We start from the raw sequence: 115,343 nt of genomic DNA, 5'->3' as shown, positions 1-115,343 counted from the left end.
CTTGTCGTAGGAGTAGATCGGCTCCGTGACGCGCGGGATGACCTGGCCGGCCTTGACGGCGGGCAGCTTGGCCCAGGTCGGCTTGCTCTTCAGGGAGTCGGCCTGCAGGGTGCCGGTGCGGTTGTCCAGGATGATGACGTCGGCGCCGTACTTGCCGGCGTTCTCCCAGCTGAGAGGCTCGAAGAAGCCATCCTTGTCGGGCTTCGGCTCGACGAACTTCACGCCCAGCTCCTGGAAGTAGAGCGTGTCGGCGGACATCTTCGGCACGGAGACGTAGAAGAGGTCCTGGCTGCCGGAGCCGATGAGGACCTTGATGCCGGGCTTGGACTTCGCGGCGGCGCGCAGCCGGGCGGCGGCCTTCTCGAAGCGGGCCTTGGCGTCGGTGGCCTTCTTGCCCTTGACGTCGCCGCCGAGCGACGCGGCGAGCTCGGCGTTGCGCTCCAGGGCCTTCTGCATGGTGGTCTCGGCGGCCCACAGCAGCACGCTGTCGGCGACCTTCATGATCTTGTCCTTGGACTGCGGCGGGACGTACCACGGGTCGTCCTTGGCCCACATGTTCGTGATCAGCAGGTCGGGCGCGAGGGCCACGTACTTCTCGATCTTGAACTCGCCGTAGGCGTTGCCGATGACCTCGACCTTGGTGACATCGAGGTCGCCGGCCTGGACGTCGGGCTTGTCGTCCGGGGTCGTCGTCGGGCCGAAGACGCCCTTGACGTGGACGCCGTAGTCGTAGAGGGCGGCGGCCGTGCCGGTGAAGGCGACGATGTTCTTGGGGGTGGAGTCCAGCTTCACGGTGGTGCCGCGGTCGTCCTTGAAGGACCAGGGACCGGACTTCCCGTCGGCCTTGCCTGCGCCGCCCTTGTCGTCGCCCGTGCCGCAGGCGGCAAGAGCGGCGCCGAGCCCGAGCGCGCTGCCGGCGGCGAGCAGGCCGCGACGGGTGAGTTGGGAGGGGCGGGCGTTGGGCATGATGATGTCCGCTTTCGTACGTATCGATTTCTGGCCACTGGACAGTTCGAACGTAGGTTAGCCTAACCTCAGTTTGTGTCCAGGGGTGGCCCCCAAGGTGAGCCGGTCCGGGATGTGGGCCACCGGGGTGTGGGCGTGGGCCCGACGGGTTCCGCCCTGCCGGGTTGCGGGACACGGGGCCGCGGCTTTGCGCCTCACGACCGGGCCAACGGCCGTGCAGGACACTGCTGGACGCCTGCACGACGCGCTCAACTCCCGGGTCTGCCTTCGGGGCGCGGGGGACGCCGTGAGACGGTGCCTCGGTGCCAGGAGCGGCAGCCGTGCTGCTGCGCGCCGCACGCCCCGCAGGCGGCGGGTGGTCCCGGCCCGGGCTCCTCAGCGCCCAGCAGGCCTCTGTCGGGCGCGTACAGGGCAGCAGTCGAGGGCTGCCTCCTCCGCCGATCCACCGCGTGGGCAGGAGGGCCCTGGGCAGGACGGGCCCAAGTGCCGGTCGGGCTTCACCGGGTGAGGGATGCCGGGCGACGGGCCCGGCCGCGGGGCGGCAGCTTCGCGCCGCGGCCGAACGGCTGGAACCCGCACGTCTTCGCCGATCGCGCTCCTCGCGCGGGAGGCGCCATTACCGTGGGCCTCCGCTCCTCGCGCGGGGGTGGCCGGAATCGCCGAGCCCCGCTCTCCGCCCGTCGCCGGTTCCCTGCCGGGGCCCGCTCTCCGCCCGTCGCCGGTTCCCTGCCGGGGCCCGCTCTCCGCCCGTCGCCGGTTCCCTGCCGGGGCCCGCTCTCCGCACGTCGCCGGTTCCCCGCGGGGCCGGCTTTCCGCGGGGCGGGGGCCAAGTCCCTGCACAGCTTCGCCGGTCCCGCCGGCCCCGCTCCTCGCGCGGGGTCGCCGGTGCTGCCGGGCCGCTCGTTTGCCGGGCCCGGTCTCCGCAGGGCGCCGGTTCCGCGCGCGCCCCGCGCCCCGCCCCGGGGAGCGGGGCGCGTCACGTCATGCGTGGCAGCCGTCTCAGCTCGGCAGGCCCAACTCCCGTGCGATCAGTATGCGCTGGACCTCGCTCGTGCCCTCGCCGATTTCCAGGATCTTGGAGTCGCGCCACATCCTGGCCACCGGGTACTCGTTCATGAAGCCGTAGCCGCCGTGGATCTGCGTGGCCTCGCGGGCGTTGTCCACCGCCACCGTGGACGAGTAGAGCTTGGCGAGGGCCGCCTCCTTCTTGAACGGCTCGCCCTGCACCAGCCGGGACGCCGCGTCGCGCCAGCCGACCCGCGCCATGTACGCCCGCATCTCCATGTCGGCGATCTTGAACTGGATCGCCTGGTTGTCGCCGATCGGGCGACCGAAGGCGTGCCGCTCCTTGGCGTACTTCAGGGACTCGTCCACACAGCCCTGCGCGAGCCCCGTCGCCAGCGCCGAGATCGCGACGCGGCCCTCGTCCAGGATGCGCAGGAACTGGGCGTACCCGCGGCCCTCCTCGCCCAGCAGGTTCGCCAGCGGCACCCGTACGTCGGCGAAGGACAGCTCACGGGTGTCCGAGGCGTTCCACCCGACCTTGGAGTACGGAGCGGCGACCGTGAAGCCGGGGGTGCCGGACGGGACGATGATCGAGGAGATCAGCGGCTTGCCGTCGGCGGTGCGGCCCGTGACCGCCGTGACCGTGACCAGGCCCGTGATGTCCGTGCCCGCGTTGGTGATGAAGCACTTCGAGCCGTTGATCACCCACTCGCCGCCGTCCCGGACGGCCGTGGTCTTCGTGCCGCCCGCGTCCGAGCCGCCGTCCGGCTCGGTCAGCCCGAACGCACCGAGCAGCTCGCCCGAGCAGAGCCGCGGCAGCCACTCCTGCTTCTGCTCCTCCGTGCCGAAGCGGTAGACCGGCATCGCGCCCAGCGAGACCCCTGCCTCGAGAGTGATCGCGACGGACGAGTCGACGCGCGCCAGCTCCTCCAGCGCGATGCCGAGGGCGAGATAGTCGCCGCCCATCCCGCCGTACTCCTCGGGGAAGGGCAGGCCGAACAGACCCATGCGGCCCATCTCGCGGACGATCTCGTACGGGAATTCATGGCGCTCGTAGAAGTCGCCGATCTTGGGGGCCACCACATCGTGCGCGAACGCCTCGACGGTACGGCGGAGTTCCTCGTGTTCGGCGGAGAGCCGATGGTCGAGCGACATTGCTACGACTCCTTGTGGGAGAGGGCGCGGACGGTACGGGAGGGGCTGGGGCGGCCCAGCCGCTCGGCCAGCCACATGCTCGTGGCGGTGAGCCGGCCGAGGTCGACCCCGGTTTCGATGCCGAGGCCGTGGAGCATCCACACGAGGTCTTCGGTGGCGAGGTTTCCGGTCGCGCTCTTGGCGTACGGGCAGCCGCCGAGGCCGCCCGCGGAGGCGTCCACGGTGGTCACACCGTGCTGCAGCGAGGCGAGGGTGTTGGCGAGGGCCTGCCCGTAGGTGTCGTGGAAGTGCACGCCGATCGCGGAGGTGGGCACGCCCTCCTCGTTGAGCCGGGAGAGCAGGCTCTGCACATGGCCGGGCGTGGCCACCCCGATGGTGTCGCCGAGGCTGAGCTCGTCGCAGCCGAGGTCCATGAGCGCCTTCGCGACCCGGACGACCTGGTGGACGGGGACCGGACCCTCCCACGGGTCGCCGAAGCACATGGAGAGATAGCCGCGGACATGGATCTTGTCGGCGCGGGCCTTGGCCACGACCGGCTCGAACATGGCGAGCGACTCGTCCACGGTGCGGTTGAGATTGCGCCGGGCGAAGGTCTCGGTCGCGCTGGCGAACACGGCGATCCGGCGCGCGCCGAGCGCCGTGGCCCGCTCGAGTCCGCGTTCGTTCGGTACGAGGACGGGCAGGGCGACGCCCTCGATGTCGCCGAGCAGCGGAAACAGCTGCTCGGCGTCGGCGAGTTGGGGCACCCACTTGGGGTGGACGAAGCTGGTCGCCTCGACGGTGCTCAGCCCGGCGTCGGCGAGGCGGTGGATGAACTCCGCCTTGACCTCGGTCGGGACGACCGCGCTCTCGTTCTGCAGGCCGTCGCGGGCGCCGACCTCGTGGATGCGGACGCGGGGCGGCAGATCCGGTACGGGAACGGCCATGGGCAGCCCGTCGGTCATGCTTCCTCCCTCGGGGTGACGACCGCCAGGATCTGGTCCATGGCGACGGTCGAGCCGGCTGTGACATCCAGCTCGGTGACGGTGCCGGCGTGCGGGGCGGAGATGACGTGCTCCATCTTCATCGCCTCCACGACGAGCAGACTCTGTCCGGCGGCCACCTCGTCCCCGACGGCGACCTTGACGACGGTGACGGTCCCGGGCATGGGCGCGGCGAGGGTGTCCGCACCGGCGTGCGCGCTGCCGGTGAGCGCGGCGGCGACGGGGTCGTGGTCCTGGATGTGCCAGGAGTCCCCGTCCCGGCCGAGCCAGGACCCGGCGCGGGCGAAGGTGTGCAGCACCCCGTCCACGGTCACCGAGACCCGGTCGGGCGCGACCCGGTATCCGCTCCGGTCCCTCAGCCGGTGAGCGACGGGTTCGCACCCCGCCGCGCGCAGATGGTGGGTGACGGGCACGGGCTCGCTGCCCATGCGCCAGCCGCTCGGGACGGAGAACGGGTCGGTCCAGTCGGAGTCCTGCCGGGGAGCCAGCTCGGCCTCCCGGACCGCTGCCGCGGCTTCGTACACCTCGTCCGGGATGCCGTCGGGCACCAGATCGTCCGCCTCCCGCTCCACCAGGCCCGTGTCCAACTCGCCCGACACCACCGCCGGGTGGGCCAGCAGGCGGCGCAGAAAGCCCGCGTTCGTCGGGACGCCGAGGGTGACCGTGTCGGCGAGGGCCGCGCGCAGGCGGCGCAGGGCGGTCGGCCGGTCGGGGCCGTACGCAATGACCTTGGACAGCATCGGGTCGTACAGGCTGCCGACCTCTGTGCCCTCGCTCAGGCCCGAGTCGGTGCGCACCCCGTCGCCCTGCGGCTCGTGCAGGGCGAGGACCGTGCCGCCGGAGGGCAGGAAGCCGCGCGACGGGTCCTCCGCGCAGATACGGGCCTCGACCGCATGGCCCGTGAGTGCGATGTCCTCCTGGGTGAAGGGCAGTTGCTCACCGGCGGCGACCCGCAGCTGCCACTCGACCAGGTCCAGGCCGGTGATCAGCTCCGTCACCGGGTGCTCGACCTGGAGGCGGGTGTTCATCTCCATGAAGTAGTACGCGGAAGGGTCGTTGCCCGGGACGATGAACTCCACCGTGCCCGCGCCCCGGTAACCGCAGGACCGGGCCGCCTGGACCGCCGCCTCGCCCATGGCGGCGCGTGTCGCCTCGTCCAGCAGGACGCTCGGCGCCTCCTCGATGATCTTCTGGTGGCGGCGCTGCAACGAGCACTCGCGCTCACCCAGGTGGATCACGTTGCCGTGGCTGTCCGCCAGGACCTGGATCTCGATGTGCCGGGGACGGTCGATCCACCGCTCCACCAGCAGCGTGTCGTCACCGAAAGAGGCACGCGCCTCGCGGCGGGCCGCCGCGATCTCCTCCAGAAGCGCGGACTCCACGCGGGTCAGCCGCATGCCCTTGCCGCCGCCGCCCGCCGAGGGCTTCAGCAGGACCGGCATGCCGATCTCCCGTGCCGCGTCGGCAAGTTGGGCATCGGACAGGCCGCTGCCCGCGGAGCCCGGGACGACCGGGACGCCCGCCGCCTGCACCGTCTCCTTGGCGCGGATCTTGTCGCCCATCAGCGAGATCGCCGAGGCGGGCGGGCCGATGAAGACCAGCCCCGCCTCCGCACACGCCTGCGCGAATCCGGCGTTCTCGGCGAGGAAGCCGTAGCCCGGGTGGACCGCCTGCGCGCCGGTGCGCGCCGCCGCGTCCAGCAGCCGGTCGACGCAGAGATAGCTCTCGGCGGCGGGCGCGGGGCCGATACGGACCGCCGTGTCCGCCTCCCGCACGTGCCGGGCCTGCGCGTCCGCGTCGCTGAACACGGCGACGGAACGGACGCCGAGCGTCCGCAGGGTGCGTATGACCCGTACGGCGATCTCGCCACGGTTGGCGACAAGGACGGTGTCGAACATGGTCATCTGTCCCTCACATCCGGAAGACGCCGAAGCCGGGGTCGCCCAGCGGGGCGTTGGCACACGCGGTCAGGGCCAGGCCGAGCACCTGGCGGGTCTCCAGCGGGTCGATCACGCCGTCGTCCCACAGCCGGGCCGTCGCGTAGTAGGCGCTGCCCTGGTGCTCGTACTGCGCGCGGATCGGGTCCTTGAAGGCCTCTTCGTCCGCCGCCGGCCACTGCTCGCCGCGCCCCTCGAGCTGGTCGCGCTTGACGGTGGCGAGCACCGAAGCGGCCTGCTCGCCGCCCATCACCGAGATCTTGGCGTTGGGCCACATCCACAGGAAGCGCGGGGAGTACGCCCGGCCGCACATCGAGTAGTTCCCCGCGCCGTACGAACCGCCGACGACGACCGTCAGCTTCGGCACGCGCGTGCAGGCCACTGCCGTGACCATCTTGGCGCCGTGCTTGGCGATGCCGCCCGCTTCGTAGTCCCGGCCGACCATGAAGCCGGAGATGTTCTGGAGGAAGACGAGGGGGATGCCGCGCTGGTCGCACAGCTCGATGAAGTGCGCGCCCTTCTGGGCGGATTCGGAGAACAGGATGCCGTTGTTGGCGACGATGCCGACGGGGTGGCCGTGGATCCGGGCGAAGCCGGTGATCAGCGTCTGCCCGAACTCGGCCTTGAACTCGGCGAACCGGGAGCCGTCGACGACGCGGGCGATGACCTCGCGGACGTCGTAGGGGGTACGGGAGTCCACCGGCACCGCGCCGTACAGCCCGGCGGGGTCGACCTTGGGCTCCTCGGCCGGCTCGACGGACCAGGGGAGCGGGCCGCGTGCGGGGAGCGTCGCCACGATGTTCCGTACGATCCGCAGCGCGTGCGCGTCATCCTCGGCGAGGTGGTCGGTGACGCCCGACGTACGGGAATGGACCTCGCCGCCGCCCAGCTCCTCCGCCGTGACGACCTCACCGGTCGCGGCCTTCACCAGTGGCGGGCCGCCGAGGAAGATCGTGCCCTGGTTCCGTACGATCACGGCCTCGTCGCTCATCGCGGGGACGTAGGCGCCACCGGCGGTGCAGGAGCCGAGGACGGCCGCGATCTGGGGGATGCCGGCGCCCGACATCCGGGCCTGGTTGTAGAAGATCCGCCCGAAGTGCTCGCGGTCGGGGAAGACTTCGTCCTGCATGGGAAGGAAGGCGCCGCCCGAGTCGACCAGATAGACGCAGGGCAGCCGGTTCTCCAGGGCCACCTCCTGGGCGCGGAGGTGCTTCTTGACCGTCATGGGGTAGTACGTGCCGCCCTTGACCGTGGCGTCATTGGCGACGATCACGACCTCACGGCCGCTGACCCGCCCGATCCCGGCTATCACTCCGGCGGCCGGGGCCTGCCCCTCGTACATCCCCTCCGCGGCGAGCGGCGCGAGCTCGAGGAAGGGGGAGCCCGGGTCGAGGAGAGTGTCCACGCGGTCGCGCGGCAGCAGCTTTCCGCGTGCGGTGTGCCGGGCGCGGGCCTTCTCGCCGCCGCCGAGGCGGGCTGCCGCGAGCCGGCCGCGCAGTCCGTCGGCGAGCTCCTGGTGTGCCGCCTCGTTGGCCTGCCAGGCCGGGGAGGCGGGGTCTGCCGCGCTCGCCAGCACGGGTGCCTGCTGCATCGTCTTGAGCCCCCTTGCTCAGTTAGCGCTCGTTAACGCGCCTCCTTCAGGTTAACGACCGCTAACAGCCTTGTCTAGAATTAATGCCATGACCACCAGGACGGACGCCCCGACGCGCCGTGAGCAGATCCTCAAGGAGGCCGCGCGCCTCTTCGCCGAGCGCGGATTTCACGGCGTCGGTGTCGACGAGATAGGGGCGGCCGTCGGCATCAGCGGCCCCGGCCTGTACCGCCACTTCCCGGGCAAGGACGCGATGCTCGCCGAGCTGCTGGTGGGCATCAGTGAGCGGCTGCTCAACGGAGGCCGGCTGCGGGTCGAGGAGGCGGCGCCGGACCCCGATCCGCAGGCGCTGCTCGCCGCGCTCATCGACGGGCACATCGACTTCGCGCTCGACGACCGCCCGCTGATCACCCTCCACGACCGCGAGCTGGACCGGCTGCGGGACAGCGACCGCAAGCTGGTGCGGCAGTTGCAGCGGCAGTACGTCGAGCTGTGGGTCACGGTCGTACGGGAACTGCACCGCGACGTACCCGAGTCGGAGGCGCGGGCGGCGGTCCACGCGGTGTTCGGCCTGCTCAACTCGACGCCGCACCTGGGCTCGTACGGCAGCGACCTGCCGGGCCGCACGGCAACGGAAACGCTGCTGCGCCGCCTGGCGCACGGGGCGTTCGCGTCACTGGCGGGCTGAGGCCGGCGGGATACGGCGGACCGGGGCTCTCGCTACCCGGCCGCCCCGCCCGTGATGCGGGGGTACCGGGTACCCCCGCATCCCCGGCCGGGTGCGCGTGCGGCAGCTACCCGGCCGGCGCGCGGCCGGAGTTCGGTGCGCCGCGGGGGTTCGGTGCGCCGCGGGGGTTCGGTGCGCCGCGGGTCCGGTGCACCGTGGGGCGGTTGCTGCGCACCGTCCGGCTTCGCGCCCCGAGCCGGCCGACGCGCTCTCGGCCCCCGGCGGCCCCCGGCGGCCCCCGGCGGCCTTCGGCAGCAGGGGCGCGACGAGGGCGGGGCGCGTGGTGGGGTGACCGGCGCCCTCTCCCGTGCTGGTGGGGCCCTCAGGGGTGGGAGTTGCGTCGTCCAACGTTCGGGACGCACGGCACGCCGCCCGCACCTGACGGCACAATGGGCGCATGCCGATACCAAGCCGTGCCGCCCTTGTCGACCATCTCGTCCGCTCACGTATCGCAGGAGACGTCGCCACGCCACGCGACAACAACCTCTCCCACTACCGCAAGCTCGCCAACGGCGACCGTCACTACTGGCTGGGGCTGGAGCTCGGCGATCGCTGGTCCGATGAGCAGGATGTGCTCGCCGTCATGGCCGAGCGGTGCGGCGTCAACGACGACCCCCAGTACCGCTACGGCCAGGACACCATCGATCCGGAACTCACGGTCGATGCCCTGGACCGGATGGCGGCCCGGCTGCGCAAGGCGGCCGCGGGCAAGGAGAGCGTGCTGTTCGCGACCGGGCATCCGGGTGGGCTGCTGGATGTGCACCGGCAGACCGCCGACGCGCTGCGCGCCGCCGGCTGCGAGATCGTACGGATCCCCGGCGGGCTGACGGCCGACGAGGGCATGGTCTTCCAGTTCGCGGACGTCGCGATGCTGGAGCGCGGCGCAACTCTGTGGCACACGCACTCGCCCGCGCCGATGGCGGCGATCCTGGACGGTCTCGCGGGGGAGCAGCGTCCACAGCCCGATCTGGTGATCGCGGACCACGGCTGGGCCGGATGCGCCGGCCAGCGTGGCATCGACGCCGTCGGGTACGCCGACAGCAACGACCCGGCGCTGTTCATCGGCGAGGCCGAGGGCACCCTCCAGGTGACCGTCCCGCTCGACGACCACGTCACCGATCCGCGCTTCTACGACCCGATGACCGCCTACCTGCTGGACGCCGCGGGCCTCTCCTGACCCAGGCCCGGCGTCGGGTCCAGATACACGCGCCGGATCGCCGGGAAGCGCTCCCGCAACTGCTCCTCGGCCTCCTCGCAGGCCCACTCGATCTGCCGCGCGGTCGACGCGTCCCTGAAGTCGACCTTCGCGGCGATCAGGATCTCGTCCGGGCCCTGGATCAGCGTGGTCAGCTCCAGGACGTCCACGATGTGGGGGACGGTGAGGATCTCCTCCCGTACCCCCTCGCGCATCGGCTCGGGGAGCGGTCGGCCGATCAGCAGCTGGGCGTTGCTGCGGCCCAGTACCCAGGCCACGTACACCAGCAGCAGGCCGATCAGGATCGACGCGACGCCGTCCCAGACGCCGGAGCCGGTCAGCTGCCCGCCGAGCAGGCCGCCCGCCGCGAGCAGCAGGCCGGCCAGGGCCGCGGAGTCCTCGAGGACGACCGCCTTGACCGCGGTGTCCGGGGTGAACCGGAGATAGTGGCCGACCGGGGCGCCGAAGCGCGCGGCCTCTCCTCGGACCTGCCGGACGCCCGTACGCAGCGAGTAGCCCTCCAGCAGGAAGGCCACGCCGAGCACGATGTACGAGACGAGAGGGTCGCCCGGCTCCTCGCCGTGGGTCAGCGTGTGGATGCCGTCGTAGACGGAGAAGACCGCACCGCCGACGAAGGTGGCGACGGAGGCGAGCAGGGCCCAGATGTAGCGCTCGGGGCCGTACCCGAGCGGATGGTCCTCGTCGGCCGGTTTCGCGCTCCGCCTGAGCGAGGTGAGCAGCATCAGCTCGGTGACCGTGTCGGCCACCGAGTGCGCGGCCTCGGAGAGCATGGCGCTGGAGCCGCTGATGACACCGGCGACGGCCTTGGCCACGGCGATGCCGAGGTTGGCCACTGCCGCGACGATCACCGTGAAGGTGCTCTGACCGCTACTCTCGGCCGGTTCGCTCATGTATCGGACCGTATGTCCGATCAGTGGGGTACGCGAACGTGTCCGATCAGTGGGGTACGCGAATGTGTCCGGTCAGTGGGGTACGCGAACGACGCCCTCCTGGATGACGGAGACCGCCAGCCGCCCGTCCTGCGTGTAGATCCGGGCCTGCCCGAGCCCCCGGCCGCCGGACGCCGAGGGGGACTCCTGGTCGTACAGCAGCCATTCGTCGGCCCGGAACGGCCGGTGGAACCACATCGCGTGGTCGAGCGAGGCGCCCACCACGTCGCCGACCGCCCAGCCGCCGCGCCCGTGCGCGAGCAGCACCGAGTCGAGCAGCGTCATGTCGGAGACGTACGTCGCGAGGCAGACATGCAGCAGCGGATCGTCGGCGAGCTTGCCGTTCGCCCGGAACCACACCTGCGAGCGCGGCTCGCGCGGCTGTCCGGCGCTGGCGTACGGCGGAGCGTCGACGTAGCGCAGATCGACCGCGGCCCGCGCCTCGAGCAGCCGGTCGACCGTGCCGGGGTCGGTGAAGAGGTCCGCGTACCGCGGAAGGCTCTCGGCCGCCGTCGGCAGCGTCTCCGGGGCGGGCGCGGCAGGCATCGCCGTCTGGTGCTCCAACCCCTCCTCGTACGTCTGGAACGACGCCGAGAGATGGAAGATCGGCTGGCCGTGCTGGACGGCGACGACCCTGCGTGTGGTGAAGGAGCGGCCGTCGCGGATGCGGTCGACCGTGTAGACGATCGGCGCGCCCGGATCGCCCATGCGCAGGAAGTACGCGTGCAGGGAGTGCGCCGTACGGTCCTCGGGGACGGTGCGGCCCGCGGCGACCAGGGCCTGGGCGGCCACCTGCCCGCCGAAGACGCGCGGTACGACGGCGGAGCGGGACCGGCCCCGGAAGATGTCCTGCTCGATCTGCTCCAGGTCGAGCAGATCGAGCAGGTCGTCAAGTGCTTCGCTCATGGGAGGAAGGTAATCGCCTTACCGGTAACCGCTTACAGGCCCATGGACTTGGCGATGATCGACTTCATGACCTCGCTGGTGCCGCCGTAGATGCGGTTGACGCGGTTGTCGGCGTAGAGGCGTGCGATCGGGTACTCGTTCATGTAGCCGTAGCCGCCGTGCAGCTGGAGGCACTTGTCGATGACGCGGTGCGCGACCTCGGTGCAGAACAGCTTCGCGGACGCGGCCTCCGCGGCGGACAGCTCGCCCGCGTCCAGGGCCTCCAGGGCGCGGTCGGAAACGGCCTCGGCGGCGTCCACCTCGGCCTGGCAGGCGGCCAGCTCGAACTTGGTGTTCTGGAAGGAGGCGACGGGCTTGCCGAAGACCGTGCGGTCCTGCACGTACTGCTGGGCGAACCGGATGGCGGCCTTGGCCTGCGCGTACGCACCGAACGCGATGCCCCAGCGCTCGGAGGGAAGGTTCTGGCCGAGGTAGTAGAAGCCCTTGTTCTCCTCGCCGAGCAGGTCCTCGACGGGGACCTTGACGTCGACGAAGGCCAGCTCGGCGGTGTCGGAGGTGCGCAGGCCGAGCTTGTCCAGCTTGCGGCCGACCGAGTAGCCCTGCGACTTGGTGTCCACCGCGAACAGCGAGATGCCGAAGCGGCGGTCGTCCTCACGCGGGGCGGAGGTGCGGGCGCACACGATCACGCGGTCGGCGTGCACACCACCGGTGATGAAGGTCTTGGCGCCGTTGAGGACGTAGTGCGTGCCGTCCTCCGAGAGCTTGGCCGTGGTCTTCATGCCCGCGACGTCGGAGCCGGTGCCCGGCTCGGTCATCGCCAGCGCCCACATCTCCTCGCCGGTGACGAACTTCGGCAGGTAGGCCTTCTTCTGCTCGTCGGTGGCGAGCAGCTTGATGTACGGCAGGGCGAGCAGCACATGCACGCCGGAGCCGCCGAAGTTGACGCCCGCGCGCGAGGTCTCCTCGTAGAGCACGGCCTCGAACTTGTGCGTGTCCAGGCCCGCGCCGCCGAACTCCTCGGGGACGTTGATGCCGAAGACGCCCAGCTCACCGAGCTTGTAGTAGAAGTCGCGGGGCGCCTGGCCGGCCGCGAACCACTCGTCGTAGACGGGGACGACCTCGGCCTCGATGAAGGCCCGGATGGTCTCCCGGAACGCCTCGTGGTCCTCGTTGAAAACGGTACGGCGCACGGGGTCGCCCTCCTCGTCAAAGTTTTGTCTAAGCGCTTGCTCAGAAAAAGTTACCCGGCGGTCACAGAGCCTGTCCAGGGTGTTGGACGGTCGTGCTCGTCACAGCCGGCGCAGCGCGAACCAGAGCTCCATGCGTACGTCCGCGTCGTCGAGGTTCTCGTCGAGGAGGGTCGCGCAGCGGGCGATCCGCTGGCGCACGGTGTTGCGGTGGATCTCCAGCGCGGCGGCGGTACGGTCCCAACTGCCGTGCAGCGAGAGCCAGGTGCGCAGGGTCTCGATCAGGGCGGGGGAGCCCGCGAGCGGGGCGAGGAGCGTACGGGCGTGGGCGTCCGCCTCCTCGGGAGGGAGCAGCCCGGCCAGCGAGGTGTCGCGGTGCCCGACCAGGGCCGTGCGCGTCGCGGCGGCCCGGCGGACCGCCCTGGCCGCCTGGCCGTCGGCGTCGGCGAGCTCCTCGGGGCCGGCGGGGGCGCTCACGCCGAGGATCCAGCCGGGCTGGGCGGTCACCGGCCGGTCGGCCGGGAGGAGGATCCGTACGGCTCCGTCCGCGTCCGGATCGACGAGCACACTGCCGAGGGCGGCGCCGAGCGCGGCGGCGGAGAGCGCGGCGGTGGTGGAGGAGGTACGGCGCTCGGCGCGCGCGTGGACCACGGTCCACCGCTCGGGCCCCAGCAGGGGAGCCGCCTCGGCGGGGGTCGCGCCGAGCAGGAGGCGTACGAGCGCGGCGCTGCGGCCGGTGGCGTCCGCGCCCTGGTTCGGTGCGGTCAGCAACGAGAGCAGCACGACGGCGACCCCGGCGACGGTGTGATCGCCGGGCTCGCGGGAGGGGGTGGCGAGCCCGAGGGTGAGGCCCTGACTGCCGCCGAGGGCGTAGGCGGAGAGCTGGGCGCCGCCGACACTGTCGGTGGCGGAAGCGGGCGCGGCCCTGCTCGCCTCCCGCGGGCCGCCCTTCCCGGAACCCGAGGCCGGCCCTCCGGTCATGCGCGGCGCCTGTTTTGCGCCGCCTGCGGCCGCCCTGCCTGTGGCCCCGGCTGCGCCGGCCGCGGTGCCCGTGGTGCGGGCGGGCGGGCCGACCGGGACGCGACCGCCTGCCGCACCGCCGGCCGGGGCGGAGCCCGCGGGCCCGTGCGGCGCCTGCTTCGCGCCGCCGCTGGAACCCGCGCCGCCGGAGCCCGCGCCGCTGGAGCCCGCGCCGCTGGAGCCCGCGCCGTCCGCAGGTCCGCGCCGCGGCGCGGGCGCGTGGGGGCCGGGGGGCCCGGGGGGTTCGAGGGGGCTCCCCTCGTTTCGGGAGGGGGCGGGGCGGGGGACGTCCTCCGCGGTGCCCGCCGGTGGCCGGTTCGGTGGCGGGTTCGGTGGCGGGTTCACCACATGCGCCAGGCGCCGCAGGCCCCCCGCCGCCTCCGGACCCGGCGCGCGGCCCGCTGCGTGCAGTTCCGTGCCGTCCGGGCCGAGCAGGACCGCCCGGCCGCCAAGACGCACCGCCAGCTGGTGCAGCACCGCCGGGACCGGGTCCGGGCGGGCCGCCGCCGCGGCCAGGCCCTGCTGGGCATCGGTCACCCGGCGGAGCTCGCGCAGGCGGGCCTGCGACATCAGCCGCCACACCGCGCGCGCGACCGCCGTGAACGTCGTCCTCGGCGGAACCTCGACCAGCGGCAGCCCGTAGCGGTCGCACGCCTCGATCAGCGCGCGCGGCACCGTGTCATGGACGGGCGCGACCCCGAAGCCGAGCGCCGCCGCGCCCGCCTGCACGATGCGCGAGACATACGTGTCGGAGTCCTCGGCGTCCTGGAGGAAGAAGCCGGAACTCAGCAGCAGCTCACCGCCGAGCAGATAGGGATACGGATCCTCCATCTCGGAGGTGTGCACCCAGTGCACAACGACTCCCGGCTCACCCCACTCGCCCGCCCCCGCCGGTCCGGCGATCTGCCGCAGCCCGAGTTCCTCGAGGGAGAGAAGCGCGGCCAGCGGGATCGGCGGCGTGGGTGGGGCGGCTACAGGCTCCGGCATGGACAGTCCATCCATCAGCGGAATGAAGAATGGATGAAACGTACACTTCAGCGATGCTTTCCGGCCACCTACCGTCGGTTCGGACAAGGACTCGAGACCTCGGGGGACGAGACGGAGGAAGCCGATGGCTGTCGACTACGCAGTGATCGTCGTCTATCTGGCCGGCATGCTCGGCATGGGCTGGTGGGGCATGCGCCGCGCCAAGTCCAAGAGCGAGTTCCTGGTCGCGGGCCGCCGGCTCGGCCCCTGGATGTACTCCGGCACCATGGCCGCCATCGTCCTGGGCGGCGCCTCCACCATCGGCGGCGTCGGCCTCGGCTACCAGTACGGCCTCTCCGGCGCGTGGATGGTCTTCACCATCGGCCTGGGCCTGCTCGCCCTCTCCGTGTTCTTCTCCGCGCGCATCGCCCGGCTGAAGGTCTACACCGTCTCGGAGATGCTCGACCTGCGCTACGGCGGCAAGGCCGGACTCATCTCGGGCATCGTGATGTGGGCGTACACCCTGATGCTCGCGGTCACCTCCACGATCGCGTACGCGACGATCTTCAACGTGCTCTTCGAGGTGGACCGCACCTGGGCGATCGTCCTCGGCGGCACGATCGTGGTCGCGTACTCCACGCTCGGCGGCATGTGGTCGATCACCCTCACCGACATGGTGCAGTTCGTCGTCAAGACGATCGGTGTGCTGCTGCTCCTGCTGCCCATCGCGATCGTCAAGGCCGGCGGCTTCGGCGAGATGAAGGCCAAGCTGCCCACCGAGTACTTCGACCCGCTGGGCATCGGCGGCGAGACGATCTTCACGTATGTCCTGATCTACACCTTCGGCATGCTGATCGGACAGGACATCTGGCAGCGGGTGTTCACCGCGCGCAGCGACAGGACCGCGCGCTGGGGCGGCACCGTCGCCGGTACGTACTGTCTGATCTACGCACTCGCCGGCGCCGTCATCGGCACGGCGGCGAAGGTCCTCTTCCCGAAGCTGGACAACCCCGAGAACGCCTTCGCCACCATGGTCAAGGAAGAGCTCCCCGTCGGCGTACGGGGGCTGGTGCTGGCCGCCGCCCTCGCCGCGGTGATGTCGACCTCCTCCGGCGCGCTGATCGCCTCCGCCACCGTCGCCAACAACGACATCTGGGCCCGGCTGCGCGGCGCCGTCGCCCCCCGAGGTGACGGCGAAGGCGGGGAGGGGGCCGGGACGGACCGCGACGAGGTCAAGGGCAACCGGGCGTTCATCCTCATCATGGGCGTCGCCGTGATCGTCATCGCGATCCAGCTCGACACCGTGCTGGAAGGCCTGACCGTGGCGTACGACCTGCTCGTCGGCGGTCTGCTGGTGCCCATCCTGGGCGGTCTGCTGTGGAAGCGCGGCACGGTCCACGGCGCCCTGGCCGGAGTGATCGTCGGCGGCCTGGTCGTGATCGCCATGATGTGGCAGTACTCGGTCCTGGCCAACGAGCCCGTCTACTACGGCCTGTTGTCCTCGCTCGCGGCGTACGTGATCGTCAGCCTGACCACCCGCCCGACGGATGCGGCGGTCCTGGCGAACTGGCGGGAGCGCCTGTCGGGACGCGGCGGCGAGGAAGCGGCCGGGGAGACAGGGGAGACCGGAGCGGACGGCGCTGCCGGAGAGGCGGGGGCGGCCGAGCCCGCCTCCGTGCCCAGCTAAAGTCGAAACGAAACGAAACGCAACGAAGCGTAGGAAAGAAGGCAGAACATGAGCAGCAACGAACAGCCGCGCGGCCCCGTCGACTCGTCCCGCATCCCGCGGTACGCCGGACCCGCGACGTTCGCGCGGCTGCCCCGGCTCGACGAGGTCGGCCGTGCCGATGTCGCCGTGGTCGGCGTTCCCTTCGACTCCGGGGTCTCCTACCGTCCCGGGGCGCGCTTCGGCGGCAATGCGATCCGCGAGGCATCCCGGCTCCTGCGCCCGTACAACCCGGCGCAGGACGCCTCGCCCTTCGCGCTCGCGCAGGTCGCGGACGCGGGCGACATAGCCGCCAACCCGTTCAACATCAACGAGGCCGTCGAGACGATCGAGGCCGCGGCCGACGACCTGCTCGGCACCGGTGCACGGATGATGACGCTCGGCGGCGACCACACCATCGCGCTTCCGCTGCTGCGCGCGGTCGCGAAGCAGCACGGCCCGGTCGCGCTGCTCCACTTCGACGCACACCTCGATACATGGGACACGTACTTCGGCGCGGAGTACACCCACGGCACCCCGTTCCGCCGGGCCGTCGAGGAGGGCATCCTCGACACCGAGGCGCTCTCCCACGTCGGTATCCGCGGTCCGCTGTACGGCAAGCAGGACCTGACCGACGACGAGAAGATGGGCTTCGGCATCGTCACCTCCGCCGACGTCTACCGGCGCGGCGCCGACGAGGTCGCCGACCAGCTCCGCCAGCGCATCGGCGACCGCCCGCTGTACATCTCCATCGACATCGACTGCCTCGACCCGGCCCACGCCCCGGGCACCGGCACCCCGGAGGCGGGCGGCATGACCTCCCGCGAGCTCCTGGAGATCCTGCGCGGGCTGTCCTCCTGCAACCTGGTCTCGGCCGATGTCGTCGAGGTCGCGCCCGCGTACGACCACGCCGAGATCACCTCGGTCGCCGCCTCCCACACGGCGTACGAGCTGACCACGATCATGTCCCGCCAGATTGCAAAGGCACGCGCGAAGTGACGCACGACCACCACCATGAGACGCCCCGCCTCACGGCGGAGCAGACCGCGGCGGCGCTCGCCCCTCCGGCCGGCCGCAACGGCGGAGACCTCGTCGTCGAGACGCTGCACGGCCTCGGTGCCACCACGGTCTTCGGGCTGCCCGGCCAGCACGCGCTGGGCATGTTCGACGCCCTTCGCCGTTCCTCGCTGGAGTACGTCGGACTGCGCGTCGAGAACAACGCGGGCTTCGCCGCCGACGCGTACGGCCGGATCACCGGCGAGGTCGCCCCGCTGCTGCTCTCCACCGGACCGGGCGCGCTCACCTCGCTCGCCGCGCTCCAGGAGGCGGCCGCGGCGTCCGCGCCGGTCCTCGCCATCTCGAGCCAGGTCCCGACCGCGGGCCTGGGCGGCGGCCGCCACGGCTACCTCCACGAACTGCGCGACCAGCAGGCCTCGTTCCGCGGCATCGTGAAGTCCGTGCACACCGTCCGTACAGCCTCGCAGATCCCTTCGGCGATCGCCGCGGCCTGGGAATCGGCCCTCACCGCCCCGCACGGCCCGGTCTGGGTGGAGATCCCGCAGGACGTGCTGCTCGCTACGACGACCCTGCCGGTGGTCACGGCGATGGACGCCACCCCGCGCGAGCTGCACCCCCGCCCCGAGCTGACCGCGGTGGCCGCGCATCTGCTGTCGAACGCCGCCCGCCCGGCGATCATCGCGGGCGGCGGAGTCGTACGCTCCGACGCGTCCGGCAAGCTGCGCGCTCTCGCGGAGAGGATCAACGCGCCGGTCGTCACCACGTACGGCGGCAAGGGCGCGTTCCCGTGGACGCACCCCCTGTCGCTCCAGTCCTGGATGGAGGACCGCCACACCACGGACTTCCTCGAGGACGCCGATGTCCTGCTGGTCGTCGGCTCCGGCCTGGGTGAACTCTCCTCGAACTACCACACGTTCGCACCGCGCGGCCGGGTGATCCAGATCGAGGCGGACCTCGGCAAACTGGAGTCCAACCACCCCGGCCTCGGTATCCACGCGGATGCGCGGCCGGCCGTCTCCGCGCTGCTGGAGTCCGTGGCGGAGCGCCCGGACCCGACGGCGGCGGAGCGCGTACGCACGGTCCTCACCCAGGTCCGCGAGCGCATCGCGGCCCAGGACCTCACGCTGGAACAGCAGGTGCTGGCCTCGGTCCGCGAGGCGCTGCCCGCCACGTCGCCCAGCTTCTGGGACATGACGATCCTGGCGTACTGGGCCTGGTCCGCCTTCGACGCCCGCCACCCGAACACCATGCACTCCGCCCAGGGCGCGGGCGGCCTCGGCTACGGCTTCCCGGCGGCGCTGGGAGCTGCGGCGGCGGACCGTACGCGTCCCGTCCTCGCGGTCTCCGGCGACGGCGGAGCGATGTACTCGATCGCCGAGCTCGCCACGGCCAAGCAGTACGAACTCCCCGTCACCTGGCTGATCGTGGACGACGGCGGCTACGGCATCCTGCGCGAGTACATGTCGGACGCGTTCGGCGAGGCGACGGCGACGGAGCTGTCGCGCCCGGACTTCGTGGCGCTGGCGGAGTCCTTCGGGGTCCCGGCGGTCCGTACGACTCCGGAGTCCCTGTCCGAGGACCTCGCGAAGGCACTGGGGACCCCGGGCCCGTCGGTGGTGGTGCTCCCGGCCCTCCTGCGCATGTTCGCGCCGACGCACCTCTGACCCCCGTGCCCCCCTGACCCCTGTGCCCCCTGACCCCTGTGGCCCCGTCGCTCCCTCCCCCGAGAGTGGCGGGGCCACAGGTCCGCTCAGGGCTTCGGCCGGCGACAACGCTCCCGTGCCAGGGCCCACTCCCGTGGATCAGCCGACCGGAGCCGGTTCCGTGGGTTGCGACGGACGTGCGGGGCGTCGTTCGAAGGGGGTCAGGCTGGCGACAACGCTTGCGTAGAACCTGTCCACAGCCTCGTCGACGCTGCGGATGAACCCGGATTCGGCGCTACCGCGAGTGGCGCCCATGCCTTTGAACAAGGACAGCCGGAAGCCGGTGATGCGGGTGCTGTCCTTGGGGAGCATGTCGGCCGGTTCGGGGCGTAGCCGCTCCAGGGTTCCGCGCGGGCCGCTGCGGCCCTCGACGAGCGTTTCCACGTGGAGGTCCGCCGGTGCCTCGGACAGCAGGCGAACGAGGCGCTTGGCCGAGGTGAGGGGGTAACTCCCTTCGGGAGCCGGGACTTCGATGGACGTGCGCAGTTTGCCGGTCCGTAGGTCGGCGGTGATGGCGAGAACGCCGGGCGTGCCCTCGATGCGCACCTCGGCGGTCAGACGGCCTTCCTCGCACAGCCGGTCGGCGAGTACGGCTCGCCGGGAGTGGGGATCGGATCCGCGTTTGGCACGTTGTACGGGCAGGGCCTTCTGGCCGAGTTCACCGCCCAGGCGCAGGCAGACCTGGCGGATGAGACGCTCCCAGCTTTCGACGACCTCGACGGCCCGCTGGTCTCCCTGGCAGAGAGTCTCCGTATCGATGCCGTTTCGTACGGGCACCCATGCCGGGCCCATGTTCTGAAAGCCGTGGCAGCCGGAGTTCTCGTGCTGAAGGTAGTGCAGCAGTTCCTGCAGGAGCCACGCGTGGGCCGCATTGACGACACCCTCGTGGCGGATCAGCATCTGCGCCTGATGTGCCACCTCGGCCCAGGACAAGTGCCACAGGGCTACCTTGTGCTTGCGCCGTCCGTCGGTCCTGATGTCCACCAGTGGACTGCCTTCCAGCGCCACGTCGTTGGAGAGCGTGATGACGGCCTCGTAGCCGCGCCGGGCGGCAATGTCCATGTAGTTCTGGACCTGATCCGACTTGAGCGGGTTGCCATTGGTCTTCGTCTCGACCAGAGCGGTCCACAGCTTGCCCGCCCGCTCCACACGGATCACACCGTCCGGGCGCTTGGGGGTGTCACCGTGCGGCAGCGTGACCTCGGTGAAGGTCTGCATACGACCGGCCGGTGCGCCGAAGGCAGCGGTGAGCCGCCGCCCGAACTCCGGCACCTCGGCCATCACCGAGAGCAGAACGGAAGTGGCCCGCAGCTCGCGCTCCTTGTCGCTCTTGAGCGACGGCGCGGGGAAGAGTCGCGCAGGCTTCCACGAGTCGTTCTCGGCGAGGGATTTCTTGGCCACTTTGGGCAGCGTGACCTTCTTCTTCGTGGTACGGGGGCCACGGGCGCGCGTCGTCGGCTCCACGTCGGACGACGGTGCCTCGCGTACTGCCTGTGCCGGGACGGCCACCGGCGACGCGGCAGTCGGCGACTGTTCTTCGGGCTTCGGTGCCGGCCCCGCCGCGGGTTCCTGCGCCGCATCGTCATCGCTCTCGTCGTCGACGTCGATGCCGAAGTCGGTGGCCAGACCCGCCAGACCGGTCTCGTAGCCCTGGCCGATCGCCCGGAACTTCCACTCCTCGTCCCGCCGGTACAGCTCACCGAAGAGGAATGCGCTCTCCACGCCTGCGTCGGCGATGGAAAATCCGAGCAGAGCCTCGCCGCTACGGTCGGCGAGTGTCACCCGCAGGTCGTCCAGTTCACCGAAGCAGGAGCCGCCGTACTGACTCGCTGCCACAACAATGCGTTCAACTTCCGGGGGAACTGCGGTCAGATCGAGGCTGATGCGGTCTTCGCTGCCGCTGTCGGTCGGTGTCTTGCCCAACAGCTGCACGCTGCCGTCGGCTGCGGCGGGGTTGTTGTAGAAGAAGAAGTCGGCGTCGCTGCGCACCTTGCCGTTGCCGTCCAGCAGCAGTACGGACACATCCGCGTCCCCGTCCCCCGCCGCACTGCTCCAGCGCAGACTCACCATCACCGAACCGGCGTCATCGCTCAGAGCCGCCAGGCCGACATTGGAGCCCTTGGCCATCTCGCGCATGCAGTCCCCCAGACGCTCAGCCGCGTCCGGGCATGCCCGGGCAGCCGCAGCATGTCGATCTGTAACGTCGTGCGCACTCGGTGTGCGCGAAGTGAACGGTAGCGCTCGCAGTGGCTGTGTGAGGAGATGATGTGCAGACCGGTGTGGATGAGAACGCAGGCACGGACCGACTGCGACGTGGTTCAGGGCTTCGGCCGGTGGAACCGAAGATCTCCGGAGGGAGCCGGTCGATCGTTCACGTGAAGTCGGCCCGGGCTCAACCCATGGCGTCCTAACGTGACGCCATGCGCCTGCGAAACGTACTCGCCTCCGTCACCGCCGGGCTGGCCGTCGTCACGTGCCTGACCGCCGTCGGGCCCGCGGCGGCCGGCCCTCGTGCCTGCTCGTCCCGCGTGGCCGTCGACGGCTACTCCGACGTGCTCGACAAGACCGAGTTCCAGGGCACCTTCGTCGGGAACCTCTCCGCTCTCGCCGTCGACCGCCATGGCCGGGTCGCCGCGCTCTCCGATCGTTCGGCGTTGTTCACGCTGGACGCGCAGACGTATGCGCCGCGCACCGTAGTGCCCCTCGCCGACGAGAGCGGTGCCCAGCTGGACTCCGAGGGGCTCGTCGTCGAGCGGGACGGCAGCCGGCTGGTCAGTTCCGAGAGCGAGCCCTCCGTACGCCGTTACGCCTCCGACGGGACGTTGCTCGGCAGCCTGCCTGTGCCTCCGGTGCTGCGGGTCGCCCCCGGCGGGCGCGCCGGTCGGAACCTGACCTTCGAAGGGCTGACCCTGCAGCCCGGCGGGCGGACCCTCGTCGCCGCCATGGAGGGGGCGCTCGCCGGTGACGGTGCCGGGATCGTGCGGCTGCAGACCTGGCGGCGGTACGGGCCCGCCCACGACTTCCGGCTCTCCGCGCAGTACGGCTACCGCGCCGACACCGGGCTCGGGATCAGCGAGGCCACTGCCACCGGCGACGGGCGGCTCCTCGTTCTCGAGCGCGGGTTCACGGCCGGGACCGGCAATACCGTGCGGCTCTATCTCACCGATCTGCGCCGTGCCACGGATGTCGGGTCCGTCCAGTACCTCGACGGCAGCTCTCGGCTGGTGCGCAAGACCCTCCTCGCCGACATCGCCGACTGCCCCTCTCTCGGGGCCCCGGCCAAGCAGCCCCAGCCCAATCCGCTGCTCGACAACATCGAGGCCCTGGCCGTCACCTCGCACGCTCCCGGCGGCCGTCTCCGCCTCCTGCTGGCCAGTGACGACAACCAGAACGCCACCAGGATCTAGCGAGGGGGTACCGGGCTTCAGCCCGGTAGGGAATCGCTTCTCAATCCTGCTCTGACCCGCAGATCACAGCGGACGGTTCTGGTTCTCGATGTACCGGCGGACGATTGCCAGGGGCGCTCCGCCGACTGACCCGGCGAAGTAGGAGCCAGACCAGAGTTTGTTGGCCCGGTAGTAGTGCTGCACGAGGTCGGGGAACTCCTGACGGAGTCGGCGGGAGGAGACGCCCTTGAGGGAGTTGACCAGTTTCGATACGGCGACCTTGGGCGGGAAGCTCACCAGCAGATGTACGTGGTTGGACTCGCCGTTGAACTCGGTCAGCTCGGTCTCGAAGTCCGCGCACACGGCCCGCATGATCTCTTCCATGCGGGTCAGGTGCCGGTCGGTGAAGACGTGGTGCCGGTACTTCGTCACAAAGACCAAGTGGGCGTGCATGAGGAAAATGCAGTGTCTGCCAGTGCGGATGTTCTGATACTCGGCCATAACCCAACTGTAGTACGGTGATTGGCATGCAACTCCGTTACCAGTACCGCGTCTCCCCGACGCCCGCTCAGGCGATCAACGCCCGCCGGGTGTTCGGGTGCAAGCGCGTGGTCTGGAACGATGCACTGTCCCGGATCAAGCCGGTCAAGGCGTCGAACAAGCTGCTCGGCAACCCGCGCCGGCGGACCGCCGAGGGCCCCTACCTGCGGGTCCCGAAGAACCCGGACCTGTCCAAGGAACTGATCACCACCGCGAAGAAGACCCAGGAGCGGGCCTGGCTGTCCGATGCCCCGGTCGGTGTGCTATAGCAGACGCTGAGGGACCTGGACAAGGCGTGGGCCGCGTATGAGGACTCCAAGACCGGCAACCGCAAGGGCCCCAAGGTTGCCCTGCCGCGCTTCAAGTCCAAGAAGGACAATCGGGAGTCCGCCCGATTCACCGCCTCCGACCGGTTCAAGATCCTCGGTGATGGCAAGCTCCGGCTGCCGAAAATCGGAGACGTGCGGGTCAAGTGGACCCGCGATCTACCCTCCGTCCCGTCGAGCGTGACGCTGATCAAGGACCGATCCGGGAGGTACTGGGCCTCCTTCGTGGTCGAGACCGACCCGGCCGCCGACATCCTTCCGCCAGCTGATTGTGACCAGGGCATCGACCTGGGCCTGACCCGGTTCGCGGTCCTCGCGGACGGTTCGCACATCGCCTCACCAAAGTACCTGCGGCGGGCGGAGAAGAAGCTGAAGAAGCGGCAGCGGGAACTGTCGCGGAAAAAGAAGGGGTCGAACAACCGGGACAAGGCCCGAATCAAGGTCGCCCGCGCTCACGCCCAGGTGGCGGATGCGCGCCGGAACTTCCACCACCAGTGGTCTCACAGGCTGACGAGCGAAAACCAAGCTGTCTTCGCGGAGACCCTGAACGTGCGTGGAATGGCGCGTGGCCGCCTGGCCAAAAGCGTGCACGACGCGGGCTGGTCCCAGTTCCTGATGTTCTGCGAGTACAAGGCGATCCGGCACGGACGGAAGTTCGTCAAGGTCGCCCGCGACTTCCCCAGCTCCCAGATATGTTCCGCCTGCGGATTCCGCGACGGCCCCAAGCCCCTGCACATCCGGGAATGGACCTGCGGCAACTGCGGAACCCGGCACGACCGGGACTGGAACGCCGGACGGAACGTCAAGTATGAAGGCCGCCGCATCCTCGCAGCGGCACAACCACCCACCCCTGGACTGGGGGCCTCACGCCGGTAACGGCGCGAGTAAACGCCTGCGGAGCGCATGTAAGACCAGGCAGCAGCCCGGCAGCGCGCACAAGCCCCACTCCGGTGGGGAGGAAGCAGGAACCCACCCGAAGCGGGTGGTCTCCCAAACGGGTGACCACCCGCAGGCGGAGAATCCACGCCCTTCAGGGCGATCGGAGGAGGTCAAACAGATCACCCGGCTGTACCGGATGACGGTACGGCTGCCCCACCACTGACCGGATCACCGAACCGGGTGACCGAACCGGATCACCGAACCGGATCATCGAACCGGATCGATTCGCATCACTGAGCCGTACCCCACATACAACTTTTTGGCCACTGGTGAGTCATCTGTGGCAGGGTGCCCTACCGACGCACCCCGTCACAGACCACAGGGGACGGGAAAGCCTCCATGCCTCACCATCGAATACCGGGCCGCACACGTGCCTCCGCCGCGGTCCTCGCCGCCGGGCTGCTCGTGCCACTCGCTGTCGGTGCCGCGCCCGCCACGGCCGCCGCACCGCAGGTCACGTGCACGTCGGCCAAGGCCGGCCTCGCCGACCGGCTGACCAAGGACATCACCGCAGCGCTCAAGAACCGCAAGGGCACCGTGGCCGTCGGTCTCCACGACCGGAAGACCAACACCACCTGCACCCTGCGCGGCGATCAGAAGTACGACTCCGCGAGCGTGGTCAAGACGACCGTCCTCGCGGCGCTGCTCTGGGACGCGAAGAAGACCGACCGCAAGCTGACCAAGCGTGAGTCCGACCTGGCCACAGCCATGATCACCAAGTCGGACAACGCCTCCACCAGCACCCTGTGGAAGCAGCTCGGCCCGACCAAGGTCAAGGGCTTCCTCAAGGCCGCCGGCATGACCCAGACCGTGCCGGGATCCGGCGGCTACTGGGGGCTCACGCAGATCACCGTGCGCGACGAGCAGAAGCTCCTCGGCCTGATCACCGCCAAGAACGCCGTGCTGAGCGACAACGCCCGCGCCTACATCCTCAAGCTCATGGGCAAGGTCATCTCCTCCCAACGCTGGGGCACCCCGGCAGGCGCCCCCGCCACCGCGACGATCCACGTCAAGAACGGCTGGCTGTCGCGCGCCACCCACGGCTGGCGCGTCCACAGCATCGGCGCGTTCACGGGGACCAAGCACGACTACCGGGTCACCGTGCTCACCCACGGGAACAAGACCATGAACGACGGCGTCAACACCATCCAGGCCGTCGCCCGCGCGATTCACAAGGACCTCAACCCGGCCGCGCCCGCCAAAACCTCCTTCGTGCCGCCCGCCACCCCGAAAGAGGAGCACCCGGCGGTCCCCCAGTCCTAGGACCGGGGGAGGACCCGCCCAGGACCTGAGACCTGTGTTTGTTGCAGCGGGATGAAATCCGCTGCTCGCCGCGTTGGTGCCTTCCGGTAGATCAGAACAGAAACGGGAGGCACTACGTGGCGGCCGAGAGCTCGGGGTCCCCTCGGACGGAGTCCGGGGGAGGGTGGGCACGGCGCCTGTCCGGCTACGCCTGGCGGTACCGGCGCAATGTGGTGCTCGCGCTCGGCTCCTCCCTGGCCGGCATGGCCGTCATGGCCCTCGTCCCGCTCGTCACCAAGGTGGTCATCGACGACGTCATCGGTGACGACAAGCGCCCGCTCGCACTCTGGACGGGGCTGCTGATCGCGGCCGCGCTCGCCGTCTACGTCCTCACCTACATCCGCCGCTACTACGGTGGCCGCCTCGCGCTCGACGTCCAGCACGATCTCCGTACGGACATGTACCGGACGATCACCCGCCTCGACGGACGACGCCAGGACGAACTCTCCACCGGGCAGGTCGTGGGCCGCGCCACCAGCGACCTCCAGCTCATCCAGGGCCTGCTCTTCATGCTCCCGATGACCATCGGGAACATCCTGCTCTTCGTCATCTCCCTGGTGATCATGGCGTGGCTGTCGCCGCCGCTGACCCTGATCGCCCTCGCCGTAGCCCCGGCCCTGTGGGTCATCGCCAAACGCAGCCGCACCCGGCTGCACCCCGCCACCTGGTACGCGCAGAGCCAGGCCGCCGCCGTCGCGGGCGTCGTCGACGGCGCCGTCTCCGGCGTACGCGTCGTCAAGGGCTTCGGGCAGGAGGAGCAGGAGACCGGCAAGCTGCGCGAGGTCGGCCGCAAGCTCTTCGCGGGCCGGCTGCGCACCATCAAGCTCAATTCGAAATACACCCCCGCCCTCCAGGCCGTCCCCGCCCTCGGGCAGGTCGCGATGCTCGCGCTCGGCGGCTGGCTGGCGACCCGCGGCGAGATCACCCTCGGTACGTTCGTCGCCTTCTCCACCTATCTCGCGCAGCTCGTCGGACCCGTCCGGATGCTGGCCATGGTGCTGACCGTGGGGCAGCAGGCGCGGGCCGGCGTGGACCGCGTACTGGAGCTGATCGACACCGAGCCGACACTGCGGGAGGGTACGAAGGAGCTCCCGGCGGACGCGCCCGCCACCGTCGAGTTCGACGACGTCACCTTCGGGTACGACCGGGAACGCCCCGTCCTCGACGGCTTCTCGCTCGAGATCCGGTCCGGCGAGACCGTCGCGGTCGTCGGCTCCTCCGGCAGCGGCAAGTCCACCGTGTCGCTGCTGCTTCCCCGCTTCTACGACGTGGAGCACGGCGCGGTCCTCGTCGGCGGCCACGATGTGCGCGAGCTGACCTACGACTCGCTGCGGGCGGCCATCGGACTCGTCCCGGAGGACAGCTTCCTCTTCTCCGACACCGTGCGCGCGAACATCGCGTACGGACGGCCGGAGGCGACCGACGAGGAGATCGAGACCGCGGCGCGCACCGTGCAGGCGGATCGTTTCATCGCCGAGTTGCCGGACGGCTACGACACCAAGGTCGGCGAGCACGGGCTCACCCTCTCCGGCGGCCAGCGCCAGCGCATCGCGCTGGCCCGCGCGATCCTCACCGACCCGCGGCTGCTCCTCCTCGACGACGCCACCTCCGCCGTCGACGCGCGCGTCGAGCACGAGATCCACGAGGCGCTGCGGCAGGTCATGGCCGGGCGTACGACCCTGCTCATCGCCCACCGCCGCTCCACCCTCGGCCTCGCCGACCGCATCGCCGTGCTCGACGCCGGACGCCTCGCCGACATCGGTACGCACGAGGAGCTGGAGCGGCGCTCCGCCCTGTACCGGCGGCTGCTGACCGACCCGGACGAGCTGGGCGGCGTCTCGCCCGGCCACACCCCGCCGGCGGGCCTGCGTGAAGGGGACGGCACGGAGGACCAGACCGTACGGGACGAGCTCGACGCCGAGTTCGACGCCGAGCGCGGCATCACCCCCGGACTGTGGGAGCGCGAGGAGAACGCCGAGGAGTCGGCCGCCCCCGGCGCCACCCCCGAACTGCTCGCCCAGGTCGAGGCGCTTCCCCCGGCCGACGGCACCCCTGACGTCGACGAGGCACGGGCCGTGCACTCCGAGGACGCGTACGGGCTGCGCCGGCTGCTGCGCGGCTTCGGCCTGCCGCTGCTCGTCAGCCTTCTGCTGGTCGCACTCGACGCGGGCATGGGTCTGCTGCTTCCGATCCTGATCCGGTACGGCATCGACGAGGGCGTCACGGAACTGGCGCTCGGCGCGGTGTGGGCGGCCTCGGCCCTCGGGCTGGCGACGGTGGCCGTGCAGTTCGTGGCGCAGATCGGCGAGACCCGGATGACGGGCCGTACCGGCGAAAGGGTCCTCTACTCCCTGCGTCTGAAGATCTTCGCGCAGCTCCAGCGGCTCGGACTCGACTACTACGAGCGTGAGCTGACCGGCCGGATCATGACCCGGATGACGACGGACGTGGACGCCCTGTCGACGTTCCTGCAGACGGGTCTGGTCACCGCGTTCGTCTCGGTCGTCACCTTCTTCGGCATCATGGTCGCCCTGGTCGTCCTCGACGTACAGCTGGCGCTGGTGGTCTTCGCCACCCTGCCGGTCCTGATCGTCGGCACGTACTTCTTCCGCCGTAAGAGCGTCAAGGCGTACGAACTGGCCCGTGAGCGCATCAGTGTCGTCAACGGCGACCTCCAGGAGTCCGTGTCCGGGCTGCGGATCGTCCAGGCGTTCCGGCGCGAGCGCGACGGCGTGGGCAGGTTCACCGCCCGCAGCGACAGCTACCGCCAGGCCCGGGTCCGCGGCCAGTGGCTGATCTCGGTCTACTTCCCCTTCGTCCAGCTGCTGGCGTCGGTGGCCGCGGCGGCCGTACTGATCGTGGGTGCGGGCCGGGTCGAGGCCGGCACCCTCACCACCGGCGCGCTGGTGGCGTACCTCCTCTACATCGATCTGTTCTTCGCGCCCGTGCAGCAGCTCTCCCAGGTGTTCGACGGCTACCAGCAGGCCACCGTCTCGCTGGGGCGCATCCAGGAACTGCTCCAGGAGCCGACCTCGACCGCCCAGGCGAAGGATCCCGTCGATGTGCGCTCGCTGCGCGGCGAGATCGCCTTCGAGAACGTCGACTTCGCCTACGGGACCGCGGAGAAGCCCGAGGAGGCCCTCACCGGCATCCACCTGCGGATCCCGGCCGGCCAGACCGTCGCCTTCGTCGGCGAGACCGGCGCGGGCAAGTCGACGCTGGTCAAGCTGGTCGCGCGGTTCTACGACCCCACCAGCGGCCGGGTCACGGCGGACGGCACGGACCTGCGCGACCTGGATCTGACGGCGTACCGGCACCGCCTGGGCGTCGTTCCCCAGGAGGCGTACCTCTTCGTCGGCACGGTCCGGGACGCCATCGCCTACGGTCGACCCGGCGCGAGTGACGCCGAGGTGGAGGCCGCGGCCCGCGCCGTCGGTGCCCACGACATGATCGCCACCCTCGACGGCGGCTACCTCCACGAGGTCTCCGAACGCGGCCGCAACCTCTCGGCGGGCCAGCGCCAGCTGATCGCCCTGGCCCGTGCCGAACTGGTCGACCCCGACATCCTGCTGCTCGACGAGGCGACCGCAGCGCTCGACCTGGCCACCGAGGCCCAGGTCAACCAGGCCACGGACCGCCTCACGGGCCGCCGCACCACCCTGGTCGTCGCCCACCGCCTCACCACGGCGGCCCGCGCGGACCGGGTGGTCGTGATGGACGCCGGGCGCGTTGCGGAGGACGGCACGCACGACGAACTGCTGGCGCTTGGCGGACGGTACGCGACGCTGTGGCGGACGTTCATAGGGGAGGACGAGCCCGCCGCGGTGTGAGGAAGCCGCGGTGAGAGGAAGACGACGGCGTCGCAACCATTCGGGACCCAGATGCGTCGTACGCATGTACGGAACAGTGGCAAGGGGGGACACGCGTGTTCGGTGAGGCGGAGAGCAGGAGACTCGGGCGGCTTCTCGCACGGGGGCTCGCCGTGCTCACGGTCGTGGCCACCCTCGCCCTCGCAGGGCCCGGCACCCAGCGCGCCGATGCGGCCGTGCAGTGTGCCGGACGGCATCTGAAGACCGTCAAGTTCACCACCGGCGAGCTGCGCATCTACAAGAGCCGGCAGTACGCCTGCGCCGTCACCGTCGCCAGGAAGCCGGGGGCCAGGCGCGCCATGCTCGTCTCCCTCCAGGCCCGCGGCGGCCGCCCCGCCATGGACAGCGGACGCTTCACCCGCCAGGCCGGGCCCGTCACCGTGCCCGCCCGTGACCGCTGCGTACGCGCGACCGGATCGGTCTCCGGCGTCAAGCGCTCGACCGGCTGGGTCCTCTGCTGAGACGAGCCCGGCCCGCACCTTGACCCCGAGCCGCGGCCCGCATCTCAACCTCGAGCCCGACCCCCGAGCCGAGCCCGACCCTGATCCGGGACCCGACCCCGAGCCGCGGCCCCGGAGCCCGAGCCGAGCCGGACCCTGATCCGGGGCCCGACCCCGAGCTCCCGAGCCGAGCCGGACCGGAGCCCGAACCGCATCCCGAACCGCATCCCGATCCGGGGTCCGATTCCGGATCTTTCCGTAGCCGGACTCAACTGGGGCTGGCGGGCCGGGCATTGCCCCCGCTAGGTTCACCGCGACCGCTGGTGAATCAAGGGGAGGGTGAATGCGCAAGGCGCTCAGATGGCTGCTGTCGCTCGTGGTGCTCATAGGCACGATGAGTGCGGCCGGCGCGACGGCCGGTGCGGCTACCGCCGCCGAGCCGACGACCGGCACGGACATCAAGGACCGGATCCTCGCGATCCCGGGCATGAGTCTCATCGAGGAGAAGCCGTACGCGGGTTACCGGTTCTTCGTCCTCAACTACACACAGCCGGTCGACCACCGGCACCCGAGCAAGGGCACCTTCAAGCAGCGGATCACTCTGCTGCACAAGGACACCAACCGCCCCACCGTCTTCTTCACCTCCGGCTACAACGTGAACACCACGCCGCGCCGCAGTGAGCCGACGGCGATCATCGACGGCAACCAGGTCTCCCTGGAGTACCGTTTCTTCACGCCGTCCCGGCCCGACCCGGCCAACTGGTCCAAGCTCGACATCCGGCAGGCCGCGAGCGACCAGCACCGCGTGTTCAAGGCGCTGAAGAAGATCTACGCCAAGAACTGGCTGTCCACCGGCGGCTCCAAGGGCGGCATGACCGCCACCTACTACGAGCGCTTCTACCCCCACGACATGGACGGCGTCGTCGCCTACGTCGCGCCCAACGACGTGGTGAACAAGGAGGACTCGGCCTACGACCGCTTCCTCGAGCGCGTGGGCACCAAGGAATGCCGCGACAAGCTGAACGCGGTGCAGCGCGAGGCGCTGGTGCGCCGCACGCCGCTGGAGGCCAAGTACCGGGCGGCCGCGACCGCCGAGGGCTACACCTTCAAGACCATCGGAAGCCTCGACAGGGCGTACGAGGCCGTGGTCCTCGACTACACCTGGGGCTTCTGGCAGTACAGCCTGGTGGCGGACTGCGAGGCGATCCCCACCGCGGCCACCGCGACCGACCAGGAGATCTACGACTCCATCGACGCGATCTCGGGCTTCTCCTTCTACACGGACCAGGGCCTGGGGACGTACACGCCGTACTACTACCAGGCAGGCACCGAGCTGGGCTCGCCGGACATCCAGCAGCCGCACCTCAAGGGGCTGAGCCGGTACGGGTACCAGCCGCCGCGGAACTTCGTGCCGCGTGAGATCCCGATGCGCTTCAAGCCGTGGGTGATGGACGACGTCGACAACTGGGTCCGCCACAACGCCCGTCGGATGATGTTCGTCTACGGCGAGAACGACCCGTGGGGCGCCGAGCCGTTCCGGGTCGGCAAGGGCACCCGCGACAGCTACGTCTACACCGCGCCCGGCGCCAACCACGGGGCGAACGTCGCCGGCCTGGTGCCGGAGCAGAAGGCGAAGGCCACCGCCTCGATCCTGAAGTGGGCGGGCGTCGCCCCGGCCGCCGTCCAGGAGGACCCGGCGAAGGCGAAGCCGCTGAGCAAGTTCGACGCGAAGCTCGACAAGCGCGACGTCGAGCGGGAGCCGGCCCTGCGGCCGTAGCCGGTCAGCCCGGTCAGCCCGGTCAGCCCGGACAGTCCGGACGTTCCGGATCCGCAACCGAGTGGGCTGTGGCCGCCGTTGAGTGACCGTCACACGCAGTGACGGTCACACGCGGCGGGCGCAGCCCACCGGCCTTTCCCCGCCCAGCTGGACATACAGCGCCGTCGACGACGGGCACTGCGTCCTGCCGCGTACCGCCGACGCCACCGTGAACTGCGGGTCCCGGGCGCCGGATCCGTCGCAGGCCGTCTCCTTCACCTGTCCCTGGCCGGCCTCGTAGACGCAGTCGCCGACGACGGTGTACGGCCCGCCGGGGTCGCCCGGATGCGGCGGCTCCAGATTGCGCATACAGGCGTAGCCCTGCCCCACCTTCCCGTCGCCGTTCTCGTCGGCCGCCGGACGGTTCTCGGAGACATGCAGGACGAAGTCGGTGGCCGCGGGGCACTCGGGGCCCGCCGCCCGCCGGCCGTCGTACCGGGCGATCACCCGGGCCGCCGCCTTCTCGCTGGTGCACGGCACTTCACGGAACTCGCTGCCGCGCGAACCGCAGTCACCCGGGCCCAGAAACACCAGGCCGTACCCCGTGGCTGCGGGAGTGACGCTCTGGATGCTGCTCCCTGCGCCGACGTGCCCCGTCGCCTGCTGACAGCCGGCGGTGAGCGCCACCGCCAGTACCACCGCAAGTACCAGTACCAGGGCGCTCACCGCCCCCATGGTTCGCCGTTCTCCGTGCATCCGACCCCCCGACCCGACCCCACCGACCCCCCGGTCAGTGGGTCAAGCGTGACCCGCCGTGGCGGGCGCACGCCAGACGCACGGGATGCTTCGGGACGATTGGGGGGAGCGCGCTGCAGGCGCACAGCACGCCTGCGTACGCTAGTCGTACGACAGACCGTAGCCGATCGGATACAGCACTTGGGTTGGATCATCCGCACGCTGTACGGGAACGGGCAGCCGTCCCTCGGGGTCCACGCGGCCGGCGATGACCCGTGCGGCGGCCCGCAGTTCGACATCCGTCCAGCAGTACGCGGCGAGCGCCGCCCGCACCCCGCCCAACTGTGCGATGTCGTACGGATTGCGGATGGCGAGAGTGACCACGGGGACGCCCGTAGCGACGAGCCGCGCCACCAAGGTGCGCTGGGCGGCGGCCGCCGTGACGTTGTACGTACCGACGATCACCACGTCCTTGCCGCCGGCCGCCGCCACCGCCTCGTCGATCTTCGCGGTGGTCGGGGTAATGCCGGTGGAGAGCGCGGTGGCGGTGAAGCCCAGTTCGGTGAACGCCTTCGCCAGCACGGCCGTCGGTGGACCGGTCGAACCGGAGGGCGAGGCGGGATCGGCGCCGACGACCAAGAGGCCGGGCTCCCTGCGGCGGCTCAGTGGCAGCAGCCTTCCCTCGTTGACCAGCAGCGTGGTCGTCCTCTCGGCGGTCCGGTCGGCGGTGGCGAGGTGCGAGCGGATGCCGACGGTGCGGTCCACACCCCGGTGGGAGACGAACGGCTCGCGGAACAGGCCCAGTTTCTCCTTGAGGGAGAGGATGCGCAGGATCGACTCCTCGATGCGCGCCACGCTGATCTCGCCGCTCTTGACGGCGCCGAGGACGCCGTTCCGGGCGGCGACCAGATCCGGCGGGTTGAGCAGCTGGTCCACGCCCGCCTTGAGTGCGAGCACCGGGACCCGGTCGTCTCCGTACTTGTCCCGTACGCCCTGCATGGTGAGCGCGTCGGTGACGACCACTCCGTCGTAGCCGAGTTCCTCGCGCAGGATGCCGGTGAGGATGGGCCGGGAGAGCGTGGCCGGGTCGTCGCTCGGATCCAGCGCGGGGAACTGGATGTGCGCCGTCATGACCGAATCGATCCCGGCGGCGATCGCGGCCCGGAACGGCGGAGCGTCGATACTTTCCCACTCCTCGCGGGTGTGCGTGATGACCGGGATGCCCGTGTGACTGTCGATGGTGGTGTCACCGTGTCCCGGGAAGTGCTTGCAGGTCGAGGCGATGCCCGCACTCTGGTATCCCCTGGCCTGGGCGGCGACCAGGCCCGCGACGGCTTGCGGGTCGGCGCCGAAGGACCGTACGCCGATGACCGGGTTGGCGGGGTTGACGTTGACGTCGGCGACCGGCGCGTAGTTCTGGCAGATGCCCATCGCGGCCAGTTCGGCCCCGGCGATCTGTGCGGCCGTACGGGCGTCGGAGCGGGACCCGCCCGCCCCCAGCGCCATCGCACCGGGCATCAGGGTGGCGGGCCTGCCGACACGGGCGACGATGCCGTGCTCCTGGTCGGTGGAGATCAGCAGCGGTACGGGAGTGGACTGGGCGAGCCCGGCCCGCTGGATCCCGTTGGAGAGGTCCGCGATCTGGTGCGGGTCGCGGGTGTTGTGTGCCCAGGCGAAGTAGATGATGCCGCCGACGTGATACTTGGCGACCAGTTCGGCGGCGGTGCGGACGCCCATTTCCTTGAGGTTCAGCTCGATGTCCGCCTGATCGGGGGCGGTGGCGGAGTGTCCGTACACCCGCATCACAAAGAGCTGGCCGACCTTCTCCTCCAGGCTCATCCGGGCGATGAGCCGCTTGAGGCGGGCGTGGTGGGAGGGCTGGGGGGCGTGGGCGACAGCGGGTGAGGCGGCGGCGACAGTGCCCGCCGCCACGGCTGTGGCGGCGGTCGCGGCGAGGAGGGTACGTCTGGAGAGGCTCCGGTCGTGCATGGGTGCTCCTTCCGGCCTTGCTCGACAAGGGAGTTGAAGGAAACTTCCAAGGACTCACGGATAGCCCGAAAGTTACTGCCAGGTCAAGGGTGCGGCAACAGAAAGCGCCCGCGGCGCGCGGAACGTCACCGGGACGGAGGGCCGCCACCGGCGCAGTTCAAGGGGGCGCACCGGTGGCGGCGTGCTGCCGGCCGCAGGCGGCTGGAGAGGGGAGTCGACGATCGCGGCCAGCAGCGAGAGCCGACACCGCTCTGCGGTGACTCACCGGAGCACGGGCCTTGGACGGGGCCGCATCGCCACAGGTTCCGCACGATTCGGTGTTTCAGGGGAAATGGTGCGGAAGATGCACAGGAGGTGCGGTCGGCGCCATTCGCGTCCATCGGCGAGGGTGCCGACGTCCCGACCGGCGTTCCGACTCGGTGCCCAGGCCCCGGCGGCGAGGCTCCCCCGGCGGCGAGGCCTCGGCTGCTCAGGCGCGGGCGGCGACGGTTGGCCAGAGCTCTTGGAGCGTGCGTACGGTCTCGGTGATGGCGGGCCGCCGCGCCGCTCCCGTACGCCACAGGGCGCACAACCGCCGCTTCGGCATCGGCGTCAGCCGCACGGTCGCCACTTCGGCCGGCAACAGACCGCGGCCGAGCCGCGGAACCAGGGCGACCCCGAGGCCGGCGGCGACGAGGGCGACCTGGGTGTGGTTCTCCTCGGCCTGGTGGACGATGCGCGGCTCGCAGCCGGTCGCGCGCAGCGTACGCATCAGCCAGTCGTGGCAGACCGTGCCGGGCGGCTGTGAGATCCACCGTTCGTCCTTCAGGTCCTCACGCCGTACGGACTCCTCGGCCGCCAGCGGATGACCGGCCGGCACCAGGACATCGCACAGGTCGTCCCCGATGACGACCTGCTCGACACCCGGCGGGGCGGGCATCGGTGCGATGTCCCAGTCGTGCGCGACGGCCAGGTCGATCACGCCGCGCGCGACCAGTTCGATGGAAAGGTGCGGGTCGACCTCGCAGAGCCGGGCGTCGAGGGAGGGGTGGCGGCGGGCGAGCTCGGCGAGGGCCTGGGGCATCAGTCCACGCGCGGCGCTGGCGAAGCAGCCGATGGCGAGCCGTCCGGAGGGCAGCCCGCGCCGTTCCTCCAGTCGCACCTCGGCCTTCTCGACGATCGACAGCAACTGCTGAGCGGTGTCGGCCAGTTGATGTGCCTCGTCGGTGAGGCGGACACCGCGCCCCTGCCGTTCGAGGAGCGTCGTACGGGTCTCCCGCTCCAGCTTGGCGATCTGCTGGGAGACGGCGGACGGGGTGTAGCCGAGGGCGGCGGCCGCGGCACCGACCGTGCCGTACACGGAGACGGCGTGCAGGGCGCGCAGCCGGGCGAGATCGAGCACGGTGTCCCTCATTTCATTAGCAGCGCTTCATCCAATCATGAAGGAATCCGCGCTGGTGCTACATGGTCGGGAGAGGTGATGCTCGACTCCATGCGCCCTGCTCATATCGCTCTCGCTGCCCTGGTCGCCGCCCTCTGGGGAGTCAACTTCGTCGTCATCGAGATCGGCCTCGACCACTTTCCGCCGCTGCTCTTCTCCGCCCTGCGTTTTCTGGCGGCGGCGCTGCCCGCCGTCTTCTTCGTCGGCCGCCCGAAGGTCGCCTGGAAATGGATCGTCGGGGTCGGACTGGCCCTGGGCGTCGCCAAGTTCGGCCTGCTCTTCACGGGCATGGACAGGGGAGCCCCGGCCGGTCTCTCCTCGCTGATTCTCCAGATCCAGGCGGTGTTCACGGCCCTCTTCGCCTTCCTGGCGCTGGGCGAACGCCCGGGCAGGGTCCGCGTGCTGGGCATGGCCGTCGCGCTGTCGGGCATCGCGGTCGCGGCGGTCGACGAGGGAACCTCGGGCCCGCTCCTCGGCTTCACTCTGTGCGTGGCGGCGGCGGCCTGCTGGGGCGTCTCCAACGTCCTGACCCGCAAGGCGTCCCCGCCGGACGCGCTGAACTTCATGGTGTGGGTGAGCACCGTCCCCGTACTCCCGCTGATTGCCCTGTCTCTGCTCATCGAGGGCCCGGACCGCGATCTGGCCGCGCTGCGGTCGCTGGACTGGACGGGCGTCGGCGTCATCGTCTACGTCGCCTGGATCACCACGATCTTCGGCTTCGGGGTGTGGGGCTGGCTGCTGCACCGCTATCCGGCTTCGTCCGTGGCCCCGTTCTCGCTGCTGGTGCCGGTCTTCGGCATGTCCTCGGCAGCACTGTTCCTGGACGAGTCGGTGACCCCGCTGCGGTGGTGCGCGGCGGCGCTGCTGGTGGGCGGGGTGGCACTGACGTCCCTGGCGGGTCGCGGCGGCCGAAGCGGGAAGCCCGCCGGCCCGCGGAGGGAGCCTTCACAGTCGACGCCGGACATCGCGGGCGCGCCTCGCGTCGATGCGTGAGGCACGGGTCGCCTGCGGTCTTGCGGCTCCTCGGCAGGACCGCATGGGGCGCCTGCGGGCTTGCGGCTCCGCCGGACCGCACGGGTCGACCGCGGCCTTGCGACTGACTCGGCAGGACCGGCTCGGCCAGGTCGGCCGCGGCCTCGCGGCTCCGCCGGACCGGCAGTCCCGTCAGAGCAGACTCAGGAGGTGCTCCCGCCCTCCCGCCAGCAGCCCGGGAAGGTCGGCCGCGTCCGGATACCAGCGCTTCTCGTACTCCCAGCACAGCCACGTCTCCTCCGTCAGCGTGGCCAGGCAGTCGGCGAGCGGCAGCACGCCCGTGCCGAGGGGGAGCGGGGTGGTGTCCTCGGCCGAGGCGACGTCCTTGACCTGCACGTATCCCAGATGCGGGGCGAGTACGGCATGGGTCGCGGCGGGTTCCTCGCCGCCCAGCCAGGTGTGCATCACATCCCACACCGCGCCCACGTTCTTGTGGCCGACCGGGCCCAGGATGCGGGAGGCGTCGGCTCCGGTGCGGTGCGAGTCATGGGTCTCCAGCAGGATCCGTACGCCGAATTCCGCCGCGGTCTCCGCGGCCGCGCCCAGCCGGCGGGCGGCCGTGGCGTCGGCGGTGGCCGGGTCCTGGTCGCCGCCGCCCGGAAAGACGCGCACGTACGGCGCCCCCACGTCCCGGGCCAGCCACAGCAGTTCGTCGAGCTCCTCGCGTACGGGACCGTCGTCGTCCGCCGACGCGACGCGCACGTATCCGGCGACGGCCAGAATCTCGACGCCTGCCCGCTCGAACTCCCGGACCGCTTCGATCCGTTCGCGCGGGCCGATCCCTGGATGCACGGGTTCCTCGGGGTGGGCCCGCAGCTCGACCCCCTGGTACCCGGTGGCGGCGGCGAGCCGGACCACCTCGGGGATCGGCATGCCCGGCACGCCGAGGGTCGAGAAGGCGAACCTCATGTGATCGTTCCTTCCTTGAGGGGCAGCCGCCAGTCCTGGCCGACCAGATCCACTCCGTACGAGCGGTGCGGTTTCTCGGTGACCAGGGTGAATCCCGCCCGCTGGTAGATCCGGCGGGCCCCGGTCAGTACGTCATTGGTCCACAGCACCAGTTCCCGATACCCCGCATCGCGCGCGAAATCCACGACCGTACGAACAAGTTCGTCGCCGAGACCGTGCCCGCGTGCCTCGGGTTCCACGAGCAGGAGCCGCAGCCGCGCGGTGGCCGGGGCGTCGTCGCGTACGCACATGACCGACCCGACCGGCCGCCCGTCCAGCTCGGCGATCCACACCCGCTCCAGATGGGGGTCGTGGTCCTGCGCGAAGTCGGCGACGATGCGGGCGACGAGGCCCTCGAAGTCGGCGTTCCAGCCGTACTCGGCGGCGTACAGCGCACCGTGCCGCTGGACGACCCAGCCCAGATCACCGGGCCCCGGCTCACGCAGCACGGGCCCCTCGCGGTGCGCGGGCCGGCCACCGCCGAGGATCTCGCGCACGGTCCGCATGGCCTCGCCCAGTTTTGGCCGCTCCTCGGGCGGCACCGTGGAGAGCATCGCCCCCACCGCCTCCCGCGACCGCTCGTCCAGCAGTGCGGCGGCCTCGCGCCCACGGGCGGTGAGCGTGATCCGCTGCCGCCGCGGATCAACCTCGGAGGGCGCCCGCCCGACCAGCCCGTCCCGCTCGAACCTGGCGAGCAGCCTGCTCAGGTACCCGGCGTCGAGAGAGAGCTCGGCGCGCAGGTCGGCGGCGTCGGTACGGGGGCTGTGGGCGAGTTCGTACAGCACGCGTGACTCGGTCAGCGTGTACGGGGTGTAGAGGTGCTTGCTGTAGTCGAGCGCGCCGATGAGGTTGGTGTAAAAGCGGTTGAAGGCGCGGATTTCCTGGACCGGCATGAGATCCTCCGAGCTTTTCCTTTGACTGAGTCAACGGTATGGCCGGGGCTGTGTCCCGGCAAGCCCTGGCAAGCCCTGCGCCCGCGGCGCGACGTGCTCCCGGTCAGAGCCTGATGCGCGCGGCGATGGGCAGATGATCGCTCCCGGTCCCGGGCAGCGCCCGGACCTCGGTGACGGTCGCGGCCCGGGTCATGATCTGGTCGATCCGGGCGACGGGGAACGCGGCGGGCCAGCTGAACGCGAAACCCGGCCCGACGGGGTTCATCTGCGAGGCGACCGGATCCAGCCCGCGGTCGTCCACCGTGCTGTTGAGGTCCCCGAGCAGAATCACCTCGTCCAGCGGCTCGTCGGCGATCGCGGCGCCGAGGAGGACGGCGCTCTCGTCCCGCAGGGGGGAACTGAAGCCGTCCCTCAAGCCGAGGCGTACGGACGGCAGATGAGCCACATACACCGCGACCTCGCCCTTCGGCATCCGTACACCGGCTCGCAGAGCGCGGTTCCAGCCCGGCCCGATCCCCTTCGGTTTGATGTCCAGCGGCCGTACGTCCGCCAAGGGGTATTTCGACCAGAGTCCGACCGTGCCGTGCACCGTGTGGTGGGGATAGTCCGGCGCCAGTGCCGCCGCGTAGACGGGCAGCGCGGACGGCGTCAGCTCTTCGAGGGCGACGAGGTCGGGTCGAGTGCTGAGCAGGGCTCTCGCGGTGCCCGCCGGATCGGTGTTCTCGTCGCTGACATTGTGCTGCACTGCAATGAGGTCGTGCGCCGAGTGCGCCGATCCGTCCCCGGGCAGCATCAGTCCGCCGAAGAGCCCGAGCCAGGCGACGACAGGCAGCAGCAGCGCCGTCAGGCCGACGAAGGAGCGTCGCAGCAGCGCCAGACCCAGCAGTACGGGGACGGCCAGGCCGAGCCAGGGCAGAAACGTCTCCAGGAGGCTGCCGAGACGGCCGACGGCATTGGGTACGGCGGAGTGAAGGGCCAGAACCCCGGCGACCACAACGGCGAGCGAGGCGAGCACCCGCCCGCGCTTCCAGGCAGACCGCCCTTTCGCGTCGTTGCCCCACCTCCGCCGGAACGCCGTGCTGCTGCTCACGGACCGTACGACGCAGGATCGAACGATCCAGGTTCCCGCGCGCCGGCGGTCAGGGCCGACGGCGGCGACGGCGGCGACGGCGGCACGCCACCCGCCTTGGTGCTGGCCGAGCTGCTGGCCGACAAGACTGGATGGCGACGCCCGCGGCCTGACGGGCGGATCCGTGCCTCGACCCCTCCGAGGAACTCGGGCCGACCGAGCGCCGATTCCGGCAGCGCCTCCCCGCTCGGCGCTCCCGGGTTCACTTCTTCCGCGGCCCGGCCGTCGACGCCCGCGCCATCAGTTCCGCACGGATCGTCGCGATACCCCCCGGCGGCGGCGCCTCGTTGCCCATCGCCAGCCGGCCCGCCCGCGCCCCCGCCTCGTACAGCGGCAGTCGTACGGTCGTCAGCGCGGGCACCGCGTCCACCGAGAAGGGGAGGTCGTCGAAGCCGGCCACCGAGACGTCCTCGGGGATGCGCAGGCCCCGGTCGCGCAGGGCCGCGCAGGCCCCCAGGGCCACGGTGTCGTTTGCGGCCACGATGGCCGTCAAGTCCGGCTCGCGGCGAAGGAGTTCGAGCGCCGCGTCATAGCCGGAGCGGCGGTCGTACGGGCCGTGCAGGGTGACGTGCGACTGGTCCTCGGCGATTCCCGCGGCCGTCAGCGCCGCACGATGGCCCTCCAGCCGGTGCCGGGTCGTGGTGCGTTCCGCCGGCCCGGCGACGTATCCGATCCGGCGGTGTCCGAGCGAGAGCAGATGCTCGGTGAGACGCCGTCCGCCGCCCCGGTTGTCGAACACGAGCGCGGCGACGATCGCGTCGCTGCCGGGCAGCGGCGGCCGCCCGCAGAGCACGACGCGCGTCCCCGCAGCCGCGAGCTTCGCCAGTTTGGCGGTCGTCGCCGCGGTGTGGTCCGGGTCCTCCAGCGCCCCGCCGGTCAGGACCACGGCCGCGGCCCGCTGCCGCTGGAGCAGGGTGAGGTACGTCAGCTCACGCTCGGGTGAGCCGCCGGTGTTGCAGACGACGGCCAGCTTCTCGCCGCCCGCCCGCCCGGCCCCCTCCTGCCCGCTGATCTCGGTCTGGGCCGCCCCGGCCATGATTCCGAAGAAGGGGTCGGCGATGTCGTTGACGAGGATGCCGACCAGGTCGGAGGTGGCGGCGGCGAGCGAGCTCGCCGGGCCGTTCAGTACGTAGTCGAGCTCGTCGACCGCGCGCAGCACCCGCTCCCTCGTCGACGTGGCGACCGGGTAATTGCCGTTCAGCACACGGGAGACGGTGGCCGGGGACACCCGGGCGCGTGCCGCCACATCCGCCAGGGTGACTGTCATCGCTTTCCTCCGCGGGAGATGGATCCGGCCTCTTGTCCGGGCCACTGTCGGCAGGCTAGCTTCATACCGCTTAGAAAGCGCTTGCTGCGGCCATATCGAGGGAATTCGGCCACTTCAAGGGACATGGAGGCAACTTCGTGACACGCAGGACAGTGCGGATCGCCATGAACGGTGTCACGGGGCGGATGGGATACCGGCAGCACTTGGTGCGCTCCCTCCTCGCGATCCGCGAACAGGGCGGACTCGACCTCGGCGAGGGTGACGTCCTGTGGCCCGAGCCCGTCCTCGTCGGCCGCCGCGAGCACGCGCTGCGCGAGATCGCCGGCCGGCACGGCCTCACGCACATCTCGACCGACCTCGATGCCGTACTCGCCGACGACACCATCGAGATCTACTTCGACGCGCAGGTCACCTCCGCCCGCGCCACGGCGATCAAGCAGGCGATCGCGGCGGGCAAGCACATCTACACCGAGAAGCCCACCGCGACCGACCTGGCCGGCGCGCTGGAGCTGGCCCGCCTCGCCGAGGTGGCCGGCATCAAGCACGGCGTCGTCCAGGACAAGATCTTCCTGCCGGGTCTGCTGAAGCTGAAGCGGCTCGTCGACGGCGGCTTCTTCGGCGAAATCCTGTCCGTGCGCGGGGAGTTCGGCTACTGGGTCTTCGAGGGCGACTGGCAGGAGGCGCAGCGCCCGAGCTGGAACTACCGCAGCCAGGACGGCGGCGGCATCGTCGTCGACATGTTCCCGCACTGGGAGTACGTACTGCGCGAGCTGTTCGGGCGGGTGACGTCCGTCACCGCGCAGGTCGCCACGCACATCCCGCAGCGCTGGGACGAGGGCGGCAAGCCGTACGCCGCGTCCGCCGACGACTCCGCGTACGGCATCTTCCAGCTGGAGGGTGGGGCGGTCGCCCAGATCAACTCCTCCTGGGCGGTACGGGTGATGCGCGACGAGCTGGTGGAGTTCCAGGTCGACGGCACGCACGGTTCGGCGGTCGCGGGCCTGCGCCGCTGCCGCGCCCAGCACCGCTCCGCCACCCCGAAGCCGGTCTGGAATCCGGATCTGCCGGCCACCGAGGCCTTCCGGGACCAGTGGCAGGAGGTCCCGGACAACGGGGAGTTCGACAACGGTTTCAAGGCCCAGTGGGAGCTGTTCCTGCGCCATGCGGCGCTCGGCGAGCCGTACCACTGGGATCTGCTGGCGGGCGCGCGCGGCGTGCAGCTCGCCGAGCTCGGCCTTCGGTCGTCGGCCGAGGGGCGCCGCTTCGAGGTGCCGGAGCTGTCGCTGTGACGATCCGACTCGTGCGGACGGACGGACAGCTGTACGTCCATGTGCCGCGCGCCGATCCCGCCCTCTTTGCCGCGGGTGGAGCGCAGTTGGCCTCCCGTACGGTCTTCTCCGCGGCGCATGTCGTGGCCGATCCGTACGCCGATACGACGCCCGGCTCGCCCGCCGTCGCCGTCGCCGTGGCCGCCGTCGACTGGGACGCCACGCTCGCCTTCCGCCGCCACCTGTGGTCGCACGGGCTGGGCGTCGCGGAGGCGATGGACACGGCGCAGCGCGGGATGGGCCTGGACTGGGCGGGCGCGGCGGAACTGATCCGGCGCTCGGCGGCAGAGGCCAAGTCGGTGGGTGGCCGGATCGCCTGCGGGGCGGGAACGGACCAGCTTCCGCCGGGCACCGGCGGGTTGGCGCAGGTGCGGGCCGCGTACGAGGAGCAGCTGGCCCTGGTCGAGGAGAGTGGCGCCCAGGTGATCCTGATGGCATCGCGGGCGCTGGCGACTGTGGCCAAGAGCCCGGAGGACTACCTCTCCGTCTACTCCCACCTGCTGCGGCAGTCGAGCGAACCGGTGATTCTGCACTGGCTGGGGCCGATGTTCGACCCGGCGCTCACGGGCTACTGGGGGAGTACGGACCTGGACGCCGCCACCTCGGTCCTCCTCGACGTCATCGCGGCGCACCCCGAGAAGGTCGACGGCATCAAAGTCTCGCTGCTGGACGCCGGGCGCGAGATCAGCCTGCGCCGCCGCCTCCCGGAGGGCGTGCGGTGCTACACCGGCGACGACTTCAACTACCCGGAACTGATCGCAGGCGACGACCGGGGCTTCAGCCACGCGCTGTTGGGGATCTTCGACCCGCTGGGCCCGCTGGCGGCCGAGGCGGTACGGGTCCTGGACGCCGGTGATACCGACGGGTTCCGGAAGCTGCTCGACCCGACGGTCGGGCTGTCCCGGCATCTCTTCCAGCCGCCGACGCGCTTCTACAAGACGGGTGTGGTGCTGCTGGCGTGGCTGGCCGGCCACCAGTCGCACTTCACGATGGTGGGCGGCCTGCAGTCGGCGCGCTCACTGCCGCATTTGTGCCGGGCGTACGAACTGGCCGACCGCCTGGGCCTGTTCCCGGACCCTGCCCTTGCCGAAACCCGTATGAAGTCCCTGCTGACGTTTTACGGAGTCGACCAGTGAATGCCCTCTCCCGCTTCAGCATCAACCAGATGACGGTCAAGCAGCTGTCGCTGCCGTCGCTCGTCGATGCCTGCGTCCGCCTCGGTGTCCCGGCCGTCGGCCTGTGGCGCGAACCGGTTGCCGCGTACGGCCTGGAGGGGGCGGCGAAGTGTGTACGCGACGCGGGCCTGACGGTCACGTCCCTGTGCCGCGGCGGCTTCCTGACCGCGATCGACGCCACCGACCGGGCCCGCGCCCTGGCCGACAACCGTGCGGCGATCGACGAGGCCGCGATCCTGGGCACAAACACGCTGGTCCTGGTCTCGGGCGGCCTCCCGCCCGGCAGCCGCGACCTGGTGGCCGGCCGGGAGCGGGTCGCGGACGCTCTTTCTGTATTGGCTCCCTACGCCGGGGAACGCGGCATCCGCCTTGCGATCGAACCGCTGCACCCGATGTTCGCCTCGGACCGCTGCGTGGTCTCCACCCTGACCCAGGCCCTGGACCTGGCGGAACGCTTCCCGTCGGACCAGGTGGGCGTGGTCGTGGACACGTACCACATCTGGTGGGACGACACTGCACCCGCAGCGGTATCCCGCGCGGGAGCGCAGGGCCGCATCCACTCCGTCCAACTGGCTGACTGGATCACGCCGTTGCCGGCCGGGGCGCTGAACGGCCGCGGTCAGTTGGGCGACGGCGCGGTGGACCTGCGCGCGTGGCGGGAGTTGGTGGAGGCGGCGGGATGGACGGGCTTCATCGAGGTGGAGCTGTTCAACGACGGGCTGTGGGCGCGGGAGGGGGTGGAGGTGCTGGCGGAGACGGCGGGGCGGTACCTGGACTGCGTGTTCCGATGAGACAACCGCTGCCCGGGCGGCGACCGCCGACCAGCCATCCGCCGAGGAAACACTTCGGGGACGGGCGCTCGAGGAAACACTTCGGGGCCCGGCCGGTCGGCATACGGGGGCACCCCGCCGCCGACCGGGGTCCGGCGTCATCGCCGCAAGTACCCGGCATTGCTGCGGCATTGATCACTCATTGCCCGGTGATGGCCGTCGTTTTGCCCGATCATGAAGTTGGCCTCATAGGGTCGGCGTTCGCAGTCGACAACGGGGGAGGCTTCGCATGGGCGAAGGCAATGACAGCGGCAAGGTCCTGGAAATCCATACAGCCGACATCAAGTTGACGGCGCCTGTCTTCCACGTGCAGGCCAAGAATCTGAGTGCGGCTCTGACGACGCTGGTCACGACTCTGGACGGACTCGGCTCGCCCTGGGGCGACGATGAGCAGGGCAAGACGTTCGGCGATGCCTACAGCCCCCGGCAGAAGGCCGTCGAGAAGGCCGCAGGCACTCTGGTACTCGGCCTGACCAGCATTCATCAGGCGATGGCGGACATGTCGGACGGGCATGTCGACAACGACGAGTTGATCGCCGGGATGTTCACCAAGGTGAAGGAAAAGGTAGACGCGGACGGCAAGGGCGCCAAGTGAGCATCGAGGACGAGGCCAAGGAACTCCTGCTCAAGCTGGGCCTGTGGTGGCCTGACGCCAATTCCGGCACGCTGCGCAGCGCCGCCGACGCCTGGCGGGTCTTCGCCGATGCCGTCGACGACGTACGTACTCCGGTCAACAACGCGGCCACGTCGCTCATCCACAACAACAAGGGTGAGGCCATCGATGCGTTCAAGGAGTTCTGGGAGCGGTACGCCAAGGGCGAGGACGGGGGCTGGCTGAGCGACATCGCGAAGGCGTCCCGCAAGCTGGCGGAGGCGCTGGACAAGTTCGCCGAAGCTGTCGACGACGCCATCACCAAGCTGTGGACGCAGATCGGCATCGACGCCGCGATCATCGTGGGCGGTATCGCTCTGGCCTTCTTCACTGCGGGTGCTGCCGCGGGCGCCGCTGCCCTGGCCACCGAGGCTCTCATCGAATTCGGTGCTCTGATGGGCGTAGCCGTCTCCACCGCCGTCGCTGAGATAGCCGCGGGCGCTCTCGTCGCCGCGGCCTTCGGAGGCGTGGAGTCGGTGACCATCGACCTGGCCGTAGCCCAGCCGCTGAAGATCACCACGGGGCTGCAGGACGGCTTCAGCCTGGACGAGGTCAATGCCGCGGCGAGGGACGGCATGCTCTACGGCGGGGCGTTCGGCGCGGGCGCCGGTGTGCTCAAGAACGGTGTCGAGGGAAACCTCTTCGGGAAGTTCAACGAGGTGCCGCTGATGCTGCGGCCGCCGACGCTGAGGCCCGACCTGGTCGAAATGGGACCGGTGTGCCGGGGGGCCAAGAACACCCCGTGCGTTGGCGAGCCGATCGACGTGGCCACCGGCGCCATGCTGATGACACAGACCGACCTCACGCTTCCCGCTAGTCTCCCTCTGGTCTTCGAGCGCACCCACCTCTCCACGTACCGCGCGGGCATATGCTTCGGCCCCACGTGGGTCTCCACCCTCGACGAGTGCATCCAACTCGACTCCGAAGGCGTGGTCTTCGCCGCTGCCGACGGCATGCGCCTGGTCTACCCGGTGCCGCAGGCAGGCGAGCCGGTCCTGCCGGTGAAGGGCGCCCGGTGGCCGTTGGAATGGGACGGCGAGCCCGACGGCGTCATGACCGTCACCGATCCGGTCTCCGGGGTTGTACGAAGCTTCAGCAGTCCCGTTCCCTCGGACACGCTCGGCGTCGTCCACCTCCCGCTGGACAGCTGGCACGACCGCAACGGCGCCCGCATCGATGTGGAACGCACGGCGGACGGCATTCCCACCGCACTGCGCCACTCCGGCGGCTACTACCTGGCCGTCGATACCCAGGGCCCACGCATCACGGCTCTGCGCCTGCTGGACGAGACGCCCTCCCGGTACGAGCCGTCGCAGTCCGCCGCCGGCGGCACGGTCGTGATGCGGTACGGCTACGACGAGGCGGGCAACCTCGCCGAGGTCGTCAACTCCAGCGGCGAGCCGCTGCGTTTCACCTCCGACGCCGAGGGCCGGGTCACCTCCTGGACGGACCGCAACGGCACCTCGTTCGCGTACTTCTACGACGCCCGCGGCCGCGTCGAGCGCACCGAAGGCAGCGACGGCTTCCTCTCCGGAGCCCTCGCCTACGACGACGAGGCACGAACGACGACGTACACCGACTCTCTCGGCCACCAGTCCAGGCATCGGTACAACTTCGAGGGTCAGGTCATCGAGGAGACCGATCCCCTCGGCAACACCACGCGCACCGAATGGGAGGCGAGGGGCGGTAAGCCGCTCTCGGTCACCGATCCGCTGGGCCGCACGACGCGGTACGCGTACGACGACGCAGGCAACCTCATCGAGCTGACCTTGCCGGACGGATCCACAAGCCGTGCCGTGTACAACGGTCTGAGCCGGCCCACCGAGGTCGTCGAGCCCAGTGGTGCGACCTGGCGGCACAGATACGACGAACGCGGCAACCTTCTCACCACAACCGACCCCGTCGGCGCCGAAACCCATCACATTTGCGACGAGTCAGGCCATCTGACCGCCATTACGGACGCCCTCGGCCACACGCGCCGGGTCACGTCCGATGCGGCCGGACTGCCCATCGCCGTCACCGACGAACTCGGACACACCACGGTGGCACGCCGCGACAGCTTCGGACGCGTCGTCGAGGCAACCGATCCACTGGGCCAGACCACCCGGATGGGCTGGACGACCGAGGGCAGGCAGGAGTGGCGCGCCTACGCGGACGGCACCCGGGAAACCTGGACCTGGGACGGCGAGGGCAACCTCCTCACCCACACCGACCCCGCTGGCAACGCCACCCGCCACACCGTGACGCACTTCGACGTCCCCGCGACGCGGACCGACCCTGACGGCACGACGTACAGCTTCGGGTACGACACCGAGCTACGGCTGACCGCAGTCACCAACCCACAGGGCCTGACCTGGTCATACGCATACGACGAGGCAGGCCGACTGGTCACCGAGACCGACTTCAACGGCCGGACTCTGACCCACGCATGTGACGCGACCGGCGGACTGACTTCCCGCACGAACGGCGCGGGGGAGACACTGCACTTCACCCGGGACGCGCTCGGCCGCGTCACCGAACAGCGCACCGACGCGGCCCGGTTCTCGTATAGCTGCCGCCACCCGACAAGTAACGCTGAGTAACTGTCCGGCGTCGGTTTGGATTCCTTTGTTCCGCTTGTAGCGGCTGGTCGCCACGATGCAGTGATCCAACTGGCTGAGGTTGAAGGAGTACAGGGTGCAGCAGGACTGGGAACCGGAAGAGCTGATCGAGGTCTGGACGCTGCTCGAAGACGGCACCGCGAAGCTGCGGAACAAGTCCGGGGCGAACAGGCTGGGCTTCGCGATGCTGCTGAAGTTCTTCGAGATCGAGGCGAGGTTCCCGGAGACCGCCAAGGAGGTCCCGGCTGGGGCTGTGTCCTATGTGTCCCAGCAGGTGAAGGTGTCGGCGGAGCAGTGGGCGGCGTACGACTGGCAGGGCCGGACGGCGACCCGTCACCGGACGGAGATCCGGGAGGCGTTCGGTTTCCGGGAGTCCACCGGGGAGGACCAGGAGAAGTTGGCCGAGTGGCTGACGGCGGAGCTGTGCGGGGTGGAGATATCCCGCGAGCGGCTGGCGGAGGCGGTGGTGGCCCGGTGCCGCAACGATCACATCGAGCCGCCGGCACCAGGGAAGGTCCGGCGCCTGGTGGGCAAGGCGGTCAACGACTTCGACGCGCAGTTCTGCCGTAGGACCGTGGACCGGCTCTCCCACACGACCCGGTCCAGACTGGAGGACCTGGTGGCCGGCGGGGCGGGCGAGGAGTCGCCCGGGGACCAGGCGGTGGCCGGTGGCGGCCGGTCGTTCTTCACCGAGCTCAAGGCGGACCCGGGGGCGCCGGGGCTGGAGAGTTTGTTCGCGGAGGTGGACAAGCTCCAGCGGGTGCGGAAGCTGGAGTTGCCGGCGGACCTGTTCGCGGATGTGTCGGAGAAGCAGGTGGACGCCTGGCGGGCGCGGGCTTCGAAGGAGTACCCGGCGAACCTGGAGCGGATGAAGCCGCCGATGCGGCTGACGCTGCTGGCCGCGTTGTGTCACGTGCGGCACACGGAGATCACCGACTCGCTGGTGGAGCTGTTCATCCAGCTGGTCTTGAAGATCAATACCAGGGCGGAGAAGAAGGTCGACAAGGAGCTGACCGGCGAGTTGAAGAAGGTGCGGGGCAAGGAGGCGATGATGCTGCGGGTCGCCGAGGCGGCCTTGTCCGAGCCCTCCGGCACGGTCCGCAAGGTGATCTACCCCGTCGTCGGCGGGGAGAAGACGTTGAAGGCTCTCGCTGCGGAGGCCGCGGCGAACGAGGCCAAGTACAAGGCGCGTATCCGTACGGTGCTGCGATCGGCGTATTCGGCGCACTGGCGGCGGATGCTGGCGCCGCTGCTGAAGGCGCTGACGCTCAAATGCAACAACACCGCGTACCGGCCGGTGATGGACGCGATCGACCTGCTCCAGCGGTACCTGGACCAGCCCATCGCCAAGGAGGGCGCGTTCTTCGACGCGGCGGAGAGCGTGCCGCTTGAGGGTGTGGTGCCCGATCAGTGGCGGGCCGCGGTGGTGGACGACAAGGGCCGCGTCGAGCGCATCCCGTACGAGTTGTGCGTGCTGGTCAGCCTGCGCGAAGCGTTGCGGCGCCGGGAGATATGGGTGGTGGGGGCGAACCGGTGGCGCAACCCGGAGGACGATCTGCCGGCCGATTTCGAGGACAACCGGGATGTTCACTACGACGCGATCCAAAAGCCCCAGGACCCGGCGAAGTTCATCGCAGCCCTGCAGAAGAAGCACCGCGAGGCCCTGGACCGGTTCGAGGCCGCGCTCGCGCAGGACACCACGGGCGGGGTGGCGATCGTCAAGAGGAACGGCGAGGGGTGGATCCGGGTCTCGCCGCGGCCCAAGCAGGAGGAGCCGGAGAACCTGGTCGCGGTGAAGGGGGAGATCGAACGGCGCTGGGGCACCATCGATTTGCTGGACATCTTGAAGTACGCGGAGTTCGACACCGATTTCATCGCCGAGTTCACCTCGGTGGCAACGAGGGAGAACCTGTCCAGGGACGTGCTCCGGAGACGGCTGCTTTTGGTGCTTTTCGGGCTGGGTACGAACATGGGTATCAAGCGTGTCGCGGTGACGGGCAAGCACGGCGAGTCGGAGGCGACGCTTCGCCGGGTGCGGCACCTGTTCGTGAACCGGGCCAACATGCGCGCCGCGCTGGTGAAGCTGGTCAACGCCACCTTCGCGGTCCGCGATGAGATGTGGTGGGGCAGCGGGACGGCCTGCGCCTCCGACAGTCGCAAGTTCGGAGCCTGGTCCAGCAACTTCATGACGGAGTGGCACCAGCGGTACCGGGGCCCGGGTGTCATGATTTATTGGCATGTAGAACGAAAATCGGTGTGTATTTACAGCCAGCTGAAGTCCTGTTCGGCCTCCGAGGTCGCCTCGATGATCGAGGGGGTGCTGCGGCACTGCACCGACATGGAGGTCGACCGGCAGTACACCGACACCCACGGCGCCTCGATCGTGGGGTTCGCCTTCGCGCACATGCTGGACTTCAGGCTGATGCCCCGGCTGAAGAACATCGGCCGGGCCCGGTTGTACCGGCCGGCCGCGGGCGAGGACAAGAACTGGCCCCACCTGGCCCCGGTGCTCTCCACCCGGACGATCGACTGGGACCTGATCGCCCAGCAGTACGACCAGATCGTGAAGTACACCACCGCGCTCAGGTTGGGCACCGCGGAGGCCGAGCAGGTCCTGCGCCGGTTCACCAAGGGCGGCCCCAAGCACCCGACGTACCTGGCGATCGAGGAGCTGGGGCGCGTGGTACGGACGGCGTTCATCTGCGACTACCTGTCGGACGTGGAGATGCGCAAGGAGATCGGGGAGGGCCTGCAGGTGGTGGAGAACTGGAACTCGGCGAACCAGGACCTGTTCTACGGCAAGGACGGCGATCTGACCGGTGCCGACAAGGAGAGTCAGGAGGTCTCGATGCTCGCCCTGCACCTTTTGCAGAGCAGCCTCGTGCACGTCAATACGCTGCTGATGCAGCAGGTCCTGGCCGAGCCGAAGTGGGCGGACAAGCTCACCGAAGCCGACCGCAGGGCCCTGTCCCCGCTGTTCTGGACCCACGTGAACCCCTACGGCCGGTTCGAGCTGGACATGAACAGCCGCCTGGATCTGGGCTTGGTGCTGTCCGACGAGGAGGCACCGCCGCACGAGGCCGCGGACGGCAACGCTGTCTCAAACGCCGACTCGCTGATCACGTCTGTCGCACCATGATGGCCGACGAGCGCCGTCGCACCCGGATGGCGGGCCCGGGAGGACAAGTGGGGGCGACCACAGCATCCAGCGCGGCCGGCCCAACCCCGACGGCCAGCTCTTCAGACAAGTCACTTCCCGGACCCGCCAGAAGCGAGCCTACGCCACCACCCCAAGCGGCTTGACAAACACAGAGGCACCCAAGGGCACCGACCTGTCGGTCCACACCCGCGGGCACCTCGACGCCGTGGCCGCCGAACTCAACGGCCGACCACGCAAAACGCTCGGCTGGGAAACCTCAGCCGAGCGCCTGCATACACTCCTCACGACCGACTGACACCGATCACGTGTTGCAACGACCCCTTGAATTCGCCTCCGCACCCGGGGCGCACGTGCGCGTTTATGTCCAGCAGCCGTTCACGGTTGCGGCGAGGCCGTCCATCGCGTCCTTGATGGCGTCGCCGTTGGCCGTGGAGCCGTTCTCCACGAAGGAAAAGACCTTCCACCGGCCGTCCTTGCCCTGGGTCAGGCCGCTCAGTGCGATGGCGCCGGTGAGGGTGCCGGTCTTGGCGTGGACCTTGCCGATCGCGCAGCTCGAGTTCGCGTCGTCGAAGCGGTCCCACTCCGGGCCGAGAGTGCTGCCTGCTTCACCGGCGACCGGGAGGCCGTCGCGGATCGAGCGGAGACGGTGTTCGTAGCGCTTCTCCGTCAGCAGGTCGAGGATCTCCGCCAGTGTCCGGGCCGGGATGCGGTTGGCACGGGAGAGGCCGCTCCCGTCGTACATCTCGAAGTTCTCCAGCGACACTCCGTACCGCCGGCTCAGCACGTCGCGTACGACCGCCGTGCCGCCCTCGAAGGTGGCGGGCTGCCCGGCGCGCAGCGCGGTCATCCGCAGCAGGGTCTCGGCGGCGTTGTTGTCGCTAACCTTGATCATGCGGTGGACGATGTCCGACAGCTTGGCGGACTTGTGTCGGGCCACCGGTACGTCGGTGATGTCCGCCGTCCGGCGGGTGACGTCGCCGTCCACGGTGATGCCATGGGTGGCGAGTTGCTTGGCGAAGACCTGCCCGGCGTCGATGGAGGTGTCGGTGACGGCGTGTCCGTCGACGACGAGGGCGCGGACCGGGGCGACGGAGCCGAGGTAGTAGCCGTCGTTCCAGCCGGGGGCCAGGATCGGTTTGGGGAAGAGGCAGTCGTCCACGGCGACCTTCACACTGGTCCGGCCTGCGGCCTTCAGCCCGGCTACCGCGTCCTTCGTCATTTCGGCGAGGTCGGCGCTGGTCAGGGTCCTGTCGCCGCCGCCGACGAGGGTGAGGGTGCCATCGCCGTAGACGACCTTCGTCTTGAACCGGTGGTTCGGGCCGAGCACGGTCAGGGCGGCGGTCGCGGTGGCGAGCTTGGTGTTGGACGCAGGCATCAGCGCGGTGGCGCCGTTGTGGTCCCAAACGGTGCCGTCCGACTTCGCGTCCAGCACCACACCGCTGACGTTGCCGCCCAGTCGCTCGTCGACGACGCGGGTGTTGAGGTTCGCGGCGATCGCCTGGTCGGCGGAGTTGAGGCTCTCGTTCGTGTCCGGGGTTGCGTCGGGAGTCGTCGCTGTGGTGTTCTCGTCGGCGGCGAAGGCCGAGGGGGCGGCAAGGACCGCCGACGTGACGGGTATGGCCATGGCAAGGACCAGGGCACGGCGGGCGCCCGCGCCGAACTGCTTCGGCTTGCGGTGCCGGTGGCGGGCGCCCGGGGTGAAGGTGGGCGGGGGCATGACTTCGGTTTTGTCGTTCAAGGTGGGGGGCTTTCCGTGACGTGCGCCGGCGGGAGGAAAGGGCCGACGTGGTGGCGAGTGGGAGTGGCCCTATGGCGAGAAACGTTCGGGCACGGCACAAGTGAACGCTAATCCCATGGCCCACAGAGGCGACTCGCAAGTAAGAGACACGGCTCACAAGTTCCCGCGCATCGGTCAGCGCGCCTCGAACGAGCACGAACGGCCTGTTGCGGCACTACTTTCGACTTGTATGGGGATAGCGGTGTCGTTGTGATCGGGTTGGCCGGGCAGCAGCCGACAGGCCGGGGACTTGCTGGACATGAGCGGGTTCCTTTGATCCCGTGCGGTGGGCGGGATCGGCCACCTGTTCCGTGCGGGTCACCGGCGCCGACGGCGGTTGTGCTCGTCATTCTCCGCGGTGACGCGGGCGGAGGTCTCCTCACCGAGCTTTACGTAGTGGCCCAGCGTCCCGAGGTGCTTGTGACGGGACTTGGCCTGCAGCTCGGGGGCGGAGCGGCCCTTTTCGGCGAGGTGTTTGAGTCCGGAGTGCCGCAGTTGGTGGAGCGTGCAGCCCTTCCCGTGCGGGTCGTGCAGCTTGGACGCGGTCTTGAACAGGTACTCCGCCCGCGGGTAGGACAGCCGGCCCCGGCCGGTGCCCGGGTCGGTGTCCGCCTGGGCGGGCGCCCGGCGGCCGGAGGCAGGCGCGCGCCGGTCGGCGAGGAACACCGGCCCGGTGGCCCGCCCTTGGAGCAGTCGCGGCAGCAGCCGGGCAGTGGGGGTCTCCCAGTGCACGTACGCGTTGTCGCCGCCCTTCTCCCCGACCCGGCCGCGGCGGAATTCCATGTCGAGGTCGGGCACGTCGAGCTGAAGCAGCTCGTCCGCTCGGGCGCACGTCTCGTAGGCCATGCGCCACAAGACCCGTTCGCGCAAGCCGAAGCGGTCATCGGTGAACAGCCGTTCCAGCCGGGCCCGGGGCACGGCCCTGTCGCGGTCGCGGGTCACCTTGCGGCGCTCCAGCCGCCGGCCGGGGTCGGCTGCCAGCCAGTCCTGCCGCCGCGCGTAGGCGGCGAACGAGTTGAGCGCCGACAGGTGCTTGTTCCAGGTGTTCGCGGCCCGCGCATCCCAGCGGGCCATGACCGCCTCGTAGATCTCCGGGGTGAGGTTGCCGGTGGTGAACTGGTCGCCGGCGAGCGCGGTCAGCAGGGCCAGGGTCTCGGCGTAGGTGGTGCGGGTGCCGGGGTCGTCGCGGAAGCGGTCGAGGAACCGGTCCACGGCGACCGCGAGCGGGACCGTGCTCGCGGTGCGCGGGAGAGGGATAACGGACACGGCAACGGACCTCCGGCTGATGTGACACAGAACGTTGCCGAGTCGCCCCCACCGCGGAAGCGGGTCCCCGCAGGTCGCTCGGAGCGGATCAACGCCTATGTGACACAGAATACTTAATTCTGTGTCACATCAGGAAAGGGGCTGCAGAATGTCCACACATCAACCACTGTGTTCCCACTATCCCTTTCCGTCACATCTCGACTGCTCCCTCACGCCGGCTCCGCCGCTCGCGCTAAGTGATCGCGACTACGCACAGCTACCTGTCGGGTAACGGCAGCTATACGAGAACCGGGCCGACGCGGGCGACACCACCACGTACGTCTACGGCGCATCGGGCGATCTGATCCACACGGCCAACGCCGACGCGGTGGTCGCCATCGAGCGGGACGCGCTCGGCCGAACGCTCACCGAAACCGTCAACGGCCGGACCATCAGCTACGAGTACGACGTCCTCGGCCGCGTCAGCGGGCGAACCACCCCGTCCGGTCTGAGTTCGCACTGGGCCTACGACCCGACTGGCCGCCCCGCCGGAGTCGACACCGAGGCCGGCTCGCTGACCTTCGCCTACGACGCCGCCGGCCGCGAGACCGAGCGCCGCCTCGGCGACGGCATCACCTTCAGCCAGTCTTGGGACGCAGTGGACCGCCTGGCCACTCAGTCCCTGACAGCGCGCACCGCGGATGCCGATCGTCTCCTCCAGCACCGCGCCTATACCTACCGCGAGGACGGCTATCTCACCGAGATCCGTGAACTGGCCTCGGGCACACGCCGGTTCGACCTCGACCGCATCGGCCGCGTCACGGGCGTACGGGCCCACGGCTGGACCGAGACGTACGCCTACGACGCGGCAGGCAACCTCGCCCACGCCACCGCCCCCGCCCACGAGTCCTCCGGCGACCGCGAATTCACCGGCACCCTCATCCGCCGCGCCGGCCGCACCTCGTACGAGCACGATGCGCAAGGCCGTCTGATCCGTAAGACCCGCAAGCTCCTCAACGGGAAGCACCGCACCTGGACGTACGTCTGGAACGCCGAGGACCGCCTGACCGAGGCGACGACGCCGGACGGCGATCACTGGCGGTACGCATACGACCCGCTGGGCCGCCGAATATCCAAGCATCGCCTGGCAGACGACGGCTCCACCGCCGACCGCACGGACTTCGCCTGGGACGACACCCGCCTCACCGAACGGAAGACATCCGACGGCAAGGTCACCACCTGGGATTACGCCCCGGGCACCCATCGCCCGCTCACCCAGACCGATCACAGACCGCTGCTCCGGGAACCAGGCACATCACTGCTCGCCAAACTGTCCGAAGACCCGACAGCCGACTACAGCACGCGCTTCCATGCCGTCATCACGGACATCGTGGGAACGCCCACGGAGCTGGTCGGCGCCGACGGTGAGCTGTCGTGGCAACGCCGCACGACCCTGTGGGGCGCCGACTTCCCCACGTCGCTGGACGCCACCGTCGTCGACTGTCCCCTCCGCTTTCCGGGGCAGTACGCAGACCCCGAAACTGGGTTCAGCTACAACTACTTCCGCTACTATCAGCCGGAAACCGCACGCTATGCGAGCGCCGATCCCTTGGGGCTCGACCCGGCGCCGAATCACTACGCGTATGTCGAGACGCCGCTGTCGCTCATCGACCCGCTGGGTCTGAACCGATGCGACGAGCCGGTACCGAGCAAGCAGCCCCGAACCGGCGTGAAGGGCCTCATCAAGGAAGCTCAGCTGCCGACTTCCGGACGAATCCGTTTTGTTCCGCATCAGGACGTGAACGTCAATTCCGGCTTGCCGCGCGGCCCGCGTAAGGGATATATGGACCGTTTCGGTAATGAATGGATCAAGGGGCCTTCGCGGACCGCTGGACAGCCCTTCGAGTGGGATGTGCAGCTCAGCAAGAAGGGGCGGGCCCAACTGGGCTGGCTCAGCCGGGACGGCAGTCATCTGAATGTCTCCCTAGACGGGGAGATCACGCACAAGTGACACAGGGAAGGGCTGGAACATCGGTATGGGGCAGGCGGCGGAGGACGCGTTCCACTTCTACGCGGAAGTCCGGGTGGTCAGCTCACCCAGGCGTCCGGAACTGAAGGGCCGGCTGGGGGCCATCCTCGGAATCACCGAGCCCACCAAGCCGGACATTCCGCCGGCCTACGCGGTGATGCTGGACGACCACGACTTCTTGGTGCAGTTCGAGCGGGAGGAACTGCTACCGACGGGACGGGACCGCAAGCAGGACGACTACTACTAACTGATCATGTCCGAATGAGATCGGTGTGTCGGCTGGCGGTTGACGATGCATCTGGGCAAGGTCTGCGGGGTATCTGCTGATCTTGTTCCTGATGACCTCTGGGAGCGCATGGCCCGCTGTTGCCCGAGCGGCCGCCTCGACGCCACCGCCGTCCCGGACGGCTGCGAGTGCCGGACAGGGTCGCGTTGGCCGGCATCGTCTACGTGCTGCGCAAGGGCATGGCCTGGCGCGACGTGCCGACTCAGGTCGTGGGCTGCTCGGGCGTGACTGCTCGGCGGAGGCTGCGGAACTGGACCGAGGCCGGCGTCTGGCCACGTCTGCACGAGATGCTCCTCGCCGAGCTGCGGGCAACGGGCCTGCTGGACATGGACGACGCCGCGATCGACGGCTCCCACGTCAGGGCACTCAAAGGGTGCTCACGTCGGCCCCTCGCCCGGCGACCGGGGCCGACCTGGCTCCAAGCACCATGTGATCGTCGACCGTCGTGGCACACCGCTGGCTGTCTCGCTGACCGGCGGGAACCGGCACGACGTCACGCAGTTGATCCCGCTCCTGGACGCGACACCCCGCATACGGGGGCGGCGCGGGCGCCCCCGCAACCGGCCCAAGCGGCTCCTCGCCGACCGGGGCCATGACTACGACAAGTACCGCCGCCTGCTGTGGAAGCGCGGCATCAAGCCCCTCATCGCCCGACGCGGCGTCGCACACGGCTCAGGATTCGGCCGCACCCGCTGGGTCCTTGAGCGCACCTTCGCCCGGCTTCACCAGTTCAGCGACTCCGCATCCGCTACGAACGCCGAGCCGATCTCCACCGAGGCCTGCTCGAGCTCGCCTGCGGCATCATCTGCCTCCGCCGACTTCGGAAGGCATTCTGAAACCATCAGTTGGTGATGTACCAGTGTCATTCGGGCAGCTCGCCGCTCCTGACGGCCGTGACGAACACCGCCCACCCCTCCGCCGAGAACACCAGCGCAGGCCCGCTCACCGTCTTGCTGTCCCGCACCGGCACAGTCGCGTAGCCGCACGCGACCTCCAGGCATTCGCCCTGGCCGCCCCCGCTGTAGCTGGACTTGAACCACCCGGTGAGGATGGACGAGTCGGAGACGGTGTGCTCACTGCTGACCATGGTCGTGTTCCTCCGCTGCGGCCCGGACAAGGGCCAGTGACTCCTGTTGCGACATCGCATCGCTCAGCGCAAGAGCGTAAGCCGTCTCGCTGGCGCTCACCAGAGCCGGATCATCCATCAAATGGCCGGTGAACAACCCTTCGACGTATGCCACTGGCGCCGAGTCCTCAAAGCTCAGCAGGGTGAGGAGGCCCTCTTGCAGCGCATGCGCACCCACTCCGAACGGCAGCACATGCAGCCGCAGCCGCCCCGCCTCCCCCATGCCCGCGATCTTGTGCAGCTGGTCCGCCGTCACCCGCGGCCCGCCGACCTGGCGTCGGAGCACCGCCTCGTCCAGCACGGTCCACAGGACAGGGCTCAACGCATCGTCGAGAATCCGGGCACGCTCTGTTCGAATGACAACGGCTCTGTCAAGTTCCTCCGCCCGATGGTTGGGCCGGTAGGCACGGAACAGTGCACGTGCGTAGCCGTCCGTCTGAAGCAGACCGGGGACCAGTGAGAGCGCGAACTGCTGGATCAGCGTGGCTTGTTGTTCCAGTTCCGCCACCGCCGCGAAGTGGTCGGCGTACTTCGCCTCCAGGTTCTCGAGCCAGCGGGCGAAGAACCCGTCCGTGCCCAGGACGCGGTCGATGCGCTGGGCGTCATCTGGTTTGGGCAGCCGCCGCCCGGCCTCGAAATGGCTGATGAGTGTGGGCGAACAGACGACCTGTTCACCCAGCCCCTCCTGGGTCAGCCCCGTCGCGATCCGCCGCAGTCTCAGCTCCTCGCCGTACTTCTCGCGCGGCGTTCGCGGCTGACGATTCTTCTCCAATGCGACCAACTCCCCAACCTGACGGGTGTGCTGTCAAGCCTCCGGTACTGGCAGCGTAGCCATCGGTGACCCCACTCTGTGAGCAGATCGCGACAGAACGCAGTCGCGCTGCTCCGGAGGCATATCCATGACCCGACTCGCCGATCGCCTTGTCGCGCTGCTGCTGCGATGCTTCGAGGGGCGCCCGCCGTCGCCACCCCCGTATCCGTACTCGTGCGAATACGTCGCCGGCCCCACCGTCCGCCGCACCGGCGAACGCCCGCCCAGAGGCGAAGACAGCCCCCTCGTCCGCCCCTACCTCGTCGCGCACGAGAGGCAGCAGCAGGCCAGGCGGCGCGCGTTGTGGCTCGCTGTGCACGGGGTGGACATCGGGCCCCAGCGGATCCATGGCGTGCAGGTGGGCCGATGAGTGCCCCGCCGTACGGGCTGCCGCGTCTCCTGCCGTGGGCCGGGGCGGAGGGGAAGTCGTGCTACGTCCTGGGTGACGGCACCGGCCCGGTGTCCCGGGTTGCGGATGCCATTGAGAGTGTCCAGCTCGGTATGGCAGACGACCTTCTGGCGCACGCCGACGACCTGCTGGCGGACCGCCGCGTGACCGGCGGGGAGCTGCGCTACCTCGCCAGGTGCCTGAGTGAGTCCCTGCGGGACGTCAAACGGGTCGCCGAGAGCCGGGGCGCCCGGGTGCCGGCGGGGGAGGCGGCGGCGGACATCGCTCATGGGCGGAACGCTACGACTGCCCCGGTTCGTCAGTATTCCGAAAGTCCGGAAAAATAACTGCCCGCAGTCGTACAACCCTTTCCGTGTGACGCGGGTCGTATCTGGCGTCAAGGCTTCCGGGGAGGGATCCGGGGGGATCCGGGGAGTTCTTGAACGGGGGGAAACAGAGGGGGAGTGCGAGGGGCCCGGTCGGTCGACCGGGCCCCCTTGACTGTCCAGGGGCGGTAATGGGACGGCGGCGGTACGGGCTCTGCCCGGACCCAGGTTGTCCACAGGCCCTCCGTGATGTCCGACCCCGGCGGTAGCGTCGGATCATGTCCAACACGGCAGTGCTCGAAGGCGTCCTCGAGCGGATCACGTACGCCAACGAGGAGAACGGCTACACGGTCGCCCGCGTCGACACAGGACGCGGCAGCGATCTCCTCACGGTGGTCGGCTCGCTGCTCGGCGCGCAGCCGGGCGAGTCCCTGCGCATGGAGGGCCGCTGGGGCTCCCACCCGCAGTACGGCAAGCAGTTCACGGTGGAGAACTACACCACGGTCCTGCCGGCCACCATCCAGGGCATACGCCGCTATCTCGGCTCGGGCCTGATCAAGGGCATCGGCCCCAGGATCGCCGAGCGGATCGTTGAGCACTTCGGCACCGACACCCTCGACATCATCGAGCAGCAGCCGAAGAAGCTCATCGAGGTCCCCGGACTCGGCCCGAAGCGGACCAAGTTGATCGGTGCCGCGTGGGAGGAGCAGAAGGCCATCAAGGAGGTCATGATCTTCCTCCAGGGGGTCGGGGTCTCGACGTCCATCGCGGTGCGGATCTACAAGAAGTACGAGGACGCCTCGATCTCGGTCGTGAAGAACCAGCCGTACCGCCTGGCCGCGGATGTCTGGGGCATCGGTTTCCTCACGGCCGACAAGATCGCCCAGGCGGTCGGGATACCCCACGACAGCCCTGAGCGGGTCAAGGCGGGCCTCCAGTACGCCCTGTCGCAGTCCACCGACCAGGGGCACTGCTTCCTGCCCGAGGAGCAGCTGATCTCGGATTCGGTGAAGCTGCTCCAGGTGGACACCGGCCTTGTCATCGAGTGCCTCGCCGAGCTCGCGGGTGAGGAGGAAGGTGTCGTACGGGAGGCGGTGCCGGCCCCGGACGGCGGGGAGCCGGTCACCGCGGTCTATCTGGTGCCCTTCCATCGCGCCGAGATCTCTCTCGCCGCCCAGCTCGGCCGGCTGCTGCGGGCCGCGGAGGACCGGATGCCGGGCTTCCACGATGTCGCCTGGGACAAGGCGCTGGCCTGGCTCGCGGAGCGTACGGGCGCGGAGCTGGCGCCCGAGCAGGAGGCGGCTGTCAGGCTTGCCCTCACCAAGAAGGTCGCGGTCCTGACGGGCGGCCCCGGCTGTGGCAAGTCGTTCACGGTCCGCTCCATCGTGGAGCTGGCCCGCGCCAAGAAGGCCAAGGTAGTGCTGGCGGCCCCCACCGGGCGGGCGGCCAAGCGGCTTGCCGAGCTGACCGGGGCCGAGGCGTCCACCGTGCACCGGCTGCTGGAGCTCAAGCCCGGTGGCGACGCGGCGTACGACCGGGACCGCCCGCTCGACGCGGATCTGGTGGTGGTCGACGAGGCGTCGATGCTCGATCTTCTTCTGGCCAACAAACTGGTCAAGGCGGTGGCTCCCGGCGCGCATCTGCTGCTGGTGGGGGACGTGGACCAGCTGCCGAGCGTCGGCGCGGGCGAGGTGCTGCGCGATCTGCTTGCCGACGGCGGCCCCGTGCCGAACGTCCGGCTGACGCGGATCTTCCGGCAGGCCCAGCAGTCCGGTGTCGTCACCAACGCCCACCGCATCAACTCCGGTGTCCAGCCGATCACTTCGGGTCTCAACGATTTCTTTCTGTTCGTGGAGGAAGAGACCGAGGACGCGGGAAAGCTCACCGTGGACGTGGCAGCCCGTCGCATTCCGGCCAAATTCGGACTGGATCCGCGGCGCGATGTGCAGGTGCTCGCGCCCATGCACCGTGGCCCCGCCGGCGCCGGCACGCTCAACGGCCTGCTCCAGCAGGCGATTACGCCCGCGCGTCCCGATCTCCCCGAGAAACGCGTCGGCGGCCGGGTCTTCCGCGTCGGCGACAAGGTCACCCAGATTCGCAACAATTACGAGAAAGGCAAGAACGGAGTCTTCAACGGCACGGTCGGCGTGGTCACCTCGCTCCACCTGGACGATCAGCGGCTGACGGTGCTGACGGACGAGGACGAGGAGGTTCCGTACGACTTCGACGAGCTGGACGAGTTGGCACACGCGTACGCCGTGACCATCCACCGCTCGCAGGGCAGTGAGTACCCGGCGGTGGTGATCCCGGTCACCACCGGGGCCTGGATGATGCTCCAGCGGAACCTCCTCTACACAGCGGTCACACGGGCCAAGAAACTCGTCGTGCTGGTCGGCTCCCGCAAGGCGATAGGGCAGGCCGTGCGCACTGTTTCCGCAGGCAGACGCTTCACCGCGCTCGACCACCGGCTGACCGGCTGACCGGCGGGCCGACGCCCGGGTTCCGCCGCCCGGGGGACGCGTCAGGACCCCATTGGGGGTGGCAAACGACCCCCCGAGTTCCGGAACCAGGGCGAAGGGGGCAAGATGAGCAGGTTGGCGGCACTGAGTGCCGCCGATAGGCCCAATGGTCGACCCCGAGTGCACTCTCCTGAGCCAAATGGGGGATGGTAGAGACAGTCAGGGCACCTCGAAGAAGAGGCACTACGTCGGTGAGGGATGACGTGAGCGACAACTCTGTAGTACTGCGGTACGCGGACGGTGAATACACCTACCCGGTGGTCGACAGCACCGTCGGTGACAAGGGCTTCGACATCGGGAAGCTCCGAGCCCAGACCGGTCTGGTGACCCTGGACAGTGGATACGGCAATACCGCCGCCTACAAATCCTCGATCACCTACCTCGACGGCGAGCAGGGCATCCTGCGGTACCGCGGCTACCCGATCGAGCAGCTGGCTGAGCGGTCCACCTTCGTCGAGGTGGCGTACCTGCTGATCAACGGCGAGCTTCCGACGGTCGACGAGCTTTCGAGCTTCAAGGGTGAGATCACCCAGCACACGCTGCTGCACGAGGACGTCAAGCGGTTCTACGGCGGCTTCCCGCGCGACGCCCACCCGATGGCGATGCTGTCCTCCGTGGTCAGCGCGCTGTCGACGTTCTACCAGGACAGCCACAACCCGTTCGACGAGAAGCAGCGTCACCTCTCCACGGTCCGGCTGCTCGCCAAGCTGCCGACCATTGCGGCGTACGCGTACAAGAAGTCGATCGGCCACCCCTTCGTCTACCCGCGCAACGACCTCGGGTACGTGGAGAACTTCCTGCGGATGACCTTCTCGGTCCCCGCGCAGGAGTACGACCTGGACCCGGTCGTGGTCTCGGCGCTCGACAAGCTGCTGATTCTGCACGCGGACCACGAGCAGAACTGTTCGACCTCCACCGTGCGTCTGGTCGGCTCCTCGCAGGCGAACATGTTCGCCTCGATCTCCGCCGGCATCAGTGCCCTGTGGGGCCCGCTGCACGGTGGCGCCAACCAGTCGGTGCTGGAGATGCTCGAGGGCATCCAGGCCAACGGTGGCGACGTCGACTCCTTCATCCGCAAGGTGAAGAACAAGGAGGACGGCGTCCGTCTGATGGGCTTCGGCCACCGCGTCTACAAGAGCTTCGACCCCCGGGCGAAGATCATCAAGGCGGCGGCGCACGATGTCCTCTCGGCGCTCGGCAAGTCCGACGAGCTGCTCGACATCGCGCTCAAGCTGGAGGAGCACGCGCTCTCCGACGAGTACTTCGTCTCGCGCAACCTCTACCCCAACGTGGACTTCTACACCGGCCTGATCTACCGGGCCATGGGCTTCCCGACCGAGATGTTCACCGTGCTCTTCGCGATCGGCCGACTGCCCGGCTGGATCGCCCAGTGGCACGAGATGATCAAGGAGCCGGGTTCCCGTATCGGCCGCCCGCGCCAGATCTACACCGGCGAGGTCCTGCGCGACTTCGTCCCGGTCGAGGCTCGCTGACAGTCCTGCCGGCGGCCCTGTCGGCAGTCCTGCCGGCAGGCCTGCTGACAGTTCGCGCGACGGGATGTTCACGACTCGCTCGCGGCCCGGTCCGTATCCGCATCCGCGTCTCGTAGCCGGCTGACCGGCCGAACCGGTGCGGACAAGCGGAAAGCGCCCCGCTGCCGATCCCCCCACGGGTCGGCGGGCGGGGCGCTTCCCATTTCCCCGGAGCGGATTCCCCCCACGGGATCCGGCCGGGCGTCTGCTGGCTGCAGAAGCTCCTCACGCGGTCTGCCGGGGTACGTACGCACGGGAGGGCCGCTCAAAGCTCCCCGGGCACGTGCCCCGGCCAACGCTTGCCTGGGACGTCCCCCAAGACATCCCATGAACGTCCCCCAAGACGTTCGCGGCATCGCCACTTAGACTCCCGAGGAGCCTGAATGGTTACCCCCAAATATCTGTGATCTAGGTCTCCTTGTGAAGGTCTTGTGACCTATTTGTAGTCACAAGAAGGAGCGGAGCCGCAGGCTGTTGGTTACCACAAATACGGATGAAAAGGCCATCGCGAATCCGGCGATCATGGGGCTGAGCAGGCCTGATGCCGCGAGAGGCAGTGCGGCCACGTTGTAGCCGAAGGCCCAGTAAAGATTCCCTTTGATTGTGGCCAGAGTCCGACGTGCGAGACGGATCGCGTCCGCTGCAACCCTCAGATCCCCCCGTACGAGGGTGAGGTCACCGGCCTGGATCGCCGCGTCCGTGCCCGTACCCATCGCCAGGCCGAGGTCCGCGGTGGCGAGTGCGGCCGCGTCGTTCACACCGTCGCCGACCATCGCAACGCTGCGGCCCTCGGCCTGCAGACGCTTCACCACCTGCACCTTCTCCTCGGGCATGACCTCGGCGTACACCTCGTCGATGCCGACCTCGGCCGCGACGGACGCGGCCACCGCTCTGTTGTCGCCGGTCAGCAGGACGGGGGTGAGGCCGAGGGCCCTCAGCCGTTGGACCGCTTCGGCGCTGGTGTCCTTGACCGCGTCGGCGACCGTGAGGACGCCGAGGGCCTTGCCGTCCCGGGCGGCGAAGACGGCCGTACGCCCCCCGGGGCCGGCAGCGGCGGCTGCGGCGTCCATGAGCTCGCGCGGCAGCTCCACGCCCGCGTCCTCGAGCAGTCGGGCGCGGCCGACCAGCACCTGGTGGCCGTCGACGACCCCGCGTACGCCGAGGCCGGGGACGTTCGTGAAGCTCTCAGGGGCCGGGAGGGGGCCGACCCGCTCCTCGGCGCCCGCCGCGACGGCGCGGGCGACGGGGTGCTCCGAGGCGTGCTCCAGTGCGCCCGCGAAGCGCAGCAGTTCGTGCTCCTCGGCCGTTTCGGCGGCGTACACGCCCTGAAGGCGCATCCGGCCGGTGGTGACCGTCCCCGTCTTGTCCAGTACGACGGTGTCGACCTTGCGGGTGGACTCCAGCACCTCCGGTCCCTTGATCAGGATGCCGAGCTGGGCCCCGCGGCCCGTACCGACCATGAGGGCGGTCGGGGTGGCCAGGCCCAGTGCGCAGGGGCAGGCGATGATCAGCACGGCGACGGCGGCGGTGAACGCGGCGGTCGGGTCGCCGGTCACCAGCAGCCAGACGGTGAGCGTGGCGACGGCGATCAGCAGCACGGCGGGGACGAAGACGGCCGAGATCCGGTCGGCGAGGCGCTGCACCTCGGCCTTGCCGTTCTGGGCGTCCTCGACCAGCCTGGCCATCCGGGCGAGCTGGGTGTCCGCGCCGATCCGGGTGGCCTCGACGATGAGGCGGCCGGCGGTGTTGACGCAGCTGCCGGTGACCGGGTCGCCCGCGGTCACGTCCATGGGGACCGATTCGCCCGTGAGCATCGAGGCGTCGACGGCGGAGGTGCCCTCGACGACCGTGCCGTCGGTGGCGATCTTCTCGCCCGGGCGTACGACGAAGCGGTCGCCGACGGCGAGCCGGTCGACCGGGATACGCACTTCCGTACCGCCGTACGTGCCGCCCTCCTTACCGCCGTCCGTGCCGCCTCTCAGTACGGAGACGTCCTTGGCGCCCAGCTCCAGCAGGGCCCGCAGCGCTGCGCCCGCCTTCCGCTTGGAGCGTGCCTCCAGGTAGCGGCCGAGGAGGATGAAGGTGACCACGCCCGCGGAGACCTCGAGATAGATCGTCGAGGCGCCGTCGGTGCGGGAGACGGTGAAGTCGAAGCCATGGCGCATGCCGGGCATACCCGCGTCCCCGAGGAACAGCGCCCACACGGACCAGCCGAAGGCGGCGAGCGTGCCGAGTGAGACCAGGGTGTCCATGGTGGCCGCGCCGTGCCGGAGGTTGGTCCACGCGGCCCGGTGGAAGGGCAGCGCACCCCAGACGGCTACGGGGGCGGCGAGCGTGAGCGAGAGCCACTGCCAGTTGTCGAACTGGAGAGCCGGGATCATCGCCATGAGGACGACGGGCGTGGCGAGCGCGGCGGAGACGATCAGGCGTTGCCGGAGGGAAGCCGGGCCGGCGTCCGTGGCCTCGGGAGCCCCGGGAGTCGTGATCTCTGGTGCGGAGTTCGCTGCGGGTTCGTTCGCGGGCTCGGGAGGCGGGGGTTTCTCGGCCGTGTAGCCGGTCTTCACGACGGTGGCGATGAGATCGGCGACCTCGGTCCCCTCCGCGTAGGAAATCTTCGCCTTCTCCGTCGCGTAGTTGACGGTGGCGCTGACGCCGTCCATGCGGTTGAGCTTCTTCTCGACGCGAGCGGCGCAGGAGGCGCAGGTCATCCCGCCGATGGTGAGCTCCACCTGGGATGTTTCCACTTTCGGGACTCCAGGAAAACGGGTGCCGGGCCGTACGTGACCAGTATCGGACTGGTCGGGTACGACCCGGCGCGAAGGCCTTGCGGGGACCTGCGGGGACCTTGCAGGTCCTGCGGGCCGGTGGTGAGGGCGCCGGGTGGTGAGGCGCCGGGTTGTTGTTGGGGGAGTGGGTGTTCAGGCCCTGTCGACGAGTTCGTACCCGGCCTCGTCGACGGCTTCGCGCACGGCCGCCTCGTCCAGCGGGGCGTCGGAGATGACGGTGACCCGGCCGGTGGAGGCAACCGCCTTCACCGAGGTGACGCCTGCGATCTCGGAGATCTCGCTCGAGACGGCGCCCTCGCAGTGGCCACAGGTCATGCCGGTGACCTGGTAGACCGTGGTGACTCCACCGATCTGCACGTCGGCCGCACCGTCGTGGCAGGAGCCGGTGGGTGAGCAGCAGGAGCCGCCCGCCGGGGCTGTCGCGGACTCGGTCTTCGTCTCGGCGGTCATGGCGTTCTCCTCTTCGAGGGCTTCAACACGTACGAGTTCATGGTGCGCCGGAGGGTCGCGGGACATGCCGCAACACCCTGCCTCCGACACTTTATACCCCTAGGGGGTATTAATGCGAGCTCTGATCGCGTGTCCCACAGGTCTCCGTGGGGAGCACCGCCTCGCCGAGGATCGGATCCAGGTAGCGGAACATGACCTTCTTGATCTCCGTCACGTACGCCTGCCGTTCGGCGCCTTCGAAGGCGAGGACCAGGTCCAGTCCGGCCTTGAAGATGGCGAAGGTCATGGTCGCGATGCGGGAGAGGTCGGCCGGCGGGGCGTCGGGGAGGTAGCCCGCGATGATCTCCCTCATCCGGGCGAGCAGGCCTGCGTGGACGGTGTCGAACTCCTGGGTGATCTGGCCGGGGACGTCGGGACCGTGCATCAGGACGGCGAAGGCCGGGTTCTCGTAGTTGAAGGCGAACAGGGGGTCGAGGACCGCGTCGAGCAGCTCGTCGAGCGGGAGATTGAGATTGGCGGCGGCCAGGGCCTCACCGTGGGACTCGCGCCACTGCTGGAGGAGCCGGCCGCCGAGCTCGACGGCGATGGCTTCCTTGTTCGGGAAGAACTGGTAGAGCGTGCCGGGGGAGACGCCGGCCTGGCGGGCGATGGCGTTGGTGCTGGCGGCGGTGTAGCCGGTGGTGCAGAAGACGTTCGCGGCGGCGTCGAGGAGCTGGGCGATGCGCCGCTCGCCGCGGGCCTGGCGGCGACGGGGCCTGACGGTCGTGGCGTCCGTCGCCGCCCCGGCGCCCCCGTCGGTCGAGCCTGTCCCGGCGTCCCCGTCGGTCGCGCCTGTGCTGGTGGTCGTCGCGGCGGGCTCGGACTTGGCGCGCTTGGTGGCCCGGGTGCTTCGGGCTGCCCCACCGGTCGTGGCGGCCCCACTGGTCGTGACGGCCCCGCCGGTCGCGGAGACCCCGCCGGTCGTGACGGCTCCGTCGGCCCCGGCGGTCTCGGCGGGCTCCGGCGTCGTGGGCTCCGGCACGTGAATTCCCCAGCCTTCCTTACGTGGTTGACAAACGCGAGCGGTCGCTCGCATTCTTGGTTAATGCGAGCGATGGCTCGTGTTTGCCAGTCTATGGCAACGGTCGCCCATGCTGCCTGCTGGAAGCCTGCGCACGGGCCACGGTGAAGGGGACACCGCACCATGTCCGAAGTCAACAGCCCACCACGCGTCGGGGGATGGACCCGTTTCGTCACCGCGCGGCCGCGGCTCGCGCTGCTGGCCGCACTGGTCCTCACCGCACTCGCGGTGTTCGCGGGCAGTGGGGTCGCCGACCGTATGGGCAGCGGAGGCTTTGAGGATCCGACCGCCGAATCGACGTATGCGACCGAGGCCCTGGAGCGGGAGTTCCCCGCCTCCCAGCCGAATCTGCTGCTGCTCGTGGACAGCGGACGGGCGAGCGTGGACGCCCCGGCGGTCGCCGCCGAGGCGCGGCGCCTCGGGGAGCGGCTCGCCGCCGAGAAGGGCGTCACGGGTGTCGGTTCGTACTGGCAGACGGGCTCGCCCGCGCTGCGCGCCGAGGACGGGCGGCAGGCGCTGATCGCGGCCCGGATCGAGGGTGATGAGAAGGCCGCGGCCGAGGTGCTGGAGCGGATAGCCCCCGACTACCGGGGTGCGCACGGCCCTGTGAAGGTCTCGGTGGGCGGCCCGGTTGCCGTGCAGCACGAGATGACGACCATCATCCAGGAGGACCTGCTGAGGGCCGAGCTGATCGCCCTGCCGGTGACGCTGGTGCTGCTGGTGATGGTCTTCGGCAGCGCGATCGCGGCACTGCTCCCGCTGGGCGTCGGCATCGTCGCCATCCTGGGGACGAACGCCGTGCTGCGCGGGATCACCGAGTTCGCCGATGTCTCGGTCTTCGCGCAGAACCTCACCACGGCTCTGGGGCTCGGACTCGCCATCGACTACGCCCTGTTCATCGTGCGCAGGTTCCGGGAGGAGCTCGCCGCGGGGGCGGAAGTACGGGAGGCGGTGGGCTCCACACTGCGCACGGCGGGCCGCACAGTCCTCTTCTCCGCGCTGACCGTGGCCGTGTCCCTGGCCGCCATGATGGTCTTCCCGCAGTACTTCCTGCGCTCCTTCGCCTACGCCGGGATCGCGGTGGTCCTGCTGGCGGCGGCCGCCGCGCTGATCCTGCTGCCGGCCGCGCTGATGCTGCTGGGGCACCGGGTCAACGCACTGGATCTGCGCCTCCTGCTCCGGCGTGGACGGGACAAGCGCGCGGACAAGCACGCGGACAAGCACCTGCCGTCCGGAGAGCCCGGGGAGTCCGGAGTGTCCGGCCGGTCCGGGGAATCCGACGCCGGATGGGCGCGCGTCGCTGCCCTGGTGATGCGCCGCGCACCGCTCTTCGCCTTCGCCACCGTCATCGGGCTGGTGCTGCTCGGCCTGCCGTTCCTGGGCGTGAAGTTCGGTACGCCCGACGACCGGCAGCTGCCGTCCACCGCCGAGTCCCATGTGGTTCAGCAGCAGATACGGGACGGCTTCCCCGGTAGTCCCGCCGGCGGACTCGAGGTGATCGCCGAGGCTCCGGGATCCGCCGGGTCCGCGCCCGCCCCCGCCGCGTACGCCGAGTACCGCGACCGGATCGCCGCACTCCCGGGCGTACTGAGGGTCGACGGACCCGTCACCTCGGGCACGTCCGCCTACTTCACGGTGCAGCCCGAGGGGGAAGCGGTGGGGGAGGGAGCCCAGAAGCTCGTCCATGAACTGCGCGACACACCGGCCCCGTTCGAAACCTCGGTGACCGGCAGGGCCGCAGTGCTGGAGGATTCCAAGTCCGCCATAGCGGACCGGCTGCCCCTGGCGCTGGGGATCATCGTCGTGGCGACCCTGCTGCTGGTCTTCCTGCTCACCGGCAGTGTGCTGATCCCGCTCCAGGCGGTCTTGCTCAACGCGCTGAGTCTGACGGCGATGTTCGGGGCGGTCGTCTGGGTATTCCAGGACGGCAATCTCTCCGGGCTGCTCTCCTTCACCTCCACCGGAGACATCGAGACGACGCTTCCCGTGCTGATGTTCTGCATCGCCTTCGGGCTCTCCATGGACTACGGCGTCTTTCTGCTCTCCCGGATCAAGGAGGAGTACGACCGCACCGGCAAGCACGAACATTCGGTGAGGTTCGGCCTTCAGCGGACCGGCGGACTGATCACCGCGGCGGCCGTCATCCTCGCGGTGGTGATGGTGGGCATCGGCACCTCGCGGGTGACCAACACCAAGATGCTGGGCCTCGGGATCGCCCTGGCGGTGCTGATGGACGCCATGGTGGTGCGCAGTCTGCTCGTGCCCTCGGTGATGAAGCTGATGGGCGCCTCGACCTGGTGGGCCCCCGGGCCGGTGCGCCGGTTCCATGAGCGGTTCGGGCTCAGTGAGGGGGAGATACCGCAGCCCGCGCCGCAGCGGCCGGATCGCCGGTCCGATGCCGATCCCGAGCCGGCGGCACGGGGCAAGGTCAAGGCCTGACGCCCCGGTTGCGTCCGTCGGGCCGAAGGCACGACGGCACTGACGGAACCAGCGGCACTGACGGAACTGCCCCACCAAGACGGCACCGCACGGCCCCGCCCCGCACCGGACCGTAGTGGTGCGGGGCGGGGAAGGGCGGGGCAGGGTCCATGGGCTCGGCTCACTCCCTGCGGCCCCGGTTCCCGGGACGGTTGGCCACCCAGATGCGGATCGTGTCCGCGTACCAGTAGGGCTTACCGGATTCCACATGATCGGGCGGTGGAAGGTGACCGTGCTTGCGGTACGAGCGGACCGTGTCCGGCTGTACGCGGATGTGCGCGGCGATCTCCTTGTAGGACCAGAGTCTTCTGTCCGTCATACGCGTGGCACCTCCCTGCGTGCGCGGCAGCGGCGGCCGGGGGGCCTCGGGGGAGCTGCAGCGCGGACGCTGGCGATCACTGAGCCTGTGCCCCTTGAACGACGCCGAGTGGAACGAGGAACAGGGCTGTTGATCAGCTGTGACGGAAGACTCGCGGAATGGAGACATGCGTGATGAGAAGGCGACAACCGTGACAGAAGTGGTGTGCGTGCGTCAGGCGCCGCAAGAGCGCAGAAAGCCGCGGGTGCGCTGAGCGATCGGGAAGGGTTTGTCCGGCGGGCAGGGGTACATGTCCTGTTCGACGATGGCGAAGAGTTCGACGTCCAACGCCTGGGCCGCGGCCAGTACGGGCTCCAGAGCGGGCACTCCGGACGGCGGCTCGCACATCACGCCGCGGCCGACGGCCGGCCCGAACGGCACCTCGCCGTCGACCACTTCGGCGAGGATCTCCGGGTCCACCTGCTTGAGGTGGAGATAGCCGATGCGCTCCCCGTAGGTCTCGATCAGCTTGACGCTGTCGCCGCCGCAGTAGGCGTAGTGCCCGGTGTCCAGGCAGAGCGAGACCAGGTCGGGATCGGTGGCGTCGAGGAAACGGCTGACGTTCTCCTCGCTGTCGATATGGGTGTCCGCGTGTGGATGGACGACGATCTTCAGCCCGTAGCGCTCGCGCACCTCGTGGCCCAGTCGCTCGGTCTGGGCAGTGAGATCGCGCCACTGTGACGGGGTCAGAGTGCGGTCCTCCAGCACCTCGCCGGTCTTGTCGTCGCGCCAGAAGGAGGGGATGACGACCAGATGTTCCGCGCCCATCGCGCGCGTGAGCGCTGCGATGTCCGAGACGTGGGCCCAGGTCTTCTCCCAGACCGCCGGCCCATGGTGCAGCCCGGTGAAGACCGTCCCGGCCGAGACCTTGAGCCCTCGCTGGGCGGTCTCTTCGGTGAGGCGGGCGGGGTCGCTCGGGAGATAGCCGTAGGGGCCGAGCTCGATCCACTCGTACCCGGCGCGAGCCACCTCGTCGAGGAAGCGCTGCCAGGGCACCTGCTGAGGATCGTCGGGGAACCACACCCCCCAGGAGTCGGGGGCCGAGCCGACCCGGATGCGGTTCAGGGAGGGAGCGGAGGAGGTCATGCCGGTCAGCTTTCCGGCCGTCGAAGAGGGGTGTCAAGGCTTCGTCCGAATGTAAGGACAAAATGTTGACAGGGCTCAGGAGGGGCGACTAGACCTGGGGGCAGCCGGTGTTGAACCGAAGGGACGCGTATGCCTCAGCCGTACGACGTGATCACGATGGGCCGGATCGGAGTGGACCTCTATCCGCTGCGGACCGGGGTCCCGTTGGCACAGGTCGACACGTTCGGGAAGTTCCTCGGCGGCTCGGCCACCAATGTCGCGGTCGCGGCGGCCAGACTGGGCCGGCGGGCGGCGGTCATCACCCGCACGGGTCAGGACGCGTTCGGTGAATATCTCCACCAGGCGCTGGGGGAGTTCGGGGTCGACGCCCGCTGGGTGACGGCGGTGGCCGCCTACCCGACCCCGGTCACCTTCTGCGAGATCTTCCCGCCCGACGACTTCCCCCTCTACTTCTACCGGCAGCCCAAAGCCCCCGATCTCGAGATCCACGAGCGCGAGCTGGACCTTGAGGCGATCCGTGCGGCGCGGGTCTTCTGGATGACCGGCACCGGACTGTGCGCGGAGCCGAGCCGTACGGCGACGCTGGCAGCGCTCGCCCACCGGGGCCGCTCCGGCACCACTGTCTTCGACCTCGACTGGCGGCCGATGTTCTGGGGCAACCCGGACGAGGCACGGCCGTACTACGCCGAGGCCCTGGCGCACGCCACCGTCGCCGTGGGCAATCTCGAGGAGTGCGAGATCGCCACGGGCGAGCGCGAGCCGTACGCCGCGGCCCGCGCGCTGCTCGACGCCGGGGTCGAGCTTGCCGTCGTCAAACAGGGACCCAAGGGTGTCCTCGCCGTGCACCGCGACGGGACGCAGGCCGAGGTCCCGCCCGTCCCCGTCGAGGTGGTCAACGGCCTGGGCGCCGGCGACGCTTTCGGCGGGGCGCTCTGCCACGGCCTGCTCTCCGGATGGGAGTTGGAGCGCATCATGCGATACGCCAATGCCGCCGGGGCCATCGTCGCCGCGCGCCTCGCCTGCTCCTCCGCGATGCCGTACGCCCCCGAGGTCGACCAGGTCCTCGCGGGAGGCCCGGTCCCGCCCTCCGGCCTCCCGGTCCCAGGCTCCGACCTTCCCGCCCCGTCCTCCGCCGTCCCCGTCCCGTCCGGCACGGCAGCCCCGAAGCCCGGCGAGACGGCTCCACCAGGAGGCGCTTCGTGAGCCGTGTCGACATCGCCGAGCTCGTCGGGATCCGCACCCGGCACCCCGAGGCCGTCGCCGAGGCCGCCACCCGGCGGCGCAGGCGGCCCGGGCTCATCGGCGAGAGCGGGCGGCTGATGATCATCGCCGCCGACCACCCCGCCCGCGGAGCCCTCGGCGTCGGCGACCGCCCCTTCGCCATGGCCAACCGCCTCGATCTGCTGGAGCGGCTCTGCCTCGCACTCTCCCGCCCGGGCGTCGACGGCGTCCTCGCCACCGCAGATATCCTCGACGACCTGCTGCTTCTCGGCGCCCTCGAAGGCAAGGTCGTCATGGGCTCGATGAACCGCGGGGGCCTGGCGGGAGCGGTTTTCGAACTCGACGACCGGTTCACCGGCCACCGCGCCAAGGACCTGGACCGGCTCGGTTTCGACGCGGGCAAGCTGCTGCTCCGCATCGACTACAACGACCCGGGCTCCCTCGACACCCTGGACTCCACTGCCCGTGCCGTCGGCGAGATGGCCGAGCGTCAGCTTCCCGTCTTCATCGAGCCGTTCATCTGTCACCGGACCGACGGCCACCTCCGGAACGATCTCAGCGCGGAAGCAGTCACCCGGTCGATCGCCATCGCCTCCGGGCTGGCCGGCACCTCCGCGTACACCTGGCTGAAGGTCCCCGTCACCGACGACCCCGACGACATGGCGGCCGTGATGGAGACCTCGACCCTGCCGGCGGTCATCCTCGGCGGCGAGATAGGGGACGACCAGGACGGCGCGTACGAGAAATGGCGTGGTGCGCTGCAACTGCCCACCGTCCAGGGAATGGTGGTGGGACGCTCGCTGCTCTATCCGGTCGACGGGAACGTCGCCGGGGCGGTCGATACGGCCGTGGGACTGCTGTAGGGGGTACGGAGAAGTCATGAGCGACCAGAAGCACGAGTGGTACGTACCGGCCGACAGCGCGGCGAGCGGACCGTACGCGCTGCGTATCGACCCCGAGCAGGCCGGCTGGGGGTACTCCGGCCTCCGTGTGCTGGAGCTGGAACCCGGCGGCTCGCACTCCTTCGCCGCGGGTGACAGTGAGTGGATCGTGCTCCCGCTCAGCGGTGGTTGCACGGTGCGCACGGAAGGCAGGATCTTTGAACTGCTGGGCAGGGAAAGCGTGTTCGGCGGAGTGACGGACTTTGCCTATGTCCCGCGCGATGCCCATGCACAGATCGCCTCCGGTGCGGGAGGCCGCTTCGCCCTGGCAGGAGCGAAGTGCGAGCGACGACTCCCCGCTCGCTACGGCCCCGCGCCGGAGGTACCGGTCGAGCTGCGCGGCGCAGGCAACTGTTCGCGCCAGGTCAACAACTTCGCCGCGGCCGACACCTTCGAGTGCGATCGCCTCATCGCGGTCGAGGTGCTCACGCCCGGCGGCAACTGGTCCTCCTACCCGCCGCACAAGCACGACGAGCACCGCCCCGGCGTCGAGGCCGAGCTCGAGGAGATCTACTACTTCGAGATCGACCGCGGCGGCATGGGCTACCACCGGGTCTCCCCCTCGCGGCCCGGCGGCACCGACGTCCTCGCCGAGGTTCGCACGGGCGACGCCGTCCTGATCCCCGACGGCTGGCACGGCCCTTCCATCGCGGCCCCTGGGCGCGACATGTACTACCTCAATGTGATGGCAGGGCCGGGCGAGACGCGGGAGTGGCTGATCTGCGACCACCCCGACCACGGCTGGATCCGCGACACCTGGCCGGAACAGCCCGTCGACCCCCGGCTGCCGCTGTACGAAGCCGCAGCCGGAACCGCAACCGCAGCCCGCAGCGCAGCCGGGACTCGAGCCGAAGCCCAGGAGGGCCCCCGATGAGCAGTACGCGCAGCAGTACGCGCCGACTCACCGTCGCCCAGGCGCTCGTCGCGTTCCTCGCCCGCCAGTACACCGAGCGCGACGGCCACCGCCACCGTCTGATCAGCGCCACCTGGGGCATCTTCGGCCACGGCAACGTGGCCGGCCTCGGCCAGGCACTCCTGGAGTCCGGCAGCACAGGGCTTCCCGGGGAGGCGCCCCCGGGACCCTCCATGCCGTACATCCAGGGCCGCAACGAACAGTCCATGGTGCACGCCGCCGTCGGCTACGCCCGCCAGTCCCGCCGCCTCTCCGCCCACGCCGTCACCACCTCCGTCGGACCCGGCGCGACGAATCTGGTCACCGGCGCCGCGCTCGCCACCATCAACCGGCTGCCCGTCCTGCTCCTGCCCGGCGATGTGTTCGCGACCCGCCCCGCCGACCCGGTCCTCCAGCAGCTCGAAGTCCCTTACGCGGGCGATGTGTCGGTCAACGACACCCTGCGGCCCGTCTCCCGCTACTTCGACCGCGTCACCCGCCCCGAGGCGCTGATCCCCGCGGCCCTGCAGGCCATGCGTGTCCTCGCCGACCCTGCCGAGACGGGCGCGGTCACGCTCGCGCTCCCGCAGGACGTGCAGGCCGAGGCGTACGACTGGCCGGAGGACTTCTTCGCCGAGCGCGTCTGGCAGGTGCACCGCCCCCGTCCCGACCGGGACGCACTGGACGCGGCGCGCCGGGCGCTCACCGCCGCCCGTCGCCCTCTGATCGTCGCGGGGGGCGGCGTCCACCACAGCGAGGCTGAGGAAGCGCTGAGATCCTTCGCCGACGCCACCGGCATCCCGGTCGCCTCCACCCAGGCGGGCAAGGGCTCGCTGCCCCACGACCACCCCTGCGACGTCGGCGGCATCGGCCACACCGGCACAGCCACGGCCGACGAGCTGGCCCGTACCGCGGATCTGGTGATCGGCGTCGGCACCCGCTGGTCCGACTTCACCACCGCCTCGTCGACCCTCTTCCAGAACCCGGCCGTCCGCTTCCTGAATCTCAACATCACGTCCTTCGACACCCACAAGATGGCCGGTCTCTCCCTGGTCGCCGACGCCCGCGCCGCCCTCGAAGAGCTCGCCGGGGCGCTGGGCAGCCGCTTCCGCGTCGAGCCCGCGTACGAGTGCGAGTACGCCGACGACAAGGAGCGCTGGGAGTACCGCGTCGACGCCGCGTACGAGGCCGAGGACCCGGACACCCGCCCCACCCAGCCCCAGGTGCTCGGCGCACTCGACACTCTGGTCACCGGTGACGACATCGTGATCAACGCGGCGGGTTCGCTCCCGGGTGACCTCCACAAGCTGTGGCGCACCCGTTCCAGCGACCAGTACCACGTCGAGTACGGCTACTCCTGCATGGGATACGAGATCCCCGCGGCCATCGGTGTCGGGATGGCCGCACCCGGCCGCCCCGTTTGGGCACTCGTCGGCGACGGTACGTACCTGATGAATCCCACCGAAATCGTCACGGCCGTGCAGGAGAACGTCCCCATCAAGGTCGTGATCCTGCAGAACCACGGGTACGCCTCGATCGGCGGCCTCTCCGAGTCGGTGGGCGCGGAGCGCTTCGGCACCGCCTACCGCTACCGGGCCCCCGACCGTACGTACACAGGGGCTCCGCTGCCCGTCGACCTGGCCGCCAACGCCGCCTCCCTCGGGATGCGGGTGATCCGTGCCAAGACAGTGCGTGACCTGCACGAAGCGCTTGCCGAGGCCCGCGCCGCGGACGTTCCCACATGTGTCTACGTCGAGACGGAAACGGCAGACACTGTGTCGGGCGCGCCCCCGGCACAGGCGTGGTGGGATGTTCCGGTGGCCGAAACCGCGACCCGCCCGTCAGCGGTCAAGGCCCGGGAGGAGTACGACCGGCAGGTCGCAGCCCGACGCCGCCATCTCTGAAGGAGCATGAAATGAAGACCGTCAACCACTGGATCGGTGGCAAGGCCGTCGAGGGCGCGTCGGGCAACTGGGGTCCGGTCACCGACCCCGCGTCCGGCGCCGTCACCACCCAGGTCCCGCTGGCTTCGGTGGAAGAGGTCGACGCGGCCGTCTCGGCGGCGAAGGAGGCGTACGCGATGTGGGGCACGTCCTCGCTCGCGCAGCGCACCGGGATCCTCTTCCGCTACCGCGCGCTGCTCGACGCGCACCGCGACGACATCGCCGCGCTGATCACCGCCGAGCACGGCAAGGTCCACTCCGACGCGCTCGGCGAGGTCGCCCGCGGTCTGGAGATCGTCGAGCTCGCCTGCGGCATCACCACCCAGCTCAAGGGCGAGCTGTCCACCCAGGTCTCCAACCGGGTCGATGTCTCCGCGATCCGTCAGCCGCTCGGCGTCGTCGCGGGCATCACGCCGTTCAACTTCCCGGCGATGGTCCCGATGTGGATGTTCCCGCTGGCGATCGCCTGCGGAAACACCTTCGTACTGAAGCCGAGCGAGAAGGATCCCTCCGCCTCCAACCTCCTCGCGGAGCTGGCCACGGAGGCCGGGCTGCCCGATGGCGTGCTCAATGTCGTCCACGGCGACAAGGTCGCGGTGGACGCGCTGCTCGCACACCCGGACATCTCGGCGATCTCCTTCGTCGGCTCGACGCCGATCGCCCGCTACATCCACACCACCGCCTCCGCCAACCACAAGCGCGTCCAGGCGCTGGGCGGCGCGAAGAACCACATGCTGGTCCTGCCGGACGCGGACCTGGACGCGGCCGCGGACGCCGCCGTCTCGGCGGCGTACGGCTCCGCCGGCGAGCGCTGCATGGCGATCTCGGCGGTCGTCGCGGTCAGCTCCATCGCCGACGAGCTGGTGCAGAAGATCCGCGAGCGCGCCGAGAAGATCAAGATCGGCCCCGGCAACGACCCGACCTCCGAGATGGGCCCCCTGATCACCAAGGCCCACCGCGACAAGGTGGCGTCGTACGTCACGGGCGCGGCGGCCCAGGGCGCGGAGGTCGTCCTGGACGGCACGGGGTACACCGTCGACGGCTTCGAGGACGGTCACTGGATCGGCCTGTCGCTCCTCGACAAGGTCTCCACCGACTCCGACGCCTACCGCGACGAGATCTTCGGCCCGGTGCTGTGTGTGCTGCGCGCGGAGACCTACGAGGAGGGCGTCGATCTGATCAACGCCTCCCCGTTCGGCAACGGCACGGCCATCTTCACCCGCGACGGTGGCGCGGCCCGCCGCTTCCAGATGGAGATCGAGGCGGGCATGGTCGGCGTGAACGTTCCGATCCCGGTGCCGGTGGGCTACCACTCCTTCGGCGGCTGGAAGGACTCGCTCTTCGGCGACCACCACATCTACGGCAACGACGGCGTGCACTTCTACACCCGCGGCAAGGTCGTCACCACCCGCTGGCCGGACCCCTCGGACGCCCCGGCGGGCGTGGACCTGGGCTTCCCCCGCAACCACTGACCGCCCGCACGTAATCCCGCGCGTAAATTGGGTGGTCCGGCCGTTCCGGCCGGGCCACCCTTGTGTGCATGCACGAACCGAAGCGGCGCATCCCGCGCGTTCCACACCGAGTCGACCTTCAGACGACAACGACCAGCAGTTGAGCGCCGGTTCGCGAGCCCTTCGCGCGAGGCAGGCAGTCGGTACCCAGCGGACCAAGAAGCACCGTTTCGACTGGACGGGGAGGCGGTGCTGCCGCAGTGGCGCCGGCTTGCAGGCTTCCGCGCTGCGGTAATGCCCGCGGTGGCCGCAGGGCCGGCTCCGGTGGGCTTCTCTACGCTCACCGCCCTGGGACTAGTCCCCGAGTCTGCTCCACAGGTACACCTGGAGAGAAGGGCGTCGGCCGCGCACTCCGCGTGCTGCGCGTGCGGCCGACCGGACCACGGTAGGCGAATAGCGGGGCAGGAGGAATCGTGCCAAACGTAGCCGCGGACCTGGTAGTTACTGGTGCACGCGTTCGTCTCGCACGGGGACGATGGGCAGGAGCGGTGGCCGTTCGCGAGGGAAGAGTCACCTTCATCGGTGACGACGCGTCGAGCGTTCGCGACATGATCGGGCGGCACACCCGTGTGGTTCACGCACGAGGTGGGTTAGTTGTTCCAGGCTTCCAGGACAGTCACATCCATGCGCCGTTTGCCGGGCGGGAACGACTGCGTTTGTCGCTCCACGGCTTGTCGGGACGGGACGCGTACATGGGGGCGATCGCCGCCTATGCCAGTACCCACCCGTCCGAGCCTTGGATCCTCGGTGGCGGCTGGGCAGTGGAGCACTTCCCCCGCGGGGTTCCTGACAAGGAAGATCTCGATTCCATCGTCCCGGATCGGCCTGTCTTCCTCTTCAACCAGGACCTGCACGGAGCTTGGGTCAACACGCGGGCGCTTGAGGCCGCCGGCATCGATCGAGGCACGCCCGACCCGCTGGATGGTCGAATTGAGCGGGACCCGGTTACGGGGGAGGCGTCTGGAATGCTCCACGAGGGAGCCGCTTACCAAGTTGACGAACGAGTCGTTCCTCGGGCGAGCATAGCGGAGTGGAGGTCCGCAATTCTCAACGCCCAAACATATCTGCATTCTCTGGGGATTACGGGTTGGCAGGATGCTTGGGTCACTCCAGACACGCAGACGGCATATGAAAAGTTAGCCGCCGATGGACTGTTGACTGCACGGGTAGTGGGTGCCCTCTGGTGGGATCGGCATCGAGGTATTGAGCAAGTAGAGGAATTGCTCGAGCGTCGGGATCGCGGCCTCCGTATCGACACCCCCATGAGTCACCTAGGGGGTGGTTTCCACCCCATATCCGTCAAGATCATGACGGATGGCGTTCTCGAAAATTTCACCGGCGCATTGCTTGAGCCCTATTGCAATGACTGTGGAGGTCGGACGGAGAATCGAGGATTGACCTACATCGATCGAGAGTTGTTGGCGGCGGTGGTTACCGATCTCGATCGCCATGGATTCCAGGTTCATTTGCATGCCATCGGAGACCGGGCTGTGCGCAATTGCCTGGATGCGATCGAAACTGCCCTGCGCTGCAACGGGCACTCCGATCGGCGGCACCATATAGCGCATATTCAGCTCGTCCAGCCTTCGGACATCCGTCGCTTCGCCGAACTGGGAGTGATCGCGAACTGTCAAACCTTCTGGGCTCAAAGCGCTCCCGACAGAGACAAATTAACTGCTCCGTACTTGGGCACCAAAAGAAGCGGCATGCAGTTTCCCTTCGCAGACCTCATTTCCGCGGGGGCGTCTCTCGCAATGGGGAGCGACTGGGCAGTGACGACAGCAAACCCACTGGAACAACTCGAGGTGGCAGTAACAAGGGTCTCGCCCGACAGCCGCGACCAGGTGCCGTTTCTTCCATCGCAGCGGCTGAAACTGGACGACGCATTTGATGCATTTACGGAGGGCTCGGCTCACGTTAATCATGACGAACAGTCCGGCAAAATTGCTTTAGGGTATCGAGCCGACCTTGCCGTCCTCGATACGAATATATTCAAATCGGGGTTTATTACCGAGAGTCGGGCGCCGATAGCAGATGCGAAAGTGAGGCTGACGGTGGCGGCAGGATCTGTGGTGTTCGATGACGGTACATGCTCATGAAGGTATATGTCAGTCAGCTTTACTGTGCCTATCGCCTCACTCTGGCGGCAGGGCATGCTGCATGTGCGAGACGAGCGTGGGCCACCATGACCGATGCTGAGCCAAAACGAATACGATCGCCGGCGATGAACTCAGCCTGCCTTCAGCATAAGTGTCCCAGCAATCATAAGCGCCCGCCTCAGGGGCCAGTCCTTTGATCATCAGGCCATAGTCCAAGCAATCTGCGTACATGTGCGCAAGCAGCAGCACCTGGGTTCGTTCAGTGCTCGATTCTGCGGGAATCGGTGCACCCTCATGGAAGTACTTGGCCAGGTGAGGTGCCTGGTATAAGAGATTGCCAATATTATGGAGTCTCTCGATGCTGTTATAGATGGCCGAGGCGGCGGATATTCCATTACTTATGGCCGTCTGTCGGCTCAGGGTGCGGGTCTGTAAGGCGGAAAACAGAATCGTTAATATTGCCGCCACGGAGGCTATTGAACCGAAAATCAGAGCTACCAAGATTCCCCCCAGAGATCATTAGTTGCCCGCCGCGTAAAGTGTCTCCCCTGCATACGCCCTGCCAAAACTCTGCGTACGGGATCGACGACGAAGCCGACGCCCCACGGGAGCCATTGCCGGTGCCCACCTGTCCCGTCCTGCCCATGACTCACAGATCCTCGAAATGCTGGCGCGACGGGGTGGTGAGGAGGTCCGCAAGCTTGCTCTTGAGTCAGAAGCTCAACGAGTTCTTCTCTTTGAGGGTCTAGCGGACGTGGGGTCCGTGGAAGTAGCCGCGCATGATTGGTCTGGAAAGCGTGCGCCCCCGAGCAACCGCCGTGCACCGGTTCGCGGAGCGGTGTGCCTTCCACCGACGGCGTACTCCCCGAAACCCTGGACCTGTCCGCACGACAGCCGAGACCAGGGGTGGGGATCGTGGCTCGTACGCAGTCCAGGTGTGGGGCGCTGACGCAGAAGGGGACCCGGTGCCGGCGACCGGCGATGGTGAACGCATCGAGGTGCGATCTCCACCGCGGCGACTGGTCCTCGTACACCATCAAGCGGCGCAAGGAAGCCGAGCGTCAAGCGAAGGCGCGTAGGCATCGCAAGTGAAGCAGTCGGGGGTGTGGTGACATCCATGGCTGACATCAACGGCAGCGGCACCGAGCAGTCTTACCCAGTCGCGAGGGCAGTGGATCGACTTGGCGGCAGGTGCGATGCGATTCCGGGGCCCGTCACGTCGATGGGCCGACGGAGCGAAGCGGGAACCCAGTCGGACGTCCGGGCGCGCCGTGTGCCCACAGCCGTGGATACGTTGGCAGCGCGGCCGGTTGTCCGGCAGGCGGGTCCCGGGGACACCTGGATCCACGGTGTGAGTACCGCACGAGAGCGGAATCGGAATGGCAATCCCACGTATCAGGACGGCCGCCCGCCTGGGCCTCTGCGTCGTCACCGTAATCGCCTGTCCGCTGGTGTCGACGTCGGCAGCGGCCGAGAGGCCACACAACCTCGTGGTCCCCAAGGACTATTCGACGATCCAGGCAGCGGTCGACGCCGCCCGGCCCGGTGACCGGATCACCATCCGACCGGGTGTATACCGCGAGCAAGTGGTGATCGGCAAGAACGTGTCGATCACCGGCTCGGGTGACCGGAAGACAACGATTCGGGCCCCTCGGACGCTGGCCCCCGGCGACGACGGCGGCACCTCGATCGTCGAGATCCACAACGGCGCGTCCGTCTCGCTGTCCCAGCTCGCCGTCAGCGGGCCGGGCTCCGGCACGTGCGACAACGGCGCGCTCGGCTCAGGCATTCGCGTGCTCGGGGGTGCTCGTCTCGACCTCGGCCACGCCGCCGTCACCCACATCACGGACACCCCCGCCGCGCCCTGTTTCCGCAGCGCGAACGCGGTCTTCATCGGGGACCTGCCGACCGGTACGGGCTCGGCGACCATCCACGACACCAAGATCACGGGCTACCAGGGCGCGGGCGTGGTCGTCCTCAACGAGGGGTCCACCGCCACCATTGAGCGCGCCACCGTCACCGGGCACCGGAAGCTGTCGACCGATGGCATCGAGTTCGTGGCCGGCGCGGTCGGCCGCGTCACCCGGAGCACCGTCAGCGACAACCGGTGCCGGGAGCCCGACCCGGGCTGCGGCCCCGACTTCTTCAATGAGATCCAGCACGCGGGCATCGTCGCCGACACGCCTGGCACCGTCGTGCAGGACAACCGGATCCTCAACAACCAGGTCGGGATCTACGTTGTCGGCGGGGCGATCAATATCGGCCGCAACGACATCCAGCGGAGCTCGTACGTCGGAATCGCGCTCCAGGACGGTTCGTTCACGGTCCGGAAGGACCGGATCAAGGGCGGGGTGCATGGTGTCGCAGTCGTCGCGGCGTCGGTCGACACGAACGCGGTGCTCGACGATGTACGGATCACGCGGACGTCCGCCGCGCCGGTACAGACCTTCGAGTGCTGCGGCTTCACGGCCACGGCGACCGTGCAGCCGTAGTCGTCCGGACGCGGTGAGGAGCCGGACCGCCCGGGAACACACCTTGGGCGGCTGGAAGGACTCGCTCTTCGGCGACCACCACATCTACGGCAACGACGGCGTGCACTTCTACACCCGCGGCAAGGTCGTCACCACCCGCTGACAGGTCCACGCCCCGGCGGGCGTGGACCTGGGCTTCCCCCGCAATCACTGACTGCCCGCGCGTAAATTGGGTGGTCCGGCCGTTCCGGCCGGGCCACCCTTGTGTGCATGCACGAACCGAAGCGGCGCATCCGCGCGCTCCACACCGAGTCGACCCTCACCGTCTACCAGGCGTACGCCCCCGGAATCGGCCTCCCGGCCGCCCGCGACGGGCGGTTTCCCGCCGCCTGGAAGCGCGAGCGAATGACATGGATCAAGCCGCGCTCATAGTCTTTTTCCATGACGGCAGACGACAAGGACCAGCAGTTGAGCGCCAGTTCACGGCGAGGCCTTCGCGCGAGGCAGGCAGCCGGTACCCAGCGGACCAAGAAGCACCGTTCCGACTGGGCGGGGGAGTCCGCTGCTATCTACTGCCGGATCTCCCACGTGAACGACGACGACCAGACCGGGGTGGAGCGCCAAGAGCGCATCTGCCGCGATGTCGCCGAGCGTCTTGGACTCATCGTCGATGAAGATCAAGTCTTCGTGGACAACAACCGGTCGGCCTGGCAGCGGAAGCGTAAGCGCCCGGGATGGGATGCTCTGCTCGCCGAAGCCAACCAGGGCCGCATCCGTCACGTCCTCACGTACCACCCCGACCGGTTGATGCGGCAACCACGCGATCTTGAAGAGCTGTTGCAGATCGCTGATGACCACGACATCACCTTGCACGGCCAGGCCAACCGGCGCGATCTGGCGGACCCCGACGACCGCTTCTTTCTGCGCATCGAGGTGGCTCACGCCTGCCGCTCCAGTGACGACACCTCACGCCGGCTGATCGATTCCATGATTGACCGGGCCCAGGACGGAAGGCCGCACACCGGCAGGCGCCGCTACGGGTACGACAAAACCGGCACGCAGATCATCCCCGAAGAGGCCGCCATCGTGCGGGAGGTCTTCACCCGCTACCTGGACGGCGAGAGCCCGGTCCAGCTGGCGAAGGAGTTGTACGCCCGTGGTGTGAAGACCGCCGAGGGACGCGACTGGAGCGCACCACGAGTGCGCGACCTTCTCGACAACCGCCACGTTGCCGGAATCCGCGTCTTCCGAGGCGAGGAGATTGGAGACGGCGAGTGGCCCGCGATCATCGACCGGGGAATGTGGATGGAGGTGCGCGAGCGCCGCGCCTACCGTGCCGCAGCCACGGCGACGAGTGGGCGGCCGGGCAGGTTCTACCTGCTGCGTGGCGTGGTCGCCTGCACGGGATGCGGCAAGGTCATGGGGGGATCGGGGGGTACAGGGGCCAAGTACGTCTGCAACCACACTCACCGCCTCGATGTCCCGCGCTGCAATCGGGCTGTCTCAGCCCCCATCTTGGAGGAGTTCGTCAGCGAGGCCGCGATCAATCTGTTGGAGCGACTTGACCTCACCGACGCTCCCACGCCGTCCGCCCTGTCGGAGGAGGAGCGGGCAGCCATCCAGGCCGACCGCCAGGAACTCGACGATCTCAAAGACATGTGGGAAAGCCAGGAGTTGAAGACGCGGGAGTACCGCGAGATGCGCAGGACGGTTGAGGCGCGCATCGCCGAGATAGAGCGCAAGATGATTGTTCGTCCTACGGCAGAGGTCCTTGATGGTCTTGTCGGCCCGCATGCGCGTGAGAGCTGGGAAGAACTGGAGGAGGCGAAGGACTACCAGCGCATGAACGCTGTCATACGGTTCCTGTTCGCCGCGGTCAAGATCAAAGAGGCCACGAAGAAAGGCCGCCAATTCGACTACGGCAGGATCGACATCGAGCAGAACCCGATCTGGGTCTGACCACGACAGACGAGGAGGGGCCCGCGCGCTCCTCCTCCTGCCTCACTCGATCCTTCCACCGGGCTGACGTTCCAGAAGCCGAGCCAGGCGTTTTGCCGCTTCCGGACTGATCTTGGTGGAGAACTTCTTACAGACGCGGTCCAGGTGCCGGGCCATCTCTGCCTCGCGGTCGCGTTTCGTCATCGGCCCGCCCTGGCCCGGCTCATCTCTTCGCGGGCGATCTCCCGGTTTCGGGCGAGGTCTTCAGCGATCGCGGCGGCGACAAGGACCGCTCCTGGAGTGTGGCCTGAGCCGAGGTATCGCCAGTGCGCGTCAGTGATCGTGCCCGAGTCGTCGAGCAGATCGGCCCCGGCGGCAGTGCGTTCGTGGTCGGCGCGTTCGGCGCGCAGGGTTGTGTAGGTGGTGGAGTATGCGCGGGACTTGGTGAGGATGTGGCCGCGGTAGCCGAGGGTGTGCGCCCAGGCCCGAAGCCGTAGGGGCGCGAATTCCGGCAGGCCGCCGAGACGCCAGCAGGCACGCATGAGGGATAGCAGGTGCGGGGAGACCGGGGCGGTCTCTATGTCGTCGGCGGAGGCCAATCGGTAGTCGGTGCCGGCAGCTGTGTCGGCCGCTCCTTTGGTGACGTACTTGGCCACGTACGCGGCGACCGCATCGTCTGCGAGTCCGTCACCGTCGCCGAAGGCACGCAGAGGACGGGCGTCGAGTTGGGCACCCCATCGCAAGGCATGTTCGCCGATGGCTGGGCTGTAGGGGCTGTGGACCGTGACGGCGCGCGCGGCAGTGTGGACGGCACTGGTAAGTGCGTCGGCGGTTCCCCAGGGCGGGGGTGGATCGTGGGGACCGGCCGGGCCGTCCAGGCGCACCACGGCGTGAACGTGGATGGCTGCACGCTTCTGGTACTCGGCGACCTTGGCGAAGGAGAGCCGGGCGTGGTCAGGAAATTGGGTCTGGACGAATCCGGCGGCCGAGGCCAGCGCCCGGCGGACGCCACGGGTGAAGCGTGCCCACAGTTCGCCGGTGTGGGCGTGCCATAGGACGTGGCCCGGGTAGTCGTAGCAATCGGGGCACATCGGCTGGCCGGCGAGCGGATCGGTGTCGGTGTGACGGGCAGGGCAGCCGAGTGACCGACCGTGTTCGCAGTGCCCGCCATTGCGGCGGGGGCGGCAGCGCTCCGTCCCGGTAGTGGTGTGGTGGACGGGGCCGAAGCCGGGGGCGGTGAGGGTGAGGAAGAGCCGGGGGTGTTCGCGTACGTCGGCAGAGACGGTCTTGCCGCCGACTAGTCCGGCACGCACGAGGTGGAAGGTGTCTCCGGCGTGGAGGCGGGAGCAGGGCGCGCATACGGTGGCGCGTCGGTTGCGGCAGCGGACGAGCAGCCGCTCGCCCGGTTCCCCGGTCGTGTCGTAGTGGTGCAGGACCTCGCCGCTGCAGGTGTCTCGGACGGTCGTTGCGCCGGTGAGGTGGATCGGGTGGGCGCAGCCGCCGGTGGCGGTGATCTGTTCCAGCCAGCGGGCGAACTGGGGGTGCTGGGCCAGGCGGATGGCGTCTTGGTCGACTTCGGTGAGCTGACGCAGACGCGCCGCGCGGTCGAGCACGGCGCGTCTGTCAGCCGAGGTGATCTCGGCGGTGATGGTGGGGACCTCCCTTGTTGGGCCGCCGAGGCGGCACGGACGGTTGATGGGTGGGTTGTGTCCATGGCGATCACTCCCTGCTGGTCGGTGTGTTGGTTGGTCAGGTCAGCGGATGGTTCCGGTGCCCCGGCAGCAGCGGCAGCGCCGCCTGTGTCCGGTGCGGGTCTTGCGGTAGCGCTCCCCCTTGCAGACGGGGCAGCGCACGCGGCGCATCGGCATACGACTCCCTGTCAGGTGTGGGTGAATCCGGAGAAGATCCAGGTCACGAGGCCATCCACGGTGAAGATGACGGGGGTCTGGCCGAGATAGAGGCCGAACAGGCCGATCATGACGGCCTCCCATGCCTTCACATCGCGGGAGCGGACCAGGAGGACGGTGATGATCCCGAAGACCAGCGCGAAGGGAATCGCCGCTTCTTCAGTCATGCGTTCTCACCCCCAGCCGAGGCTTTTAGGGCGAGGTTCACGGCGGGCAGTTCCGGGGTCATGCCTGCGTAGGCGGAGGCGGTCTTGCGGGCCTCCTCGGTTGTGGTCAGGTGGGAGCGGGCCCGGTCCCACCCGCCTTCTGTCCCGGTGCACACGGCCACACCTTTCTCTTGGGAGGAGATGGACTGTGCGACGGCTACCGCGTCCTTGTTGAGGTCGCCCAGGGTCATTTCCGCTGTTCCTGGGTCATTGACGCGGTGGCAGATCCGGCCCGCCAGCTGAGCGCGCAGCGCGGTCACTCCTGGCCCGAGGTCGGAGCCGACACGTTGCCCGGCGATCACGAGATGCACGCCGAGGGCTGCGCCGAGTTGTCCCAGGCGCAAGAGGTAGGTGGAGCACTGCTCGGCTTCCGCCTTGCCCTCACGGGTGCCGTCCGTCAGGTAGAGCTCGGCGAGCTCGTCGACGATGACCACGACCGGCACTGGGCGCTGTGTGTGGGGCAGTTCCCAAATTGAGCGGGCACCAGCGGCGCGGCAGAGGCGCATCCGGTCCTGTGTCTCGACCACGAGCGCGCCGAGTACGGCCACCGCCTCACGCCGGTTGGTGGTGAGTGCGGTGAGGCGGTCACCGAACAGACCGAGTTCCATGCCGCCCTTGCAGTCGATGCCGACCAGTGAGACCGACTGCGGGGCAAGTTGGGTCACCAGCCGGGCGAGGAGGGTGGACTTGCCCGACTGGGTCGCACCGGTGATCAACCAGTGCGGGATCTGCCGCAGGTCCATCACCCAGGCCCCACCCGACTCCAGCACTCCGACCAACGCGCAGAGTAGTTCGGCCGGGGCCGAGGCCAGGCCGGGTCGCTCCAACGGATCCCGGGCCGTTGCCGTGATCAACACGGTTCCCCGCTCCGGGGAGGTCACCCGCACCCCGTGCACACGCCAGGCGTGCAGGAGCGAGTCGGCTGCCGCGATGAAGGGACCCGGCGTCTGGCCCGGGTGCAGCCGCACCACCAGTGAGAGACCGGTCGGTGTGGCGCGGGGAAAGGAAATGCGCGGAGCGATGATGCGCACCGGCTCCCCCCGTACCTCAAGGTCCCCCAGCACTCGTCGGGTGGGCTTGTGGGTGGCGGTGAGCCCGTTGAACTGCGCGACCTTGCGCCATGTGAGCACCACCCGCAGCGCGCTGACCGGGTAGCCAGTGAGGTACCAGAACCACACCGGGTGCCGTTGCTTGAGCGCGGAGCCGCCGACGAGTAACCAGGCCAGCGCGGCGAGAGTGAACGCGAGCACGATCGGTCCCATCACACGCCACCCGCCTTACTGGCAGCGGCAGTTCCCGACCCACCAGTAGTCGGCACGGGCGTGATCGCGGCGGCGCGGAAGCTGATGCCGTGACGGTCGCCCATCGCCCAAGCAAATGCCTCCAGGCCGGTCACCTTGACCTCGGTGCCCTCCGTGACGCCCTTCGGCTCACCGGTCACCGAGATTTCGATCACCGAGACTCGACGCCCTTCCTGCCGGACCATGATGCCCACGGTGTAGATCGTGTTGCCGTCCCGGTCCTTCTTCACCTCCTTCGTCTCGAAGTTGCTGACCTTCGCTTCCGGTTCGACAGCGCACCGCAGTACGCCGAGCCGGGATGTGTCCACAGGTATGGACTGCATGGGTAGTTGGCCTCCTTGGCCATCCAGGACGCCAGAATTCACCTGACGTCACTCGTACTGACGAGTGACAACCATGCATGTCTTGACGCAACGATGCAAGCACTTATGCTGACGAGTGACGTAACGCGACGGGCGTCAGCCGCCCGCATCCCAAGCTCGCGCCCATGAGCGGAGGCCACAGACATGGCAGGCATTGAGCGGCCCGGACCGCTGTACCAGCAGGTGGCCGCCGCCATCCGGCAAGGCATCGCAGATGGAGAGTTCCCACCTGGTGCCCCGCTCCCCTCAGAGGCACAGCTAATCGAACGCTACGAAGTCAGCCGGCCGACGGTGCGTAACGCGATTGCGGCACTCCGGTCTGAAGGACTCATCGAAGTGAGGCACGGGAAAGGCAGCTTCGTGAGGGGCGCACCGACGCCACCGTTGACGATCGTGCGGACAATCAGCCGCAGCGGAAATACATTCGCTCCGGAACTCACCGAGTGGCAGCAGGCGCACGAGCCGACCGTCTACCGGACCACGACCACCGAGACAACCGGCCTGCTACTCGAACTCGGCGAGGGAGAAGCTCTCTTCGGCGTCGATCGCGTGCTGATCAACCAGGACACCCGGACCTGCGCAATGCACCGCGTGTTGATCCCGTTCGCCACTGCGGAGAACACGCCGCCGCTCGCCGAGGCCCCGGACACCGCGCTGGAAGAGATCTACGCCGCCCTCGCAGCGGATGGCCACAAGCTGACCTGGTCCGAGACCGTACGAGCCCGCATGCCGCAAGCCGACGAGCGCACCGCCCTGGAGCTCCCCGACGCCACACCGGTCATCCACACCTTGCGCGTCACCCACGGCAGCGACCACCAGCCCCTCATCCTCGAAGAGCTCCGCACCAGCGGCAGCCAGGCCCAACTCTCCTACCGCATCACGGCTGACAGCCCCCGCACACTCCGCCCCGTCCGCAACTGACACCCCGGATCGGTCCAAACCTTCTTCACTTCCTCAAGGCGGCTCGCTCCGCTCGCCGCGCGCTCCCCGGCTCACCGCCGGGGACCGACGCTCCTGTCTCCGCCCCGCTCCGTCCCCGGCTACGCCGGTCGCGCGGCTAGAGCGAGACGACTTGGCCGAGGTGAAAACGGCCGGCACGTGGCTGGGGCGGTCGGCTCCACGGCTTTAGGCAGCCACCATGGGGCGAGCCTCGAAGATCGGGGCCCACATCGGGCTATTGCGGGCAGGTCCAGAGACTGCCCGAGTCGCGGAAAGCTTACGGGCCCCGATCTCTCGCCCCATGGCAGCTCCCGCCCAAAGCCGTTCCACCGACCGCGTGTGCACCCGTGCGAGCCGTGCGGGGTGCCATGTGACGGTGACGGGGTGAGGTCGTGGAGCGGCGTCCGTCGGGGGTGGGATCGATCGCTGTGGGGGTGGCTGTCGGTCGGCTCCGCTGTCCTGATGCCCAAGGGCGGCACGAACCTGGGAGGGGGCACAAGGTCGTTCAGACAGTGGGGTGCTCCACCTTGTGCCCCCTCCCAGAACCGTGCTGGGCGGAGCCCATCAGGACAACGGCCCCGACCTCGAGGAGCACACCATGGCCTGCACCGACCCCCAGTGCACCGACGGCTTGATCCCCAACCCCCGCTCCACGGACCCGGAGGACGTGACCCTCTGCCCCGTCGAGTACCCCGACTACGACGCGGACTCCTTCCGCGAGTGGAACGAGGGCTGAGCACCCGGGCCCCGGCTCAGCTGGGGCCCAAACTCGCGCCCACCGCGTGATCAGAAGGTGGCCGTGCCCGTTCGGTCGGGAAACAGCGGGGAACAGCGGTCTCTGGCAGACCACGCTCACGAGAACGGCCCCTGACCGAGTTACCGGGTCAGGGGCCGTTCACCTGCGGTGGGTGTGGGATTTGAACCCATGGTGACATCGCTGCCACGACGGTTTTCAAGATCCTTCAGGGGTTGACTCGCCCATTGAGGCTCCGCCGACCGTTCAGGGTTGCAGAGCGACGGTGTTGGAGAAGCGAGGAATCGATCGGTACACCGCGAACGGAATCAGCGAGAATCCGGGGTACTGAGGAAGGTCGATGAACCCCGTACCGCCTAGGTGCTTCATTAGCCCATTAATGGCATCGGCGAAGTGCCCCCTATTTACGGTTCCGTCCGGATTGGAGAATGTAAAGTCTGGCAGATCGGTGTCCTCGGGACCATAACTTCCCACACTGCCCACTAGCGTCCACTCCTGCGCCTCTGTCCCATAGCGCGCGAAGAGGATATCTGCTTCAGTATCTAGGTACTGACGCCCCTCCTGCAGTCGAGAGCCAATCAACACTCCTCCTGCATCAACAGGTGAGAGGTTGATATGCAACCCTGGCGCAAAGATTCCTCTCGCCATGCGAATGATGGAACGGAGAACTTCACCATCGATGCCGTCAATCCCACCAAAATCCATGATGGAGTCTTCCAGTTGGCGATCCGGTTGCACTTGACCAGGCTTCGGCTGCCGAGGGCGCTGCTGGCCCTGCTTCTTCCTGCCGGTCGGAGGGTTGGTGGCTCCAGAGGCCGGCAAGGCACCGATTCCCTGTAGTCCTGAATTAACTGAAGCGAACGCCGCGAAGACACTGGCAGCATATCGAGTGTCGAACAGTGATCCCGGAGCCGTGATGCGAACAAGCGACCCTGGAGGGGCAATCTTCTTCAGATTCCCTGACGTCCACTGAGAGGGGTCAGCAGCTTCGAGAGAGATGTCCCGAAGCAGTGATTCGGACTCCAGCGCTTCTTCAAGCGAAGGGAATATCGCATCGCCTAGAGATTTCTGCGTATATACCTCGCTGCCAGTTGTCTGCAGGTGCTGGGCAACACTTCTCGGCCCGACGGTGTTCTTTTTCTCTTCACGACTTGTCTCCCGCGCTTCTTCCGCTACCCCACCATTGAGTTGAGCGAGCATCGCTCGGACTTTGTCAGTGTCGACGCACAAAAATTCACGCAGGATCATGAGGCTCCTTCGCTGGGAACAGGGACCGTCATGATATTCATCATTTGGAAACAGTCGGGGGCTTTTTGCGTAAATGGCACCCCGTGCAGTATTACCGTCACGAGAGGCACAGTGTGATGCGCACGTGCGAGATCATCCCTCAGAGCGTGTCTGAGATCCGCCGTATCGGCTGTATGGGTGACTCGTTGAGTGGTGTGTGAGTGCTGCTGGGGATGGTTACCCGTCTGATCTGACGGATGAACAGTGGGCGTTGATTGAGCCGTTGCTGCCTGCTCCAAGGACGGGTCGCAAGGGCGGGCGGCGGGAGAAGCACCCGCGTCGGCGGATCGTGGACGCGATCTTGTACTTGGCGCGGACCGGGTGCCAGTGGCGGTATCTGCCCAAGGATTTCCCGCCCTTCCAGACGGTGTACTGGTACTTCACCTGGTGGCACGACGACGGCACCGTGGAGCGCGTCCACGACGCGCTGCGGGTCAAGGTCCGCGAGGCCGACGGCCGTTCCGCTGAGCCGTCCGCGGGCCTGGTCGACTCGCAGTCCGTGCGGGCGGCCGACACGGTGCCGAAGTCCACCAGCGGCTTCGACGCGGGCAAGAAGACCAAGGGCCGCAAACGGTTCATCGTCACCGACACCCTCGGCCTCCTCCTGGCCGTGCACGTGCTGGCCGCAAGCGTCCAGGACCGCGACGGAGCCAAGCGCTCCCTGCTGTGGACCCGCCTGGACCACCCAACCATCGAGAAGATCTGGGCCGACCAGGGCTTCGCCGGCCGACTCGTCGAGTGGTCCTCTGCCGTCTTGCACCGCACGCTGGAGATCGTCCGCAAGGACCCCGGACAGCGCGGCTTCAAGGTCCAGCCGAAGCGCTGGGCGGTGGAGCGCACGTTCGCCTGGATCACCACACGCCGCCGCCTGGCCTGCGACTACGAACGCAACCCGGCCCACTCCGAAACCATGATCCGCTGGGCCATGACCGACCTGATACTCCGCCGACTCACCCGAGGCCGACCCGCCACCCGCCAAGGACCCCGACCACTACGGAAAATCACCCCGTAACCCGATCTCAGACACGCTCTCAGGCCTCGCGACCTGCCGCCGAGACGGGACCGCCTGCGGCCCCTTGCGAGGGACATGCTGACTCGTGGTGGCATCGAGTGACAGAAGTCGACTGTGCGAGGAGCAGCGCAGGCAGAACTTAGATCTGATGCGGCTGCCAGCGGGGCCCACGCCGGGAGGCGCCAATGTCGGCGCCCCACGGGTCAGGCCTCAACTCGCCCCACCTCGCTTACAAAGCAGCCCTGCGCCCTGGTGCTAGTGGCTCGTATCGTGAGCGAGTGCGCAACGAGAGACATGATGAGCCGCTGTCGGGGGGAGGAGCTGGAGCTCTTCTCCAGTACCTCCACCGGTTTGCAAGGCATGACCTCGATCTGTTCGCCCGCTTGGAGGTGGGTGATCCTGAGTACCCGGCCTACCTGTCATTCAGAAGGGATCCGGAGCCAGGGGATCGAGGCGTCTGCCTACCGGCGGCCGTAGCGGAGTCGGGCGGAGGAACTGACATCTACAGCTGACATCAACGGTGGTGGATCTCAGCAGCCATGCACGTCTCCTCGCAGCCCAGGAAGCCATGGGAGCGCCAGCACCAGAGGGCGTGCGGTTGAACTTACAAAGCAGATGTCGGCGTTCCGCTCTCGAATGGCCGGAGCCTCGAGTGAACTAGTCTCGCCGCAAGAGAAGTGCACCCTCCTGCCGTTGAGGAGGTCCCATCGAGTAGTGGTGTCGCCGCATTTGTTTCTGCCTGAGGGGCGATCGCCGTTTCGTTACCAGTGACACTTGGCCGCGCGGCTGCGAGACCTGCTGGAGACTGCGCCGTATCCCCAGTGGCTGACCCGGACAGCTGCGAGTCGTCCTCGCCGGCGCCAAAGGCGGTGTGCCCGACACGTCTACACGCTGACACCTCTTACATCGAGAGGTGTTCGGTTCGCACACATACAAAAACCGTCCCGCCAGTAACACTAGTCCCACTTGAACTCGTCTGGGAATCCGGTAGATCCCGGCCCAATCTGGCATGTGGGACCCTCGCCGCATGAATAGTAACGGCCATATGTGCGCAGCCGGTGAATACGGCCGGGATTGCGAAAGAGTGGACCATCGGGAGTTCCATCTGCTCGAATTCTTATCTCTTCGGACTTGCCGTCCACGGACAAGTTAAGGATGAGCTCCCAGCGGTAGTCAAAGGTGAAGCTCCTGGCCATAATCTGAAATGCCAAGATTTCGTTTTGCTGTAGAGTCACATAGCGCTCACCGAAATAAAGAGGGCCTGTCTTGCCGTCCGGCGTTAGAGCCCTGAGACGGCGATCTGCGGAGTCCAGGTGAATAACTCCGCTCTCGATTTCGGCACTACCTCCCATCCCCCCTTCCAGGTAGCCGCCAGACGGTGACTTTTTTCGAGAGTGGACCTTCGCCTTGATCCCTGTGATCTCTACAGGGGATTTCCGATTTCCGGTCAAGGTCAATCGGAAGGTGGTCTGCGATCCATTACATGAGTTCCCTTTGCAAAGCTTTTCGATCCTGACGCCACCCGTCCGCTTAGCAAATGAAATCACGTTGTGGGTCCCAGAATCGAGATGGTCCCATTGTGATTCCAGATTCGACGACAGAGGTCGATCAAGAATCCAGGTCAGGTCGGTATCGTCGTTCCAGGACTCCCTGACGCGCATTTTAACAGGCTCTTCTTTTGCTAGCTCCCTTTCTTCCTCGCTTTCAGTAGCCCTTTGGCTACGTACTTCTTGCCAGGGGGCGATCACGAAGGTGATCACGATTGCGAGGACAGCAAGGGCAGCGGGTATAGCGACGACTGTGACCCAGAATTCACGTCGCGAACTGCTCGGCGAGGGAGAAGCGGGTGGCGTGGTTGGTGATGAACTAGGCAGTGGCGAAGATGGAACGGCTGTGGAAGGCTGACTGGCCGGTGTGCCTATGGGCGTCCATGCAGGCGGAGGGGTGCTTCTGACCGGTGGTTCGCTCGGTTGGGGATCCCTCGGTCCGGGAGACTGAGGATTAGTAGGTTCCGTCACAACGCACACCCATACTTCCAGTCAGTTCAGTACTGGACTCTGCTTAGAGCAGAGCGCGGCCCAATGCTGCCGACCTCAACACACCACGCAAGCTGAAGCACTCCAAGGGCCATTAGGGGGCGCACCGAAGCAACTCCGTGGCGCTTGACGCACTCGGCGCCCCTGGTCTGTGGGCTTTTGTCCGCTTCCCCTGATCTCAGATGCCCGTCAAAGCGGACCAAGCCCAGTCCTACGAACCGTGGTGCGGGCGCAAGTCAGGGGCACCCCGGTTTCTGACATCACCCTCTGAGAGCGTGTCTGAGATCCGCCGTATCGGCTGTATGGGTGACTCGTTGAGTGGTGTGTGAGTGCTGCTGGGGATGGTTACCCGTCTGATCTGACGGATGAACAGTGGGCGTTGATTGAGCCGTTGCTGCCTGCTCCAAGGACGGGTCGCAAGGGCGGGCGGCGGGAGAAGCACCCGCGTCGGCGGATCGTGGACGCGATCTTGTACTTGGCGCGGACCGGGTGCCAGTGGCGGTATCTGCCCAAGGATTTCCCGCCCTTCCAGACGGTGTACTGGTACTTCACCTGGTGGCACGACGACGGCACCGTGGAGCGCGTCCACGACGCGCTGCGGGTCAAGGTCCGCGAGGCCGACGGCCGTTCCGCTGAGCCGTCCGCGGGCCTGGTCGACTCGCAGTCCGTGCGGGCGGCCGACACGGTGCCGAAGTCCACCAGCGGCTTCGACGCGGGCAAGAAGACCAAGGGCCGCAAACGGTTCATCGTCACCGACACCCTCGGCCTCCTCCTGGCCGTGCACGTGCTGGCCGCAAGCGTCCAGGACCGCGACGGAGCCAAGCGCTCCCTGCTGTGGACCCGCCTGGACCACCCAACCATCGAGAAGATCTGGGCCGACCAGGGCTTCGCCGGCCGACTCGTCGAGTGGTCCTCTGCCGTCTTGCACCGCACGCTGGAGATCGTCCGCAAGGACCCCGGACAGCGCGGCTTCAAGGTCCAGCCGAAGCGCTGGGCGGTGGAGCGCACGTTCGCCTGGATCACCACACGCCGCCGCCTGGCCTGCGACTACGAACGCAACCCGGCCCACTCCGAAACCATGATCCGCTGGGCCATGACCGACCTGATACTCCGCCGACTCACCCGAGGCCGACCCGCCACCCGCCAAGGACCCCGACCACTACGGAAAATCACCCCGTAACCCGATCTCAGACACGCTCTGACATCAACGACAGGGGACACGGGCAGCCTTGGACGGTTGTGAACGGAGTACTGACGTAAGGGCCGGGGCTCCATGTAGGCCTTGCGATCGAACTCCTAAAGCGGGTGTCGCAGGTTCAAATCCTGCCGGGGGACCCAGCGCAGGGGACCCGGACCGATCATGGTCCGGGGACGGTGACGGCAGTAGTTGCGGTGGCCTCGGCCTCGCCTCTGCCGGCAGCACCGCATGACAAGACTGCCCGCGCTGAAGTCGAACGGCTCCAGACCACACCAGCGGAGACCAGACACCACTCGTCTGCGAACAGCAATCGAAAATCGTGCACTTCCAGCCGCCGACAGGTGTCAGCGCGGTCAGCGATGGCCCAAGCTAGGGCCATTACCCTCCGTATATTTTGAACCTACTTATTGTCAAGGACGCCTCTTCGGTCGCCTCGGTCTTCGACTGATTCCTCTCTAACCTTCGTAATGATCACGCTCATACGGTGAACCCACTTATGTCTGTGTAAGTGCCAGTCGCATCTACCGGTGGTTCGTGCGGCCGCCTCGCAGATACGCGGGGCAGGGGGAGGAAGAAGCATATGGATCCGTTGGCGTTTCCAGTCCTGGCCGGGACGGTCCTGACCGAGGCGGTCAAGTTCCTGTTCGAGCGGGCAGGTGCGGTGCTGGACCGGCGAGCGGGCCGGGTGACGGCTGAGGAACGGGAGCAGGTGCCCGGGCAGACACAGCCTCTACTGGCCAGGCCGACGGAGCTAACGGAAGAGCGCGTCGCACGCATCACCGGGGCCCACGCAGCGCTCCGGGTCTACCTGTCGCGGCCCGAGTTCCTACAGGGCGAGGACACCGATCTGCGCGAGCTTCTAGGTCGGCTGCGCCGCGACCTGGAGGAGGTCTACGGTCGTCGGCTGCCCTTCGGCGAGGAGAGCAAGGAGGACAGACCTGGTGTGGAGATCTCACAGCGGACCGAGACCCTCCAGGGCAAGCAGGTCGGCATGCGCGTCGGCGGCATCACAGAACGCGGCCGGGCACGGGTCGAACAGGACACCGGGGTCATCGAAGAGACAGGCGAACAGGTCGGCATCGAGATAGAGGGCACGATCGGCTGAGACGGGCGGCACCAGCATGACCTTCGATGAAAGCGGTGCCGACGAGCGCCAGCAGCAGGAATCGCCTTCGCAGTCCCTGGAGGGCCAGTGGGACGAACAGGAGCCGAGTGGGGATCCGCCGGTCATCATCTCGAGGGGAAGCCGGGTGCCGACGGTCGGTGGCGGACAGGATTCCACGCAGCAAACCCAGTCTGCGCCGCGCCAACAAAACCCACTTGCCGAGCCGGATGGCAGTACCGCTCTGCCACCAATGCCTTCGGAGTCGCCCCGGATCACTCCACCGTCGCCATGGCCTGCGCCGCCAGCTGAGGCAGAGGCCGCCGCTCACGCTGTCGACGACGGCTCTGTGTTTCGCCCTGCGACCGACGGCCTCACCCGTGACGCGGTTGAGGCCGTCGGGCAGGCCGCCGTGCTTCAGCGGGCATTCATCAACCAGGGCGAGATGGTCGCCACGAAGTACGTGTTCGAGCAGACATTGGACTCGCACGCCGCCATCTCTGATGAGTACTTGGCTGTGGTTCGCCGGGTCTACGCCAAACCGCACGATGGCAACGAGGCACTCTCGGAGGACCCTATCGAGGTGGCTCTCGCAAGGCTGCGAACCAGAGGCTCCGTACTCATCATCAGCCGCCCGGCTAACAGCAGTCGGACGATCACTGCCTACGCCTTGCTCGACCGCCTTCTCCAAGAAGGGGTGATCAACGAGGCGAGGCCACTCTCATTCGGTGGGTCCCATCATTTCCCGATCAGACGTCTCCCGCATGACCGCCGCTGCGGCTTCCTGTTGGATCTCCCGCCCGACGAGGATGACTTCGCGGTCGCCGAGTCTTTCGGTGCAACCCTGAACGACATCCGCGACCGCCTCCAGCAGCGCGACTGCCGGCTCATCGTTCTCACCCGGCCCGAGCAGTGGAGGCGGATCAGCCAGGGGGCGCCGGAGGGCGTTGCCCCGGCATTGGGAACGGTAAGGCCACGGGACATCGCCGAGCGATGGTTGTTGGCGCTGGAGCCCGCATTCCCGGTCAGCGAATGGCTCGACGACGCCGACATCGAACCGCTCCTCACCGGTCAGAGCCCCACAGATGTGCTGAACCTCGTGTACCTAATGCTGGAACAGCACCGCGCTGCCGAGAAGTCCACCTCTGCGGGCACCACAGACCTGGAAGGATCCTTCAAGCGGCAGCAGGAGGGATTCGCGAACCTGTCGATTGCAGAGCAGATCGCCAACGTGGTGTCCGCCCGCAGCAACTGGGAGGACGAGCTCTACGAGTGGCACGAGCCCGAAGGACGATCGCGTACCGGCTTTGAACGCAACTTCCTGCTGGCTGCGTCCGTGCTCCGCGGTGATCCGGTCGGGCACGTCTACGCCAAGGCAGCAGAGCTGACCGAGAAGCTCGACAAAATCGCGGTCCTGGTGAACGGGCAGCAGGAGCCAGGAGTCATCGCCATGACGCGGGCCATCCGGGCACGGCGTGAGGAGGACGGCTCCCTCGCATTCAATCGTCCGCACTGGGACGACGCCGCCATCGAGTACTTCTGGAACGACCGCCCATTGGCACGTACCGCCTTCCTCGAATGGCTCGCCCAAGCGCCTGTCCACACCAGCACCAGCAAGGACGCATTGGAGACCATCAGCAGAGAAGACCGCCGTGCGCTGGCAGCGCGTATCGGGCAGTTCGCGCTGCAGTGGGCCGTACGACACCGCCGTCAGGAGCCGCTGGAACAGATCGTCAAGGCGTGGTACGACCACGGCACCGGAAAGGAGTTGTGGCCCCTGGCCGTGGATCTTCTGGACAGCGCGGCGATCCACGCGGCCAGCGCTCCCTACATCCATTCCATGTTGCTGTCCTGGTCCAGCCGGAACCAGGCCCACCTCCAGCGAGCCGTCGTCGAGGTGTGCACGAAGAAGTTCGGCCGCCGGCACACCGACAAGGCATTGCGTCGTCTCAGGAACGTTGCGTCACAGGGGCATCGCGAAGTGATCGACACCCTCCGCGATGCGGTTCGTGTCCTGTGGGAGGACGCCTCCGTACGCAAGATGCTCTTCGGATTCGTGGTCGAGTGGTGCGCCTCGGAGGAGACGGGTCACACCGTGGGACACCGCACATTCGCCGCACTCGCCCTGAGTTCACCACCTGCCCAGGACGCACTGCCACCCCTGCTTCGGGCCCTGGTGGGGGAGAACTCATCGGAAGAGGACCCTTTCCGTCCTCACGTTCGGGGACTCGTCACCGGTTGGCGCACACTGCTGCGTCAGGCCGCGGGGCCAGTGGGAGACCGGGAACTTGACACGGCCGTCTTCGCCTGGCTCGATGCCGCCCTGGACCAGCCGCCGCTCTCAGCTGTCGTCTTCGACACCCTGCGCCAAGCCGTGAACATTCAGGGAACCGAGGCACCGATTTTCCGCGAGACCCTGCGTACCTGCGCGCAATGGTGGGTCCAGGGCCAGAACCGCTCCTACTCCAAGGAGCGCGAGGACCTCAAGCGTGAACTGTCTGCGCTGCTCGACAAGGACCTCGTCGCTCGGCGGTATCAGCCCGCAACGCATATGAGTGTTTCTGCAGTTGGCATGGCGAACGGCGACTCTGTCGACGAAAAGTCGGATGCCGCATGAGCCGCCGCCTCAACAAGGCTGCCACCTCTAATGCGGCTGAAGACAGCGCGAGGTGGGTGTCCGTCTTCGCCGACCGCCCCAAGAGCACTGACCCGCTGTTGCCGTTCACCTCTGAGGTCCGAGTGACGTGGCGACACCCCGTCGACGCTTCCTCGTCGGCCAGTCCGCACGTGGCACCGCGCCTGGTGAGAGCGGAGATCGACAAGGCAGCCGCACGCTGTGATGTTCTGCGTCCCGACGCTGCTGAACAAGACATCACCGCCGCCGTTCAGGAGCAGCTGCCCCTCTGCGGTGATGGCGTGGTGGTCACCAATGTCCAAATCCGTATCACTGTGGAGGACGCCACACGAGAGGCCGGCTTACGCGCCGAACGCCTCCGGCAGGAGTACCGGCGGCATGAGGAACGCATCAGGCATGACCACGAATTGGACGAACTGGCACGGCGTCAGGTCCGGGCCCGCGAGGTGTTCCTCCGCGAGGAAGTCCTCGCCAACCCTGCTGCTGCCCGCCTCTACAGACTTCTTGAAGGCGCGTCGAAGCACTGGCCCCGGTTAGGCGGACCGCCAGCGGGCACCGACCTCGGAGACCTGGTGCGGGAGGTCCAGCAATGGCAGCCGACGCAGCGGTGGGTGACCGTCGCCCAACTCCTCCATGAGTTCGTCGGCGGGCTGACGGAAGAGGGGCGCAAAGAGCTGCTCATCATTCTCGCCGATGCCGTACGGGCATTCGGCGACGAGGATACGGCCCACCGCCTTGCCCTCCTTTCGGGCGAGGGACAGTGAAGAGCGCTGCGCTGCGATGGGTCCTCGACCCCGTCACCAGCGTGTTGGCCTTGCGATTACGAATCCGGGAGCGTGGCCGTCTCTCCTACGAGGCTGCCTGGCGTCTGGCGCGGATCATGCGCCATCCGGACGAGATGGGCTACCGCATTCACGGACACCGCAACGACGACACGTTGTGACCCGTCGGCGCGTCGCCAGACCCGCCCGCAGGAGATCATCGAGCACACACACCGGCGATGCCAGTGCACCGCCAGCCCGCCCGAACCTCATTCGGCACGAGGGGGTGGTGACGGTGACGGCAACCCTGACGGCAACATCAGCAGCCTGGACCGGTCGCGAACGCCTTCATGGGCACTCGCAACGCCACACCCGTATGCCTGGCGTTCCGGCGGGAAGCTCGGTTGATCGAACTCCTAGAGCGGTGCTCACCGCTCGTGCCCGATCCGTGCCCGACAGGTCGGGAAGCCACGGTCAACAGCGGGTGCAAGGAAGAACTGGATTCGTTCAAAGGAACGAGTGCGCATGTGGGCCGTCTGTGTTCTCGGGAACACCTGGGGAGCCATTGGGTAAGACGATCACCCGGCTGACGGGGGGCAACGGGAAAGACCGATCTGGGCATGCACGGCGGTCATTGGCCTGGCCTTTGCCCTGGCCGCGAGATCTTCGAAATAGAGCATCGCCTTAGAGGAGAGCTCTCGCTCTCTGTAGATGTAGGGGGCCAAGACATCCCACATCGCAACGATGTTCCATCCATACGAACCGATGACGATCTGCTCATCGACGACACCGTGAGCGACAAGCTTTCCCACGTCGTCGTAGAAGAGGCTGATTCGGCGGATAGGGCGCTTTGCATTGTCCGGCAGGTAGCGGTACCCGTTGTCAGGTGGATGCTCGGTCGCCAACTTCCTAGCTACGTACTCGATGGCCTGCGAGAAGTCAGGCTCTCTCGTCTCCTTGAACAGCTGTATGACGATGGGCAGCACATTGGAGTTCTGGGCGAGCCGGAGCTGTCGCCGAGACATCGCCAAGGAGGTTCCCAACGCAACCGCAGCAACCAGGACAGCCAAGAGGTTCAGCGCGAGCGACAGGCTCATCTCCGGAGGCTATCTGTGTTGTGTTCCCGATAGAAGACCCCAACTGTCCCAGCGATTAGCCCAGACTGCGAACCGTGCGCCTGCACGCGAAGTACCTCTTCGACACGTTCGTCATCGGTGCGTCCAACCGGTTCGCGCACGCCGCGGCCGTCGCGGTCGCCGAGGCCCCGGCGAAGGCGTACAACCCCCTGTTCATCTACGGGGAGTCGGGGCTCGGCAAGACGCACCTGCTGCACGCCATCGGGCACTATGCGCGCAGCCTCTACCCGGGCACGCGGGTGCGGTACGTGAGCTCCGAGGAGTTCACCAACGAGTTCATCAACTCGATCCGCGACGGCAAGGGCGACACCTTCCGCAAGCGCTACCGCGACGTGGACACGCAATCACGTCCTCGTGGTCAGGCCGCACAAGGCCACTATCTCGGCGACGCCATCGGGTACGAGGCCGGCGACATGGTGCTCAGTCACTTCCAGATCCGGAAGTTGTCGTTGTCGAGCAGGGCGGTGTGAGTGGCAGATGTGGCGATCAGCGGGAACCCAACAAGCGGGCTCTCCTCGTTAGGCCGCACCACCACCGTGCCGATGCCCAGGATTAGCACTTCAGCAACCACGTACACGACCGCGATCCACGGCTTGATCACGCCTTTCACGGCTGCGACAACGAACGGGATCGCTGCGCCGATGTTGATGGTGGCGATGGGCACCAACGCCCAGATTACTTTAGCGGCAGCGAAGTTGAACATCGGCGGCCGGGTGTTCGGCATCGGCGTCGCGACGGTACGGGCTGGGCTGGGGCTGGTACGGGTTACTCGTAGTTGCCCTCAAATTTTGTGGGTGTGGATGCGTAATTTTCCGCCAGCCCGGAGGCTGACGGTACAGGTGTGACGGTCCTGATACGGGGCGTTCGAGAACTAACTGAGCCCGCTGGAAACGGCCTTCGCCTCGGGGTGGTAGTAGCCGCCGCAACTGCTCTGATGCGTCGTCGTGTGGCTGGCTGCGCGCGGGGGCGCCGTCGGCGAAGCACGCTGGTGTGTGGTAGCTGCTTCGCGGGGCGGCTTCCATCAGCGAGAACGTCGAAATGAAACACCTCTGCAAGTGAGGGCATAGCTTCGGCCGGAGGATGAGCACGGAGCCGCTACTCGACCAAGATCGGTCAGTAGTGATCAAAAGTAATAACTAAAATCGTATTTAACGAAGTTGACTATCTGTTGAAATGAAACACCCTTTCAGGAGATGCCTCACTCTGGTCCAAAGCTGGAGTTCTCGGATCCTGCACCGAGATGCCGGCGCGCGACAACATGGCATCCGAGAGGTCCCCGATGAGCAACTTCGTTCCGACGCCTAAGGACGACTGGTCCGGTACGCCGGCCATCGGCGGTCAAGGACTAGACCGCACCTGGTCGCCCGTCGGGAAACCACCGTCGCTTCTCGGGCTCACCGCTGAGAAGCCGCTGCCCGGCAACCTCCGGGACTGCATCGGCGAGCGCTACCTGCATGTCATCCGGGAGCGGACGTTCCGCTCTATTCGGCACCCGCGGATCAACTACACGGAGATCACCACTCAGGCTCTCACCCTGGGCCTGCCTTTGATCGGGGCAGAACCCGAGGACAGGGGCATGGGCGTGGTCCTCGACGATCTGGTGGACACCGCGGTGGGCTTGGCGCTCGCGGTCAACACCGAGGACTCGACTCTCCCTCCGCACTGGTTCTCGCTCCAAGACATGTTCCCCCGGCCCGGCGACGAGGAGGTCATGTCCTGGCTCAAGCAGGTCGACGATCTGCGGGAGAAGTTGAAACGGGCCTACATCTGCATGGCTGTGTGCGAGCTCAGCAGCAAAGAGAGCACGAAGCTGCTGCACAGCTGGTCGAGCATGCACCCGTTGTCTGGGTCGGGGAGCCGCGGCGCACTCCGACGCGCGCGCCAGATGCTGGCAGCCGCCGGCGTCCCGGTGGAGGAGCTGGAGAAGTTCCTCCAAGACACCACAGAGATGGGATGGGTTGAATGAACGTATTCTCCGCACTGCTGGAGGCGGTGCTGCGGCTGCTGATCCGCAGGCACCGAGTCCAGCACGTCGTGTACTCGGCCGGTCCGACCACACGCGAGGCCCGGCTTGCCGCCAATTGGGAGATCTACCTCGAAGTCCGCTCGGAGATCGAGGAGCGCGCCGCTCGCCGGGCACGCGAGGCTTCGCCGGACGGACACCTAGGAGGGCAGCAGCCACGCGCCGTCAAACGCCACAACGGGATCGGCGAGTTCAGGCAAACCGTCCAGCGAGGCATGTCTGGGGCTGTGACGAGTAGCGGCGTGTATCCGTCTGTCGATTGGGCGGACTGCCTAGCGGCACTGTCCAGCACACCGCCATGCAACGCACCCTTTCATCTGAACCCGACCAGGAAAGTCATCGCGGGGGGCAGCAAACGGTATACCAACTTGGGGCAGGTCTTCGCGTCGCTCGTGGCGCTCGCCACCGCGGTGCTGGCCTGCACGACCGCCGTCGGCACGATCACCTTCCTGCTCTTCCTGATGGTGGCAGGTGCCTGGTCTCTACCGCGGCGGCGCACTGACTCATCCACCCGCCACCGCCCTATTAGGGCGTGAAAAGGCGGCCGCCGGACTCGGTTTCTGAGGCCAAGAGTCCGGCGGCCAGGCTGGCGCCGTATCCGCGGATCACCCGGACTCTTCTTCAGCGAATAATCCGAAATAGGGGCACCCATGTCCAAGCGTTGCACACGATGTCAACAGCAGTCAGGTTCAGCAGGAAAGTCATGCCCATCCAAGGGCTGCCCGTCTCGGCGTTCGACTTCCAAACCCGCCTACACCAAGAAGAGGTCGATCCGGCCGGCGAATCCGACGGCGGCTCAGCCGGCGCCGATCGAGCCGGTGATCGCTGTGCCCATCACCCGGGTTAAGAATACGAGCGCCGGGCAGCCGGATCCCGCGAAGCCCGGGCTTGCGTCCGACACCGTGAGGGCAGCCGTCGCCGAGGAGCTAGCCGCCCGTCGCGCGACCTACAGGCGGCGCAGCGTAGACGCCGTCACCGCGGTCCTCGCCCTGCTGGCGGTCGTCCTCCTCACCATGGGCATCTTCAAGCTCTTCACCGGCCCGCCTGTCGATGCTGTCCCGTACGGCATCTTCACCGGCGTCACCGTCGCGGCCGTCGTAGCCTGCCGCACGTTTCGCAAGAAGGACGCAGACTGAGGCGCGCTTGAGCTCTTCGCTGTGTGAGACGGAGCAGGCGAGCCCCGACAGGCTCAGCTTCTAAGCGCCCGACACGCACACACTTAGGTCCGGGGGGGTGCCTCTATGTCCTTCGTCAAGCCTGAGCAGGTCATGCGGTGGCTGTCTCGGGGGTGCGGGATTCGTAGAAGGTGCCGTCGCGGAGCATGGCGAACAGCACGCTGATGCGGTGGCGGGCGAGGCGGAGCAAGGCCTGTGTGTGGGTCTTGCCGCGGGCTCTTTGCCGTTCGTAGTAGGTGCGGGAGGCGGGGTCGTGCAGGGCGGCGAACGCGGAGAGGAACATGGCCCGTTTCAGGAGCCGGTTGCCTGTTCTGGGGGCGTGTTCGCCGTGGATGGAGGATCCGGAGGACCTCGTTGCCGGGGCGAGGCCGGCGTAGGAGGCAAGGTGGGCGGCAGTGGGGAACGAGGTGCCGTCGCCGATGGTGACCAGCAAGGTGGCGGCGGTCCTGACACCGACTCCGGGCATCGAGGTCAGGACCTGGGAAAGAGGGTGCGACTCAAGCAGCTCGCCGATCTGGGCTTCCAGAGCGCGTCGTTGTTCGTGGACGGCGGCCAGCGAGCGGGCCAGCGAGGGCACGACCACGTCCAGGGTGCCGGTGCCCGGGACCACGACGGTCTGTTCGTCGAGCGCGTCGAAGATGTCGTCCACCAGGCGTTCGGCCATGCGCGGGGCCTTGGGCCGTATCAGGTTCACGAGCCTGCGGCGTCCGGCCTTACGCAGGGCGGCGGGCGAGCCGAAGCGTTCCAGCAGGTGCGTCACAGCCTGGTGGTCCAGGCGGGGCCCCAGTACTCGCTCCAGGCTCGGGTGGAACTGGGTGAGCAGGCCGCGGAGCCGGTTGCTGGTGCGGGTAGCCTCGGCGGCGAGGTCCTGGTCGAAGCCGGTCAGGACGGTAAGCTGGGCCGCGGTCTCGTCGGCCAGTTCCAGGGCCCGCAGGGTGTGAGGCATGGTGCGGGCGGCGTCCGCGATCACGTGCGCGTCGCGGGCATCGGTCTTGGCCTCACCGGGATACAAATCGGCGATCCGCCGCATCGCCAGCCCTGGCAGGTAGGCCACGTGGCAGCCGGCGTCCCGGGCCACCGCGAGCGGCAGGGCGCCGATCGATGCGGGCTGGTCCACGATGACCAGCACGCGGCCGAACCTGGCCGTGAGCTTGTCGAACACGGCCCGCAGTTTCGGCTCGCTGTTGGGCAGCCGCTTGTCGTAGACGGTCTTGCCGCCCGCTGTCAGGCCGTGGCCGTGGTGGTCGCCCTTGCCGACGTCCAGGCCGAGGAAGACCGCGATTTCACCGGTGTCGAGCACCGCACCCCCCGAGGGTGGTCGTTCCGTCCCGGCCTCACCCACCGGCACCGAGCGCGCGCATCCACGTTACGCAGACCTGCCACCCTTCAACGGCCGGGCGTTGCGCTCGGCCGGGTGACGGTCGGGCCTCTCATCAGCGGTCAGACGGTGCCCCGGACCCGGTGACACCACCCCCCAGGTCATCACTTCGACAGGGGGCAACAGTCATGCCGGGCCCGGAGGCCAGGAGCCCCGTTTCAGGGCCACGAAGAAAGTAACGGGGGGAAGGAAGCGGCACCCATCCCTGTTCGTCCGAATGCAGTTCACTGACTCAGCTGGCCTTGCCCAGCCGAGCAATGGCCCGCACCAGCGCCGCCACGTCATGAGCCGCTGCCGCCGACATCACTAAGCGCACCGCCCCGGCCCCATCCGCATTCGCCCTGGCCTGCCATTCGAGCCCGGCAGCGTCGAACCCAGCCGCCGCCAGCGCGTCCGCCAGTTCCGCACCGGCGCTAGCCGCATCCCGCCAACCCGCCATGTAGTCGACCCCACGCACCCAAACCACCTCGTCAGGGTCGAACGACTCCCTCTCGAAACCCGCGTCCTCTGGGTCGTGCATCTGTTTCAAGTCCCTTCCCCATGCTCTGGCTTGACTGCGACGATCGGGGGATCACCGGGCGCGAGCACGACGAAGCCCCGGTACCATCGGCACCGGGTTGCATCTGCATCCCAAACCTGACCGCCCCGCATGCTGTCCAGGCGAGGGGGGCGGTCCGGCCTACAACCGGCTTATGAGAACCGGAAATTAGAGAGCTGGCGAATAGGGATCGCTGATCACCGCCAACGGCACGTACACCGCGATCCAGAACACGACCATCCCGAAAGCGAATAATCGCTGCCTCATGAGTCGCCGCCGCCCTCAGCCCGCGTCGCTCGGAAGAACGTGGTCGTTACGGCCTGGAAGCCGGTGTGTCCGGAACGGCCCGCGTGCCGCAGGCACCACATCTCTGGCAGCTCTTTGCCGTCAGCTGCTCCTGACGATTCCTGGCACGTCGTGCACTCGGCCTCGAAGATCGGCCCGCTCCCAGAAGCATCAAGCTGCAACACCCAGTCCACGAAGCGAAGCACAGTCCTGCCCGCCATCACCTACGCCCTTCTCTCGGCTCGTCTCGCACAGCCCGGCCACCGCCATTCACCGTCAGCACATCGGCCGCATTCACCCGCAGCGCCGGTCCGGCCTTGAAAACCAGAACCACCTGCGCACCGCCCGAGGTGTATCGGTCGGAGCGGACCGCTTTGACTTCCCGCCACTGTCCGTACGTACTCACCCAGTCCCCGCGCTGCACCCGCAGCGCCATCACCCGAGCCATTGCGCCTCATTCCTGGCGGGGGCAGTCACCACGGCCCAGACCGACTTGCCGACCCCATCTCGATCGTCGACGCCCCAGCGGTCGGCGAGCTCGTCGACGAGACCAAGGCCCCATCCGCCGGACTCTCCCGGCACGCGCAACGTGGGGCGTTCGTCAGCCGCGTCGTGAACCTCGATGCGCACGCCATCTGCCTCACGCAGATACCGCGTCTGGATCTCACGCCCCGGCGAAACGTGCGCATGCCGCACCGCATTGGTGACCAGCTCGGACAGCACCACCAGCGCCGCGTCTTCGATCGCGTTGAGACACCAATTGGCCAGCGCTTTCTGCAATTCGGCGCGCGCTCTTCCCACGCTTGCGGGATGGCGAGTCCAACGCCGTACCACTGGCGGCTCTTTCGCCTGCATGTCGCCCACCTCTGGCTCCGGTGATCGGTAAACCGGCTGTTCAACCATGCTGGCGACACGCAAAGCCCCCGACTTTCACAGTCGAGTGAAAGTCGGGGGCTAGGTGTGAGAGTTCTACAGCCCGACCCAGGCTGCCAAGTGATCAAGAGTGTCGGGAGTGCGTCGAGACAGATGCACCAGACCGCGAATGGTCTCCCGAGCTCCCGGGTGATAGCGGGTCTGCTGGGGAGCCAGTCGTCGTGCCTTGATGAGGGACTTCAACGAGGCTTCGGTGCGGCCGGCCTCCATCTGCACGCGAGCCCGGTCCAGGTAGAAGTGCGAAGCCCGTGACACCGCCCAGTCATCAGGTATGCGCACCTCTTCGGCCTGACGCAGTGCTTCGCCGAACGCGCCCATCTCGATATGGGCCGATACCGCGTGAACTCTCACGTTGGTCGGACCGAACGACAGCCACAGCACATCCGATGCTTCACTTACACGGGAGGCGTACGCGCGAGCCTCTGCCAGATGCGCCGTGACGGCACCATGGTCATGAGCACGCGCGGCGATGATCGAAGCCCCGAGGTGGAGCTGACCCGCCACGGCGAAGCTTTCCCGAGACGACTGAGCCTGCCCCAAGGTGTTCTGACCAGCCGCGATGAGGCGCTTGCCGATGGTGTACTCGCCTTCACGGAAGTACACCAGTGCCCGCATGTACTGCCGGACCGCCGCCAGCAAGGGATCAGACGCACGGGAAGCAGCCCAGTCCATCCGATCAAGAGCGACGGTGGACAAGTCGTAGTAGCCGAGTTTCACCGCCACATCGTGCGCAGTGCGATACGTGCTGGACAGCGCCGCCCAGAGCTCCGAAGCGGGCGAGCGGTAGGCGGCAGTGGTGATCTCCGCGATGACCTCGGGAAGTTCGAGCGCAGCGTCATGGAGCTTCGTTGCCCGCACTAGCCGGCACAGGTTTTCGGCTGCCGCCACGAGCTGCGGTGTAGGACGTGGCTCGATTGCGGGATCCGGTCCCAGGTCGTAGAGATCCAATGCTTCCCGGATGGGCCGTACCAGTTCTGACAGACGATCTTGCTGAAGTTCGGTCACATAGGGCTGACCGGTCAGCGACGTGACGTCGATGCGCAGCACCTTGGCCACCGTGGCGACGAGGTCAGGACTCGCAGGCTTGTGGCCACTCTCGACCTGAGTGAGGAGGCTGTACGAGTACGGGATCTTCTGAGCCAGTCCGCGCTGCGTCAGCCCGGCCCGCTTGCGGTGGTACGCGATTCGGGTGCCTGTGTGCTCACCCTCGGCGAGAGGCATTGAAGGGCTCCAATTCGTGGCGCGCTCACGGGAAACGCTACCCGTCTCACCAGCACGGGGAACGGCGAACCGTCCCCAAGGCTTCGGCCGTGTGCAGTTGCGCAAGCCCGAATCTCCAAGGTGAACTGCAGCCATGACTGCGAACCGAGTCCTCTACTTGCTGGGCAGCGCGGCTCCTCCGGTGCTGAATGTCGCTGGTGTCATCGAGAAGGCACAGACGGCGGGGTGGGATGTCTGTCTGGGGCTGACGCCCGCCGCCGCCCGCTGGCTGGAGGATCAGGTGCCTGCGCTGGAGGAGCTGACCGGGCACCCTGTGCGCAGCCGCTACAAGCTGCCTAAGGACCCCGACGTGTGGCCCCCCGCCGATGTGGCCGTGCTGGCCCCTGCGACCTTCAACACCATCAATCAATGGGCATTGGGGATCACAGAGAAGTTCGTGGTCGGATTCGTGGCAGAGGCGACCGGCAAGGGGATCCCCGTGATCACGATGCCGTGTGTGAACGCCGCGTATGTGCAGCACACGCAGTTCGACCGGAGCATTGCGACCCTCCGCGCCATGGGCGTTCACGTGCTCTATGGGGAGGGAGGGTTCGTTCCGAACAAGCCGGGCGAAGGCCGACCGGACGCGTACCCGTGGCACCTCGCGCTGGCCGCCGCAGAGTCGGTCGTCAGCCGACGCGGTGCACCGTGACGTGGCCATCGGCTGCGAGGCGCGCATTGCAAGAAGGGCTGTGAACGAGGCTTGACCTGGGTCATCAAGCCGCGTTCATGACCTCTTTCCTGGGCTGAAGAGGGTGGGAATACTCCATGACTGCTTCTCAGGGGTGCTCGAATCGACTGAGCAGGCGGGAGCCCAGTTTGAGAACCATGATGCCGCGTGGCCCGGCCACGACGGCTCGGTTGCCGGGAAGGAACCTGGTGCTCCGCAACGGTGATCCGACCCGTAGATGGTGCTCTCGTCGACTTTCCGCGGACCACAGGGCAGCGGAGCAGGTGTGTCCGCCGGAGAGGATGAGCGACTGTCTGTCGATCTGGGTGGTGTCCACGTCGGCCAATTGCATGTGATGGGCCTGCTCGAGTTGGGCATCGATCATCAGGGAGCCGTCTTCGGTGTTCCAGATGTGCAGACGAGAGTCGCCGCCGACTCCGACGGCGACCGGGATGTCACCTATGTGGCTGAAGGAGACAGCCGTGACGCCGTCCTCCATTCTGAGGACTGGTAGGTCGCGATGCCGCGTCTCGTCGTTCGTCACGGTCCACAGCCGGGCCTGGAAGCATTCCCAGTCCCATGTGATGAACCGGTGTGCTTCGTCCGGTTGCTCTGGGAGCGGAGCCACCGCGAAGCTGCCGGTGTGGCAGGCCAGCGGTGGCCGAACAGCATCACAAGTGGCGAGGTCGAAGAAACCCAGTCGCCCACTTGTCGCAGTGACGAGGAGTAGTGGCCGCTCCCTGTTGATGACAGCGATGGACCTCCACTCCTCGTCCGAGGCCAACTGGAAGTCGTATGACGGTTGGCCGTCCGGGAAGACCCGTAGCGTGATGTGCCTCTGCCTATCCAGCGTGACGAAGGACCGCGGGTCGCCCGGCACCACGGCTGCGCTACGGAAGCCTTCCTCGGCCGATCGCCTCAGTTCGGCGAGGACGTCACCGCCGTCCGCCTCGAAGATCACGAGAGAGCCGTCGGCCTTGATGGACGCGATGCAGCTCTGTCGGGTGGAATTGGTTCCCGTGACGACGCTGTGGTGGTCGCCGACAGAGACCACCGGGCGGGCTGCTTGGATGTTCCAGGCACGTACGGCGCCGTCACGTCCTCCCGAGATAAGCAGGCGGGCACCGTTCAGTTCGCAGTGTGCCAGCGATTGCACCCCGCCGTCATGAACGGCCAGTTGCCGTACCTCCTCTTGGGCGGCGCCACGTATGAACAGGTTGCCGTTCCAATCGCCCCAACACCACAGATCGTTGTCGTGGCCCGTGATGAGGGTGGTGAATACTCCCGCGTCACCATGATGCGGGTCCCCGACAATCTCTCCACGGACTGGGTCCCAAGCGATCACCTGGCCTGCCGCAGCTCCCAGAAGGAACACAGGCCCGTCCTGGCGCTCAGCGAGCGATGCCGCCCAGAAGGGCGTGTCACTCCGCCAGCCCGGCACGTGTACTCCGGGATGCAGCGGTTCACTGAGCGGACGACCGGTGGTGAGGTCCCACGTCGTAATGTCACCACTGTTGCCGCTCACCACGGCAAGGCACCGCCCGCCTACGTTGTCCACCACGAGAACTTGGTCTTCTCGACCGATCACGACGGGCGGCAGATCCAGCACATGACCGTCCCTCACGGACAAGACCTCGACTACGTGATCTCGGCTGACCGTAGCCACTACGGATTGACCTGCGACGTCTATCGACCAGACACCGTTTGGCGCACGATCTTCCGCGAGAATCCTCTGCGGATCGGCCGCGTCCGGCGTCGTGCGCAGCAAATGCCCATCCTCGTGAAGGGTCACGATGGCGATGCCGTCACCCTGCTGGAAGGTAGCCATGTCGAGGATGGGTGAATCCGGCTCCCGTACGCCGGTCACCATGGGTTCTCCATCGGCGAGGCGCCATGCCTGGATGCCCCATGCGCTCGCCGAGAGCACCACGATTCCCCTCGCTGTCTCAACGGTCTCGACAGCAAGGACGTAGTCGTCATGGTGACCGAGCATGCGGCTCTCAATGAGAGCGTCCCAGCGAGCCCAGAGCACCGACCAGGGACGATCGGGAGCTGTAGCTGCCAGTTCGCCCGCCAGGCGCACGTCGCCGGCCATGTGGGCAGCCATCTCGAGGTAGCAGATGCGCTCGTCCTCCGGTGACACAAGCAGCTGCTGGCCGACTCGTTGAATGATGCGAGCCACTCGCCGGCCCGACCCGGTGCGAGCGGTGGGGAGTGCCGTCAGCAGGCGAGCCGGATCCACGGCAGCCAAAAAGCCCGCGTCATCGAGAAGCTGGTCCAGCACCTGGCCCTCGCCCGCATGGAAAGGCAGATAGGTACGCGTGTAGCTGTCGGCGTGCGCCCAGTCCCGCGCGTCAAGGGAAGACGATGACAGTTTCTCGAGGAGGATGTCCGCGAGACGGCGGTGGACCTCGGCTGCCGGACGCTGACGAGTGCTCAGCTGACGCAGATGCTCGCCCAGCGCTTCGTGGAAGAGCCGGAAGGCGACACGGTCTCCGTGGGTGCTGCGGTGGAGCAGGTCCACCGCAGCGCTGTCCAGGAGCAGCCGGGTGACATCGCGTTCGGAGTAAGCGGCCGTTCCCAGCATGGTGGCCGCGGCCGCCCAGGTTCCTGGGTCGCTGAAGCCATCGCCCTGGGACCAGGCCAGAGCCATCAGCAGATCGCGTAACCATGGCCCACCCGGCTGAACGTCACGAAGGTATCGGTCCATGGCGGCACCCACTGTGGTGGGAAACGTCTCCGCCCACCCAGAGCTCCCTGTATCCACGGGTTCGTCAGATCCCATCAGGGACAGCGCCGTGAGCTGTGCCACGAGAAAACTGGAGCCGGCACGAGCTGCTACGGCCGCAGCGACCTTTTCCGCGAGTGCAGGGCGGGCACGGTAGGGAGTGCGGACCTGCGGGTCCGGATCGGCCAGCAATGTGCTACAGACGTACTCAGCAACATCGCGTCGATCCAGATACTGTTCCTCGTCCAGATCGAGTACGAGCGCCGAAGCTCCGAACAGCCGCAGCAGATGGTCCTCGCCACCTCGGCGCGTGCCGACGAGCAGACGGATGCCCGTCCGCTCCGACGCCGCCGCCAGCGGCTCGAGTAGGTCAACGATGAGCCGATGGGCGTCGGCAGCCTCATCCACCCCATCGACGACGACCACAGTTGGTCGATGCTCGAAATCCTCGCGGAGATGTGCGAGGAGACCGCTGCACGTCCCCTCGTCGATCGTCAGGGCCTGTGAGATCTCGGCGGCCACTTCGTCTGCCGTGCGGCCACGTACGTGCACCGCCATGCTGATGGAGCCGATCGGCGGTCGCGTCCCGGCTGGTGCGGTGGCAAGCACCTCATTGGGTTGTCCGGCATCGGCCAGACTCACCAGCCTTCCGAGAACCGCTGACTTACCGGATCCCGGGGCACCGGTCACGACACGAGACCACGCAACGTCCAGACCGGCGCCGTTGATCCAGTCCACCAGCTCACGCAGCACTCGAAGCCGACCCATGAAGTATGAGCCCTCGCGCACGAGCGAAGGCAGAATTCCACGCCCTCTAGGGTGGAAGTGACTGCGCAACTGCTCCGCCCGCTGCGCAGCCGCGGTATCAGACCTATGAGCCAGCAGTTGCTGGTGCTGCGCCCGCCTCGAAACTCGATCGCTAAGCGCATCAACCGCCGGTGGTACCGCAAATCCGCACACCATGACCAGGGCTGTGAGGACCACCAGGACAGGGGAGACGTGGTCAGACGTGAGGAGCCCCAGCAAGGCCCCAATCGCAACTGCCAGGCCCGGCAGCATGTAAAGCAAAAGGCGCTCGGTCAGTGACCGTCGGTTGTCACGCTGGCGCAGTGAGTACACGGTTTCATTCGTATAGCCAATCGCGCCTCCTCGTCCATGGAATCCGCGGACGATCATCAAGCCGGCTCGACATGGTCATCAAGCCGCGTTCAAGCGACCCGGCCTGACCATTGCTGAAGGTCATCGTGATTGAGGCGTGGCGGCTGCATGACGCGGTCAGTGCCAGCACTGTGGCTCTTAGCGGCACCGAGCTGGCAGTGTGCACAGACCCAGAAAAGGACTATGAACGCGACTTGACATGGGTCATGAAGCCTCGTTCACAACCCCCATCCATGCTGCTAGCGGCAATCCGGACTCAGGCGATCTACTCCACGTCGATGCCGTAATTCTCAACGAGTTCCTCCAGGCCGCCCGTGTAGCCCTTGCCACCGAGGACGAAGTCCCAGTCCCCGTTGGGCCTTCGGCGGAAAGAGCCGAGTACCAAGGCGGTCTCACGCGGCCGGCCGTCGGAGACCTCAAGCCGTCCCAGTTCGGCCATCCCCGGATCGAGCAGCCGGATGCAGGCGTCAGTGAAGCCGGAGAGGTCGGCGTCTGGGTTGACCTCTGGGTCGATAGCGGCCACGAGTACGAACCGATCAGACTCCTCTGGCAGCCCGTCGAAGGAGATGCAGATCGCGGCCTTGTCCGGCGCAGCGGCGGGAAGAGCCCGCACTGAGCCGTCCGGGGTCTGCGGGTTGTTGTAGAAGACGAAGTGCTCGTCGCTGAGGACGCGGTTGCCACTGCAGACGAGAGCACACACGTCCAAGGCGACGCTTCCCGACCACGACATGCCCAGGACGTTGTAGTCGTCAGGCAAACGAGTGTCCGGACCCGACGGTGTCGGCTGCACAGCGGCTTGACGATTACCCTCGCCCAGTCGCCCACGCAGCCCATGACGATGTAGCAGGTCGACGAGCTCAGTGCCTGAGATAAGTTCCAGCGGCTTGCCGTTGGCGAAGGTGTGTGAGCCAGGGCCGAACCCTGACGTTGTCACGAGGACACCCTTGTTGGCGCCAGCGTCCTGCACAGTCCCGTACAAGTCACGCACGGCAGTGGGAGGCACCGTGTTGCGGTAGCGCTTCACCTGCACGACGATCTTGCCGCCTCGGATCGGTGCCGGATCCAGGGCGTCGACGTCCACACCGCCGTCGTTTGAGCGTTGGGTCGTCACCGCCTGCATCCCCATGGCCCGGAAGAGATCGGCGACAAGATTCTCGAATGCGACCGGATCCATGTCGTACAGATCCGGTTCCTCATCGCTGCCGTGGGCGACAACGCGGTTCCCTACGTCTTGCGGCCGCCGACTCGGCCGTACTGGCGTGAGTTGGTCCGGCCTGGCTGAGACCTGTCCTCGCAGAGCGTCAGCCAGGCAACTACCTGCGTCCACCTGCGCCAGGTGCAAGTCACGGAACGAAGAGCGCGAGGCCATGACAGTTGCGAGGAAGATATGGCCCGGTCGGCCCGTCGTAGGGTCGTGTCCATCGACGAACCCGTTCAAGGCCACCGACTCAAGCGCACCCAGCTCATCTGCTGCGAAGAGCTCGTGCAATACAAGCAGCATGCACTGCGCGAGTACCTCCCTGTACAAAGCTCGACGCTGGCCTGCCGGACGGGGGGTCTCCTTGTCCTGATCGACCCCGGACATGTACCGAACGGACTTGACCTCAGGGACGATGCTGTAGGCGGGCAACTCCCAATCCAGAACCAACTGCCGGGCTGCCGGGTCGTAGGCTGCTGCAACCTGACGCGGGAAACCTTCAGGCCACGCCGTTGAGGCGTAGAGAGCGGCGGAGAAGTACTCGACCACGGAATCGGGATCCCGGCGCCTTACGCCTTCGGATATTGCGACGACGCCGGCGTTGTGCGCACGTACCTCAGCCAACTGAGCATCGGCCCACTGCTGGTACTCCCGCTGGTACGACGCCAGCTGTTGCTGTCGGTGAGCCTCCGCGGCCTGGGCAGCCTGCCAGTCCCGCTCGAAGCGCGCCTGTGCTTCGGCCTGCGCCTGAGCCCGGCGACTCGCGGTCCAACCGCTCTGCGTTTGGTACTGATTGAAATCCGGCATGGGCACGGGCTGTGCCAACGGTCCCGGGGCGAAGGGCTGGACCTCCTCATGGCGCATGAGTGAGGCGGCCTTGAAAGCCGGGGCTTGACAACCCGATGCGAGAAGAGCTTGCAGTGACGCAACTTGTGCGTCCAGTTCCTCCGTGCGCCGTAGCGCCTCTGCCTGCCTGTACTCGCGGTGGCTCTGGGCAGCTCGTCGCTGATAGGCCCGCGCTTGCTGAGCTTCTTGTCTCCGCTGTCTGGCTTCGGCTTCCAGTTGGCGTTGCTGTTGCCGTTGCATCTCGGCCCACACGCCGACAAAACCAGTAGAGCGACGACTCATGTGCTGCAGGCCCTCCCCAGGACGTTGGCAGCCGAAAGGCACTTTGGTTGTCCCCACAACCAGTTGTAACGAGACGACTCTATCCAGCAACTGCCGTCTCGCATATCCACTCGTCAAAGGCAACCAGCTCGGACCATCCCTGCAGGTCACCCTTACTGGAGGGTAGCTAAGGCTGTACCGGGCGCCAGTGCCCCAGCGGTCGCCTTTGGCAACGTTGATCCCGCGAGGTAT

General features: G+C 68.2%; 88 protein-coding genes and 4 pseudogenes (1 of these 92 running past the window's edge). 50 read left to right on the top strand and 42 right to left on the bottom strand.

Annotated elements, in window-relative coordinates:
* From OG883_RS25965 to OG883_RS25945, 5 genes are all read right to left on the bottom strand, one after another.
* Positions 1–966, bottom strand: the 5' portion of a protein-coding gene (locus OG883_RS25965; RefSeq protein ID WP_266545297.1) for an ABC transporter substrate-binding protein. It extends 60 nt beyond the left edge of the window; 966 of the gene's 1,026 nt are visible here — the first part of the coding sequence; its start codon is at positions 964–966; its stop codon lies beyond the left edge, outside the window.
* A gap of 999 nt (positions 967–1,965) precedes the next feature.
* Positions 1,966–3,126, bottom strand: coding sequence for an acyl-CoA dehydrogenase family protein (locus tag OG883_RS25960; protein ID WP_266545293.1), 1,161 nt, complete (start codon positions 3,124–3,126; stop codon positions 1,966–1,968).
* A 2-nt stretch (positions 3,127–3,128) separates the two neighbouring features.
* Positions 3,129–4,070, bottom strand: a complete 942-nt coding sequence (locus OG883_RS25955) for a hydroxymethylglutaryl-CoA lyase (RefSeq protein ID WP_266545290.1) — start codon at positions 4,068–4,070, stop codon at positions 3,129–3,131.
* Complete coding sequence (locus tag OG883_RS25950; RefSeq protein ID WP_266545287.1) at positions 4,067–6,007, bottom strand: acetyl-CoA carboxylase biotin carboxylase subunit; 1,941 nt, start codon at positions 6,005–6,007, stop codon at positions 4,067–4,069. Before OG883_RS25950 ends, OG883_RS25955 begins: the two co-directional genes overlap by 4 nt.
* Positions 6,008–6,020: 13 nt before the next feature.
* On the bottom strand, positions 6,021–7,637 hold the full coding sequence (locus tag OG883_RS25945; protein WP_266545285.1) for a carboxyl transferase domain-containing protein: 1,617 nt from the start codon (positions 7,635–7,637) through the stop codon (positions 6,021–6,023).
* An 88-nt stretch (positions 7,638–7,725) separates the two neighbouring features.
* Here OG883_RS25945 and OG883_RS25940 point away from each other — a divergent pair, with 88 nt between their 5' ends.
* Positions 7,726–8,325, top strand: coding sequence for a TetR/AcrR family transcriptional regulator (locus tag OG883_RS25940; RefSeq protein WP_266545282.1), 600 nt, complete (start codon positions 7,726–7,728; stop codon positions 8,323–8,325).
* A gap of 436 nt (positions 8,326–8,761) precedes the next feature.
* The gene (locus OG883_RS25935; protein WP_266545279.1) at positions 8,762–9,541 is read left to right on the top strand and encodes a phosphatase; all 780 of its coding nucleotides are present in this window, start codon (positions 8,762–8,764) and stop codon (positions 9,539–9,541) included.
* Here the strand turns inward: OG883_RS25935 and OG883_RS25930 are convergent.
* The 4 genes from OG883_RS25930 to OG883_RS25915 form a co-directional block, all read right to left on the bottom strand.
* A complete protein-coding gene (locus tag OG883_RS25930) occupies positions 9,511–10,470 on the bottom strand; it encodes a cation diffusion facilitator family transporter (protein ID WP_266545276.1) in 960 nt (319 codons plus the stop codon). The two genes, OG883_RS25935 and OG883_RS25930, sit on opposite strands and share 31 nt — an antisense overlap.
* 72 nt (positions 10,471–10,542) lie before the next feature.
* Positions 10,543–11,415 carry an acyl-CoA thioesterase II gene (gene tesB / locus OG883_RS25925; RefSeq protein ID WP_266545273.1) on the bottom strand — a complete coding sequence of 291 codons (873 nt, stop codon included), beginning with the start codon at positions 11,413–11,415 and terminating at the stop codon, positions 10,543–10,545.
* Between the two features lie 32 nt (positions 11,416–11,447).
* Positions 11,448–12,605, bottom strand: a complete 1,158-nt coding sequence (locus OG883_RS25920; protein WP_266545270.1) for an acyl-CoA dehydrogenase family protein — start codon at positions 12,603–12,605, stop codon at positions 11,448–11,450.
* Positions 12,606–12,704: 99 nt separating this feature from the next.
* Entirely contained in the window at positions 12,705–14,609 is a 1,905-nt protein-coding gene (locus OG883_RS25915; protein WP_266545268.1) for a PucR family transcriptional regulator, read from the bottom strand.
* Positions 14,610–14,733: 124 nt separating this feature from the next.
* Here OG883_RS25915 and OG883_RS25910 point away from each other — a divergent pair, with 124 nt between their 5' ends.
* The 3 genes from OG883_RS25910 to OG883_RS25900 are packed head-to-tail and all read left to right on the top strand — an operon-like array spanning position 14,734 to position 18,974.
* The gene (locus OG883_RS25910) at positions 14,734–16,275 is read left to right on the top strand and encodes a sodium:solute symporter (RefSeq protein WP_266545265.1); all 1,542 of its coding nucleotides are present in this window, start codon (positions 14,734–14,736) and stop codon (positions 16,273–16,275) included.
* Between the two features lie 48 nt (positions 16,276–16,323).
* Positions 16,324–17,292 (top strand): agmatinase, encoded by a 969-nt coding sequence (gene speB, locus OG883_RS25905; protein ID WP_266545262.1) that lies wholly within the window; start codon positions 16,324–16,326, stop codon positions 17,290–17,292.
* Entirely contained in the window at positions 17,289–18,974 is a 1,686-nt protein-coding gene (locus tag OG883_RS25900) for a thiamine pyrophosphate-binding protein (protein WP_266545259.1), read from the top strand. The genes speB and OG883_RS25900 overlap by 4 nt, the downstream gene beginning before the upstream one ends.
* Before the next feature lie 138 nt (positions 18,975–19,112).
* Here the strand turns inward: OG883_RS25900 and OG883_RS25895 are convergent, their stop codons facing one another.
* Complete coding sequence (locus OG883_RS25895; protein WP_266545256.1) at positions 19,113–21,149, bottom strand: TerD family protein; 2,037 nt, start codon at positions 21,147–21,149, stop codon at positions 19,113–19,115.
* Positions 21,150–21,433: 284 nt separating this feature from the next.
* Between OG883_RS25895 and OG883_RS25890 the strand changes: the two genes are divergently transcribed.
* Entirely contained in the window at positions 21,434–22,420 is a 987-nt protein-coding gene (locus OG883_RS25890; protein ID WP_266545253.1) for an esterase-like activity of phytase family protein, read from the top strand.
* A 63-nt stretch (positions 22,421–22,483) separates the two neighbouring features.
* Here OG883_RS25890 and tnpA read toward each other — a convergent pair whose 3' ends face one another.
* On the bottom strand, positions 22,484–22,900 hold the full coding sequence (tnpA, locus tag OG883_RS25885) for an IS200/IS605 family transposase (RefSeq protein WP_266535681.1): 417 nt from the start codon (positions 22,898–22,900) through the stop codon (positions 22,484–22,486).
* A gap of 26 nt (positions 22,901–22,926) precedes the next feature.
* Here tnpA and OG883_RS25880 point away from each other — a divergent pair, with 26 nt between their 5' ends.
* The 6 genes from OG883_RS25880 (at position 22,927) to OG883_RS25855 (ending at position 31,592) form a co-directional block, all read left to right on the top strand.
* On the top strand, positions 22,927–23,208 hold the full coding sequence (locus tag OG883_RS25880; RefSeq protein WP_266535683.1) for a helix-turn-helix domain-containing protein: 282 nt from the start codon (positions 22,927–22,929) through the stop codon (positions 23,206–23,208).
* A gap of 6 nt (positions 23,209–23,214) precedes the next feature.
* On the top strand, positions 23,215–24,141 hold the full coding sequence (locus OG883_RS25875) for an RNA-guided endonuclease TnpB family protein (RefSeq protein WP_323181027.1): 927 nt from the start codon (positions 23,215–23,217) through the stop codon (positions 24,139–24,141).
* Between the two features lie 402 nt (positions 24,142–24,543).
* Positions 24,544–25,467 carry a serine hydrolase gene (locus OG883_RS25870; RefSeq protein WP_266545250.1) on the top strand — a complete coding sequence of 308 codons (924 nt, stop codon included), beginning with the start codon at positions 24,544–24,546 and terminating at the stop codon, positions 25,465–25,467.
* 116 nt (positions 25,468–25,583) lie between these two features.
* A complete protein-coding gene (locus tag OG883_RS25865; RefSeq protein ID WP_266545247.1) occupies positions 25,584–29,336 on the top strand; it encodes an ABC transporter ATP-binding protein in 3,753 nt (1,250 codons plus the stop codon).
* 95 nt (positions 29,337–29,431) lie between these two features.
* Positions 29,432–29,836, top strand: coding sequence for a hypothetical protein (locus OG883_RS25860; RefSeq protein ID WP_266545244.1), 405 nt, complete (start codon positions 29,432–29,434; stop codon positions 29,834–29,836).
* 322 nt (positions 29,837–30,158) lie between these two features.
* Positions 30,159–31,592: a S28 family serine protease gene (locus tag OG883_RS25855; RefSeq protein ID WP_266545241.1), complete on the top strand. Its 1,434-nt coding sequence runs from the start codon at positions 30,159–30,161 to the stop codon at positions 31,590–31,592.
* 105 nt (positions 31,593–31,697) lie between these two features.
* Here OG883_RS25855 and OG883_RS25850 read toward each other — a convergent pair whose 3' ends face one another.
* The 3 genes from OG883_RS25850 to OG883_RS25840 all read right to left on the bottom strand — a co-directional run bounded on the left by OG883_RS25850 (position 31,698) and on the right by OG883_RS25840 (position 35,676).
* Positions 31,698–32,306 carry a hypothetical protein gene (locus tag OG883_RS25850; protein ID WP_266545239.1) on the bottom strand — a complete coding sequence of 203 codons (609 nt, stop codon included), beginning with the start codon at positions 32,304–32,306 and terminating at the stop codon, positions 31,698–31,700.
* Positions 32,307–32,468: 162 nt separating this feature from the next.
* Positions 32,469–34,295, bottom strand: a complete 1,827-nt coding sequence (locus OG883_RS25845; protein ID WP_266545237.1) for a glycoside hydrolase family 3 protein — start codon at positions 34,293–34,295, stop codon at positions 32,469–32,471.
* Positions 34,296–34,764: 469 nt separating this feature from the next.
* Entirely contained in the window at positions 34,765–35,676 is a 912-nt protein-coding gene (locus OG883_RS25840) for a LysR family transcriptional regulator (protein ID WP_266549434.1), read from the bottom strand.
* 90 nt (positions 35,677–35,766) lie between these two features.
* Here OG883_RS25840 and OG883_RS25835 point away from each other — a divergent pair, with 90 nt between their 5' ends.
* Positions 35,767–36,708, top strand: a complete 942-nt coding sequence (locus OG883_RS25835) for an EamA family transporter (protein ID WP_266549432.1) — start codon at positions 35,767–35,769, stop codon at positions 36,706–36,708.
* A 171-nt stretch (positions 36,709–36,879) separates the two neighbouring features.
* On the opposite strand, the gene OG883_RS25830 is transcribed toward OG883_RS25835, so the two are convergent.
* From OG883_RS25830 to OG883_RS25815, 4 genes are all read right to left on the bottom strand, one after another.
* Positions 36,880–37,656, bottom strand: coding sequence for a sugar phosphate isomerase/epimerase (locus OG883_RS25830; protein WP_266545235.1), 777 nt, complete (start codon positions 37,654–37,656; stop codon positions 36,880–36,882).
* A complete protein-coding gene (locus OG883_RS25825; protein ID WP_266545233.1) occupies positions 37,653–38,588 on the bottom strand; it encodes a helix-turn-helix domain-containing GNAT family N-acetyltransferase in 936 nt (311 codons plus the stop codon). The genes OG883_RS25830 and OG883_RS25825 overlap by 4 nt, the downstream gene beginning before the upstream one ends.
* Positions 38,589–38,691: 103 nt before the next feature.
* Complete coding sequence (locus tag OG883_RS25820) at positions 38,692–39,603, bottom strand: endonuclease/exonuclease/phosphatase family protein (protein WP_266549430.1); 912 nt, start codon at positions 39,601–39,603, stop codon at positions 38,692–38,694.
* Between the two features lie 316 nt (positions 39,604–39,919).
* Positions 39,920–40,984 carry a LacI family DNA-binding transcriptional regulator gene (locus tag OG883_RS25815; RefSeq protein WP_266545231.1) on the bottom strand — a complete coding sequence of 355 codons (1,065 nt, stop codon included), beginning with the start codon at positions 40,982–40,984 and terminating at the stop codon, positions 39,920–39,922.
* 137 nt (positions 40,985–41,121) lie between these two features.
* Between OG883_RS25815 and OG883_RS25810 the strand changes: the two genes are divergently transcribed.
* The 7 genes and pseudogenes from OG883_RS25810 to OG883_RS25780 form a co-directional block, all read left to right on the top strand.
* A complete protein-coding gene (locus OG883_RS25810) occupies positions 41,122–42,273 on the top strand; it encodes a Gfo/Idh/MocA family protein (RefSeq protein WP_266545229.1) in 1,152 nt (383 codons plus the stop codon).
* Positions 42,270–43,448, top strand: coding sequence for a dihydrodipicolinate synthase family protein (locus tag OG883_RS25805; protein ID WP_266545227.1), 1,179 nt, complete (start codon positions 42,270–42,272; stop codon positions 43,446–43,448). Before OG883_RS25810 ends, OG883_RS25805 begins: the two co-directional genes overlap by 4 nt.
* Before the next feature lie 29 nt (positions 43,449–43,477).
* The gene (locus OG883_RS25800) at positions 43,478–44,278 is read left to right on the top strand and encodes a sugar phosphate isomerase/epimerase (RefSeq protein WP_266549429.1); all 801 of its coding nucleotides are present in this window, start codon (positions 43,478–43,480) and stop codon (positions 44,276–44,278) included.
* A gap of 268 nt (positions 44,279–44,546) precedes the next feature.
* On the top strand, positions 44,547–44,912 hold the full coding sequence (locus OG883_RS25795) for a hypothetical protein (protein WP_266545225.1): 366 nt from the start codon (positions 44,547–44,549) through the stop codon (positions 44,910–44,912).
* On the top strand, positions 44,909–47,551 hold the full coding sequence (locus tag OG883_RS25790) for a DUF6531 domain-containing protein (RefSeq protein ID WP_266545223.1): 2,643 nt from the start codon (positions 44,909–44,911) through the stop codon (positions 47,549–47,551). Before OG883_RS25795 ends, OG883_RS25790 begins: the two co-directional genes overlap by 4 nt.
* Positions 47,552–47,645: 94 nt before the next feature.
* On the top strand, positions 47,646–50,708 hold the full coding sequence (locus OG883_RS25785; protein ID WP_266545221.1) for a Tn3 family transposase: 3,063 nt from the start codon (positions 47,646–47,648) through the stop codon (positions 50,706–50,708).
* A 178-nt stretch (positions 50,709–50,886) separates the two neighbouring features.
* Positions 50,887–51,024: pseudogene (locus OG883_RS25780) on the top strand (IS30 family transposase); the annotation flags it as partial.
* A gap of 63 nt (positions 51,025–51,087) precedes the next feature.
* Here the strand turns inward: OG883_RS25780 and dacB are convergent.
* On the bottom strand, positions 51,088–52,446 hold the full coding sequence (gene dacB, locus OG883_RS25775; protein ID WP_266549427.1) for a D-alanyl-D-alanine carboxypeptidase/D-alanyl-D-alanine-endopeptidase: 1,359 nt from the start codon (positions 52,444–52,446) through the stop codon (positions 51,088–51,090).
* Between the two features lie 378 nt (positions 52,447–52,824).
* On the bottom strand, positions 52,825–53,772 hold the full coding sequence (locus OG883_RS25770; protein ID WP_266545219.1) for a tyrosine-type recombinase/integrase: 948 nt from the start codon (positions 53,770–53,772) through the stop codon (positions 52,825–52,827).
* 367 nt (positions 53,773–54,139) lie between these two features.
* Here OG883_RS25770 and OG883_RS25765 point away from each other — a divergent pair, with 367 nt between their 5' ends.
* From OG883_RS25765 to OG883_RS25750, 3 genes and pseudogenes are all read left to right on the top strand, one after another.
* The gene (locus OG883_RS25765) at positions 54,140–55,762 is read left to right on the top strand and encodes a polymorphic toxin type 17 domain-containing protein (protein WP_323180972.1); all 1,623 of its coding nucleotides are present in this window, start codon (positions 54,140–54,142) and stop codon (positions 55,760–55,762) included.
* Between the two features lie 25 nt (positions 55,763–55,787).
* The gene (locus tag OG883_RS25755) at positions 55,788–56,027 is read left to right on the top strand and encodes a hypothetical protein (RefSeq protein WP_266545217.1); all 240 of its coding nucleotides are present in this window, start codon (positions 55,788–55,790) and stop codon (positions 56,025–56,027) included.
* 45 nt (positions 56,028–56,072) lie between these two features.
* Positions 56,073–56,902 (top strand): annotated as a pseudogene (locus OG883_RS25750) (IS5 family transposase).
* 26 nt (positions 56,903–56,928) lie between these two features.
* Here OG883_RS25750 and OG883_RS25745 read toward each other — a convergent pair.
* The gene (locus OG883_RS25745; RefSeq protein WP_266545215.1) at positions 56,929–57,153 is read right to left on the bottom strand and encodes a DUF397 domain-containing protein; all 225 of its coding nucleotides are present in this window, start codon (positions 57,151–57,153) and stop codon (positions 56,929–56,931) included.
* Positions 57,140–57,964, bottom strand: coding sequence for a helix-turn-helix transcriptional regulator (locus tag OG883_RS25740; RefSeq protein ID WP_266545214.1), 825 nt, complete (start codon positions 57,962–57,964; stop codon positions 57,140–57,142). The genes OG883_RS25745 and OG883_RS25740 overlap by 14 nt, the downstream gene beginning before the upstream one ends.
* 127 nt (positions 57,965–58,091) lie before the next feature.
* Between OG883_RS25740 and OG883_RS25735 the strand changes: the two genes are divergently transcribed.
* The 4 genes from OG883_RS25735 (at position 58,092) to OG883_RS25720 (ending at position 62,729) form a co-directional block, all read left to right on the top strand.
* Positions 58,092–58,373 carry a hypothetical protein gene (locus OG883_RS25735; RefSeq protein WP_266545212.1) on the top strand — a complete coding sequence of 94 codons (282 nt, stop codon included), beginning with the start codon at positions 58,092–58,094 and terminating at the stop codon, positions 58,371–58,373.
* Positions 58,370–58,738, top strand: coding sequence for a hypothetical protein (locus tag OG883_RS25730; RefSeq protein ID WP_266545210.1), 369 nt, complete (start codon positions 58,370–58,372; stop codon positions 58,736–58,738). Before OG883_RS25735 ends, OG883_RS25730 begins: the two co-directional genes overlap by 4 nt.
* A 257-nt stretch (positions 58,739–58,995) precedes the next feature.
* Positions 58,996–61,197, top strand: a complete 2,202-nt coding sequence (locus OG883_RS25725) for an ATP-dependent RecD-like DNA helicase (RefSeq protein WP_266545209.1) — start codon at positions 58,996–58,998, stop codon at positions 61,195–61,197.
* A gap of 242 nt (positions 61,198–61,439) precedes the next feature.
* Positions 61,440–62,729, top strand: a complete 1,290-nt coding sequence (locus tag OG883_RS25720; RefSeq protein ID WP_266545207.1) for a citrate synthase — start codon at positions 61,440–61,442, stop codon at positions 62,727–62,729.
* A gap of 485 nt (positions 62,730–63,214) precedes the next feature.
* Here the strand turns inward: OG883_RS25720 and OG883_RS25715 are convergent, their stop codons facing one another.
* From OG883_RS25715 to OG883_RS25705, 3 genes are all read right to left on the bottom strand, one after another.
* Entirely contained in the window at positions 63,215–65,512 is a 2,298-nt protein-coding gene (locus OG883_RS25715; protein ID WP_266545205.1) for a cation-translocating P-type ATPase, read from the bottom strand.
* Between the two features lie 174 nt (positions 65,513–65,686).
* Complete coding sequence (locus OG883_RS25710) at positions 65,687–66,004, bottom strand: heavy-metal-associated domain-containing protein (RefSeq protein WP_266549423.1); 318 nt, start codon at positions 66,002–66,004, stop codon at positions 65,687–65,689.
* A 109-nt stretch (positions 66,005–66,113) separates the two neighbouring features.
* Complete coding sequence (locus tag OG883_RS25705) at positions 66,114–67,025, bottom strand: TetR/AcrR family transcriptional regulator (RefSeq protein WP_323180970.1); 912 nt, start codon at positions 67,023–67,025, stop codon at positions 66,114–66,116.
* A gap of 162 nt (positions 67,026–67,187) precedes the next feature.
* Here OG883_RS25705 and OG883_RS25700 point away from each other — a divergent pair, with 162 nt between their 5' ends.
* A complete protein-coding gene (locus OG883_RS25700) occupies positions 67,188–69,503 on the top strand; it encodes an MMPL family transporter (protein WP_266545203.1) in 2,316 nt (771 codons plus the stop codon).
* Between the two features lie 160 nt (positions 69,504–69,663).
* Here OG883_RS25700 and OG883_RS25695 read toward each other — a convergent pair whose 3' ends face one another.
* Both OG883_RS25695 and OG883_RS25690 read right to left on the bottom strand, forming a co-directional pair.
* Entirely contained in the window at positions 69,664–69,861 is a 198-nt protein-coding gene (locus tag OG883_RS25695; RefSeq protein WP_266545201.1) for an AlpA family transcriptional regulator, read from the bottom strand.
* A 213-nt stretch (positions 69,862–70,074) separates the two neighbouring features.
* A complete protein-coding gene (locus OG883_RS25690) occupies positions 70,075–70,986 on the bottom strand; it encodes a sugar phosphate isomerase/epimerase (RefSeq protein ID WP_266545199.1) in 912 nt (303 codons plus the stop codon).
* A 129-nt stretch (positions 70,987–71,115) separates the two neighbouring features.
* Here OG883_RS25690 and iolC point away from each other — a divergent pair, with 129 nt between their 5' ends.
* The 6 genes from iolC (at position 71,116) to OG883_RS25660 (ending at position 79,593) form a co-directional block, all read left to right on the top strand.
* A complete protein-coding gene (gene iolC, locus OG883_RS25685) occupies positions 71,116–72,189 on the top strand; it encodes a 5-dehydro-2-deoxygluconokinase (protein ID WP_266545198.1) in 1,074 nt (357 codons plus the stop codon).
* Positions 72,186–73,070, top strand: coding sequence for a deoxyribose-phosphate aldolase (locus OG883_RS25680; protein ID WP_266545196.1), 885 nt, complete (start codon positions 72,186–72,188; stop codon positions 73,068–73,070). The genes iolC and OG883_RS25680 overlap by 4 nt, the downstream gene beginning before the upstream one ends.
* Before the next feature lie 16 nt (positions 73,071–73,086).
* A complete protein-coding gene (gene iolB, locus OG883_RS25675; RefSeq protein WP_266545195.1) occupies positions 73,087–74,022 on the top strand; it encodes a 5-deoxy-glucuronate isomerase in 936 nt (311 codons plus the stop codon).
* Positions 74,019–75,944: a 3D-(3,5/4)-trihydroxycyclohexane-1,2-dione acylhydrolase (decyclizing) gene (iolD, locus tag OG883_RS25670; RefSeq protein ID WP_266545193.1), complete on the top strand. Its 1,926-nt coding sequence runs from the start codon at positions 74,019–74,021 to the stop codon at positions 75,942–75,944. Before iolB ends, iolD begins: the two co-directional genes overlap by 4 nt.
* An 11-nt stretch (positions 75,945–75,955) precedes the next feature.
* Entirely contained in the window at positions 75,956–77,455 is a 1,500-nt protein-coding gene (gene mmsA / locus OG883_RS25665; RefSeq protein WP_266545191.1) for a CoA-acylating methylmalonate-semialdehyde dehydrogenase, read from the top strand.
* 527 nt (positions 77,456–77,982) lie between these two features.
* Positions 77,983–79,593, top strand: coding sequence for an amidohydrolase (locus OG883_RS25660; RefSeq protein ID WP_266545189.1), 1,611 nt, complete (start codon positions 77,983–77,985; stop codon positions 79,591–79,593).
* Positions 79,594–79,629: 36 nt separating this feature from the next.
* Here the strand turns inward: OG883_RS25660 and OG883_RS25655 are convergent, their stop codons facing one another.
* Positions 79,630–80,061 carry a hypothetical protein gene (locus OG883_RS25655; protein ID WP_266545187.1) on the bottom strand — a complete coding sequence of 144 codons (432 nt, stop codon included), beginning with the start codon at positions 80,059–80,061 and terminating at the stop codon, positions 79,630–79,632.
* A 911-nt stretch (positions 80,062–80,972) separates the two neighbouring features.
* Here OG883_RS25655 and OG883_RS25650 point away from each other — a divergent pair.
* The 3 genes and pseudogenes from OG883_RS25650 (at position 80,973) to OG883_RS25640 (ending at position 84,023) form a co-directional block, all read left to right on the top strand.
* On the top strand, positions 80,973–82,085 hold the full coding sequence (locus OG883_RS25650; RefSeq protein WP_266545185.1) for a nitrous oxide reductase family maturation protein NosD: 1,113 nt from the start codon (positions 80,973–80,975) through the stop codon (positions 82,083–82,085).
* A 249-nt stretch (positions 82,086–82,334) separates the two neighbouring features.
* Positions 82,335–82,487: pseudogene (locus tag OG883_RS25645) on the top strand (DUF4291 family protein); the annotation flags it as partial.
* A gap of 18 nt (positions 82,488–82,505) precedes the next feature.
* The gene (locus OG883_RS25640; RefSeq protein WP_266545184.1) at positions 82,506–84,023 is read left to right on the top strand and encodes a recombinase family protein; all 1,518 of its coding nucleotides are present in this window, start codon (positions 82,506–82,508) and stop codon (positions 84,021–84,023) included.
* 179 nt (positions 84,024–84,202) lie between these two features.
* Here OG883_RS25640 and OG883_RS25635 read toward each other — a convergent pair whose 3' ends face one another.
* The 4 genes from OG883_RS25635 to OG883_RS25620 form a co-directional block, all read right to left on the bottom strand.
* On the bottom strand, positions 84,203–85,615 hold the full coding sequence (locus OG883_RS25635; RefSeq protein ID WP_266545182.1) for a replication initiator: 1,413 nt from the start codon (positions 85,613–85,615) through the stop codon (positions 84,203–84,205).
* Positions 85,616–85,881: 266 nt separating this feature from the next.
* Positions 85,882–86,076 carry a hypothetical protein gene (locus tag OG883_RS25630; RefSeq protein ID WP_266545181.1) on the bottom strand — a complete coding sequence of 65 codons (195 nt, stop codon included), beginning with the start codon at positions 86,074–86,076 and terminating at the stop codon, positions 85,882–85,884.
* On the bottom strand, positions 86,073–87,377 hold the full coding sequence (locus tag OG883_RS25625) for an FtsK/SpoIIIE domain-containing protein (protein ID WP_266545179.1): 1,305 nt from the start codon (positions 87,375–87,377) through the stop codon (positions 86,073–86,075). The genes OG883_RS25630 and OG883_RS25625 overlap by 4 nt, the downstream gene beginning before the upstream one ends.
* Positions 87,377–87,739: a hypothetical protein gene (locus tag OG883_RS25620; protein ID WP_266545178.1), complete on the bottom strand. Its 363-nt coding sequence runs from the start codon at positions 87,737–87,739 to the stop codon at positions 87,377–87,379. The genes OG883_RS25625 and OG883_RS25620 overlap by 1 nt, the downstream gene beginning before the upstream one ends.
* Before the next feature lie 183 nt (positions 87,740–87,922).
* On the opposite strand from OG883_RS25620, the gene OG883_RS25615 reads away from it, so the two are divergent.
* The gene (locus tag OG883_RS25615) at positions 87,923–88,699 is read left to right on the top strand and encodes a GntR family transcriptional regulator (RefSeq protein WP_266545176.1); all 777 of its coding nucleotides are present in this window, start codon (positions 87,923–87,925) and stop codon (positions 88,697–88,699) included.
* 547 nt (positions 88,700–89,246) lie between these two features.
* Positions 89,247–89,453, top strand: a complete 207-nt coding sequence (locus OG883_RS25610; RefSeq protein WP_266545174.1) for a hypothetical protein — start codon at positions 89,247–89,249, stop codon at positions 89,451–89,453.
* A gap of 264 nt (positions 89,454–89,717) precedes the next feature.
* Here OG883_RS25610 and OG883_RS25605 read toward each other — a convergent pair whose 3' ends face one another.
* A complete protein-coding gene (locus OG883_RS25605) occupies positions 89,718–90,719 on the bottom strand; it encodes a hypothetical protein (RefSeq protein WP_266545173.1) in 1,002 nt (333 codons plus the stop codon).
* A gap of 196 nt (positions 90,720–90,915) precedes the next feature.
* Here OG883_RS25605 and OG883_RS25600 point away from each other — a divergent pair, with 196 nt between their 5' ends.
* A complete protein-coding gene (locus OG883_RS25600) occupies positions 90,916–91,770 on the top strand; it encodes an IS5 family transposase (RefSeq protein WP_266537907.1) in 855 nt (284 codons plus the stop codon).
* A 956-nt stretch (positions 91,771–92,726) separates the two neighbouring features.
* Here the strand turns inward: OG883_RS25600 and OG883_RS25595 are convergent.
* Positions 92,727–93,530 (bottom strand): hypothetical protein, encoded by an 804-nt coding sequence (locus OG883_RS25595; protein WP_266545172.1) that lies wholly within the window; start codon positions 93,528–93,530, stop codon positions 92,727–92,729.
* Between the two features lie 601 nt (positions 93,531–94,131).
* Between OG883_RS25595 and OG883_RS25590 the strand changes: the two genes are divergently transcribed.
* The 5 genes from OG883_RS25590 to OG883_RS25570 all read left to right on the top strand — a co-directional run bounded on the left by OG883_RS25590 (position 94,132) and on the right by OG883_RS25570 (position 99,684).
* Positions 94,132–94,986, top strand: coding sequence for an IS5 family transposase (locus OG883_RS25590; RefSeq protein WP_266537907.1), 855 nt, complete (start codon positions 94,132–94,134; stop codon positions 94,984–94,986).
* Between the two features lie 598 nt (positions 94,987–95,584).
* Positions 95,585–96,109, top strand: a complete 525-nt coding sequence (locus tag OG883_RS25585) for a hypothetical protein (RefSeq protein ID WP_266545171.1) — start codon at positions 95,585–95,587, stop codon at positions 96,107–96,109.
* 16 nt (positions 96,110–96,125) lie between these two features.
* Positions 96,126–98,723 carry a hypothetical protein gene (locus OG883_RS25580; protein WP_266545169.1) on the top strand — a complete coding sequence of 866 codons (2,598 nt, stop codon included), beginning with the start codon at positions 96,126–96,128 and terminating at the stop codon, positions 98,721–98,723.
* Positions 98,720–99,505, top strand: a complete 786-nt coding sequence (locus tag OG883_RS25575) for a hypothetical protein (protein ID WP_266545167.1) — start codon at positions 98,720–98,722, stop codon at positions 99,503–99,505. Before OG883_RS25580 ends, OG883_RS25575 begins: the two co-directional genes overlap by 4 nt.
* Before the next feature lie 50 nt (positions 99,506–99,555).
* A complete protein-coding gene (locus OG883_RS25570) occupies positions 99,556–99,684 on the top strand; it encodes a hypothetical protein (protein ID WP_266545165.1) in 129 nt (42 codons plus the stop codon).
* 396 nt (positions 99,685–100,080) lie between these two features.
* On the opposite strand, the gene OG883_RS25565 is transcribed toward OG883_RS25570, so the two are convergent.
* A complete protein-coding gene (locus tag OG883_RS25565) occupies positions 100,081–100,599 on the bottom strand; it encodes a hypothetical protein (RefSeq protein WP_266545164.1) in 519 nt (172 codons plus the stop codon).
* A gap of 77 nt (positions 100,600–100,676) precedes the next feature.
* Here OG883_RS25565 and OG883_RS25560 point away from each other — a divergent pair.
* Positions 100,677–100,973, top strand: a pseudogene (locus tag OG883_RS25560) (DnaA/Hda family protein); the annotation flags it as partial.
* Positions 100,974–101,062: 89 nt separating this feature from the next.
* Here the strand turns inward: OG883_RS25560 and OG883_RS25555 are convergent.
* A complete protein-coding gene (locus OG883_RS25555; protein ID WP_266545162.1) occupies positions 101,063–101,362 on the bottom strand; it encodes a hypothetical protein in 300 nt (99 codons plus the stop codon).
* A 555-nt stretch (positions 101,363–101,917) separates the two neighbouring features.
* On the opposite strand from OG883_RS25555, the gene OG883_RS25550 reads away from it, so the two are divergent.
* From OG883_RS25550 to OG883_RS25540, 3 genes are all read left to right on the top strand, one after another.
* Positions 101,918–102,604: a hypothetical protein gene (locus OG883_RS25550; RefSeq protein ID WP_266545160.1), complete on the top strand. Its 687-nt coding sequence runs from the start codon at positions 101,918–101,920 to the stop codon at positions 102,602–102,604.
* On the top strand, positions 102,601–103,197 hold the full coding sequence (locus tag OG883_RS25545; protein ID WP_266545158.1) for a hypothetical protein: 597 nt from the start codon (positions 102,601–102,603) through the stop codon (positions 103,195–103,197). The genes OG883_RS25550 and OG883_RS25545 overlap by 4 nt, the downstream gene beginning before the upstream one ends.
* A gap of 282 nt (positions 103,198–103,479) precedes the next feature.
* A complete protein-coding gene (locus OG883_RS25540) occupies positions 103,480–103,797 on the top strand; it encodes a hypothetical protein (protein ID WP_266545157.1) in 318 nt (105 codons plus the stop codon).
* Between the two features lie 130 nt (positions 103,798–103,927).
* On the opposite strand, the gene OG883_RS25535 is transcribed toward OG883_RS25540, so the two are convergent.
* The 4 genes from OG883_RS25535 to OG883_RS25520 form a co-directional block, all read right to left on the bottom strand.
* Positions 103,928–105,136: an IS110 family transposase gene (locus tag OG883_RS25535; protein ID WP_266534610.1), complete on the bottom strand. Its 1,209-nt coding sequence runs from the start codon at positions 105,134–105,136 to the stop codon at positions 103,928–103,930.
* Between the two features lie 310 nt (positions 105,137–105,446).
* Positions 105,447–105,734 (bottom strand): hypothetical protein, encoded by a 288-nt coding sequence (locus tag OG883_RS25530; protein WP_266549419.1) that lies wholly within the window; start codon positions 105,732–105,734, stop codon positions 105,447–105,449.
* Between the two features lie 738 nt (positions 105,735–106,472).
* Positions 106,473–106,892 carry an ATP-binding protein gene (locus OG883_RS25525; protein WP_266549417.1) on the bottom strand — a complete coding sequence of 140 codons (420 nt, stop codon included), beginning with the start codon at positions 106,890–106,892 and terminating at the stop codon, positions 106,473–106,475.
* Positions 106,893–107,006: 114 nt separating this feature from the next.
* Entirely contained in the window at positions 107,007–108,191 is a 1,185-nt protein-coding gene (locus tag OG883_RS25520; protein ID WP_266545155.1) for a helix-turn-helix transcriptional regulator, read from the bottom strand.
* 133 nt (positions 108,192–108,324) lie between these two features.
* On the opposite strand from OG883_RS25520, the gene OG883_RS25515 reads away from it, so the two are divergent.
* Positions 108,325–108,882, top strand: a complete 558-nt coding sequence (locus tag OG883_RS25515) for a flavoprotein (protein ID WP_266545153.1) — start codon at positions 108,325–108,327, stop codon at positions 108,880–108,882.
* Between the two features lie 127 nt (positions 108,883–109,009).
* On the opposite strand, the gene OG883_RS25510 is transcribed toward OG883_RS25515, so the two are convergent.
* Both OG883_RS25510 and OG883_RS25505 read right to left on the bottom strand, forming a co-directional pair.
* The gene (locus OG883_RS25510; protein ID WP_266545150.1) at positions 109,010–112,747 is read right to left on the bottom strand and encodes an AAA family ATPase; all 3,738 of its coding nucleotides are present in this window, start codon (positions 112,745–112,747) and stop codon (positions 109,010–109,012) included.
* Positions 112,748–113,051: 304 nt separating this feature from the next.
* Complete coding sequence (locus OG883_RS25505; RefSeq protein WP_266545147.1) at positions 113,052–115,112, bottom strand: restriction endonuclease; 2,061 nt, start codon at positions 115,110–115,112, stop codon at positions 113,052–113,054.
* Positions 115,113–115,343 lie beyond the last annotated feature (231 nt).

This window comes from Streptomyces sp. NBC_01142 (assembly GCF_026341125.1).
Taxonomy (GTDB): domain Bacteria; phylum Actinomycetota; class Actinomycetes; order Streptomycetales; family Streptomycetaceae; genus Streptomyces.
Note: the sequence above shows the minus strand (reverse complement) of the source record. Positions and strands in the feature narration are given on the sequence as shown.

Excerpts from the sequence above, each read along its gene's own strand:
- OG883_RS25725 (WP_266545209.1), top strand. The coding sequence starts at position 58,996 with ATGTCCAACACGGCAGTGCTCGAAGGCGTCCTCGAGCGGATCACGTAC.
- OG883_RS25640 (WP_266545184.1), top strand. The coding sequence starts at position 82,506 with ATGACGGCAGACGACAAGGACCAGCAGTTGAGCGCCAGTTCACGGCGA.
- OG883_RS25890 (WP_266545253.1), top strand. The coding sequence starts at position 21,434 with ATGCGCCTGCGAAACGTACTCGCCTCCGTCACCGCCGGGCTGGCCGTC.
- OG883_RS25755 (WP_266545217.1), top strand. The coding sequence starts at position 55,788 with ATGGGGCAGGCGGCGGAGGACGCGTTCCACTTCTACGCGGAAGTCCGG.
- OG883_RS25730 (WP_266545210.1), top strand. The coding sequence starts at position 58,370 with ATGAGTGCCCCGCCGTACGGGCTGCCGCGTCTCCTGCCGTGGGCCGGG.
- OG883_RS25940 (WP_266545282.1), top strand. The coding sequence starts at position 7,726 with ATGACCACCAGGACGGACGCCCCGACGCGCCGTGAGCAGATCCTCAAG.
- OG883_RS25955 (WP_266545290.1), bottom strand. The coding sequence starts at position 4,070 with ATGACCGACGGGCTGCCCATGGCCGTTCCCGTACCGGATCTGCCGCCC.
- OG883_RS25850 (WP_266545239.1), bottom strand. The coding sequence starts at position 32,306 with ATGGGGGCGGTGAGCGCCCTGGTACTGGTACTTGCGGTGGTACTGGCG.
- OG883_RS25555 (WP_266545162.1), bottom strand. The coding sequence starts at position 101,362 with ATGCCGAACACCCGGCCGCCGATGTTCAACTTCGCTGCCGCTAAAGTA.
- OG883_RS25530 (WP_266549419.1), bottom strand. The coding sequence starts at position 105,734 with ATGCACGACCCAGAGGACGCGGGTTTCGAGAGGGAGTCGTTCGACCCT.
- OG883_RS25710 (WP_266549423.1), bottom strand. The coding sequence starts at position 66,004 with ATGACCGCCGAGACGAAGACCGAGTCCGCGACAGCCCCGGCGGGCGGC.
- OG883_RS25625 (WP_266545179.1), bottom strand. The coding sequence starts at position 87,377 with ATGGGACCGATCGTGCTCGCGTTCACTCTCGCCGCGCTGGCCTGGTTA.
- dacB (WP_266549427.1), bottom strand. The coding sequence starts at position 52,446 with ATGCCCCCGCCCACCTTCACCCCGGGCGCCCGCCACCGGCACCGCAAG.
- OG883_RS25650 (WP_266545185.1), top strand. The coding sequence starts at position 80,973 with ATGGCAATCCCACGTATCAGGACGGCCGCCCGCCTGGGCCTCTGCGTC.
- OG883_RS25870 (WP_266545250.1), top strand. The coding sequence starts at position 24,544 with ATGCCTCACCATCGAATACCGGGCCGCACACGTGCCTCCGCCGCGGTC.
- OG883_RS25745 (WP_266545215.1), bottom strand. The coding sequence starts at position 57,153 with ATGGTCAGCAGTGAGCACACCGTCTCCGACTCGTCCATCCTCACCGGG.
- OG883_RS25895 (WP_266545256.1), bottom strand. The coding sequence starts at position 21,149 with ATGCGCGAGATGGCCAAGGGCTCCAATGTCGGCCTGGCGGCTCTGAGC.
- OG883_RS25845 (WP_266545237.1), bottom strand. The coding sequence starts at position 34,295 with ATGCACGACCGGAGCCTCTCCAGACGTACCCTCCTCGCCGCGACCGCC.
- OG883_RS25550 (WP_266545160.1), top strand. The coding sequence starts at position 101,918 with ATGAGCAACTTCGTTCCGACGCCTAAGGACGACTGGTCCGGTACGCCG.
- OG883_RS25945 (WP_266545285.1), bottom strand. The coding sequence starts at position 7,637 with ATGCAGCAGGCACCCGTGCTGGCGAGCGCGGCAGACCCCGCCTCCCCG.
- OG883_RS25690 (WP_266545199.1), bottom strand. The coding sequence starts at position 70,986 with ATGACCTCCTCCGCTCCCTCCCTGAACCGCATCCGGGTCGGCTCGGCC.
- OG883_RS25620 (WP_266545178.1), bottom strand. The coding sequence starts at position 87,739 with ATGCAGTCCATACCTGTGGACACATCCCGGCTCGGCGTACTGCGGTGC.
- OG883_RS25505 (WP_266545147.1), bottom strand. The coding sequence starts at position 115,112 with ATGAGTCGTCGCTCTACTGGTTTTGTCGGCGTGTGGGCCGAGATGCAA.
- OG883_RS25830 (WP_266545235.1), bottom strand. The coding sequence starts at position 37,656 with ATGAGGTTCGCCTTCTCGACCCTCGGCGTGCCGGGCATGCCGATCCCC.
- OG883_RS25910 (WP_266545265.1), top strand. The coding sequence starts at position 14,734 with ATGGCTGTCGACTACGCAGTGATCGTCGTCTATCTGGCCGGCATGCTC.
- OG883_RS25695 (WP_266545201.1), bottom strand. The coding sequence starts at position 69,861 with ATGACGGACAGAAGACTCTGGTCCTACAAGGAGATCGCCGCGCACATC.
- OG883_RS25815 (WP_266545231.1), bottom strand. The coding sequence starts at position 40,984 with ATGACAGTCACCCTGGCGGATGTGGCGGCACGCGCCCGGGTGTCCCCG.
- OG883_RS25795 (WP_266545225.1), top strand. The coding sequence starts at position 44,547 with ATGGGCGAAGGCAATGACAGCGGCAAGGTCCTGGAAATCCATACAGCC.
- OG883_RS25855 (WP_266545241.1), top strand. The coding sequence starts at position 30,159 with ATGCGCAAGGCGCTCAGATGGCTGCTGTCGCTCGTGGTGCTCATAGGC.
- OG883_RS25615 (WP_266545176.1), top strand. The coding sequence starts at position 87,923 with ATGGCAGGCATTGAGCGGCCCGGACCGCTGTACCAGCAGGTGGCCGCC.
- OG883_RS25825 (WP_266545233.1), bottom strand. The coding sequence starts at position 38,588 with ATGCCGGTCCAGGAAATCCGCGCCTTCAACCGCTTTTACACCAACCTC.
- iolD (WP_266545193.1), top strand. The coding sequence starts at position 74,019 with ATGAGCAGTACGCGCAGCAGTACGCGCCGACTCACCGTCGCCCAGGCG.
- OG883_RS25630 (WP_266545181.1), bottom strand. The coding sequence starts at position 86,076 with ATGACTGAAGAAGCGGCGATTCCCTTCGCGCTGGTCTTCGGGATCATC.
- OG883_RS25915 (WP_266545268.1), bottom strand. The coding sequence starts at position 14,609 with ATGCCGGAGCCTGTAGCCGCCCCACCCACGCCGCCGATCCCGCTGGCC.
- iolB (WP_266545195.1), top strand. The coding sequence starts at position 73,087 with ATGAGCGACCAGAAGCACGAGTGGTACGTACCGGCCGACAGCGCGGCG.
- OG883_RS25515 (WP_266545153.1), top strand. The coding sequence starts at position 108,325 with ATGACTGCGAACCGAGTCCTCTACTTGCTGGGCAGCGCGGCTCCTCCG.
- OG883_RS25880 (WP_266535683.1), top strand. The coding sequence starts at position 22,927 with ATGCAACTCCGTTACCAGTACCGCGTCTCCCCGACGCCCGCTCAGGCG.
- OG883_RS25525 (WP_266549417.1), bottom strand. The coding sequence starts at position 106,892 with ATGCAGGCGAAAGAGCCGCCAGTGGTACGGCGTTGGACTCGCCATCCC.
- tesB (WP_266545273.1), bottom strand. The coding sequence starts at position 11,415 with ATGAGCGAAGCACTTGACGACCTGCTCGATCTGCTCGACCTGGAGCAG.
- OG883_RS25960 (WP_266545293.1), bottom strand. The coding sequence starts at position 3,126 with ATGTCGCTCGACCATCGGCTCTCCGCCGAACACGAGGAACTCCGCCGT.
- OG883_RS25935 (WP_266545279.1), top strand. The coding sequence starts at position 8,762 with ATGCCGATACCAAGCCGTGCCGCCCTTGTCGACCATCTCGTCCGCTCA.
- iolC (WP_266545198.1), top strand. The coding sequence starts at position 71,116 with ATGCCTCAGCCGTACGACGTGATCACGATGGGCCGGATCGGAGTGGAC.
- OG883_RS25835 (WP_266549432.1), top strand. The coding sequence starts at position 35,767 with ATGCGCCCTGCTCATATCGCTCTCGCTGCCCTGGTCGCCGCCCTCTGG.
- OG883_RS25700 (WP_266545203.1), top strand. The coding sequence starts at position 67,188 with ATGTCCGAAGTCAACAGCCCACCACGCGTCGGGGGATGGACCCGTTTC.
- OG883_RS25585 (WP_266545171.1), top strand. The coding sequence starts at position 95,585 with ATGGATCCGTTGGCGTTTCCAGTCCTGGCCGGGACGGTCCTGACCGAG.
- OG883_RS25735 (WP_266545212.1), top strand. The coding sequence starts at position 58,092 with ATGACCCGACTCGCCGATCGCCTTGTCGCGCTGCTGCTGCGATGCTTC.
- OG883_RS25575 (WP_266545167.1), top strand. The coding sequence starts at position 98,720 with ATGAGCCGCCGCCTCAACAAGGCTGCCACCTCTAATGCGGCTGAAGAC.
- mmsA (WP_266545191.1), top strand. The coding sequence starts at position 75,956 with ATGAAGACCGTCAACCACTGGATCGGTGGCAAGGCCGTCGAGGGCGCG.
- OG883_RS25565 (WP_266545164.1), bottom strand. The coding sequence starts at position 100,599 with ATGAGCCTGTCGCTCGCGCTGAACCTCTTGGCTGTCCTGGTTGCTGCG.
- speB (WP_266545262.1), top strand. The coding sequence starts at position 16,324 with ATGAGCAGCAACGAACAGCCGCGCGGCCCCGTCGACTCGTCCCGCATC.
- OG883_RS25580 (WP_266545169.1), top strand. The coding sequence starts at position 96,126 with ATGACCTTCGATGAAAGCGGTGCCGACGAGCGCCAGCAGCAGGAATCG.
- OG883_RS25605 (WP_266545173.1), bottom strand. The coding sequence starts at position 90,719 with ATGATCCTGCGTGAATTTTTGTGCGTCGACACTGACAAAGTCCGAGCG.
- OG883_RS25545 (WP_266545158.1), top strand. The coding sequence starts at position 102,601 with ATGAACGTATTCTCCGCACTGCTGGAGGCGGTGCTGCGGCTGCTGATC.
- OG883_RS25520 (WP_266545155.1), bottom strand. The coding sequence starts at position 108,191 with ATGCCTCTCGCCGAGGGTGAGCACACAGGCACCCGAATCGCGTACCAC.
- OG883_RS25800 (WP_266549429.1), top strand. The coding sequence starts at position 43,478 with ATGACGGTCAAGCAGCTGTCGCTGCCGTCGCTCGTCGATGCCTGCGTC.
- tnpA (WP_266535681.1), bottom strand. The coding sequence starts at position 22,900 with ATGGCCGAGTATCAGAACATCCGCACTGGCAGACACTGCATTTTCCTC.
- OG883_RS25950 (WP_266545287.1), bottom strand. The coding sequence starts at position 6,007 with ATGTTCGACACCGTCCTTGTCGCCAACCGTGGCGAGATCGCCGTACGG.
- OG883_RS25930 (WP_266545276.1), bottom strand. The coding sequence starts at position 10,470 with ATGAGCGAACCGGCCGAGAGTAGCGGTCAGAGCACCTTCACGGTGATC.